Source organism: Bradyrhizobium sp. F1.13.3 (assembly GCF_040548265.1).
Taxonomy (GTDB): Bacteria; Pseudomonadota; Alphaproteobacteria; order Rhizobiales; family Xanthobacteraceae; genus Bradyrhizobium.
In genome coordinates this window covers 63,550-174,051 of sequence record NZ_JBEPRI010000009.1, presented here as the reverse complement: position 1 = coordinate 174,051, position 110,502 = coordinate 63,550, and the positions used below count along the sequence as shown (strand labels likewise).

At 64.3% G+C, this 110,502-nt stretch carries 113 protein-coding genes, 2 tRNA genes and 1 pseudogene (2 of these 116 cut by a window edge); 57 read left to right on the top strand and 59 right to left on the bottom strand.

Features of this window, described 5'->3' with window-relative positions:
* Nucleotides 1-1,344, bottom strand: the 5' portion of a protein-coding gene (locus ABIB66_RS24350) for an acyl-CoA dehydrogenase family protein (RefSeq protein ID WP_354207706.1). It extends 441 nt beyond the left edge of the window; 1,344 of the gene's 1,785 nt are visible here — the first part of the coding sequence; the start codon lies at nt 1,342-1,344; the stop codon falls past the left edge of the window.
* 231 nt (nt 1,345-1,575) lie between these two features.
* Here ABIB66_RS24350 and ABIB66_RS24345 point away from each other — a divergent pair, with 231 nt between their 5' ends.
* Together ABIB66_RS24345 and ABIB66_RS24340 are read left to right on the top strand one after the other, a co-directional pair.
* Entirely contained in the window at nt 1,576-2,277 is a 702-nt protein-coding gene (locus ABIB66_RS24345; RefSeq protein WP_354060942.1) for an SDR family NAD(P)-dependent oxidoreductase, read from the top strand.
* Nucleotides 2,278-2,389: 112 nt separating this feature from the next.
* On the top strand, nt 2,390-3,220 hold the full coding sequence (locus ABIB66_RS24340; protein WP_354207708.1) for an enoyl-CoA hydratase: 831 nt from the start codon (nt 2,390-2,392) through the stop codon (nt 3,218-3,220).
* Nucleotides 3,221-3,272: 52 nt separating this feature from the next.
* On the opposite strand, the gene ABIB66_RS24335 is transcribed toward ABIB66_RS24340, so the two are convergent.
* Together ABIB66_RS24335 and ABIB66_RS24330 are read right to left on the bottom strand one after the other, a co-directional pair.
* On the bottom strand, nt 3,273-3,896 hold the full coding sequence (locus ABIB66_RS24335) for a GNAT family N-acetyltransferase (RefSeq protein ID WP_354207710.1): 624 nt from the start codon (nt 3,894-3,896) through the stop codon (nt 3,273-3,275).
* An 80-nt stretch (nt 3,897-3,976) separates the two neighbouring features.
* A complete protein-coding gene (locus ABIB66_RS24330) occupies nt 3,977-4,180 on the bottom strand; it encodes a DUF1127 domain-containing protein (protein WP_007599575.1) in 204 nt (67 codons plus the stop codon).
* A gap of 110 nt (nt 4,181-4,290) precedes the next feature.
* Here ABIB66_RS24330 and ABIB66_RS24325 point away from each other — a divergent pair, with 110 nt between their 5' ends.
* The gene (locus ABIB66_RS24325; protein ID WP_354207712.1) at nt 4,291-5,190 is read left to right on the top strand and encodes a transcriptional regulator GcvA; all 900 of its coding nucleotides are present in this window, start codon (nt 4,291-4,293) and stop codon (nt 5,188-5,190) included.
* 36 nt (nt 5,191-5,226) lie between these two features.
* Here ABIB66_RS24325 and ABIB66_RS24320 read toward each other — a convergent pair whose 3' ends face one another.
* Genes ABIB66_RS24320 through ABIB66_RS24310 form a run of 3 tightly spaced genes read right to left on the bottom strand, consistent with a single transcriptional unit; the run spans nt 5,227 to nt 7,831 of the window.
* Nucleotides 5,227-5,640: a Rieske (2Fe-2S) protein gene (locus ABIB66_RS24320; RefSeq protein ID WP_354255938.1), complete on the bottom strand. Its 414-nt coding sequence runs from the start codon at nt 5,638-5,640 to the stop codon at nt 5,227-5,229.
* On the bottom strand, nt 5,640-6,749 hold the full coding sequence (locus tag ABIB66_RS24315) for an amidohydrolase family protein (RefSeq protein WP_354207715.1): 1,110 nt from the start codon (nt 6,747-6,749) through the stop codon (nt 5,640-5,642). The genes ABIB66_RS24320 and ABIB66_RS24315 overlap by 1 nt, the downstream gene beginning before the upstream one ends.
* A gap of 23 nt (nt 6,750-6,772) precedes the next feature.
* Complete coding sequence (locus ABIB66_RS24310) at nt 6,773-7,831, bottom strand: amidohydrolase family protein (RefSeq protein WP_354060954.1); 1,059 nt, start codon at nt 7,829-7,831, stop codon at nt 6,773-6,775.
* A 163-nt stretch (nt 7,832-7,994) separates the two neighbouring features.
* Between ABIB66_RS24310 and ABIB66_RS24305 the strand changes: the two genes are divergently transcribed.
* Nucleotides 7,995-8,477, top strand: a complete 483-nt coding sequence (locus ABIB66_RS24305) for a CinA family protein (RefSeq protein WP_354207717.1) — start codon at nt 7,995-7,997, stop codon at nt 8,475-8,477.
* A 57-nt stretch (nt 8,478-8,534) separates the two neighbouring features.
* Here the strand turns inward: ABIB66_RS24305 and ABIB66_RS24300 are convergent, their stop codons facing one another.
* The 8 genes from ABIB66_RS24300 to ABIB66_RS24265 all read right to left on the bottom strand — a co-directional run bounded on the left by ABIB66_RS24300 (nt 8,535) and on the right by ABIB66_RS24265 (nt 16,403).
* Complete coding sequence (locus ABIB66_RS24300; RefSeq protein ID WP_354207719.1) at nt 8,535-8,888, bottom strand: nuclear transport factor 2 family protein; 354 nt, start codon at nt 8,886-8,888, stop codon at nt 8,535-8,537.
* 10 nt (nt 8,889-8,898) lie between these two features.
* A complete protein-coding gene (locus ABIB66_RS24295) occupies nt 8,899-10,371 on the bottom strand; it encodes an amidase (RefSeq protein WP_354207721.1) in 1,473 nt (490 codons plus the stop codon).
* Between the two features lie 243 nt (nt 10,372-10,614).
* Nucleotides 10,615-11,586, bottom strand: a complete 972-nt coding sequence (gene mbfA, locus ABIB66_RS24290; protein ID WP_219682962.1) for an iron exporter MbfA — start codon at nt 11,584-11,586, stop codon at nt 10,615-10,617.
* A 62-nt stretch (nt 11,587-11,648) separates the two neighbouring features.
* Nucleotides 11,649-12,800: an alpha/beta hydrolase gene (locus ABIB66_RS24285; protein WP_354207723.1), complete on the bottom strand. Its 1,152-nt coding sequence runs from the start codon at nt 12,798-12,800 to the stop codon at nt 11,649-11,651.
* Nucleotides 12,801-12,932: 132 nt separating this feature from the next.
* A complete protein-coding gene (locus ABIB66_RS24280; protein ID WP_275170824.1) occupies nt 12,933-13,799 on the bottom strand; it encodes an MBL fold metallo-hydrolase in 867 nt (288 codons plus the stop codon).
* A 15-nt stretch (nt 13,800-13,814) separates the two neighbouring features.
* Nucleotides 13,815-14,426 (bottom strand): glutathione S-transferase family protein, encoded by a 612-nt coding sequence (locus ABIB66_RS24275; RefSeq protein WP_354207727.1) that lies wholly within the window; start codon nt 14,424-14,426, stop codon nt 13,815-13,817.
* Between the two features lie 157 nt (nt 14,427-14,583).
* A complete protein-coding gene (locus ABIB66_RS24270; protein ID WP_354207729.1) occupies nt 14,584-15,426 on the bottom strand; it encodes a fumarylacetoacetate hydrolase family protein in 843 nt (280 codons plus the stop codon).
* 128 nt (nt 15,427-15,554) lie between these two features.
* Nucleotides 15,555-16,403 (bottom strand): MBL fold metallo-hydrolase, encoded by an 849-nt coding sequence (locus tag ABIB66_RS24265; RefSeq protein ID WP_354207731.1) that lies wholly within the window; start codon nt 16,401-16,403, stop codon nt 15,555-15,557.
* Nucleotides 16,404-16,526: 123 nt separating this feature from the next.
* On the opposite strand from ABIB66_RS24265, the gene ABIB66_RS24260 reads away from it, so the two are divergent.
* A complete protein-coding gene (locus ABIB66_RS24260) occupies nt 16,527-17,003 on the top strand; it encodes a DUF3775 domain-containing protein (RefSeq protein ID WP_275170828.1) in 477 nt (158 codons plus the stop codon).
* Between the two features lie 11 nt (nt 17,004-17,014).
* Here ABIB66_RS24260 and ABIB66_RS24255 read toward each other — a convergent pair whose 3' ends face one another.
* The 3 genes from ABIB66_RS24255 to ABIB66_RS24245 form a co-directional block, all read right to left on the bottom strand.
* A complete protein-coding gene (locus ABIB66_RS24255) occupies nt 17,015-18,004 on the bottom strand; it encodes an NADPH:quinone reductase (RefSeq protein ID WP_354207734.1) in 990 nt (329 codons plus the stop codon).
* Nucleotides 18,001-18,783: an SDR family oxidoreductase gene (locus tag ABIB66_RS24250; protein ID WP_027570121.1), complete on the bottom strand. Its 783-nt coding sequence runs from the start codon at nt 18,781-18,783 to the stop codon at nt 18,001-18,003. The genes ABIB66_RS24255 and ABIB66_RS24250 overlap by 4 nt, the downstream gene beginning before the upstream one ends.
* 146 nt (nt 18,784-18,929) lie before the next feature.
* On the bottom strand, nt 18,930-19,442 hold the full coding sequence (locus ABIB66_RS24245) for a CvpA family protein (protein WP_275170830.1): 513 nt from the start codon (nt 19,440-19,442) through the stop codon (nt 18,930-18,932).
* A 104-nt stretch (nt 19,443-19,546) separates the two neighbouring features.
* Here ABIB66_RS24245 and ABIB66_RS24240 point away from each other — a divergent pair, with 104 nt between their 5' ends.
* Nucleotides 19,547-20,308 carry an SDR family oxidoreductase gene (locus ABIB66_RS24240; protein WP_275170831.1) on the top strand — a complete coding sequence of 254 codons (762 nt, stop codon included), beginning with the start codon at nt 19,547-19,549 and terminating at the stop codon, nt 20,306-20,308.
* 218 nt (nt 20,309-20,526) lie between these two features.
* On the opposite strand, the gene ABIB66_RS24235 is transcribed toward ABIB66_RS24240, so the two are convergent.
* Both ABIB66_RS24235 and ABIB66_RS24230 read right to left on the bottom strand, forming a co-directional pair.
* Complete coding sequence (locus ABIB66_RS24235) at nt 20,527-22,119, bottom strand: GMC family oxidoreductase (protein ID WP_354207737.1); 1,593 nt, start codon at nt 22,117-22,119, stop codon at nt 20,527-20,529.
* Between the two features lie 123 nt (nt 22,120-22,242).
* Complete coding sequence (locus ABIB66_RS24230; protein ID WP_354255934.1) at nt 22,243-23,700, bottom strand: coniferyl aldehyde dehydrogenase; 1,458 nt, start codon at nt 23,698-23,700, stop codon at nt 22,243-22,245.
* A gap of 312 nt (nt 23,701-24,012) precedes the next feature.
* On the opposite strand from ABIB66_RS24230, the gene ABIB66_RS24225 reads away from it, so the two are divergent.
* A tRNA-Met gene (locus tag ABIB66_RS24225) sits at nt 24,013-24,089 on the top strand.
* A 70-nt stretch (nt 24,090-24,159) separates the two neighbouring features.
* Here ABIB66_RS24225 and ABIB66_RS24220 read toward each other — a convergent pair.
* The 3 genes from ABIB66_RS24220 to ABIB66_RS24210 all read right to left on the bottom strand — a co-directional run bounded on the left by ABIB66_RS24220 (nt 24,160) and on the right by ABIB66_RS24210 (nt 25,860).
* A complete protein-coding gene (locus ABIB66_RS24220) occupies nt 24,160-24,816 on the bottom strand; it encodes a thermonuclease family protein (protein WP_354207935.1) in 657 nt (218 codons plus the stop codon).
* A gap of 60 nt (nt 24,817-24,876) precedes the next feature.
* Entirely contained in the window at nt 24,877-25,197 is a 321-nt protein-coding gene (locus ABIB66_RS24215; RefSeq protein ID WP_354207741.1) for a hypothetical protein, read from the bottom strand.
* Between the two features lie 171 nt (nt 25,198-25,368).
* Nucleotides 25,369-25,860 carry a hypothetical protein gene (locus ABIB66_RS24210; RefSeq protein WP_354207743.1) on the bottom strand — a complete coding sequence of 164 codons (492 nt, stop codon included), beginning with the start codon at nt 25,858-25,860 and terminating at the stop codon, nt 25,369-25,371.
* Nucleotides 25,861-26,123: 263 nt separating this feature from the next.
* On the opposite strand from ABIB66_RS24210, the gene ABIB66_RS24205 reads away from it, so the two are divergent.
* The 4 genes from ABIB66_RS24205 to ABIB66_RS24190 all read left to right on the top strand — a co-directional run bounded on the left by ABIB66_RS24205 (nt 26,124) and on the right by ABIB66_RS24190 (nt 33,014).
* Complete coding sequence (locus ABIB66_RS24205) at nt 26,124-29,180, top strand: ATP-binding protein (protein ID WP_354207745.1); 3,057 nt, start codon at nt 26,124-26,126, stop codon at nt 29,178-29,180.
* Between the two features lie 311 nt (nt 29,181-29,491).
* The gene (locus tag ABIB66_RS24200; protein WP_354207747.1) at nt 29,492-30,709 is read left to right on the top strand and encodes an OpgC domain-containing protein; all 1,218 of its coding nucleotides are present in this window, start codon (nt 29,492-29,494) and stop codon (nt 30,707-30,709) included.
* Between the two features lie 45 nt (nt 30,710-30,754).
* Nucleotides 30,755-31,243: a DUF2059 domain-containing protein gene (locus ABIB66_RS24195; RefSeq protein ID WP_354207749.1), complete on the top strand. Its 489-nt coding sequence runs from the start codon at nt 30,755-30,757 to the stop codon at nt 31,241-31,243.
* Nucleotides 31,244-31,400: 157 nt separating this feature from the next.
* The gene (locus ABIB66_RS24190) at nt 31,401-33,014 is read left to right on the top strand and encodes an acyl-CoA synthetase (RefSeq protein ID WP_354207751.1); all 1,614 of its coding nucleotides are present in this window, start codon (nt 31,401-31,403) and stop codon (nt 33,012-33,014) included.
* Between the two features lie 51 nt (nt 33,015-33,065).
* Here the strand turns inward: ABIB66_RS24190 and ABIB66_RS24185 are convergent, their stop codons facing one another.
* On the bottom strand, nt 33,066-34,268 hold the full coding sequence (locus tag ABIB66_RS24185) for an MFS transporter (RefSeq protein ID WP_354255931.1): 1,203 nt from the start codon (nt 34,266-34,268) through the stop codon (nt 33,066-33,068).
* Between the two features lie 229 nt (nt 34,269-34,497).
* Between ABIB66_RS24185 and ABIB66_RS24180 the strand changes: the two genes are divergently transcribed.
* The 4 genes from ABIB66_RS24180 (at nt 34,498) to ABIB66_RS24165 (ending at nt 37,597) form a co-directional block, all read left to right on the top strand.
* Nucleotides 34,498-34,758, top strand: coding sequence for a hypothetical protein (locus ABIB66_RS24180; RefSeq protein ID WP_275170841.1), 261 nt, complete (start codon nt 34,498-34,500; stop codon nt 34,756-34,758).
* 155 nt (nt 34,759-34,913) lie between these two features.
* Nucleotides 34,914-35,588 carry an FABP family protein gene (locus tag ABIB66_RS24175; protein WP_354207756.1) on the top strand — a complete coding sequence of 225 codons (675 nt, stop codon included), beginning with the start codon at nt 34,914-34,916 and terminating at the stop codon, nt 35,586-35,588.
* 19 nt (nt 35,589-35,607) lie between these two features.
* On the top strand, nt 35,608-36,315 hold the full coding sequence (locus ABIB66_RS24170) for a RibD family protein (protein ID WP_354207758.1): 708 nt from the start codon (nt 35,608-35,610) through the stop codon (nt 36,313-36,315).
* Between the two features lie 10 nt (nt 36,316-36,325).
* The gene (locus tag ABIB66_RS24165; protein ID WP_354207760.1) at nt 36,326-37,597 is read left to right on the top strand and encodes a flavin monoamine oxidase family protein; all 1,272 of its coding nucleotides are present in this window, start codon (nt 36,326-36,328) and stop codon (nt 37,595-37,597) included.
* A 64-nt stretch (nt 37,598-37,661) separates the two neighbouring features.
* Here the strand turns inward: ABIB66_RS24165 and ABIB66_RS24160 are convergent, their stop codons facing one another.
* On the bottom strand, nt 37,662-37,982 hold the full coding sequence (locus ABIB66_RS24160) for a hypothetical protein (protein WP_354061003.1): 321 nt from the start codon (nt 37,980-37,982) through the stop codon (nt 37,662-37,664).
* A gap of 165 nt (nt 37,983-38,147) precedes the next feature.
* Nucleotides 38,148-38,717: a cysteine hydrolase family protein gene (locus ABIB66_RS24155; protein WP_354207762.1), complete on the bottom strand. Its 570-nt coding sequence runs from the start codon at nt 38,715-38,717 to the stop codon at nt 38,148-38,150.
* Between the two features lie 401 nt (nt 38,718-39,118).
* Between ABIB66_RS24155 and ABIB66_RS24150 the strand changes: the two genes are divergently transcribed.
* Entirely contained in the window at nt 39,119-40,678 is a 1,560-nt protein-coding gene (locus ABIB66_RS24150) for an oleate hydratase (protein ID WP_354207764.1), read from the top strand.
* A gap of 77 nt (nt 40,679-40,755) precedes the next feature.
* On the opposite strand, the gene ABIB66_RS24145 is transcribed toward ABIB66_RS24150, so the two are convergent.
* The 7 genes from ABIB66_RS24145 to ABIB66_RS24115 form a co-directional block, all read right to left on the bottom strand.
* Nucleotides 40,756-41,280: a sensor histidine kinase gene (locus ABIB66_RS24145; protein WP_354255928.1), complete on the bottom strand. Its 525-nt coding sequence runs from the start codon at nt 41,278-41,280 to the stop codon at nt 40,756-40,758.
* A gap of 121 nt (nt 41,281-41,401) precedes the next feature.
* Nucleotides 41,402-41,896 carry a hypothetical protein gene (locus ABIB66_RS24140; protein WP_354255925.1) on the bottom strand — a complete coding sequence of 165 codons (495 nt, stop codon included), beginning with the start codon at nt 41,894-41,896 and terminating at the stop codon, nt 41,402-41,404.
* Between the two features lie 38 nt (nt 41,897-41,934).
* Nucleotides 41,935-42,612, bottom strand: coding sequence for a hypothetical protein (locus ABIB66_RS24135; RefSeq protein ID WP_354255922.1), 678 nt, complete (start codon nt 42,610-42,612; stop codon nt 41,935-41,937).
* A gap of 161 nt (nt 42,613-42,773) precedes the next feature.
* The gene (locus ABIB66_RS24130; RefSeq protein WP_354255919.1) at nt 42,774-43,349 is read right to left on the bottom strand and encodes a hypothetical protein; all 576 of its coding nucleotides are present in this window, start codon (nt 43,347-43,349) and stop codon (nt 42,774-42,776) included.
* A gap of 199 nt (nt 43,350-43,548) precedes the next feature.
* A complete protein-coding gene (locus ABIB66_RS24125) occupies nt 43,549-44,862 on the bottom strand; it encodes a tetratricopeptide repeat protein (protein ID WP_354255916.1) in 1,314 nt (437 codons plus the stop codon).
* Nucleotides 44,863-44,875: 13 nt separating this feature from the next.
* Entirely contained in the window at nt 44,876-45,886 is a 1,011-nt protein-coding gene (locus tag ABIB66_RS24120; protein ID WP_354255913.1) for an aldo/keto reductase, read from the bottom strand.
* Between the two features lie 296 nt (nt 45,887-46,182).
* Nucleotides 46,183-46,608: a PaaI family thioesterase gene (locus tag ABIB66_RS24115; RefSeq protein WP_354207771.1), complete on the bottom strand. Its 426-nt coding sequence runs from the start codon at nt 46,606-46,608 to the stop codon at nt 46,183-46,185.
* A gap of 68 nt (nt 46,609-46,676) precedes the next feature.
* Here ABIB66_RS24115 and ABIB66_RS24110 point away from each other — a divergent pair, with 68 nt between their 5' ends.
* Nucleotides 46,677-47,306, top strand: a complete 630-nt coding sequence (locus ABIB66_RS24110; RefSeq protein ID WP_473308528.1) for an NUDIX hydrolase — start codon at nt 46,677-46,679, stop codon at nt 47,304-47,306.
* A 70-nt stretch (nt 47,307-47,376) separates the two neighbouring features.
* Entirely contained in the window at nt 47,377-48,591 is a 1,215-nt protein-coding gene (locus ABIB66_RS24105) for a hypothetical protein (protein ID WP_354207773.1), read from the top strand.
* Between the two features lie 159 nt (nt 48,592-48,750).
* On the opposite strand, the gene ABIB66_RS24100 is transcribed toward ABIB66_RS24105, so the two are convergent.
* Nucleotides 48,751-49,053, bottom strand: a complete 303-nt coding sequence (locus ABIB66_RS24100) for a hypothetical protein (RefSeq protein WP_275170856.1) — start codon at nt 49,051-49,053, stop codon at nt 48,751-48,753.
* Between the two features lie 194 nt (nt 49,054-49,247).
* Between ABIB66_RS24100 and ABIB66_RS24095 the strand changes: the two genes are divergently transcribed.
* The 5 genes from ABIB66_RS24095 to ABIB66_RS24075 all read left to right on the top strand — a co-directional run bounded on the left by ABIB66_RS24095 (nt 49,248) and on the right by ABIB66_RS24075 (nt 54,383).
* Nucleotides 49,248-49,727, top strand: a complete 480-nt coding sequence (locus ABIB66_RS24095; RefSeq protein WP_354207776.1) for a hypothetical protein — start codon at nt 49,248-49,250, stop codon at nt 49,725-49,727.
* A gap of 162 nt (nt 49,728-49,889) precedes the next feature.
* Nucleotides 49,890-50,837, top strand: a complete 948-nt coding sequence (locus tag ABIB66_RS24090) for a TAXI family TRAP transporter solute-binding subunit (protein ID WP_354207778.1) — start codon at nt 49,890-49,892, stop codon at nt 50,835-50,837.
* 163 nt (nt 50,838-51,000) lie between these two features.
* Nucleotides 51,001-53,109, top strand: a complete 2,109-nt coding sequence (locus ABIB66_RS24085) for a TRAP transporter permease (protein WP_354255910.1) — start codon at nt 51,001-51,003, stop codon at nt 53,107-53,109.
* Nucleotides 53,070-53,483 (top strand): DUF1850 domain-containing protein, encoded by a 414-nt coding sequence (locus ABIB66_RS24080; protein WP_473266251.1) that lies wholly within the window; start codon nt 53,070-53,072, stop codon nt 53,481-53,483. The genes ABIB66_RS24085 and ABIB66_RS24080 overlap by 40 nt, the downstream gene beginning before the upstream one ends.
* Nucleotides 53,484-53,576: 93 nt before the next feature.
* On the top strand, nt 53,577-54,383 hold the full coding sequence (locus ABIB66_RS24075) for an SDR family NAD(P)-dependent oxidoreductase (RefSeq protein ID WP_354255907.1): 807 nt from the start codon (nt 53,577-53,579) through the stop codon (nt 54,381-54,383).
* Between the two features lie 161 nt (nt 54,384-54,544).
* Here ABIB66_RS24075 and ABIB66_RS24070 read toward each other — a convergent pair whose 3' ends face one another.
* Both ABIB66_RS24070 and ABIB66_RS24065 read right to left on the bottom strand, forming a co-directional pair.
* The gene (locus ABIB66_RS24070) at nt 54,545-55,315 is read right to left on the bottom strand and encodes a hypothetical protein (protein WP_354207786.1); all 771 of its coding nucleotides are present in this window, start codon (nt 55,313-55,315) and stop codon (nt 54,545-54,547) included.
* 80 nt (nt 55,316-55,395) lie between these two features.
* The gene (locus tag ABIB66_RS24065; RefSeq protein ID WP_275170863.1) at nt 55,396-56,973 is read right to left on the bottom strand and encodes a cation:proton antiporter; all 1,578 of its coding nucleotides are present in this window, start codon (nt 56,971-56,973) and stop codon (nt 55,396-55,398) included.
* 95 nt (nt 56,974-57,068) lie between these two features.
* Here ABIB66_RS24065 and ABIB66_RS24060 point away from each other — a divergent pair, with 95 nt between their 5' ends.
* The 5 genes from ABIB66_RS24060 to ABIB66_RS24040 all read left to right on the top strand — a co-directional run bounded on the left by ABIB66_RS24060 (nt 57,069) and on the right by ABIB66_RS24040 (nt 62,768).
* Nucleotides 57,069-57,827, top strand: coding sequence for a tetratricopeptide repeat protein (locus tag ABIB66_RS24060; RefSeq protein ID WP_354207788.1), 759 nt, complete (start codon nt 57,069-57,071; stop codon nt 57,825-57,827).
* 129 nt (nt 57,828-57,956) lie between these two features.
* Nucleotides 57,957-59,342, top strand: coding sequence for a tetratricopeptide repeat protein (locus ABIB66_RS24055; RefSeq protein WP_354207790.1), 1,386 nt, complete (start codon nt 57,957-57,959; stop codon nt 59,340-59,342).
* A gap of 141 nt (nt 59,343-59,483) precedes the next feature.
* On the top strand, nt 59,484-61,406 hold the full coding sequence (locus ABIB66_RS24050; protein ID WP_354061037.1) for a propionyl-CoA synthetase: 1,923 nt from the start codon (nt 59,484-59,486) through the stop codon (nt 61,404-61,406).
* Nucleotides 61,407-61,588: 182 nt separating this feature from the next.
* Complete coding sequence (locus tag ABIB66_RS24045; RefSeq protein WP_275170866.1) at nt 61,589-61,858, top strand: hypothetical protein; 270 nt, start codon at nt 61,589-61,591, stop codon at nt 61,856-61,858.
* A 163-nt stretch (nt 61,859-62,021) separates the two neighbouring features.
* Nucleotides 62,022-62,768, top strand: a complete 747-nt coding sequence (locus ABIB66_RS24040; RefSeq protein ID WP_354255904.1) for an OmpW/AlkL family protein — start codon at nt 62,022-62,024, stop codon at nt 62,766-62,768.
* Between the two features lie 86 nt (nt 62,769-62,854).
* On the opposite strand, the gene ABIB66_RS24035 is transcribed toward ABIB66_RS24040, so the two are convergent.
* Nucleotides 62,855-63,550: a DUF1013 domain-containing protein gene (locus ABIB66_RS24035; RefSeq protein WP_027565675.1), complete on the bottom strand. Its 696-nt coding sequence runs from the start codon at nt 63,548-63,550 to the stop codon at nt 62,855-62,857.
* 253 nt (nt 63,551-63,803) lie between these two features.
* On the opposite strand from ABIB66_RS24035, the gene ispH reads away from it, so the two are divergent.
* Genes ispH through rnhA form a run of 3 tightly spaced genes read left to right on the top strand, consistent with a single transcriptional unit; the run spans nt 63,804 to nt 66,223 of the window.
* The gene (gene ispH, locus ABIB66_RS24030) at nt 63,804-64,772 is read left to right on the top strand and encodes a 4-hydroxy-3-methylbut-2-enyl diphosphate reductase (protein WP_007597506.1); all 969 of its coding nucleotides are present in this window, start codon (nt 63,804-63,806) and stop codon (nt 64,770-64,772) included.
* Nucleotides 64,773-64,778: 6 nt separating this feature from the next.
* Nucleotides 64,779-65,762: a homoserine kinase gene (locus tag ABIB66_RS24025; RefSeq protein WP_275170868.1), complete on the top strand. Its 984-nt coding sequence runs from the start codon at nt 64,779-64,781 to the stop codon at nt 65,760-65,762.
* A complete protein-coding gene (gene rnhA, locus ABIB66_RS24020) occupies nt 65,759-66,223 on the top strand; it encodes a ribonuclease HI (protein WP_007597503.1) in 465 nt (154 codons plus the stop codon). Before ABIB66_RS24025 ends, rnhA begins: the two co-directional genes overlap by 4 nt.
* A gap of 125 nt (nt 66,224-66,348) precedes the next feature.
* On the opposite strand, the gene ABIB66_RS24015 is transcribed toward rnhA, so the two are convergent.
* The 6 genes from ABIB66_RS24015 to ABIB66_RS23990 all read right to left on the bottom strand — a co-directional run bounded on the left by ABIB66_RS24015 (nt 66,349) and on the right by ABIB66_RS23990 (nt 73,978).
* Entirely contained in the window at nt 66,349-66,834 is a 486-nt protein-coding gene (locus ABIB66_RS24015; RefSeq protein WP_275170869.1) for a peroxiredoxin, read from the bottom strand.
* Between the two features lie 119 nt (nt 66,835-66,953).
* Entirely contained in the window at nt 66,954-67,508 is a 555-nt protein-coding gene (locus ABIB66_RS24010; protein WP_354061047.1) for a DUF924 family protein, read from the bottom strand.
* Nucleotides 67,509-67,523: 15 nt separating this feature from the next.
* On the bottom strand, nt 67,524-69,206 hold the full coding sequence (locus ABIB66_RS24005) for a long-chain fatty acid--CoA ligase (RefSeq protein WP_354207795.1): 1,683 nt from the start codon (nt 69,204-69,206) through the stop codon (nt 67,524-67,526).
* 189 nt (nt 69,207-69,395) lie between these two features.
* On the bottom strand, nt 69,396-70,844 hold the full coding sequence (locus ABIB66_RS24000) for a D-alanyl-D-alanine carboxypeptidase family protein (protein ID WP_354207797.1): 1,449 nt from the start codon (nt 70,842-70,844) through the stop codon (nt 69,396-69,398).
* Between the two features lie 201 nt (nt 70,845-71,045).
* On the bottom strand, nt 71,046-72,842 hold the full coding sequence (locus ABIB66_RS23995) for a glucan ABC transporter ATP-binding protein/ permease (protein ID WP_354255901.1): 1,797 nt from the start codon (nt 72,840-72,842) through the stop codon (nt 71,046-71,048).
* Nucleotides 72,843-72,931: 89 nt separating this feature from the next.
* Entirely contained in the window at nt 72,932-73,978 is a 1,047-nt protein-coding gene (locus tag ABIB66_RS23990) for an ABC transporter substrate-binding protein (protein WP_354207801.1), read from the bottom strand.
* Nucleotides 73,979-74,206: 228 nt separating this feature from the next.
* Between ABIB66_RS23990 and ABIB66_RS23985 the strand changes: the two genes are divergently transcribed.
* From ABIB66_RS23985 to ABIB66_RS23955, 7 genes are all read left to right on the top strand, one after another.
* Nucleotides 74,207-74,575, top strand: a complete 369-nt coding sequence (locus ABIB66_RS23985; RefSeq protein WP_275170875.1) for a hypothetical protein — start codon at nt 74,207-74,209, stop codon at nt 74,573-74,575.
* A gap of 115 nt (nt 74,576-74,690) precedes the next feature.
* Complete coding sequence (gene hisE / locus ABIB66_RS23980) at nt 74,691-75,095, top strand: phosphoribosyl-ATP diphosphatase (protein WP_275170876.1); 405 nt, start codon at nt 74,691-74,693, stop codon at nt 75,093-75,095.
* Nucleotides 75,096-75,140: 45 nt separating this feature from the next.
* Nucleotides 75,141-75,743, top strand: coding sequence for a YqaA family protein (locus ABIB66_RS23975; RefSeq protein ID WP_275170877.1), 603 nt, complete (start codon nt 75,141-75,143; stop codon nt 75,741-75,743).
* Between the two features lie 47 nt (nt 75,744-75,790).
* Nucleotides 75,791-76,327, top strand: a complete 537-nt coding sequence (locus ABIB66_RS23970; RefSeq protein ID WP_354207804.1) for a hypothetical protein — start codon at nt 75,791-75,793, stop codon at nt 76,325-76,327.
* A 30-nt stretch (nt 76,328-76,357) separates the two neighbouring features.
* Nucleotides 76,358-77,758, top strand: a complete 1,401-nt coding sequence (locus tag ABIB66_RS23965) for an aspartate ammonia-lyase (protein ID WP_354207806.1) — start codon at nt 76,358-76,360, stop codon at nt 77,756-77,758.
* Nucleotides 77,759-77,908: 150 nt separating this feature from the next.
* The gene (locus tag ABIB66_RS23960) at nt 77,909-78,877 is read left to right on the top strand and encodes an NAD(P)H-dependent flavin oxidoreductase (protein WP_354255898.1); all 969 of its coding nucleotides are present in this window, start codon (nt 77,909-77,911) and stop codon (nt 78,875-78,877) included.
* A gap of 90 nt (nt 78,878-78,967) precedes the next feature.
* Nucleotides 78,968-79,741 (top strand): thioesterase family protein, encoded by a 774-nt coding sequence (locus tag ABIB66_RS23955; protein ID WP_275170881.1) that lies wholly within the window; start codon nt 78,968-78,970, stop codon nt 79,739-79,741.
* Nucleotides 79,742-79,778: 37 nt separating this feature from the next.
* On the opposite strand, the gene ABIB66_RS23950 is transcribed toward ABIB66_RS23955, so the two are convergent.
* A complete protein-coding gene (locus ABIB66_RS23950) occupies nt 79,779-81,341 on the bottom strand; it encodes an AMP-binding protein (RefSeq protein WP_354255895.1) in 1,563 nt (520 codons plus the stop codon).
* Nucleotides 81,342-81,449: 108 nt separating this feature from the next.
* Between ABIB66_RS23950 and ABIB66_RS23945 the strand changes: the two genes are divergently transcribed.
* From ABIB66_RS23945 to ABIB66_RS23930, 4 genes are all read left to right on the top strand, one after another.
* Nucleotides 81,450-82,424 carry an NAD(P)H-dependent flavin oxidoreductase gene (locus tag ABIB66_RS23945; RefSeq protein ID WP_275170883.1) on the top strand — a complete coding sequence of 325 codons (975 nt, stop codon included), beginning with the start codon at nt 81,450-81,452 and terminating at the stop codon, nt 82,422-82,424.
* A 137-nt stretch (nt 82,425-82,561) separates the two neighbouring features.
* On the top strand, nt 82,562-82,810 hold the full coding sequence (locus ABIB66_RS23940; protein WP_018453152.1) for a hypothetical protein: 249 nt from the start codon (nt 82,562-82,564) through the stop codon (nt 82,808-82,810).
* A gap of 132 nt (nt 82,811-82,942) precedes the next feature.
* The gene (locus ABIB66_RS23935; protein WP_275170884.1) at nt 82,943-83,653 is read left to right on the top strand and encodes a hypothetical protein; all 711 of its coding nucleotides are present in this window, start codon (nt 82,943-82,945) and stop codon (nt 83,651-83,653) included.
* Nucleotides 83,654-83,739: 86 nt separating this feature from the next.
* On the top strand, nt 83,740-84,429 hold the full coding sequence (locus ABIB66_RS23930) for a hypothetical protein (RefSeq protein ID WP_275170885.1): 690 nt from the start codon (nt 83,740-83,742) through the stop codon (nt 84,427-84,429).
* Between the two features lie 107 nt (nt 84,430-84,536).
* Here the strand turns inward: ABIB66_RS23930 and ABIB66_RS23925 are convergent, their stop codons facing one another.
* Nucleotides 84,537-84,761, bottom strand: a complete 225-nt coding sequence (locus ABIB66_RS23925; protein WP_007597470.1) for a cysteine rich repeat-containing protein — start codon at nt 84,759-84,761, stop codon at nt 84,537-84,539.
* Between the two features lie 235 nt (nt 84,762-84,996).
* On the opposite strand from ABIB66_RS23925, the gene ABIB66_RS23920 reads away from it, so the two are divergent.
* Nucleotides 84,997-85,278: a hypothetical protein gene (locus tag ABIB66_RS23920; RefSeq protein WP_354207812.1), complete on the top strand. Its 282-nt coding sequence runs from the start codon at nt 84,997-84,999 to the stop codon at nt 85,276-85,278.
* A 117-nt stretch (nt 85,279-85,395) separates the two neighbouring features.
* Here ABIB66_RS23920 and ABIB66_RS23915 read toward each other — a convergent pair whose 3' ends face one another.
* From ABIB66_RS23915 to ABIB66_RS23885, 7 genes are all read right to left on the bottom strand, one after another.
* Nucleotides 85,396-87,333: an ATP-binding protein gene (locus ABIB66_RS23915; RefSeq protein ID WP_354207814.1), complete on the bottom strand. Its 1,938-nt coding sequence runs from the start codon at nt 87,331-87,333 to the stop codon at nt 85,396-85,398.
* Nucleotides 87,330-88,013: a response regulator gene (locus tag ABIB66_RS23910; RefSeq protein WP_354255892.1), complete on the bottom strand. Its 684-nt coding sequence runs from the start codon at nt 88,011-88,013 to the stop codon at nt 87,330-87,332. Before ABIB66_RS23910 ends, ABIB66_RS23915 begins: the two co-directional genes overlap by 4 nt.
* 141 nt (nt 88,014-88,154) lie before the next feature.
* Complete coding sequence (locus ABIB66_RS23905; RefSeq protein ID WP_354207818.1) at nt 88,155-88,445, bottom strand: hypothetical protein; 291 nt, start codon at nt 88,443-88,445, stop codon at nt 88,155-88,157.
* Nucleotides 88,446-88,478: 33 nt separating this feature from the next.
* On the bottom strand, nt 88,479-90,869 hold the full coding sequence (locus ABIB66_RS23900) for a T6SS phospholipase effector Tle1-like catalytic domain-containing protein (RefSeq protein WP_354207820.1): 2,391 nt from the start codon (nt 90,867-90,869) through the stop codon (nt 88,479-88,481).
* Nucleotides 90,845-91,348: a hypothetical protein gene (locus ABIB66_RS43640; RefSeq protein ID WP_473318643.1), complete on the bottom strand. Its 504-nt coding sequence runs from the start codon at nt 91,346-91,348 to the stop codon at nt 90,845-90,847. The genes ABIB66_RS23900 and ABIB66_RS43640 overlap by 25 nt, the downstream gene beginning before the upstream one ends.
* A 157-nt stretch (nt 91,349-91,505) precedes the next feature.
* A complete protein-coding gene (locus ABIB66_RS23890) occupies nt 91,506-91,808 on the bottom strand; it encodes a hypothetical protein (RefSeq protein ID WP_275170890.1) in 303 nt (100 codons plus the stop codon).
* 175 nt (nt 91,809-91,983) lie between these two features.
* Nucleotides 91,984-92,068: transfer RNA gene (locus ABIB66_RS23885), tRNA-Leu, on the bottom strand.
* A gap of 154 nt (nt 92,069-92,222) precedes the next feature.
* Here ABIB66_RS23885 and ABIB66_RS23880 point away from each other — a divergent pair.
* Nucleotides 92,223-92,762, top strand: coding sequence for a disulfide bond formation protein B (locus tag ABIB66_RS23880; RefSeq protein WP_354061078.1), 540 nt, complete (start codon nt 92,223-92,225; stop codon nt 92,760-92,762).
* A 3-nt stretch (nt 92,763-92,765) separates the two neighbouring features.
* Here the strand turns inward: ABIB66_RS23880 and ABIB66_RS23875 are convergent, their stop codons facing one another.
* Both ABIB66_RS23875 and ABIB66_RS23870 read right to left on the bottom strand, forming a co-directional pair.
* A complete protein-coding gene (locus tag ABIB66_RS23875) occupies nt 92,766-93,851 on the bottom strand; it encodes an AbrB family transcriptional regulator (RefSeq protein ID WP_354207823.1) in 1,086 nt (361 codons plus the stop codon).
* 98 nt (nt 93,852-93,949) lie between these two features.
* On the bottom strand, nt 93,950-94,222 hold the full coding sequence (locus tag ABIB66_RS23870; RefSeq protein WP_275170899.1) for a PsiF family protein: 273 nt from the start codon (nt 94,220-94,222) through the stop codon (nt 93,950-93,952).
* A 202-nt stretch (nt 94,223-94,424) separates the two neighbouring features.
* On the opposite strand from ABIB66_RS23870, the gene ABIB66_RS23865 reads away from it, so the two are divergent.
* Nucleotides 94,425-94,916 carry a hypothetical protein gene (locus ABIB66_RS23865; protein WP_007615347.1) on the top strand — a complete coding sequence of 164 codons (492 nt, stop codon included), beginning with the start codon at nt 94,425-94,427 and terminating at the stop codon, nt 94,914-94,916.
* A 47-nt stretch (nt 94,917-94,963) separates the two neighbouring features.
* Here ABIB66_RS23865 and ABIB66_RS23860 read toward each other — a convergent pair whose 3' ends face one another.
* The gene (locus tag ABIB66_RS23860; protein WP_354207826.1) at nt 94,964-95,512 is read right to left on the bottom strand and encodes a TetR/AcrR family transcriptional regulator; all 549 of its coding nucleotides are present in this window, start codon (nt 95,510-95,512) and stop codon (nt 94,964-94,966) included.
* Nucleotides 95,513-95,621: 109 nt separating this feature from the next.
* Between ABIB66_RS23860 and ABIB66_RS23855 the strand changes: the two genes are divergently transcribed.
* The 5 genes from ABIB66_RS23855 to ABIB66_RS23835 all read left to right on the top strand — a co-directional run bounded on the left by ABIB66_RS23855 (nt 95,622) and on the right by ABIB66_RS23835 (nt 98,424).
* Entirely contained in the window at nt 95,622-96,050 is a 429-nt protein-coding gene (locus ABIB66_RS23855; RefSeq protein ID WP_354061087.1) for an acyl-CoA thioesterase, read from the top strand.
* A 3-nt stretch (nt 96,051-96,053) separates the two neighbouring features.
* Nucleotides 96,054-96,530 carry a PaaI family thioesterase gene (locus ABIB66_RS23850; RefSeq protein WP_354207828.1) on the top strand — a complete coding sequence of 159 codons (477 nt, stop codon included), beginning with the start codon at nt 96,054-96,056 and terminating at the stop codon, nt 96,528-96,530.
* A gap of 44 nt (nt 96,531-96,574) precedes the next feature.
* The gene (locus ABIB66_RS23845) at nt 96,575-96,958 is read left to right on the top strand and encodes a CidA/LrgA family protein (RefSeq protein ID WP_275170904.1); all 384 of its coding nucleotides are present in this window, start codon (nt 96,575-96,577) and stop codon (nt 96,956-96,958) included.
* Nucleotides 96,955-97,677: an LrgB family protein gene (locus tag ABIB66_RS23840; protein WP_275170905.1), complete on the top strand. Its 723-nt coding sequence runs from the start codon at nt 96,955-96,957 to the stop codon at nt 97,675-97,677. The genes ABIB66_RS23845 and ABIB66_RS23840 overlap by 4 nt, the downstream gene beginning before the upstream one ends.
* Before the next feature lie 87 nt (nt 97,678-97,764).
* Nucleotides 97,765-98,424 carry a DsbA family protein gene (locus ABIB66_RS23835; protein ID WP_354061095.1) on the top strand — a complete coding sequence of 220 codons (660 nt, stop codon included), beginning with the start codon at nt 97,765-97,767 and terminating at the stop codon, nt 98,422-98,424.
* 82 nt (nt 98,425-98,506) lie between these two features.
* On the opposite strand, the gene ABIB66_RS23830 is transcribed toward ABIB66_RS23835, so the two are convergent.
* The 3 genes from ABIB66_RS23830 to ABIB66_RS23820 form a co-directional block, all read right to left on the bottom strand.
* Nucleotides 98,507-98,713, bottom strand: a complete 207-nt coding sequence (locus tag ABIB66_RS23830; protein ID WP_027514183.1) for a hypothetical protein — start codon at nt 98,711-98,713, stop codon at nt 98,507-98,509.
* A gap of 82 nt (nt 98,714-98,795) precedes the next feature.
* Nucleotides 98,796-99,866, bottom strand: coding sequence for a phospholipase (locus ABIB66_RS23825; protein WP_354255889.1), 1,071 nt, complete (start codon nt 99,864-99,866; stop codon nt 98,796-98,798).
* A gap of 28 nt (nt 99,867-99,894) precedes the next feature.
* Complete coding sequence (locus ABIB66_RS23820) at nt 99,895-100,866, bottom strand: S1C family serine protease (RefSeq protein ID WP_354255886.1); 972 nt, start codon at nt 100,864-100,866, stop codon at nt 99,895-99,897.
* A gap of 282 nt (nt 100,867-101,148) precedes the next feature.
* Here ABIB66_RS23820 and ABIB66_RS23815 point away from each other — a divergent pair, with 282 nt between their 5' ends.
* The 6 genes from ABIB66_RS23815 (at nt 101,149) to ABIB66_RS23790 (ending at nt 108,450) form a co-directional block, all read left to right on the top strand.
* Nucleotides 101,149-102,567, top strand: a complete 1,419-nt coding sequence (locus ABIB66_RS23815) for a M20 family metallopeptidase (RefSeq protein WP_027514180.1) — start codon at nt 101,149-101,151, stop codon at nt 102,565-102,567.
* A 261-nt stretch (nt 102,568-102,828) separates the two neighbouring features.
* Nucleotides 102,829-104,619, top strand: a complete 1,791-nt coding sequence (locus ABIB66_RS23810) for a peptide ABC transporter substrate-binding protein (RefSeq protein ID WP_275170909.1) — start codon at nt 102,829-102,831, stop codon at nt 104,617-104,619.
* Between the two features lie 28 nt (nt 104,620-104,647).
* Nucleotides 104,648-105,607 (top strand): ABC transporter permease, encoded by a 960-nt coding sequence (locus ABIB66_RS23805; protein WP_106941042.1) that lies wholly within the window; start codon nt 104,648-104,650, stop codon nt 105,605-105,607.
* On the top strand, nt 105,573-106,490 hold the full coding sequence (locus ABIB66_RS23800; RefSeq protein WP_007597392.1) for an ABC transporter permease: 918 nt from the start codon (nt 105,573-105,575) through the stop codon (nt 106,488-106,490). Before ABIB66_RS23805 ends, ABIB66_RS23800 begins: the two co-directional genes overlap by 35 nt.
* Complete coding sequence (locus tag ABIB66_RS23795) at nt 106,490-107,485, top strand: ABC transporter ATP-binding protein (RefSeq protein ID WP_354207834.1); 996 nt, start codon at nt 106,490-106,492, stop codon at nt 107,483-107,485. The genes ABIB66_RS23800 and ABIB66_RS23795 overlap by 1 nt, the downstream gene beginning before the upstream one ends.
* Nucleotides 107,482-108,450, top strand: coding sequence for an ABC transporter ATP-binding protein (locus ABIB66_RS23790; protein WP_275170911.1), 969 nt, complete (start codon nt 107,482-107,484; stop codon nt 108,448-108,450). Before ABIB66_RS23795 ends, ABIB66_RS23790 begins: the two co-directional genes overlap by 4 nt.
* Before the next feature lie 116 nt (nt 108,451-108,566).
* Here ABIB66_RS23790 and ABIB66_RS23785 read toward each other — a convergent pair.
* Both ABIB66_RS23785 and ABIB66_RS23775 read right to left on the bottom strand, forming a co-directional pair.
* A pseudogene (locus ABIB66_RS23785) lies at nt 108,567-108,700 on the bottom strand (HAD family phosphatase); the annotation flags it as partial.
* Nucleotides 108,701-109,002: 302 nt separating this feature from the next.
* Nucleotides 109,003-109,224: a dodecin gene (locus ABIB66_RS23775; protein ID WP_018453224.1), complete on the bottom strand. Its 222-nt coding sequence runs from the start codon at nt 109,222-109,224 to the stop codon at nt 109,003-109,005.
* Nucleotides 109,225-109,527: 303 nt separating this feature from the next.
* On the opposite strand from ABIB66_RS23775, the gene ABIB66_RS23770 reads away from it, so the two are divergent.
* Nucleotides 109,528-110,502, top strand: partial view of a glycoside hydrolase family 16 protein gene (locus tag ABIB66_RS23770; protein ID WP_354207836.1) — the 5' portion only. The gene runs 27 nt beyond the window's last position; only the first 975 of its 1,002 coding nucleotides appear in the window; it begins with the start codon at nt 109,528-109,530; its stop codon lies beyond the right edge, outside the window.

Sequence of the window (110,502 nt, the reverse complement as noted above, 5' to 3'; positions counted from 1 at the left end):
CGCGACGATGTTGCCGGTGCCTTCCCAGACCGAGCCGAGATGCGCGTCGCGCAGCAGGCGAGCGGTCGCGAATTCCTCGATATAGCCGATGCCGCCGCGCATCTCGAGCGCATCACCGCACACTTTTCTCGCATCGCGCGTGGCGCGGAATTTCAGCGTGGGGGTCAGGATGCGCAGCAGCGCGGCCGCGTCCTGGCTGCCGGCCTCGGCGCGGTCGAGCGCGTCCGCGGCGAGAAAGCTCATCGACAACGCCTGCTCGACCGGCAGCATGATCTTCAGCATCTGGCGCCGGCCCAGCGGCAGGTCGATGATGCGGTTGCCGAACACCACGCGGTTTTTCGCCACCGTCATCGCGTCATGGTAGGCCCGCCGCATCAGCGCGGTGGATTTGACGCCATTTGAAAGCCGCGACGAGTTCACCATTTCGGCCATCTGCACGAAGCCGCGGTCGAGCTTGCCAACCGCATAGGCGATCGCGCCTTCAAGCTTGATCTCACCCGAAGCCATCGAGCGCGTGCCGAGCTTGTCCTTCAGACGCACGATCCGGTAGTGGTTCTGCGAACCGTCGTCGAGGAAGCGCGGCATCAGGAACAGACCGACACCGCGCGTGCCGGGGCCGGCGCCTTCGGGGCGCGCCAGCAGCATTACGACTTTTGCGTCGGCGTTGGAGCAGAACCATTTTTCGCCGGTGAGGCGCCAATGGTCGCCTTCCTGCACGGCCGTCGTGGTCAGCGTGCCGACGTCGGAGCCGCCTTCCTTCTCAGTCATGAACTGGCCGCCCTGGGTCAGCTTGCTCATGTCGGTCTGGGTCAGGCCATCCAGATATTTTGCCTTCAGTTCGTCACTTCCGAAATTCGCGAGCAGCTTGGCGCAGCCATCGGTGACGTTGATCGGGCAGCCCATGCCGAATTCGGTCTGGTTGAACAGGAAGGTGAACGCGTGCTTGGCGACGACGGGATATTTGTCCGGCCAGCCCATGATGCCCTTGCGGATCGAGAGCGCGTGGATGCCGAACTCGCCAAAGGCTGCCTTCTCCAGCTCGCGATAGGCCGGGTGGTATTCGATCCACTGCACGTCGCGGCCGAACTTGTCGCGCTGGTGCAGCACCGGCGTGTGCCGGTCGGCAAGCCGCGCGCAGTCGTCGAGCGTGCCACCGGCGAGTTCACCGAGGCGATCGAGATGCGGCTCGATGTGGCGGAATAGCGTCTCCGGCAGATGAATGCGCAGAAGATCGGTGAGGGCCTGATCGCCGCGGTAGAAATTCATGCCGGTGGTATCGGGAGCCAGCAGTCCGGATGGTGCGGCCGCGACCTGTTTTGCCTGCGCGGGGGCCGGCTTGTGCATGATCGTCCTCTTTGTTTCCGCCTTGCGGTCATTTTGCGCTGATTTGGCGCTTGCCGCTTGAGATGATGTCGATCATGCTCCAGTCGCGAAAGCGGATAAAGCCGCAAATTGTCAGGGAGGCATGATCGCCGCGTGGGAGCAATTCGCTCTGCGGAATTGTGATCGACCCGGCTGGTTGTCCGTGCGGACCGTGCATAGATCAGCGGCTTCCCGTCTCCGAGAGATCACGTCATGGAACACCCGAAATACAAAATCGCTCTCATCGTCGGCGCCGGCGAAGGCCTGAGCGCCTCGCTGGCGCGGCTGTTGTCCGCCCAGGGCATCCGCGTCGCACTGGCCGCGCGAAAAATCGAGAAGCTCGGCGCGCTCTGCAGCGAGACCGGCGCCAAGGCCTATGCCTGCAACGCCACCGACCCTGATGAGGTCGAGCGCCTGTTCGGGCTGGTCGAGCGCGAGATCGGCACGCCCGATTTGGTCGTCTATAACGCCAGCGGCCGCGCGCGCGGGCCGTTCGTCGATCTCGTTCCGGCCGACGTGGCGCAGGCGATCGCGGTCAGCGCCTATGGCGGCTTCCTGGTGGCGCAGCAAGCGGCTAGGCGCATGCTGCCGAACCAGCACGGCGCGATCCTGTTCACCGGCGCTTCGGCAAGCGTCAAGGGCTATGCACAGTCCGCACCGTTCGCGATGGGCAAGTTCGCACTGCGCGGGCTGGCGCAGAGCATGGCGCGCGAATTGTCGCCGCAAGGCATCCATGTCGCACATTTCGTGATCGATGGCGGCATCAGGAGCGCAGCGCGCACGGAAGCGCCGGAGAAGCCGGATTCGATGCTCGATCCCGATGCCATCGCGGCGAGCTACTGGAACGTGCTGCAGCAGCCGCGCAGCGCCTGGAGCTGGGAGCTGGAGCTGCGGCCTTGGGTGGAGAAGTTTTGAAGGCAAGCTGCCGTAGGGTGGGCAAAGGCGCATAGCGCCGTGCCCACCATCAACGACGAAACAGCAATTGGTGGGCACGCTTCGCTTTGCCCACCCTACAAGGGCGGGAATCATGACCACGGACACCATCATCGATACCGGCACCAGTGAACTTCTCTGCGTGATCCGCGATCGCGTCGCATTGATCACGCTGAACCGGCCGGAGGCGCGCAACTCGCTGTCAGACGCCCTGACCCCGGCGCTACGCACGATGATTCGCACCTGCGGCGAGAACCCCGATGTCGGCGCGCTGCTGATCACCGGCGCGGGCGAAGCGTTCTGCGCCGGTGGCAACGTCAAGGGCATGGGCGCACATCGCGACCCCAAGAAGCTGGAGATCTCGCTGGAAGATCGCATCGCCGATCTCCAGGAGCGGCAGCGCCTGCTCACCGGCGCGCTGGTGTCGGTGCGCAAGCCGACCATCGCGGCGCTGCCGGGGCCGGCGGTCGGCGCGGGGCTCGCCATCGCCATGGCGTGCGACATCCGCATCGCCGCGCAATCGGCCTTCGTCGCCACCGGCTATGCGCGCATTGCGCTCAGCGGTGATTATGGCATCGCGTGGCTGTTGACGCGCCTCGTCGGCACCGCGCGGGCGCGCGAGCTGCTGTTCACCGGCGATCGGGTCGATGCTGCAAGGTGCGAGGCCATCGGCCTCGTCAACCGCGTGGTGCCCGATGACGAATTGCAGGCGGAGGCCTTCGCCCTGGCAAAGTCCTTGGCTGGAGGTCCGCGCCTCGCGCTGCGCTACATGAAGGATAATCTCGACGAGGCCCTGCTGTTCGACTTCGAAACCGCGCGCGACCACGAGGCCGAACGTCTGGTCCGCCTGACCGCAACCGCCGATCACAGGGAAGCGGTGCAGGCCTTCATCGAGAAGCGCAAGGCGGTGTTCACGGGGAAGTAGCGGCGAAAAAAATGCCCGGCTCTGGTTTTCGCCAGGCCGGGCTCGAGTGGTGTCAGGCCGAGGCTGAGGGGCTATCGGCCTGACGGGAAAGAGCGACGAGACGCCAGCTCGCGCAGGGAATGTCTTTCGGTGCGACGGAGATCTCCTTGTCGAAGCGCACCAGCTTCCAATCGTCGGGATGTTTGACGAAGGCGCAGCCCGATTTGCGCGCGAGCGAGATCATGGACGCGTTGGAGCGTAGCGTGTCGCCGAACATGTGGTCGGCGCCAAGCGCGGCCGCGCGGCATTCAAGATTCTTCATGAGCACGGTGGCGATGCCGTGGCCCTGCCAGCGATCGGCAACCGACAGGCCGAATTCAAGCGTCTCAGTTTCGGCATGCAGTGCGTAGCGCGCTTCGGCGACGATGGTCTCGAAGCCGTCCACCATCATGGTCGCGACCACGGTAAAACGTTCGCGCTCGCCGACCTGAAGGAATTCCTGGAGGAGGCCCTGCGGCAGTTCGCTGATCGCACCGAAGAAGCGGTTGTAGCGGGAGCGCGTCGAGAGCGAGCGAAAATAGTGCTGGAGCTCCTCGGTGTCGCCCGGCTCGACGAAGCGCACGCGCAGCGCCTCGCCGTGTCGCGTGCGCAGCGTGTCCGAATACTGCTTCAAATCTTCCAGGCGAAGGCTGCTCATGACACCGCGCCCCCAAGGGGACCAAAGGGAAAAGGGACCGCCGGCGCCCCACAGTCAGGCGGCGCCGGCCTGGCGGCCAATCAGGCCCGCCAGAAGGGTTTGTCGGCCTCGTAGGCCACATCGCTCCAGGACAGCCCGACGTCCTGAAGGTCACGCGCGGACCAGTTGGTGAGCTCACGCCGGGTCCGGTAGCGCTCGTGCCAGACGTGAAGGGTCTCGCCGATCTGGTGGATCAAGCCGGGCGCATGATGATTTGTCATCGAATTCTGGGTCAAAGTAGACATTGTCAGCTCCTGGAGCTAAGTTGACCGCTAATATCTGCTTCCTGGTGCACTGCGACAAACGACAATTTGTACTCTTTCGCATGAAATAACGTCATGTATCCTGCTGCCAGATGACTGCCAGATTGCCCTCTCTGAATGGATTGCGGGCCTTTGAGGCTGCCGCGCGCCATCTCAGCTTCACGCTGGCCGCGTCCGAGCTGAACGTGACCCAGACCGCGATCAGCCATCAGATCCGCAGGCTGGAGGAGGAGCTCGGCATCCGCCTGTTCGTCCGGCAGAACCGCGCGCTGGCGCTGACGCCGGAAGCGCGCGACTATCTGCCGGGCGTCCGTGCCGCCTTCAACGACCTCCGCCTTGCCACCGATCGGCTGCTGCGCAAGGACGACGACAAGGTGCTGACGGTTTCGACGTTGGCCTCGCTCGCCGCAAAATGGCTGCTGCCGCGGCTGACCGATTTCCAGGAGCACCATCCCGGCATCGACGTTCGCATCACCACCTCGACCGGCCTCGTCGACTTCCAGCGCGACAATGTCGATGCCGCGATCCGCTACGGGCGCGGCCAGTGGCCGGGCTTGCGCGCCGACTGGCTGATGGCAGACGAGCTGTTTCCGGTGTGCAGCCCGTCTCTCCTCCGCGGCGACAAGCCGTTGCGCTGTCCGGAGGACCTCAAGAGCCACATGCTGCTGCACACCTCCAACGCCAACAGCGACGACTGGCGGCTGTGGTTGACCGCGGCAGGTCAGCCGGCCGACATCGCCAGGCAGCCCGGCATCACCTTCGACATGATCTTCATGACCATCCAGGCCGCGATCGACGGCATCGGCGTGGCGATGGGGCGGACCTCCTACGTCCAGGACGACATCGTCAAGGGCCGGCTCGTGGTTCCCTTCAAGATCGCGCTGCCGGCCGATGCCGGCTTCTACCTGGTCGCGCCGGAGGGCCGCCGCGAGGCGCCGAAGCTCGCCGCATTCCGCGATTGGATGATCACTGCAACGCAGAATAAAGCCTGAGATCGTGCCGGCGCATGTCCGGCCACCTGCTTCTCGCTACAACTCCACCACGACGTAATCGCTCTCGACCTTCACCGCGACAGTCTCGGCGACATACGGCCCCTTCACAACGCTCGCACCCGGCTCGACATGAGCCGGATAGGCCTTCACGCGGAAGCGGCGGGGGCCGCAATAGGACTGGCCGGTGCGGATGTCGAACTCCCAGCCATGCCATGGGCAGCGAATGATTTCGCCGAGCTTGGTGTATTCGATCTCGCCGGGATCCGTCGATTGCGCGAGCCCGATGAGCGGCCCCTCGCACAGCGCCGCGCCCTGATGCGGGCAGCGGTTCATCAGGCCGAAATATTCACCCTTGATGTTGAAGATTGCGATCGGCCGTCCGTCGATCTCCAGAAATTTTCGCGTGCCGGGCGGAAGCTCGTCGACCGCGGCAATCACATGCCGCGCCATCAAGCGATCCCGTACAGGTTCTTCGCATTCCCGAGATAGAACGCCTCGCGGTTGTCGTCGCTGACGCCCGCGGGCAGCACGCGCGACGGCTCGTCGTAATCCCAGTGCGGATAGTCGGTCGCGAACAGCAGCCGGTCCCAGCCGATCCACTTGATGACGTCGAACAGATCCTCGCGCCGCTCCGGATCCTCCATCGGCTGCGTCGTCCACCACACCTGCTCGCGGATATATTCGGACGGCGGCCGTTTGACATGCGGCACCTCGCTCCGCAGCCGCTGCCAGACCTTGTCGAGCCGCCACGCCAGTGACGGCGCCCAGCCGAAGCCGGCCTCGATCATCACCATCTTCAATTTCGGGAAGCGCTCGAACACGCCCTCCAGCACGAGGCTCGCGAGCGCCGATTGCTGGCACTGCGAATGGCCGACCATCTCCTCGATGTAATAGGAAGGCCAGCCCGACGGCGTGATCGGGTTGCCGCCGAAACCAAAGGCGTGGACGCCGACGGGCAGGCCGGCCTCTTCCGCGGCCTGATAGATCGGCCAGTAGCGGCGCTGGCCGAGCGGCTCGACATTGCGGCTGAGCAGCAGCACCTGCACGAAATTCTTGTCGCCGGCGCGTTCGCGGATTTCGGCGGCGGCCGACAGGCCGTCCTCATTGCCGACGACGATGGACGCCTTCAGCCGCTTGTCCTTGCTGGTCCATTTGTCGATCTGCCAGTCGTTGATCGCCGAGCACAAGGCGGCCGAGAGCTCGTGATTGCGGATGCCCTGTCCGGTGTTGAGGGGATTGAGCACGCCGAGCTGCACGTTGTGGGGATCGAGCAGCTGCTTCTGCATGAAGGATAGCGATGAGCCCTGCGGCCCGCCTTCCGGCGGATAGGCGTCGCGGCGCGAGGCGTTGGGCTGGGCCTTCGGATAGGGTGGACCTTCCATCATGCCCTGATAGGCATGGACGCCGTAGACTTCGAGATGATGCTGCCAGCGTTTGGCGAGGTAAGGATAGAGCTCGGCGCGGGTCGCGCGTGCCGGATGGATGTCGCAGTCCGCAATTGCGGTTTTGACCGTCAGTGGGGAAGCGGCTTCGGAGCTTTCGCGGAACTGAATATTCATCGCCTTGCCTCCTTTGGCAGCGGCTAAGTCAGGCGGGGATAGGTCGCATGCGGATTATCGATCATGATCTTGCGCACGAGATCGGGGGTGAGACCTGCGGGCAGCGCCTCCTGGCCGTCGAACTGCCAGTGCGGATAGTCGGTGGAGAATAGGACTAATTCGTCCGACTGCATATGATCAAACAGGCGAATTAATGTCGCCTCGTCCGGCGGCGCGTCGAATGGCTGCAACGAGAAGCGGATGTTGCTGCGCACAATCTCCAGCGGCGCGCGATCAACCCACGGCGTCTCCATCCGCACGCCCCGCCAGAACTTGTGAAGGCGCCAGAGAAAGGGCGAGATCCAGGACACGCCTGATTCCAGCATCACCATCTTCAGCCGCGGATATTTGGCGAATACGCCCTCGACGATCAGGCTGGTGAGCTGGGTCTGGAACGCCTGGGCCTGACCGGCATAATCCTCGATGTGGTAGGAACCCCAGCCCACGGCGGTCGGCGGATTGTGATAGGCGGAACCGGCGTGAATGCCGATCGGCAGGTCCAGCCGTTCTGCTGCCTCGTAGATCGGCCATAGCGCGCGCTTGCCGAGCGGCGTATCGCCCATCACCAGCATCAGCACCTGCACGAAGCGTCGATCCGCCGCACAGCGCTCGATCTCGGCGACGGCCTTCTCGACGCTTTGGGTGGGGATCACGATGGAGCCGCGCAGCCGCTGATCGCGATCGAGCCATTCTTTCGTGAGCCACTCGTTCAAAGCGCGGCAGAAGGCGGCCTGCAGATCCTCGGAAAACACCATCTGCACGCCGTAGAGCGGATTGCAGATGGCATGCGAGAGCTGAAAGGGATCGAGCACATGGCGCTGCATGTCCGCAAGGCTCTCGCCCGGCTTGCCGCTTCCGGGGCGCCAGTCGGGCCGCGCCGTGATCGGCGAGTTTTGCGGGTAGGATTGCGAGATGAGATCGACCATGCCGCGCGTCGTCACCTGATCGCGCCAATAGTCGTTCAGGTACGGCAGCAGGCTGGTCAGATGCGGCACGGCCGGATGCACATCGCAATCCACCCCGCCGGCGATCAGGGACGCCATGACGTGTCCTTCGCGTTTCCTCGTCGCGCCTTCTCGGGCAGCGCTTGGCCGCTCCGCCTTGCCGCCATTCAAGCAGGCCTGCCCGTTGCCTGCAACTCGGCCAAGGGCGCTGTCATATGCTAGAAAGGCCGAGCTCGGTTGCGAAGGAATAAGGGGTCAACGAATGAAAGAGCTCGTCGGCATTGCGGAACAGGTTGCAGCGAAGCTGATCGCGCGCAAACAGACCATTGCCGTGGCGGAATCCTCGACCGGCGGCCTGATCTCGGCCAGCCTTCTCGCGGTGCCCGGCGCGTCCGCCTATTTCCTCAGCGGCGCCGTGGTCTACACCCGCGATGCCAGGCGCGTGCTGATGGATATTTCAGACGAAGGAATGAAGGGCTTTCGTTCCTCGTCGGAGCCCTACGCGCAACTGCTGGCCGAGCGGATGCGCGGCCGTTTCAACTGCGATTGGGGCCTGTCCGAGACCGGCGCGTCCGGTCCGACCGGCAATCGCTACGGCGATGCGGCGGGCCATAGCTGCATGGCGGTCGCCGGGCCCGCAGTTGAGGTGATGACGCTGGAGACGGGCAGCAACGACCGCTTGGCCAATATGCAGACCTTTGCGGCGACAGCGCTGAAATTGCTGCTGAAGAATCTGGAGCGGTGAGCTCGCGGCCTCCCGAATATCTGGCTGTCCCGGAGAATGTGTGGTGTGACGCGCTCTTTACCGCGACACGTGCGCCGACACAGCCAGCCACGTCTCGCCTCCCTTCGCCCAGCAATCGGTATAGCGCCCGGTGGCCTGCTGGCCGTCCGCATTGGTGTAGCTCGTCCCCGCGTGGATGATGGCGAAATCGCCCATGATGCGGATGATGACGTCGTGCTCCCTGAGATTCCGGATCGCAATCGGCCGCGCCGTCTGCTTCAGGAAGGCCTCGCGATCGACCAGCGTCTTGTCGGGATTGGAGCAGTAGAACTCCCGCGCCAAAATTTCGTCGAAGCGCTTGACGTCGCAATTCTGCACGGAGGCGACATAGTCGCGGTTGAGCGCGGTGAGCTGTTCGAGGTCGTTGCTCATGAGATTTCCCTCAGTCATTGAACAAGGGCGGCGGCACGAACCCGCCGAACTCGCGTTCGATCAGCTCGGCGAGCTTCAGCGGCGTGCGGTCCTCGAGGAAGGGCCCGATGATTTGCACGCCGACCGGGAGGCCCTCCTTCGACAGACCGAGCGGAACAGCCGTTGCCGGCAGGCCCGTCAGCGTGGCGATGCCGGGCCACGCAAGCTGGTCCGGATAGGCAAAGTCCTTGCCATCAATATTGATCCGGCGCTCTTCCTGCTCCGGCGAATGATCATGCGGATAGGCTGGGGTCGGCATGATCGGGCAGATCACCGCATCGAATGTCCTGAACAGGTGTCGCCATTGCGCGCGCAGGCCGGCCCGAGCGCCTTCGTCGAACACCCAGGCCTGATGTGTGCTGGTCATGCCGCGCAGCCGCTCGGCAGCAAGGCTCTTGTCCTCAGGCGAGAGCTGCGCTGCTCCGGCACGCGCGCCGGCGAGAATGTCCGGCGGAAGGAAGGCGCCGAGAAAACCCATCAGCATGCGCATGTAGAGGCGAGAGGCATCCGTGAAGTCGGGAAACAGCGGGCTTTCGCGCGTGATGCTCGCACCTGCGCGCGACAATTGGTCCGCCAGCTTCTCGATGGCGCCGCGAATGTCGGCATTCGCAGGCAGCAACGGATGGCTGTCGATCACCAGCACGCGAAAATCCTTCAGCGCGCGGTGTCGCGCCTCCGGCAGCGCGAGCTTGTATCCTACGCCCAGGTCCAGATGATCGGGGCCTGCAATCACGTCCAGGAGCAGGGGCAGATCGACTGCGCTGCGCGCCATCGGACCGATCACCGCCATATCGCGCTCCATCGGGATGGCAGGAAATGGCGGCGGCGTATGGCCGCGTGTTGGACAGAGATTGTAGGTCGGCTTGTGCGCATAGACCCCGCAATGGAAGGCGGGCACGCGCAACGAGCCGCCGATGTCCGACCCTAGCGAGAGTGGTCCGTAGCCTGCCGCGAGCGCCGCAGACGAGCCGCCCGACGAGCCACCCGGCGTGCGGCCGAGATCGAATGGATTGTTGGTCGTGCCGTAGATCTCGTTGTAGCTCTGCCAATCCGCCAAACCCACGGGCACGTTGGTCTTGCCGAGGATGACGCCACCGGCACCCTTCACCCGGGCGATGGACAGCGCGTCCTCCGCCGGCTTGAAGTCTTTCTGCAGCGTCCAGCCCCAGGTCGTGGGCAGGCCGGCGACGTTGTAGGATTCCTTCACCGTGATGGGGAGGCCGAGCAGCGGCTTCCGCTCGCCGCGCGCCAACGCGGCGTCCGCCTCGCGTGCGGCGTCGAGCGCGCGGTCGAAATCCCGGACGCAGATCGCGTTGACCTTGCCGTCGTGCCGTTCGATTCGGTCGATCGCATCCTGCGTGAGCTCGACCGCGGAAACCTTCTTGGCCGTCAGTGCCGCCGACAGCGCGACCGCGCTCTTGAAGCTCCATTCGGATTTGGCCATGGCGCATCTCCTGTTCTTCTTGTCCTCGAACAATGATGCGCAGTTTGGCCCAGCACCGCAATCGCCGTTTGATCGCGATTGACATGTGAGCAAGACGGAACGCGGTGAGCCAAGCAACCACTCGCAGTCATCGCCCGGCTTGACCGGGCGATCCAGTATTCCACCGGCGCCGATCGGACACGGAGAGGTCGCGGCGTACTGGATGCTGCGCCCTCGCGGGGCATGACACCGAGAGTGAGGCTGTTACGCCGCTCCGATCAATATCCCCACGGCGAGCACGATCGCGCCACCAAGCACGATCTGGAATACGGCCTGCAGGAACGGCGTGTCCATGTAGCGCGCGCGGATAAAGGCGATCGCCCACAATTCGAAGAACACGACGATTCCGGCGATTCCGGTCGCGATCCAGAAGGCGTTGGCCCAGCTATCGGGCACGAGATACGGCAAGGTATGTCCAAGCCCGCCGAGCGTCGTCATCAAGCCGCAGGTGAGACCGCGGAGCCAGGGCGAACCGCGACCGGTCAGCGAGCCGTCGTCGGACAGCGCCTCCGCAAAACCCATGCTGATGCCGGCACCGATCGAGGCGGCGAGGCCGACCAGAAACGTCTGCCAATTCTGATGCGTGGCGAAGGCAGCCGCAAACAGCGGCGCCAGCGTCGAAACCGAGCCGTCCATCAGGCCGGCGAGACCTGGCTGCACATATTGCAGCACGAACATGCGCCGGTTGGTGCGGTCTTCCTCCGCGCGCACGTCTGAACTCAGGATCTGGTCGGTCAGCTTCGCGGCCACCTCTTCGTGGCCTTTCTCGGCTTCGGCCAGATCGCCGAGCAGGCGGCGCACGCCGACATCCTGCGCCTGCTCAGCCGCCTTCACGTAGAAGCGCTCGGCCTGCAATTCCATCGTCTCGACTTCCCGTCGGATGGTGTCGAGCGGCAGGTTCTTGGTGAGCCAGACCGGACGGCGGCGCAGGAAGCCTTTGACGTCCTCGCGGCGGATCGGGGGCAAATGCGGACCGAAGCGCTGCTCATACATTTCCAGCAGCATGTGACGATGGCCGCGCTCTTCCTCGGCCATCTGCTCGAAGATCTTGGCGGAGTCCGGATAGCGCTCCTTCAAGTCTTCGGCGAAGCTCATATAGATGCGGCTGTCCTCCTCCTCGGAGGAAATTGCGACCGCAAGCACCTCGCGCTCGGTCAGATCGGCAAAATTCTTCACGGCGGCCCTGTCTCACTAGTTTAGAATAATTCTAAAATATATAGGGCGGCGGGGTTCCAGGGTCAAATCACGCCGCGGCTCTTCGCCAGGAAATCGAGCAGCAGGCGGCTTACCTCGGCCGGCTGCTCCTGTTGCACCCAGTGACCGGCGCCGTCGACGAGGTGGCAGCCGAGCAACTTCGTGCAGGCCCGCGCCTGCATGGCCTCGAACACGCCCGGACGCTGATAAGTGCCCCAATCCTGCTTGCCCGAGACGAAGCAGGAGGGGACATCGATGGTGCGGCCGGCCAACAATTGGAGCTGGCTGTTGAATGCGCCCGATGTGCCGCAGCGGTACCATTGCAGGCCGCCCTGGAATCCGGTGCGGTCATATTCGGCGCTGTAGTAGGCGAGCTCGCGGTCGGGCAGCCATTGATTGGCGGCGATCGCGGCCGGCGAGGGCATCTCTTTCGCGACCGTCTCGGCCATGGTCTCGTTCAGGTCCATCACATAATAGGTCGGCAGCTTCGCCAGCTCGTTTGCCGACCAGGATTTCAGCGGATATGGCTTGTTGTCGGTCCAGTCCGCACCCTTGTGATGATAGTAGGCGCGCAGGAAATCATGCACGCCTTGCGGCGCACGGTGCATATCGGCATTGGCCGGGCGTGTCGCATAGTACCACTGATAATGCTTGCGCGGACGCGGCAAGGCGGCGAGCTCGCGATGCACGGGGTCTTCAACCGGTGGTTTTGCCGGCGCGTCGACCGTATTGAACGGCAGTGGCGGCGCTCCGCCGAACGGCGCGCTCATCATCGCCACCGAACGAAACACGTCGGGCCGCATCAGCGCGCACCAGGCCGCGACCGGGCTGCCGAAATCATGTCCGACCACATCGACCTGCCTGTAGCCGAACGCTGACACCAGCCCGAGCGCATCCCGCACCAGGTTGAAGAGCGAAAAGGGCGCGAGGTCGCCGTCGTAATCCGCGCTCCATCCCGTCGTCCGGCCATAACCGCGCTGGTCCGGCGCGATCACGTGATAGCCGGCCGAGCTGAGCGCCGGCATCACCTTGCGCCAGGAGAAGGCGAGCTCCGGAAAGCCGTGCAGCAGCAGGATGCAGGGCCGCCCCTTGGTCTCGAAGCCGGCCTCCAGCACATGGATGCGCAGGCCGTTGATGTCGTCGACATAGCGTGAGCGGATGCCAGCAGGGAGCGGGATGTCGGGGAGGTCGGTCATGTTTGTTTCCTCGTCATGGTCCGGCGAAGCGCGTCTCTCCAAAATCCCGGCCATCCACGTTCTTCGTTGCGGTTGATTGTAAGAACGTGGATGCCCGGGACAAGCCCGGGCATGACGGAACGGAAGGCCGCGTTAGACCGCCGCGCAGACGAAGCCACTGCCCTTGCGCCGGATCTTCCCCACCGACGGCGAGGGGAAATGCGCGGTGCAGCACAGCGTGTCGGTGTCGCAATAGCGTTCCAGGAAGCTGCGGCGCGTCGTTGCTGCCTTGGCCTGATCGACGTCGAATTTCACCGACAGCTCCGGATAGAGCGTCTGGATCGGTGAGTGCATGAGGTCGCCGGAGAACACGGCGTCGTCCTTGCCGTGGCCCATCGTGATGGCGATATGGCCCGGCGTGTGGCCCGGCGTCGGCAGAATACGAACGTGATCGCCGATCTGGTGATCGTTGCCGACGAGTTCGTGGCGTTTGGCCTCGACCACCGGCAGCACGCTGTCGGCGAAGGGCGGCACCTCCGCCTTCGCGTTCTGCTCGGTCCAGTGATCGAATTCCTGCTTGGCGAAGACGTAGCGCGCTTTCGGGAAGGTCGGCACCCAGCGGCCGTTCTCCAGCCGCGTGTTCCAGCCGACGTGATCGACATGCAGATGCGTGCACATCACGAAGTCGATGTCGTCGACCGAGAAACCTGCGGCGGCGAGACCGCGCATATAGGCATCATCAGTCTTCATGTTCCATTTCGGCCGCGGCCGCGGCTTGTCGTTGCCGATGCAGCTGTCGACCAAAATGGTGTGATGCGGCGTCTTGATGACATAGGACTGGAAACACAGGATCAGCGTATCCTGGTCGTCGATCGCCTTGGTTTCTCGCATCCACGCGCGGTTCTCGGCCAGCACCTCCGGCGTCAGACCAGGGATGAGCTCCAGTGCCGGGAGGAACGTCGTCTCCTGCTCGATGATCCGATGAATGGTGAGATCGCCGACCGAGTATTTCAGGCTCATAAGAACTCCTGCGCTTTATGCGGCCGGCGGCACCGAGATCTTCACGGAGGGTCGCTCGAGCATCTTCTGGTGGAAGGCGTCGAGCTTCGGATAGGCCTTGCGCCAGCCGCAATCGGCGAAGCGGAAGTCGACATAGCCGAGCACGCAAACGAGGCCGATCTGCGAGATATCGAACGGGCCGTTGAGCACTTCAGGCATGTTCTCGAAGCGCGCCATGCCGGTCCAGGCCCGATTCCAATGGTCGTCCGACCAAGCCTGCCATTGCAGGCCCTGCGGCCGCACCATCTTCTCGTAGCGGCACAGCAGCATGGAATCGAGCATGCCGTTGATCAGGGAATGATTGGTCTTGGCTTTCCAGCGCCGCGGACCGTAGTCGGGGATCAGGCTGCCGCCGACCATCTCGTTGAGATATTCGACGATGACATAGGAGTCCAAAATAACATCGCCGTCATTGGTGATCAGCACCGGCAGCTTCTTCAGCGGCGTGATGCGCGAATAGTCCTCGTTGGCCGTGCCGGGCGCGACGGCTGCCGGCGTGAACTCGATCTTGTCGATCAGCCCGAGCTCGATCGCGGCGATGCGCACCTTGCGGGCGAAGGGCGAGGCGGGGGAGAAGGTGAGCTTCATGGGACAATTCCCTGCGATCGGTCTTGAGCAAACGGTGTCTCCTCCGTCATGGCCGGGCTTGACCCGGCCATCCACGCGCTTCCGCGTGGTTAGACTGTGAGACGTGGATGCCCGGGACAAGCCCGGGCATGACGACGAGTGTTGCGCTGGCCGCGGCTTACGCCGCGACGATCTCCTGGCGCTGCTCGCCGAGGCCCTCGATGCCGAGCGTGATGACGTCGCCGACATTGAGGAAGGTCGGCGGCTTCATGCCGAGGCCGACGCCGGGCGGGGTGCCCGTCGTGATGATGTCGCCCGGCAGCAGCGTCATGAACTGCGAGACATAGGAGATGCATTTGGCCATCGAGAAGATCATGGTCTTGGTCGATCCGGTCTGGCGACGCTGACCGTTGACGTCGAGCCACATCGGCAGGTTCTGCACGTCCTTGATCTCGTCCTTGGTGGCGAGCCAGGGGCCGAGCGGGCCGAACGTGTCGTGCGACTTGCCCTTGGTCCACTGACCCAGGCGCTCGATCTGAAAGGCGCGCTCGGAGACGTCGTTGCAGACGCAGTAGCCAGCGACGTGGTTGAGCGCGTCGGTTTCCGAGACGTATTTTGCACGCGTGCCGATGATCGCGGCGATCTCGACCTCCCAGTCGAGCTTGGTCGAGCCGCGCGGCTTCTCGACGGCGTCGTTCGGGCCGGACAGCGAGGTGTTGGCCTTCATGAAAATGATCGGCTCGCTCGGGATCTCCGCGCCGGTCTCCTTGGCGTGGTCGCTATAGTTGAGGCCGATCGCCACGAATTTCGACATGCCGGTGACGGGGGCGCCGAACCGCGGCTTGCCGGAGACGGCGGGTAGCGAGGCGGGATCGAGCGCCGCCAGCTTCTTCAGGCTCTCGGGCGAATAGGCCTCGCCGGTCAGGTCCTTCACATGCGCCGACAGGTCCCGCAACTGGCCGGATTTGTCGATCATGCCGGGCTTTTCCGCACCCTTCTCGCCATAACGAACAAGCTTCATTCTCGTTTCTCCCTGGAATGGACCGATCGGTTGAACAGCTTCATGGAACAGGGCGGCGGGAAATTCAACCGCTCAAAGAGGGGCGCATTGCAGCCCTCTCAATTCGGGTGATCGTAGGGGCACGAGACCTAGGCCAGCGCCTCGAACCTGAACGCGTCCCCGTCCCGCCTAATATGCCCGGCCGAAAAATGCCCGCCGATCACCAGCGTCGGGGTGTCGGCAAATCGGCCGAACAATTCGCGCCGCGTCGCCGCCGATTGGCTCTGGTCGGAATCCGCGGTCGAGGACCAGCCGAGATGCGCCATCTGGCAGGGATGATGAGCGACGTCGCCCGTCAGCAGTCCCTGCTCGCCGTCCGACCGGATCAGAATGCTCATATGCCCGGGGCTGTGACCGGGGGTCGGGATCATGCTGATCTCGTCGCTGAGCCGGTGGTCGCTCGCGACCAACTCGGCCCGGTCGGCATCGACGATCGGCTTCACGGAATCGCCAAATACGGCTTGCTTGTCCGGCTCGGTGGAATGGTCGCGCCAATGCTCGTACTCGGTCTTGCCGAAGACATAGCGCGCGTTGGGGAAGGTCGGCACCCATTTGCCGTCGACCAGCTTCGTGTTCCAGCCGACATGGTCGACATGAAGATGCGTGCACAGCACGGTATCGATGCTCTCGGGCGGAAAGCCCGCCGCAATCATCGTCTCCAGGAACGGCGTGGTGCGGTTGTTCCAGGTCGGGAGGTTGCGGCCCTGCTTGTCGTTGCCAAGCCCGGTATCGACCACGATGCGGCGCGTCGGCGTCTCCACCACCAGCGAATGGATCGACATTTTCAGCCGGCCCTCTTCGGTGGCGAAATGCGGGATCAGCCAAGGCAGCTTCTGGATTTCTGCATTGCTCGCCAAGGGCAGAATGAAGCGGGTCGAGCCGACCGTCTCCAATTCCACGACCTCAGTGATTTTGACCCTGCCGACCTTCCACTGCATCCGGCGCATCCTCATGTTCTTGCTTTGACGGGGAACATGCGCAGTTTCGCCGTCAGGCGCAATGGATCATCTGACCCGGTGCGGCGTTATCGCGGGAACCCAGGAAAAGACAAAGGGCCAGTCATGCCAGAGCTTGCGATTTCCGCGGAGAAGGTCGCCTTCATCATCGAAAAGGCGCGTGAATTCGACGTCAAGCAGGCGGATTCCGATCCGGATTCCGGCTCGAATGCGACGGATGACGATTCGGTCGACGTTCTCGAGGATGACGGCTCCGATCCGGTGGTCAACGAACTCGGAAGTTTCATCGTGGCCATGAACGAGGACGAGCAGATCGATCTCGTCACGCTGACCTGGCTCGGTCGCGGCGACGGCACAATCGACGATTGGGACGATTTGCGTGCACGCGCTGTGGAGGCGCGCGCCGAGTATCGCAGTCCCCGGCGCGAGACGGCGCATTATCTGCTCGGTGAGCCGATGCTGGGCGATCTGCTCGCAGACGGGCTCGACGAATTCGGCGTCGACTGGACCGACGGAAACCCAGTCGCCGATTCATCCAGTCCGAGCCAGCGGGACGAAGACGAGATCACCAAGCAGCGGTGATCCGGCCGATATCAGCGCGCGCAGTCAACGACCACGGTGCCGAGCTTGTCGCCTTTCTCGACGGCGACGTGGGCTTGCGCCGTCTCCGACAACGCAAACTGCGCCGCGACATTGTGGATCCGCGGCCCCGCTGCCAGCCATTTCGAGATGTCGGCTTGCGCCGCCGCAAGGAACGCGGGCGGGAGCGCGAACAAGACGAGCGAGCGGAGCGTGATACACTTTTCCATCAGCTCGCGCATCGGTACGGTCGGCGTGCGGTTGCCGTTCGTGGCGTAGACCGCGATGGTCGAATTCATGGCCATCAACTTCAGGGTCGTCGCGATGTTGCCGCCGAAATCGACATCGACCAATTGGTCGACCCCGCGTCCGCCGGTGAAGGCCATGGCCTTGGCAACGACATCTTCGTCCCAGTAATTGACCACGAGATCGGCACCAGCTTGTCGCGCCTGCTCGCCTTTCATCGCCGAGCTGACGGTCGCGATCACCTGCGCGCCGCCCCATTTCGCGAGTTGCACGGCGTAGTGCCCGACCGCACCCGCGCCGCCGGTGACCAGCACCGACTTGCCGACGATCGGTCCGTCCGCAAACAGGGAGCACCACGCCGTCATTGCGGGAATGCCCAGCGTCGCGCCTTCCGCAAAAGAGAGATTGTCCGGCAGCGGCGTCACCAGATGCTCGGCAAGCGCGATATGTTCGGCTGCGGTGCCAAAGGCGCGGCCGTTGCGCTGGCCGTTGAACAGCCAGACCCTGTCGCCGATCTTGAACCGCGTCGCGCCATCGCCGATCTGGTCGATAAACCCCGCGCCATCGCTGTTCGGAATGACGCGCGAAAACTCCTTTACGCGATAGCTGCCCCCGCGCCGGCCGACATCGGCCGGATTGATGCCGGAGGCTTCCAGGCGAATACGAACTTCGCCTGGACCCGCGACCGGCGTCGCCATCTCACCATAGGTGAGGACGTCCGCCGCCGGTCCTGTCTCCTCGTACCAGACCGCCCTCACAGCGTTCCCGGGAAGGCACCGCCATCGAGCAGAAGGTTCTGACCGGTGATGAAGCCGGCCCTGCTGCCGCACAGGAATGCGCAGGCGTAGCCGAACTCGTCGGGATCGCCGAAGCGGCCTGCGGGATTGAGCTTGGCGCGCTCGGCCAGAACCTGGTCCGGCGTGATGCCGCGCTTCTCGGATTCCCCCTTCGCGGTGCTGCGCAGTCGGTCGGTCTCGAACGGACCCGGCAACAGGCCGTTGATGGTGACGTTGTTGATTACGGTCTTGCGTGACAGGCCGGCGATGAAGCCGGTGAGGCCGGCGCGCGCGCCGTTGGAGAGACCGAGAATGTCGATCGGCGCCTTCACCGCGGCCGAGGTGATGTTGACGATGCGGCCGAACTTGCGCGCCATCATGCCGTCCACCGTTGACTTGATCAGCTCGATCGGGGTCAGCATGTTGGCGTCGATCGCCTTGATCCAGTCGTCGCGGGTCCAGTTGCGGAAATCGCCGGGCGGCGGTCCACCGGCATTGTTGATCAGGATGTCAGGCTCCGGGCAGGCCTTGAGCACGGCCTCGCGGCCCGCCGGCGTCGTGATGTCGCCGACGATCTCGGTAACCGTCACATCAGGATAGGCCTTGCGGATGTCGTCGGCCGTCTTCTTCAGGGCCTCGGCGCCGCGCGCGGTCAGCGTGACGTGTACGCCGGCTTCGGCCAGCGAGATGGCGCAGGCGCGTCCGAGGCCTTTGCTGGATGCGCAAACGATGGCGCGGCGGCCTTTGATCCCAAGATCCACTGTTTCACTCCCGTAATGTCATGCAGGTTTTTAGAGCCGCTATTCTAGCCAACCTTGGCGCCGCTGATAAGGGACGGGCTCGCATCAAAATGCATGCGCACTTGCGCGGCGATGCAAATGTGCGGGCATGATCCCCAGACAATGAGCTAGATACGCCGCTCCTGCTTGAGGCGGTCGATCGCGGAGGCCGCCTCCGGCGGCAGCGACTTGAAGCCCATCTGCCCGACTGTCGAGAACAGCGGCCGCAGGTGCGAACCGGCGAGGAACGGCGGCTGACGATTGGCCGGCACGATCTGGTCGAACACCAGCACCAAGGTGGTGGCGACGAGGCCGACCCTGATCGCGCCGAGGGCGGCGCCGCCGAGCCGGTCGCCGATGCCGGCCTGCCGTATCGTGTCGCTCAGGGCCAGCCGGCCGAGATGTCCAAACAGCATGCCGACCACCACGAAGATGCCGAAGAACCAGATCCAGTTCTGCAGCAGCGGCGCATTCGGATTGCCCGCGACCTGCGGGACGATCAGCGGCATCAGCGCAACCGCGATGGGGGCGGCGAGGAGATAGGCGAGGATCGTCATGGCGCTGCCGAGCAGGCCGCTCCTGAAACCGAAGCCGATCGCGATTGCGAACGCCGCATAGACGGCGAGATCGAAACTGTTCATACGTGGGAGCCTGCCATGGAACGAGTGAACGCAGAACCGATCATTCCGGTTTCAGATCGTTAAAATCGTCTGTATTGATGGCTGCAAAGCCCAAGGAAAGCGTCATGTCAGACCTATTCGATGTCAGTCAGGAAACCATCCTCGTCACAGGTGCGAGCCAGGGGCTGGGGCGGCAATTTGCCCGGGTGTTGGCGGCGCACGGCGCGGCCGTCGCGCTCGCGGCTCGGCAGACCGACAAGCTGAAGAGCCTGGAAGAGGAGATCCGCGGCAAGGGCGGCCGTGCCGCCGCCGTCGCGCTCGACGTCACCGACACCGCATCGATCGCCAGGGCCGTCGATGCCGCGGAAGCCGCACTCGGCCCGGTCACGGTGCTGATCAACAATGCCGGCATCGCCATCGAAAAGCTCGCGACCGAGCAGACCGAAGCCGATTGGGACGCGGTGATCGGCGCCAATCTCAAGGGCGCCTATTTTCTCGCCACCGAGATCGCGCGCCGCATGGTCGCGCGCAAGCAGGACGGCAACATCGTCAACATCGCGTCCGTGCTCGGCACCGGCGTGCTGAAGGCGGTGTCGCCTTACGCGATCTCCAAGGCCGGCATCATCCAGGCAACCAAAGCGATGGCGCTGGAGCTTGCGGGGCAGAACATCCGCATCAACGCGCTCGCGCCCGGCTACATCGACACCGAGATGAACCATGCGTTCTGGTCGACGCCGTCAGGCGAGCGCCTGACCAAGCGCATCCCGCAGCGCCGTATCGGCGCCGAGTCCGATCTCGACGGCGCGATCCTGCTGCTGGCTTCCAAGGCCTCGCGGTACATGACGGGCAGCGTGGTGACGGTGGACGGCGGGTTTTTGTTGAATTGAGCCCGGCTGTCGTCCGGACAAGCGAGTTCACTCAGGCGTCGTCCCGGACAAGCGCAGCGAAGCGGAGCGTAGATCCGGGACCCATAACCACAGGGAGCAGTTTGGCGAAGACTCGTGGTTACCATCTCACGCCGCAGCTACTCCCTGCGGTTATGGGTCCCGGATCTGCGCTTACGCTTGTCCGGGACGACGGCGGAGTATGACGCGGCAGCTTCGCACTACCGCATCTCCGCCCGGATCATATCCGCCGCCTTCTCCGCGATCATGATGGTCGGCGCATTGGTATTGCCGCCGATCAGTGTCGGCATGATCGAGGCGTCGACGACGCGCAGACCCTCGACGCCGTGCACCTTCAGCGCCGGATCGACCACGGCCATCGCGTCGGTGCCCATCTTGCAGGTGCCGACGGGGTGATAGACGGTGTCGACACGCGCGCGCAGGATGGCGCGGATGTCGTCGTCCGTTCTCACATCGGACGTGAACATGTTCTTCTTCTGCAACGCGCGCATCGCGGGCGTCTCCATCAGCCGTCGCGTGGTCTTGAAGCCCGCGACCATCGTCTCGAGATCCTCCGCCTCGCCCAAGAAATTCGGATCGATCATCGGCGCCGCTAGTGGATCGGCGCTTTTCAGCCAGACGCTGCCACAGCTCTTCGGCCGCAACAGGCAGACATGGCACGAGAAGCCCGCCTCCTTGTGCTTCTTGCGGCCATGGTCGTCGAGCATCGCGATGATGAAGTGCAGCTGGATGTCGGGCACATCGAGGTCGGCCCGGGTCTTCAGGAAGCCGCCACACTCGGCGAAATTGGTGGTCATCAGGCCGCGCCGCTGCCGGCGGTATCGCTGGATGGCGCGGAGCAGGGACGGCAGCCGGCCGATCGATGAGTGGACGAAGTGCGGATAGTCGGAGGCGTAGACGAACACGAAATCCGGATGATCCTGCAGATTGCGTCCTACGCCCGGCAGGTGATGCACGACGCCGATACCGTGCGCGGCAAGCGCCTCGCCCTCGCCGATGCCCGACAGCATCAGCAACTGCGGTGACTGGAAGGCGCCGGCGGCGAGGATCACCTCGCGGCGGGCGCGCAGCTGCTTTGTCTGCTTGCCCTGGACATATTCGATGCCGACCGCGCGCCCACCTTCGAACAGGATGCGCGTGGCATGCGCCTGCGTCTCGACACGCAGATTCGCGCGCTTGCCCATGTGCGGATTCACATAGGCGCGCGCCGCGCTCCAGCGCTCGCCATTATGCTGCGTCACCTGGTAGCTGCCGAGCCCTTCGTGGTCCTCCGCATTGAAGTCCTCGCGGATGCGAAACTGCGCCTCGCGGGCGGCCTGATGGAAGATTTCATGGATCGGATTGTCCGCGCGCAGCCTGTTGACATGCAGCGGGCCGCCCTTGCCATGATACGCGCCGTCAAAATCAGCGTTGTTCTCCGAGCGCTTGAAATAGGGCAGCACGTCCGCGTACGACCAGCCGGCATTGCCGAGCGAGGCCCAGTGGTCGTAGTCCCATTTGTTGCCGCGGATGTAGACCATGGCGTTGATCGCCGAGGAGCCACCGAGCCCCTTGCCGCGCGGTTGATAGCCGATACGGCCGTTCAATCCCTTCTGCGGCACAGTATCGAAGCCCCAGTTCGCGACCTTGTATGGCAAAGCGAGTCCGAACGGCGTGGTGATCCGCCAATTGTCGTTCCGTCCGCCGGCATCGAGCAGCGCCACCGATGTCCCCGCATCCTCCGACAGCCGCCCCGCCACCGCGCAGCCGCCGGAGCCCGCGCCCACGACGACGAAATCGAATGTGTCCGTCACTGATGTTTCCCCCTCTTGCATTTTTCTTCTCGTCATTGCGAGCAAAGCGAAGCAATCCAGACTGTCACCGCGGAGGGATTCTGGATTGCTTCGCTGCGCTCGCAATGACGGAATGCTGAGACCCTACGACATGAACCGCATCAACTTCTCCAGCCGCGCGATCTTGCCGCCGTAGGGCGGATAAAGGTCGGCGAGGCGGTTGAATTTCGAGCGATAGAACACCGGCTTCAGCTTGCTGAACGTGCGAAAGCCCCATTCGCCGTGATAGGCGCCGGTGCCGGACGCGCCGACGCCGCCCATCGGCTGGTGGATTTGCGCGAAGTGAAACAGGCAGTCGTTGATGGTGACGCCGCCGGAGACGGTGCGCGCCAGCACCTCGTCGCGCGCAATGCGGTCCTTGCCGAACCAGTACAGCGCCAGCGGCCGGTCGCGGGCGTTGACGAAGGCGATGGCGTCGGCCGGTTCGCGATAGCCGAGCACCGGCAGCACCGGTCCAAAAATCTCCTCCTGCATGGCCGCCATGTCTGCGGTCGCGCCTGCGATCAGCGTCGGCGGGAATTTGCGGTGCGCCTTCCAGTTCGGATCGTCCGGCTTCGCCGGCTGCAGGATCTTTGCGCCGCGACTTGCCGCATCCGCGACGAGATTCTCCAGCCGCGCATAATGCCGGTCGGAGATCACGGAGGTGTAGTCCTTGGTGGCGGGGTCGGTACCGAACATGCGCCGCATCTGCGCTCGCACTTTTTCGGCGAAGGCCTGCAACGAGCGCTCGGGCACCAGCACATAATCGGGTGCGATGCAGGTCTGCCCGGCATTGAGCAGCTTGCCGTAGGCGATGCGCTCGGCGGCCTCTTCGAGGTCGGCCGAGGCGTCGATGATAACAGGCGACTTGCCGCCGAGCTCGAGCGTCACGGGCGTCAGATTGCGCCCCGCGGCCTCCGCGACCAACCGCCCGACCCGGGTCGAGCCGGTGAATACCAGATGATCGAACGGCAGCGATGCGAAGGCCTTCGCGATCTCGTCCTCGACCCCGGTGACCAGCAACTCCGCAGCGTCGAACCGCTCGGCCACCGTCTCCTTCAGCAGCGCTGAGAAATGCGGCACGATCTCGCTCGGCTTGATGATGACGCGGTTGCCGGCGGCGAGTGCGCCGATGGCGGGCGCGAGCGTCAGCTGCAGCGGATAATTCCAGGGCGCGATGATGCCGACGACGCCGAGCGGCTGCGGCATCAGCCGGTTGCGCGCGGGCAGGAATTGCAGCGTCGTCGAAACGCGCTGCGGCGCCATCCAGCTCTTGAGGTGCTTGGTGGCATGGCGGATCTCGGAGAACACCATCATGGTCTCGGCGATATTGGTCTCGACCGCGCAGCGGTGGCCGAAATCTGCCGAGATCGCCTGCCGGAAGCGCTCCTCGTTGTCGGCGACGACAGTGCGCAGCCGCGCCAGCCGGTCGAGCCGCTCGGCGAGGCCAGGCGCCGGCTCGGCCCGCGACCGCGCAATCATGGCACGGAAGGTCTCCTCAACGGCCCGAAGCGGGGCGCTCGGCGGGGGGCGGTCCGAGGGACGGTCCAAGGCGTGGTCCATGGCGTTCTCCCTCTTTAAGTGGCGTTTCCGCCTGGTTTTGTGGCCGCAAGCTGGCCCCTTGTGGAACTTCTGGCAAGGGCGGGCCGAACAGGCCGTAAATTCGTCCACCGCGCTGTCATAAAGTCGAAAAAAACGTCCGCGCAGCCCTTTCCAAAGCCACCCCGGGTTGGTACATACCGCCCGCACCCAACGGGCTTTGCCCGGGGTTGCCTTCCAAGGAAGCCTTCGGGACGGACGAAGCAAGCCACGCGAACAGCGCCGGCCCTTCATTCACCGTCCCCGGCACTTTCACGAAGGCAAAGCAACGGTTAACGCGGGGTGGAGCAGCCCGGTAGCTCGTCAGGCTCATAACCTGAAGGTCATAGGTTCAAATCCTATCCCCGCAACCAAGTTCGGACCTTACCGGTCCCGATGAGAAAATGGCCCGCGTTGAGCGGGCCATTTTTGTTTCTGGTGTCCTCAAAACTCTTTAATCGCCTTCCCGTCCGCCCCGACCAGCATCGACGGCGCTTCCCCGAACACCAGGCCCTCGGGCTGAAACTTGATCGTCTTGCCGCCCTCGACGAACTCGGCAAAATTTCGTGGCGTCGCCGAGTGCACGCCGTTGGTGAGGAAATCGCCGATCTCGTAGCAGGTGTCGGGCTTGCCGCCGGAGCCTTCGCCCAAGAATTTCTGGAAATTCTGGCTCGTCACCTTGGCCTTCTTGCGGGCCGACCAGTTGGCGTAGCGGCGGTAGAGCTTTGGCAGCATCACCGGGCCCTTGTCGGTCGCGAGCACGCCGGTCTCGTTTGTCTTGGGCTCGCGCAGGTCGAAGTCGAAGGCGCCAATCGTCCTGGCGAGGTGCTTCCAGACTGGCAGCTTTTTCGCGCGCGCGGTCTTGGCGATCGCGAGGAAGGCGCGGATCTCGTCATCATTCATCGAGGAGTAGAACGTCGGATAGGCAAAGCCCTGCTCGACCAGCCAATGGTTGACGTCGACCTTGTGGCCGCGGACCGTCACCTCGATGTCGCCGACCAGCCGTCCATACGTGTCGAACACCTCGTTCGGGGCATCGACATGCGTGAACACCCGGCAGGTGAGCGTCGGCTCGGCGCTACTGCCGAGAAAATCATGCAGCGCCTTGCTCGTCGTCGCGCCGAGAAACTGCCGGTAGGGATGCGTGAGCTCGTGATAGGCCTATCGCCTGGCGTCGGTCAGCCCCTTCTTCTCCGCGGGCGAGAGCGGTGAGGGCTGGTAATGCAGCTCCGGCGCGTCAATGCCCTGGAGGCGAATGGTAAGCTTGCCATTCTTGATCGGCGCCGTGTTGGTGCGGCCCTTGACCTTGGCGTTGTCGAACACATGGGTCGGCTGGAACGGCGCGGTATCGTTCTTGCGAAAGCGGATCGCGTCCGGCGCGATGGTCACCACGACCTTGGTGGTGTCGGCGTCCGACCGCCCCTCCGGCCAGAACTGGCTGACATCAATGGTGCCTTCGACCTCCAGCAGTCCAACGGGCATCGGCCGCTCCTCTCATGGTTCAGAAGGCAGCGAATCATCTTCGCACGACAAGCCCATGACGGAAGACGCGACAGGCACGACACCTCAAGGACGCGCCGGAGGTTCTAACCCGCGCCCTTGTAGCGCGCGGGCGGAGATGATCTTCTGAACGAAGCAGAATGTGTCCGAAGCTCAGGATCTATGCGGGCAGACCATCGTCAGATTGAGCAGCGTCGGCTTGTCCGAGCCCTTCTTGTAGTCCCACTCCAGCCGTATCTCGTGCCGGTGCGCGAAAGCGTCGCTGGCTTCGTGGGTGATGATCTTCGTCTTCATCGGGATCGGCGGCTCGGAGTTGAAGCATTTCCGGACGCAGGCATCGAGCAGATCGCATCGCGTCAGAGGAATGACGCCCGGCTCATCCCTGGACAGGGGGACTGTGTTCGGCTGGGTGCTGAGGTCGACGCGGGCCCGGCCCTTTTCCTTGTGCCAGTACTTGGCGCTGCCCTGCGGCCAGTTCGATGCCGGGTTCAGAATCAAATGGTACTGGCCGTATTCCAAGGTCGGCAGGTCGATGTCGTCGGACTCCTTGAGCTTCGCGACGCTCTTCTTCATGTTCGCCAAAGGATAGTAATTGCTATTCATCAAGTCTCGAAATGCCTTGCCGCTATATACCAGTCCGGCCATCGCCTCTTTCCTTCATATGTCTGTTTGTCAAAATCTCTGGTGCGGTGGCCGAAAATACGCGTCACGCTACGGCCGATCACGCTGTTTGTTGTGCGCAGTCAACGCTACCACTCAGGAATGTATTTCGTCCAGAGAGCCTCCATCCCGTAACGTCGCCTATGTCGCAAGCCCAATTGCCATGCACTTTCCTATAGGTATTGTTAGGTCGAACGCCTCGCGGGGGTTGGGGTGGGGCTGCCGAGGCAGTGGTTGAAGGCGCTGGAATGCATTGCTTCGCTTGTCAGTCGGCGATTGGTCCGGGCGACAGCTGGTGCTCCAAATGCGGAGCGGCGGTGCGCCAGCCCGTCGACCCCGACAGCGAACGACGCTTTGTGACGATTCTGCGTGCCGACGTCGTCGATTCCACAGGTCTTGTTGCCGAACTGGAGCCGGAGGCGGCGGTGTCGCGCCTCGAGCCTGCTCTTGCGGCGATGAGAGGCGCGGTGCGCCAGTTCGGCGGCATCGTCAGCAAGGAGTTGGGTGACGGGTTGGCCGCCGTCTTCGGCGCCCCGATCGCCGACGATAACCATGCGCCCCTGGCCTGCCACGCGGCCATCGAGCTGGTCCGGCGTGTTGGCAGTCTGGGCGATCCAGGACTTCAAGTCCGGGTCGGCCTGCACTCGGGTCATGTGGTGGCCTACATGGTCGCGAGCGAATTTTCCAAGGTCTACGAGATCGGCGGCGCAGCCCAGCACCTCGCGGCTCGGCTGGAGACGGCAGCCGAGGCGAACCAGATCTACGTCTCCGAAGCCTGCCAGGAGCTTGCGGACGGACACGTCCGCTTTGAATTCCTGGGACGCAAGGCGCTCCGTGGTTTCGGCGAGCCCCTGCCTGTCTACCGGGTCATGGGGGCGAGTGATCTGTCGAGCTGGCGGGTCCGACGTGCGCGGAGCGTTTCCAGATTCGTCGACCGCACGACGGAGCGGGCGTTGTTGTGGCGCGCTGCGGATAGGGTTGCTGCCGGCCGGCAGACGGTTCTGCTGATGGGTGACGCCGGCATTGGCAAGTCTCGGCTTGCGCATGAATTCGCGCAGGATCTCCGGGCTGGCGGCTGGCGGCTGATCGATGTCGAGTGCAGTCCGAATCTCCAGGGTGCGCCGTACAGCGCGCTCAAGCGCCTGTTGCTCTCGATCCTTGATACAGCTGCGAGAGATCAGACCAGGACGGATGATCCGAGAGACGCGTTGCCGGTGGTGCAACAGCGGGCCGTCGACGCGATCCTGGATTTGCCGGTTTCCGATCCGCAATGGGATGAATTGGAGCCTCACGCGCGCGGTCGTGCGATTTCAGACGCAAGCTGTGCGATCGTCGAGAGCGTCGCCCGTCGTCAGCGTACGATCCTTTTGATTGAGGACCTGCACTGGATGGATCGGGCCAGCGATGCGGTCGTCGCGACCCTTTCGGGGCTACAATGCCCTGATCTGCTTGTGCTGCTGACGACGCGGCCCAATGGGATGCCGGTTTGGATCGCGAGCTGCCGCGCGGAAATCGTGGCGATGCGGCCTCTCGATGACGATTCAGGCTTGGCCATGCTCGCGGACATGCTTGGTCCCGCCACGACCAACGAAGACCTGAAGAACCGGATCATCTCTCATACGGCCAACGTTCCGCTGTTCATCGAGGAGGTCTGCCGCAGTCTGAAGGACAGCGGCATGCTTCTTGGCCAGTGGGGCGACCTTTCCCTTGCGCGTCCTGTGGACGAACTCGGCATCCCCAGCAGCATTCAGGGTGTGATCGCGGCGCGGCTGGATCGTGTGTCACGACAGGAACGGTCGCTTCTCCAGATCGCCGCGGCGCTTGGACCCCGGGCCGACCAGGCCACACTGCGAAGAGTAGCGGCCGTGCCGGAAGACGTCCTGCAGGATTGCGTTACCGCGCTCGACCGGGCCGAGCTGCTCGTCAGGATCGACAGTGAGTTGGAGGACTCGCTCGAATTCCGCCACGAGATGGTCAGGCAGGTGACCTACGATTCGATGGTCGAGAAGGTGCGGGAAAGCATCCATGCCAGCATTCTGGCGGCTCTCGAGACCGACGAGGCGTGGACCGACGGTCCGGATACGCTCTGCTATCACGCGGCCCGAGCGAAGGATTGGGGGAAGGCTTTTCAGCATGGCAGGAGCGCGGCTCGAAAATGTCTGGTGCGCTCGGCCTTTGCCGAAGCGGTCGATTATTTCGAGATCGCGATGGGTTCTCTCGACAAGACCCCAGTGACGCACGCGCGCGAAACGGACGCCATTGACCTGCGGATGGAGGCGCGGTTGGCCTTTGCCGGGTCGGGGCGTGTCGCCGAAGCCCTGGATTTGGGGAGCGAGGCCGAACGGCGAGCCGATGCGATTGGCGACATTGAACGCAAGGTCGCGGCCATGACCATGAGAGCGGGTGCCCAGAATTTCTATGGAACGCCGGTCGAAGCTGTCGCGATCGGAGAAGATGTGGTGCATCTGGCGGAAAATTCGGGCAATCCCGCCTGGCGCAATCTCGCGCAATACAGTCTCGGGCAGGCCTATTTTCTTTCCGGCCGCTACGATCGCGCCGAGAAGATGCTGGTTACCACCCGTGCCCATCTCTCGGGGCCGGCAGCAAGTGCCCCGATCGGCACGACCCCACGATCTTTGCTCCTGCTCTGCTGCATGATGAACAGCATCACCCACACCGTGATGGGCGAGCTCGATGCCGCCGAGCAGCTCCAGCAGCAAGCCGTCGCAATCGCGGAGGAAACCGGCCGCCCCTACGACCGTGTCGCCGCTGCCTATAGTGGCGGCTGGCTGATGCTCGGCCGCGGCGAGCCGGCGGGGGCCGCGGCCATTCTCGAGGACGGTTTCGTCCTGGCGCAGAAGCACGGCATCCGGCTGTTCGTGCCAGTGCTCGCCTGCCATCTCGGCATGGCCTATCTGGAGCAGGGGCTGTTCGACCGGGCGCGCGGCATGCTGACGGAAGCGCGCGAGGAGGCGAAGGCGGTCGGCTATACCTCGGCGGTGCTGCGCAGCTCGATCTATCTGGCGCTCGCCACCCACCGTCTCGGCGACGTCCAGGCGGCGCAGAACATGCTGCGCGAGGCGCGCAACACCGCGCGGCAACAGGGGTTCTCCGGGCTGGAGGCGGAGGCGCTGTTCGGCGAGGCCGTGGTGACGCCGCCGTCGGATGCGGAGGCCAAGGCGGCGATCCTGAGCGCCCTGCGCGCGACCATCGCGATCGCCACCGAGAGCGGCGCGCTGCCGCTGCGGCACAAAGCCGAGGCGATGCTCAACGAGATGCAGGCGGCGGGTGACGAGCTAAGCTGACGGTAGCGGCGGCCGGGCGGCCAGCGCGGCCGAAATCTGCCCGACGCGTCAAATAAATCCAGCAGGCGCCGCAATGGGTTAGCTACTGTGCATGGGGTTGTTTTTGCCCTTTTATTTGAAGGGTCCCCATGGTCCAGCGCGGAGGAGGGCCCGCTGGTGCGGTCCGCTCCGATGACTCTGCCCTTGCGCGCGCAGCAAGGTCGGCTACCGTCGGCCCTGGCCACACGGCCAGGCGACTTTTGATTTCAATTTTTTAGCATCCGATTTTTCGGCGCCGCGACGGCGCGACGCCCACCGAACGAGGCGGGGCCATGATCACACGGGACCAGTCAGCGCTGCTCGCGCCGGTCGAGCGCGACCTGCGGCTCGATCTCTTTCGCGGCATCGGTCTGTGGATGATCTTCCTCGACCACATTCCGCACGACGTCGTGGCCTGGCTGACCTTGCGCAATTACGGCTTCAGCGATGCCGCCGAATTCTTCGTCTTCATCTCCGGTTATCTGGTCGGCTGGATCTACGGGCCGATCGTCGCGGGCGGCTGGTTTGTCGCCGCGCTGAAGCGGCTGTGGCGGCGCGCGATCGAGATGTATGTCGCCCACATCATGCTGTTCCTGCTGTTCACGGCGCAGATCGCCCGCACCGCGCGCCGCTTCGACAATCCGATGTACGAGCACGAGTTCAACGTGTTCAATTTCCTGTCGCATCCGGACGAGCTGATCGGGCAGGCGATCCTGCTGAAATACAAGCCGGTCAATCTCGACGTGCTGCCGCTCTACATCACGCTGGTGTTCGCATCGCCTTTCATCGTGTGGTGCCTGGTGCGGCGGCCGAACCTGACGCTCGCCGCATCCGTTGTGCTCTATGTGCTGGCGCGCTGGTTCGACTGGAACGTCGCCTCCTATCCGCCCGGCACGCACTGGTACTTCAACCCGTTCTGCTGGCAGCTGATGTTCGTGTTCGCGGCCTGGTGCGGCATCGGCCAGATCGACAAGGTCGCGAGATGGGTGTGGTCAAAGGCGGCGATGGCGCTGGCCGCGGCCTGGCTCGCCTTCGCGCTCCTGATCGTGATGACCTGGCACGTCCCTGCGCTCGAAGCCCTGATCCCGAAGTGGATGATCAAGGCGATCTACCCGATCGACAAGACCGACCTTGACATGCTGCGCTTCACGCATTTCCTGGCGCTGGCGATCTGGGTGACTCATCTCATCTCGCGCAAATGGCGGACCCTGCACAGGGCGTGGCTGCGTCCTGTGATCCTCTGCGGTCAGCATTCGCTGCCGATCTTCTGCCTCGGCGTCTTCCTGTCGTTCTCGGCGCACTGGATCCTGACGCAATACACCAGGGGCGTCTGGGAGCAGCTCGCGGTCTCCGTCGTCGGCATCGTCATCATGATCGCCGCCGCCTGGCTGCTCGACCGGGCCGAACGGGTGCCGAACCTGTTCGTGAAGGTGACGGAGATCGAGGAGGCCGACACCGTCCTGGAAAGTGCGCCTGCGGACAGGTCTGCCGTGGCGCCCGCGGGTCACTGACTATCGCCGGCCTGCATTTCGTCGAGAGATCCAACGGAGAGGTTCATGCCCAGACTTGTGTTGACGATCGCCGGCGCCCTCCTGCTCCTGATCTCTGGTGCATCGGCGCAAGCACCCTCCCCGGAGGCAATGAGCGCGGCGCGCAAGCTCGTGGTCACCTTGAAGATCGCGGAGCAGTATCGCGCGCTGTTGCCGCAGCTCCTGCTCAAGCTGAGGCCCGTGGTCGCGCAGGACAGGCCGGAAATCGAGCGCGACTATGACGCGGTGACGGCACCCGGCTCCGAGATTTACACTCCAGCCCTCACTTCGATGATCGACCAGGTCGCCGCTCTCTATGCCCAGAGCTTCAGCATCGATGAGCTGCGCCAGATCGAGACTTTCTATGCCCAGCCGGCCGGGAAGAAGCTTCTGGAGAAGTCGGATGCGCTGGCGCAGGCAAGCGCGCGGATCAGCCAAGACGTCAGCCAGAAGACGGCCGACGAGTTGAAGCAGCGCCTCATCGAGGCGCTGCGCCAGAAAGGGCACAAGCTCTGAGCTCAACTCTTGCGTAATGGCGCCGCGCTCGCTGGCTGATTTGACGTGGCCGGTCGCCCCGACTACGCTTTTGCGAAGACAAGAAGCGCGTGAATGCCATGGCCTGACTGGGTTCAGGCTGGCAATTCACGCAAAGAGAAAATTCAGGGGAACGGAAATGACCGGCGACATCGCAGCCACCATCTCGAAGGCCCGCGAGCATTCCATCGGCGACATCCTGCGCCGCGCGGCGGGCCGCGATCCGGGCAAGCTTGCGGTGAGCTGCGGCAATGTAAGCTGGACCTTTGCCGAGATGGACGCGATCTGCAATCGGCTCGGCCGCGGCCTGCTTGGCCTCGGCGTGAAAAAGGGTGACCGCCTCGCCGTGCTCTCGCGCAATTCGCACGCCTTTGCGGCGATCCGGTTCGCATTGGCCCGGATCGGCGCGGTGCTGGTGCCAATCAACTTCATGCTCAACCCGGACGAGATCAATTTCATCCTGAAAAGCTCCGGCGCAAAGCTGCTCGCGGCCGGCCCTGATTTCGTCGAGCCCGCGCGCGCGGCCAGCGCCAGGAATTGCGCGGTCGAGAAGATGATCTGGCTGCCGGGGGAGGATCCCGCCACGGCGCCGGCGGGCCTCACCACCTTCGACGATCTCCTCAGCCCCGACGGCTCGTACCTCGAGGCCTCCGTCGACAGCCGTGATCTCGCGCAGATCGTCTACACCAGCGGCACGGAGTCGCTGCCCAAGGGCGCGATGCTGACCCATGAAGCGGTGATGTGGCAGTATGTCAGCTGCATCATCGATGGCGGCATGAGCGTGGACGACAAATTCCTGCACGCGCTTCCGCTCTATCATTGCGCGCAGCTCGACGTGTTCCTGGGACCGCAAATCTATCTCGGCGCCTCCGGCGTGATCACGGGCAAGCCTGCGGCCGACAACATTCTGTCATTGATCCAGACGCACAAGATCACGTCGTTCTTCGCGCCGCCGACGATCTGGATCGCGATGCTGCGCTCGCCCAATTTCGACAAGACGGATTTGTCGACCTTGCAGAAGGGTTATTACGGCGCCTCGATCATGCCGGTGGAGGTGCTGCTCGAGCTCCAGCGCCGCCTGCCCAGCGTGAAGTTCTGGAATTTCTACGGCCAGACCGAGATCGCGCCGCTCGCGACCGTGCTGGGTCCTGCGGACCAGCTGCGCAAGGCCGGCTCGGCGGGCAAGCCAGTGCTCAATGTCGAGACCCGCGTGGTCAACACTTCGATGGAGGATGTGAAGGTCGGAGAGGTGGGCGAGATCGTGCACCGCTCGCCGCATCTGCTCTCCGGCTATTATAACGATCCTGTCAAGACGGCGGCTGCGTTCTCCGGCGGCTGGTTTCACTCCGGCGATCTCGCCACCGTCGATGAAGAGGGTCACATCACTGTGGTCGATCGCGTCAAGGACATGATCAAGACCGGTGGCGAGAACGTCGCGAGCCGCGAGGTCGAGGAGATGGTCTATCGCATCCCCGCAGTGTCCGAGGTTGCGGTGGTAGGCCTGCCCGATCCGCGCTGGATCGAGGCAGTGACTGCGATCGTCGTGGTCAAGAGCGGCGAGAAGCTCGACGAGGACACGGTCATCAAGCATTGCGCCGGCCAGATGGCGCATTTCAAGGTGCCCAAGCGCGTCATATTCGTCGATGCCCTGCCCAAGAACCCGAGCGGCAAGCTGCTCAAGCGCGAGCTGCGCCAACGCTTCGTCGGTGGCGAAACACTCGACAAGGCGATCCAGAAGAATTTTGGGACTTGACGATTCTCCTTCTCGCTCTCCCGCAAGAACGGGGAGAGCGAGAAGGAAGCCTCAATACTTCTTCACGTGGGCGCCGAACGCGAACCACAGCGCCATGGACGCGAGGCCAAAACCGCCGAGCAGCAGGAAGGTCGGGCCGTAGCCGATCCATTGCGCGATCCAGCCGCCAAGCGCGGGACTGAGGCTCGCGCCGATGCCCTGCACGGTGATCACGGCACCCTGGCCGAGATTGATGCGGCCGGTGCCGTTGAGCGAGCGCGCGACCATGCCGGGGACGGCAACCGTCTGGAGTCCCGTACCGAGGCCGTCGAGCACCTGCATCGGTACGACGCCCCACCATCCCGTGACGAAGAATGCGAGCACGCCGCGGATGGGCAGGAACATGAAGGAGACGAGGATGATAGGCCAGTAGTTGCGCTTGCTCGCCGCCTTCATTGCGATCAGCGACGTGATGACCATGACGCCTTGTGCGATCACTACGGTGGTCGCGACGAAGCTCGGTCCGTTGGCCTGGCCTTCGGCGACCGCCGCCAGGCCATAGAGCGGCACGATGGCGGCATTGCCGAGATGGAATAGCGCGAGCGCCAGTGCCAGCACGAGTAGCGCGCGGTGCTTGAGCAGCATCGTGAACGCGTCCGGCGCGCTATCGGGATCCTCTTCCTTGCTGCCGCGCGCGGCGCGATCGTCGATCGCCTTGGCCGGAATCATCATCACGCAGGCGATCGCGATGGCGCCGAACACAGCCGCCAGCACGAACACCGAGACATAGCCGAACTTGTAACCGAGATAGCCCGACAGCGCGGCGCCGACCATGTTGCCGGCATGGTTGAACGCCTGGTTGCGGCCGTTGAGCGCGTTGAAGCCCTTCTGCTTGGCAATGCCGAGCGTGATGCCGGTTACCGCCGGCACGATCGCGGCGCTCGCCAGCGATTGTGCGACCTGCGAGAACGTCACCGCCCAGAAATTCTGCGAGACCAGGATGATAGCGGACGCGAGCACCACGCAGATGCCGGGAATGACGACCCACATGCGCTTGTTGCGGCTGGCGTCGATGAAGCCGCCGATCGGCGTCGTGACCAGCATGCCCGCGACATTGCCGATCGTCATGGCGGTGCCGATCAGCCCGGTCGCCCAGCCGCGCTCCTGGAGGAAGACGCCGACGAAAGGGCCGATGCCCGACTGCATGTCGGCCATGAAGAAGTTGAGAGCGAACAGGGGCCAGATACGAGACGAGGAGGGGGACCGCGATGTCATCGATACCAAAACGGGGTCTCAGCCGGAATACGGCGGGTGGGACATGATCCTTTCAGCCAATCGTTCTGGCGCGGACGAGAGTTTAACGAACGCTGATCGGGTTGGTTCCAGGCCTTGCCGGGGCGGCGGGCCCCATCATCCGTCATCCTGAACGCCGGCCGCAGGCGGCCTTCCAGCCATATCGTTCTTCATATGCAATCGCCCTGCTCACATCTGGGAGGACATGGTCATGACGTTGTCGTCACGCTTCGTTGCGCGTCCTGCTGTCGCGGTCCTCTCGATTGGATTGCTGCTGTGCGGCTTCAGCGGCACGGCGAAAGCGCAACCGACCTACCACTCGCGGCTGCGGCGGCCGTCAGCCGGACGCAGCCGCATCATGATGGATCGTGACATGCGCAACGACATCCTCGTGGCTCTCGCAGCGACCGCATTGGCGAACGTCGTGACAACCCTGAACGCGACGTCCATCGTCCGCGACCACCGCCACTAGACGTCTTTGCGACCGGGCCGAACCAAGTCGGTTCGGCTCCGCTTCGCGGATCGTCTGCGCGTGGCGCCTATGTCCATTCCCGATTGTGAGGCTTGAGAACGAGCCACGCCCGCGCTCTCATGCTATTGCTGCCTCGCAACGACGCGAGGACACCCATGCTCCCCCTTCCCGCCGATATCTTCACCGAACCTGAGGACGTCTCGCCCGACGGCCTTGCCAATCTGGGCCCGCTCCGCCGTCTGGCCGGCGTCTGGCAGGCCGACAAGGGGATCGACATCAATCCGAAGGCGGAGGGACCGGAGCGGCGGACCTTCATCGAGCGCATCCGGATGGACCCGATCGATCCCCAGGCCAACGGGCCGCAGCTGCTCTATGGGTTGCGCTATCACATCCACATCAACACGCCCGAGGAAGACATCACCTTCCACGACCAGGTCGGCTACTGGTTGTGGGAGCCCAAGACCGGGCTGATCATGCAGACGCTGGCGATCCCGCGCGGGCAGGTGCTGCTGGCGTCGGGCAAGGCCGGGCCGGACGACAAAGAGATCTCCGTCACCGCAAAGCGCGGCGACACCGCTTACGGGATCTGCTCGACTGATTTTCTGGAACAAGCGTTCCGCACCGATGCTTACCGCTGCGACATCACCTTCAACGACGAGGGCAGTTGGACCTATCTGATCCAGACCGAGTTGTTCGTGCGCGGCGCGCCGTTCAACCACCGCGACACCAACACGCTCAAACTCGTCGCGCCGCCAAAGCTCAATCCCCTCGCGGTGATCGTGAACGATCGCGCCAAGGGAAATGAGAAGGGCAGTGAGCCGGCAGCCTGAGCGCGGCCTGGAGATGCGCATGAAGCCTTACGTCATCTGTCTGATGCATTCGAGTCTGGACGGCCGCACGCATCCGAGCCGCTGGCGCCCGCAGGGGGCAGGGACGGACTGGTTCGAGAAGATCCATGACGAGCTCGGCGGCGATGCCTGGGTGATCGGCCGCGTCACCGGCTCGGAGTTCGCCAAGGGCAAGCCTTATCCCACGGTAGACGCGAAATTTCCGCGCGAAAACTGGTTCGCGCGACGCGACGCGAAAACCTATGGCGTCGTGCTCGATGCGCAGGGCAAGATCGGCTGGGGCCGCTCCGATATCGGCGGCGATCAGATCGTCGTCGTGCTGACCGAGAGCGTCTCCGATTCGCATCTCGCCGGGCTCCGCGGCGAGGGCGTATCCTATATCTTTGCCGGCAAGTCTGAGATCGACCTCGCGCTGACGGTAGACATTCTCAACCGCGAGCTCGGCGTGAAGCGCCTGCTGGTGGAGGGCGGTGGCGTCGCCAACGGCGCGTTCCTGCGCGCCGGCCTGATCGACGAGTTCAACCTGATCCTCAGTCCCGCGATCGACGGCGCCAACGGCGCGCCCTTCGTGTTCGATTCCACGGGCGCTGACGGAGATCGGCGTGCACCGCTGACCGCGATGACGCTGGAGAGCACGCGGGATCTCGGCGGCGGCGTCCTGCTGCTGCGCTATCTGATCCGGAACGATCCGCAGGCCGTGGGCAAGTAACAGCGCCGAGATGTCCGCAACGTCAGAGCATATCGTCATCGTCGGTGCCGGCGCGGCCGGCCTGATTGCGGCTCGCGAGCTGGCGCGCGCCGGGAGGACAGTGACGATCCTGGAGGCGCGCGAGCGCTGCGGCGGCCGCATCCACCCGCTGCCTGCTTCGGAGTTCGGCTACCCCGCCGATGGCGGCGCCGAATTCGTCCACGGCAAGGCGCCGGTGACCCGCGCGTTGCTGCGTGAGGCCGGACTGGTTCTTCAAGAGATCGAAGGCGAGCGGTGGAGCTTTGATGGCGCTGACATCATGCGCGAGGATCGCCACGATGCGCATGAGGCCGAGCTGCACGCCGTGGTTCGGGAATTGAACGACGACCTCACCGTCGCCGAATTCCTGCGCCGGCATTTTGCTGGGGATCAGCATGCGCGGCTGCGCCATTCGATCGAGCGAATGGTCGAGGGCTACGATGCGGCCGACCCCGAGCGCGTCTCCACGCTGGCGCTGCGCGAGGAATGGATGGCTGGCGGGCACTCACCCCAGGCGCGGGTCCGGGGCGGCTATGGAGCCATGATCGACTTCCTGACGGCCCAGTGCCGCAAGCTTGGCGTGATTTTTCGCTTCGGCTGCGCGGTGTCGGCGATCGAGGAGGAGGGCGGCGCGATCGCCGTTCGCTGTGTCGGCGGCGACGTGCATGGCTGTGATCGCGTGATCCTCACTGTTCCGTTGCCGTTGCTGCGCGAGATCGGGCTGCCGGGCCGCGCGCGCGCCAAGGCGGCGGCGGCCGACGACATCGGCTTCGGTAACGTGATCAAGATACTGCTGCGCTTCAGGCGGCCATGGTGGCGCGAGCGCAAGGAAGAGCTCGCGGACATGAGCTTCCTTTTGTCCGACCAGCTCATCCCGGTGTGGTGGACGCAATACCCGGACCGGCATCCCGTGCTTACCGGATGGTTCGGCGGCCCGCTCACGGCAGCGCTGGCGCACCTCGACCCGCAAGCGCTGATCGATGTGGGGCTCGATTCGCTTGCTGCTGTCTTCGCCCTGTCGCGCGAGGACCTCGCGCGCGAGCTCACTGCGGCCGCTGCGACAAACTGGGCGCACGATCCCTACGCGCGCGGCGCCTATTCCTGGGCGACGCCGCGAACACGCGAGGCGCAAACGATCCTAGCTCGCGGCGATGGACCGGTGCTGTTCTCCGGCGAGGCGCTTTATCGCGGAGCCGACATGGGCACGGTCGAGGCGGCGCTGGCGAGCGGTCAGCAGACGGCGGAGATGATCTTGCGGGGATAGGCTGACGAGCAAAAAGGCCCGCATTTCGCGGGCCTTTCGTATTGCTGCCTTTCGGGCGACCGTCTTACCAGCGACTGCCGCCGAAGCCGAACGTCACGCTGGGTCCGCCGCCGCCGTAATATCCGTACGGTCCGCCGCCGTAATATCCGTGGTGCCGAGGATAATAGCCGTAGCTCCGGTAGTGCGGACGATGAAATCCGTGATGGTGGTGAGGGCGCCAGTGATGGCGATGGCCATGATGGTGGTGCCTGTGCTGCGCGCTGATATCGGTTGACTGGGCGGCTGGCGCGTTCTGTTTCGCGCTTGAATAATTGGCCGCGTTCGCCGCCGATCCTCCGGCAAGCGCCGCAGCACCGACGGCTATCGCGACAATGAGATACTTCATGTCATCACTCCAGTTGAATGTCGTGTGACAACACATGGTCGTCAGGTGCGTTCCGGCCAGTGCGGGCGTCGAAACGACGCAGTTTCATTGGCGTCCGATTCGCGCGGCTCCGTGTGTGTCGTGAGATTTATTGTCGCATCACGGGCTTCGATCGCAACGCTGCCATCACTCTGCCGCGAATGACGCAATCACGTCATCGGTGGTGACGATGCGCGCGAATTCGCCGTTCAGGTTCGACAGCGTCATCGCATGGATCTCCTCGGCAGAATGCCTGTCGCCATCCGGCCCGACCCGCTCGAACGTCCAGGTCGCGTCGCGCACCAGCTGTGCGTCGAAGCCGAGATTGCCGGCCATCCGCGTCGTCGTCTCGACGCAACGATTGGTGGTGGCTCCGCAGATGACGAGCGTGCCGATGTCGCCCGCGCGCAGGCGCTTTTCCAGATCGGTGCCGATGAAGGCGCTGTTGACGCGCTTGACGATCACGATCTCGCCCGGCCGCTCGCGCGCCTCGTCCTTGACGGCATAGCCGGAGCTCGTCGGCAGAAATGAGGAGGACGGCTTGGTGCCCTCATGACGAATGTGGAAGATCGGCGCGCCGCTCGTTCGGAAGGCCGCCAGGAGATCGGCAATACGCGCCACCGCCTCCGGATTGTTGCGCTGCTTGCCCGCCGCCTCCCATTCGTCGAACGCACGCTGGACGTCGACGACGATGAGGGCGGGAAGGGCGAGGGACATGAGGGGTGGCTTTCAGACTTACCTGCAGATTTGCTTACTGCGCCGACTATGCGAGTCGATAGTGACAACACGCAATGCCAATCTTCCCTCGTTTCGCGACGCCTCGTGCCCCGGACGCAGCGCAGCGTCTCTTCGACGGTGCGCTACAGAGCCGGGGCCCATGTCTCCAGCGGGATCTTGTGCGGCATGGGGGTCCCTGCTCTGGATCCCTGCTCTGCGCAGCACGCCGAGAGCATTGCAGCGCGTCCGGGACACGAGAGTCGCGCTGCCGGGGTTGATCAGTCGATCGCTCAACTCAACGTGATCCTCATGCGCGTTGCGCTTGATCCAGCGCAACTCAGGCCAGTGTCTCCCCATGCAATGTCGCCGCGAAAATTCGAAATTGCAGATCGAGGCAGGACATGAAGGCGTATTTCATCGGTGGCGGCATTGGATCGCTCGCGGGCGCGGCGTTCCTCGTTCGTGACGCGCAGCTGCCGGGGCGGGACATCGTGATCTACGAGGCGCAGCCGCTGGTCGGCGGCAGCCTCGACGGCGCGCTGCTCGCGAACGGCGCTTATTCGCTGCGCGGCGGGCGCATGCTCACCACCGATCACTACGAATGCACCTGGGACCTGCTATCGAGCATTCCCTCGCTCGAACATCCCGGCCTCAGCGTGCGCGAGGAAACCGTCGCGTTCAACACCGAGAACCCCGTGCATTCGCGGGCGCGCCTGGTCGATCGCAACCGCTTCAAGCTCGACGTCTCGCATATGGGATTTTCCGCGCGCGACCGGCTCGAGCTGCTGCGGCTCACGGAGGCCTCGGAGGAGACGCTGGGAAACAGCCGCATCACCGACTGGCTGTCGCCCAAATTCTTCGAGTCCAATTTCTGGTACATGTGGCAGACCACTTTCGCCTTCCAGCCCTGGCACAGCGCGGTCGAGCTGAAGCGCTATCTGCATCGCTTTATGAACGAATTCCCGCGCATCGAGACTCTCGCCGGCGTCAAGCGCACCGTCTACAACCAGTATGACACGATCGTGCGGCCGCTTGCCGGCTGGCTCAAGGGGCAGGGCGTGCAATTCGTGCGCGGCACCGCCGTCACCGACATGGCGATCGAGAGCGAGGACGGACGCTTGCGGGTGCGCCAGCTCGTCCTCGACCGCGACGGCCGCACCACCAATGTCCGGCTCGAGGACGGCGACCTCGTGTTCTTTCAGAACGGCTCGATGACGGACGCCTCGAGCCTGGGCTCGATGACCGAGCCGGCTCCGCGCCTGACCAGGTCCGACAGCCAGGGTTGGGCGCTGTGGGAGAAAATCGCGAACGGACGTCCCGAATTCGGCAAGCCATCCGCGTTCAACGCGTCGATCCCGGAATCCTATTGGCTGTCATTCACTGTCACCTGCCGCGATCCGCGCTTCTTCGACAAGATGGAGGCGTTCTCCGGCAACAAGGCCGGCACCGGCGGCCTCGTCACGTTCAAGGATTCCAACTGGCTGATGTCGGTGGTGCTGTATCACCAGCCGCATTTCGCCGGACAGCCGAAGAACGTGCAGGTGTTCTGGGGCTATGCGCTGCATCCCGACCGCGTCGGCAATTTCGTGGCCAAGCCGATGTCCGATTGCGGCGGCGCCGACCTCCTGAAGGAGCTTTGCGGTCACCTGAATTTCGACCCTGGCGTGTTCGAGGATGCGATCTGCGTTCCCTGCCGCATGCCCTACATCACCAGCATGTTCATGCCGCGCACCGTGACCGACCGGCCGCTGCCGGTGCCGAGGAAATCCGTCAATCTCGCCTTCGTCAGCCAGTTCGTCGAAATCCCCGATGACGTCGTGTTCACCGTCGAATATTCGGTGCGCGCGGCCCAAATGGCGGTCTATCAGCTGATGAAGATTGATCGCCCGGTGCCGCCGGTGACGCGGCACGACAAATCGCTCGCGGTGATCTTCGCGACGCTGGAAAAGGCGTTCACGTGACGGGTGGAGCTACTTGAACGGATCCTGGATCGACGGCGCCGACTGATGGCTGACGTCTGGCGGAAGAACGCCCCGACTCACGATCGCGCCACAGCCAGTGGCAGGCTGATATGAAAGACGGCGCCTCCTGTCGGGGCGTTCTCGGCCCAGATGCGCCCGCCATGTGCCTCGATGATGGTGCGCGTGATCGAGAGGCCGATGCCCATCCCCTGCGTCTTGGTTGTGAAAAACGGCTTGAAGATTTCGGTTATCTTTTCTGTGCGGATGCCGTCGCCGGCATCTGCGATCGAGATCATGGCCTGATTGTTCGCAAGGCTGGTTCGACCGACGATGCGTCGCCGATCCTCCGGCAGATCGGTCACCGCTTCGATGGCATTCATGACCAGATTCAGAATAGCCTGCTGGAGCTGCCCTTTGTCGGCAGTTACGCGGATATCCGAGGACGATCGATCCGTCGCGAGCGCAACGTCGTAGGTCAGGGCCTGTACGGAAAGGAATCGAAACACCTCGCCGACCGTCGCGTTGAGATCGAGCTCGCGCCGCTCTGTGCGGGCCTTCTTCAGAAATGAGCGCACCTGAACGACGATCTCGTTGGCGCGCATATCGTCTCGGCGAATGTCACCCAGTATGTCCTTGATCACGCCGAGGTCAGGTGCCGGTGTCTGCAGCACCTGCTCGGCGGTCTCAGCATTGATCAGAATGGCGGCGAGCGGCTGGCTCAGCTCATGCGCGATCGTGGCAGACATCTCGCCCGCGGTCGCAAGGCGATTCATGTGGGCTAGCTCCGACATGCGCTGGCGTGTCTCGATCTCCGCCAGGAATCGCAGTCTGCGCTCGCGCAGGAGGATGGCGATCATCGTCGTCTTGCACCAGCAACGCGCCGACACTGATCATGACGCGCCAGTAATACTGCTCCCAGAAGCTCGGTTCTCGGAAACGCACCTCGCTGCCCGGAGGCAGATGGGCTTCGTCCACATTCCAGAGCTTGAGCTGCCGCCAGTCGAAGATCGGCTTCACGTTGTCCCCGGCAACGGGCGGGATGCTCGACGGCGATTCGCCGCCGAGAATCCGCATTGCCAATTGGCCGGCTTCCTGTCCGATGGTTTCGGGCAGCAGCAGGAAGCCGCCAACTCCCGTCCGCCCGAGAAATGTATCGGAGGTGATGATGATCGGGCGGTTCGCGCGCTCGGCGACACGCGCAAGCGCCGCGGCCGGCAAATAGTGGGTGCCTTCGCCGTCGGAATACATCGCCGAGGTCAGAATTGCAGAGCGGGGGGCAAGGAGCCGACCCGTTCGCGCACCTCCCGCAGCACGATGCCGGACAGATCGATAATCTTGAGATCCGGCATCGTGGTCGCGAATTCCTGTTTCCAGTGGCCATATATCAGCGGATTTTTCCATGCATCGCCAACGAGAACGACGCCGGTCAAGTCGGGAACGACCGCGCGTGCCGCAGTCAGTATCTGCGCCGGAGACACCTTGGCAAAGATTGCGGTCGTGCCGGGCAGGAACAGTGCGCGCGTCTCGGGCAGATCGGGCACGAAGCCGTAAACCACGGGTGCGGCGGGCCAGATGTCGTGCTTGTGCCCCTGAAGAAATCTCGCCGACGCGACGCCGATCGAGACGATGACGTCAATCGACCGGTGCGCGTATTTGGTCTTGAGATGACCGAGCAGGCTCTCCTCGTAGTCCGGTCCCGGGAAACGGGCGAGATCCAGGCTTTCGCCGTAGATCACGGTATGGATCTGTCCATTTTCCTTCGCCGCGGTGCGGATACCGGCAAAAATCTCCGAATAGAACGGCGAACGAAAGTCGGCGTCTTCCAGCACCAGGATCGAGCGCTGCCCCGGACCGTCGGCTGCAGGGCAATCATGTGCCAGGGTTGCGAACAGGCAGACGATCAGGAGCCGCTTGATCGCTATGACCATCCGCATTGCTGGACTCTGTGCCTGCCTGTGTCTGCAACGGGCGCCTCCTCAATGAGGACGCATCCGAGCATACCTGCCGGTTCCGAAGTTTCAACGAAAGGATTTGATCCGGCTGTGCCGCGCAGGCGGCAGTTCGCCTCGCCCGCCTCCAGAGCGAAGAAGGGTCGCTACTTGAACGGATCCTGGATCGACGGCGCCGACTGCCTGATACGACGCACGCTCACGGGCGTGCCGTCGGAAACGAACAGCAGTTCGTAGCTGCGGCCCTCGCTGTCGGTGGCAGAGCAGGTGACGTCAGTCACCTTCTTGGCGGCGAAATTGCCGGTCTGGCGGCAGAGGCCGGTGGAGGTCTGCTCGGCCGGCACCGGCAGGCCGTGGACCTTGGGGCGGTCCTTGGAATTGAGCAGCATGCGGTCGATCGGCAGCTCGTAGGAGTTGTCGTCGGCGCGCTTGCCGTTCTCGCCGGAGAACGACACGACGTGATTGTCATCGGCGGGATCGTCGACCGCGACCGCGAAATTGACCCGGCCCTTGTCACCATGGGCGTAGGCGACCGTCTTGCAGGCGAAGGTACGCCCGGCGACCTTCAGCGTCTTGCAGTGGCCGGACATCAGCGCCAGCAGGTCGACGTAAGCGTTTGGGGCCTGAGGGTTGTTGACGGGAATCGACAAGGAAGACTCGGCAAAACAAGGGCTTGCCAAGGCCATGAGGGCGGCGGTGAAGACTGGTCGGCAGAGGCGCATCGGAAGGCTCACGTGCCAAGGAACCCCGGAAAAGTTCCGTCCGATAACCAGCGAACCGCAAATTGGTTGCGATCCCGTTTGTTCTGCCGAATCCGTCTGAAATACCACCGCGCCACCCCCCAACTGCGATTCGTCCATATCGCCCAACCTATTCCCGACCGGCAATTGCCGCCCGGCCGGTGTTTTTTTCGTGGCGGAGCTAGCCCATCGTCGCCCGCCAGCGCGTATCGCGCAGGGAGGGACGGCGGTGCAGGCGCGCGTCGAGCAGCGCGCGGGCGCGCCGCAGGTCGCCGCCGCGCATGAGGGCAACGACAAAAGTGTCCTCGATCAACTCGCGCTGGGCGTGGCTGCCGCCGACGCGCACGATCTCACCGAGAACCGGCGCGAGCATTTGCACGCATGCCGCGTAATCCTCGTCCGCAAAGGCTGCCAGCGCGCGGCAGACCGCGGGCACCACGGGACCGGCCGGAAGCTTGCCATCGGCGAGCCGCTGCTCGATCGCGGCAAGACGTGTGGCGAGTGCCTCGCTATTTTGCGTCGCTGCCGCGAACAGCGCCATGTGGATATCGGCGAAGGGCAGGCTCGATTTCGGAAACAGCTTTTGCGCGGTGGCATCGCCTTCGACCCAGAGCGCTCCCGGCACGGCGTGGCCGTAAGCCGAAAGGCGCCAGAGCAGTGACGCGCTGTCGGTGACGGCATTCAGCGGCGGCGCCTGTGTCGCCTTCGGCTGCAGCACATCGGCATAGATCGCGAGCGCCCGCGCGGCATCGCCATGCTCCAGTGCGCCGAGCGCCTGATGCCAGCGGATGTGGCCGTGCAAGATGCCGGCGCGGTCGTAACTGGGGATCCAGTCGTCGACGAGCCGGTCAGCCGCTTCGATCGAACCGTCCTCGAACATCGCATGCAGCACGGCGTGCGCGGCATGGGCATTCTGCCGGCGCAGGTCGAAGCCGCGCTCGGTGACGCCGCGGCCGCGACCGACATTGCCGTTCTCGGTCGTTGCCCAGCCGTACATGGTGAGGAACCACCAATCCTCGCCATAGTGATGCGCGACGCGCTCGCACAGCTCTTGCCGCGCGCGGTCGTGATCGGCCATGCCGGAAAACGCGAACAGGCCGAACGCGCCGAGCGGCAGCGACAGCACCAATGCATCGCGCGGCCACGCCTGGACGTGCTTCATCGTCGCCGCGATTGCCTCGGGCAGCCGGCCCTCGATTGCGAGCGCCAGCGTCTCGACATGCGAACGCTCGCGTTCCGTGCCGCGTGTCACCACGAGCTCGCGCGCGAGGGCCGCCTTCTGCCGTGCCAGATCGCCTTGCTGATAGAAGCCATGCAGGCGGGCGCGGGCGATATGGGCCAGCGCAAAATCCGGATCGGCCGCAATCGCGCGCTCCAGCATCTCCGCCGTGCCGGTCCAGCCCGAGAGCATGAGGTCAACGCCCTCGCGATAAGCGGATGCCGCCTCGGGCGAAGAGGTAGTGATCGGTAGGCCGTAGCGATCTTCGAGGGCCATTCGTGTCTCCGTCTCAAGCCGTCCGCGCGCGACGTCCTTCGATCGGATAGGCCGGGTCGTTGTAGCCCGGCGTCGACGGATGACCTGGCACGACCAGTCTGTCGATCAGCGCCTCGTCCTCCGCAGTGAAGCGATAGTCGAGCGCGCCGGTGTAGCCGTCCCATTGCTCCTCGGTGCGCGGACCGGCAACGATCGAGGAGACAAAGGCGGAGTTCAGCACCCAGGCGACCGCGAACTGGCCGGCGGTGATGCCCTTTTTCTCGGCGTGAGCCTTGATCTCCTGCGCCAGTTGGAGCGATTCCGGCCGCCATTCGGTCTGCATCATGCGGGTGTCGTTACGGCCTGCGCGCGACTCCTTATCAGGAGCTGCGTCGGGCTTGTATTTGCCCGTCAGCACGCCGCGCGCCAGCGGGCTATAGGGCACGATGCCGAGGCCGTAATAGGAGCAGGCCGGAAAGTGCTCGACCTCGGGCATGCGGTTCATGGCGTTGTAATAGGGCTGGCTCACCGCGGGCCGGTCGATGCCGAGCCGGTCGCAGATGTTGCAGATTTCGGCGACACGCCAGGCGCGGTAGTTGGAGACGCCGAAATAGCGCACCTTGCCGGCGCGGATCAGATCGCCCATCGCGCGCACCGTCTCCTCCAGCGGAGTCGTGTGGTCTTCCTTGTGCAAATAATAGATGTCGATGTGATCGGTGCCGAGCCGCTTGAGGCTCTCATCCGCTGCCTGCAATACCCAGCGCCGCGACAGGCCGACACGGTTGGGATCGGTGCCCATCGGGTTCGCAAGTTTGGTGGCGAGCACCCAGGCGTGACGGTTGTTGCCGATCGCGCGTCCCACGACCTCTTCGGATGCGCCCTTCGAATAGGCATCCGCGGTGTCGATGAAATTGATCCCGGCCTCGTGCGCCTTCGCGATGATCCGCTTCGATGCCGCCTCATCGGTCGGCCCGCCGAACATCATGGTGCCCAGACAGATCGGCGATACTTTCAGGCCGCTGCGGCCGAGCTGGCGATATTGCATAGGGCGCGTCCTTGCTGCTTCTTGTGGCATCAGCATAGCGGCCCAGTGCTGTCATTGCGAGCGCAGCGAAGCAATCCAGAAATGCGTATACGGAAAGATTCTGGATTGCTTCGCTGCGCTCGCAATGACGAGCTTGGGAGCACGTCGCTCGTCAACGTCGACCTGGACAAGCGGAGCGCCGATCCAGGACCCATTACCCCGAGAGGAGATTTGACGAAGATTCGCGGTGAGCTGCTCGCGGCACGACGTCTCCCTGGGGTAATGGGTCCTGGCTTTCGCCAGGACGACAGTGGACCCTACCCCGGCCCCTTCAAAATCTTGAACACACCATTGGCCATCACCACGCAACGGCCGTCCACGCTGACCTCCGTGCTCATGAAGATCAGGCTGCGCGTCGCGCGCACCACGCGCGGGCGGGAGATCAGGATATCGCCGATCTGGCCGGCTTCGACGAAATGGGTGTCGAGCTGCACCGTTGCCATGAACTCTTTGCCGGAGACGTAACGGGCGGTCATGCCGCAGGTACGGTCCGCGAACGTCATCATCACGCCGCCCTGGACCATGCCGCGTCGATTGTGATGCTTGTCTTCTGTCGCCAGCGCGAATTCGTGTTGGCCGTCGACCTTGCGCTCCCACAGAGGGCCGATCAGATGCATGAAGCCCGTGGTCTCCAGGATGGTCCAGCCGTCTGCTTTCAGCCGTGCGGCGGCTTTGTTGGTCATGTCGTCGTCCATTCCCGAGCGGGTCTTGCGAACTCATTTCATCGGGGCCGGACGTGGTGTAGTCAAGCATCATGAGACCGTTCGACGATGCCACACGGCGGAATATCGCGGCTGCCTGTGCGGCCTTCACGCGACTGCCGGAGGACGAGCAGCCGGCGGCGTTGAAGCGTGCTGCGGTGGTGATTGCGCTGACCGCGGCCAGCGAGGGCGATGACACGGCGTTGCTGCTCACGCTGCGCGCATCGCATCTGCGCGCCCATCGTGGTCAATGGGCTCTGCCCGGCGGACGCTGCGATGCCGGCGAGACGCCGGTCGAGGCGGCGCTGCGCGAACTTGACGAGGAGCTTGGCCTGCGCCTCACCGGCGCGGAGGTGCTCGGCACGCTCGACGATTATCCGACCCGCTCCGGCTATCTGATCACGCCGGTCGTGGTTTGGGCCGCCGATAGTGCCGCGATCAAACCAAACCCGGACGAGGTCGCGTCCGTCCATCGCATCGCGCTTGGGGCGGTCGAGCGCGAAGATGCGTTCGATTTCGTCGCGATCCCCGAGAGCACGCGCCGTGTGATCCGCTTCCATCATCAGTCGAGCTTGATCCACGCACCGACGGCGGCCCTGATCTACCAGTTCCGCGAAGTGGTGGCAGGACGGCACACCCGCGTCACCGAGCTGGAGCAGCCGGTGTTCGCCTGGAAATGATGCGAGGGGCGAAAAAGAGGTAAACGGCGTGTTAACGTGACGGTTACCGGATGCCTGCTAAGAGGGCAGCATGCATCGATCGATTCGAAATGCCGTGAGACTGGTTCCACTCGCGCTCGTCCTGCTCGCGCCTGCCGCGCGCGGCGGCGAATCCGACGCGCTGCCGCCAGCCGTCCGCAATGCCAAAGCCCAACTGTTGTCGCAGTTTTTCGCGCAAGGCGGCGTGTCGCCCGCCGTGCTCGAATATCGCCGCAAGCTGCAGGAGTATCAGGCGGCGCGCGCGGCCTTCGACGAGGAAGCCGGCGCCTATTGGAGCCAGATCTCCGAGAAGCGGAAAGGTCGCAACGCCAAGCGGCGCAACGGTCAGCAGGTCACGCTCGACGACTACGTGCTGGAGCATCCGTCGCTTTATAACGGGCCGAAACGGCCGGTGAATCCGGAGCCGGAGGAAACCCCGGACCGCCCGACGAAAAAGCCGATCCCCGTGGTCGCCGATCTGCTGCGCGCGGCGCAGGAACTCTATCAGTTCACGCCGCAGCGGCCGGCCAGCGAAGTCGAATTCAAGCGCGTCTATGCACGCTACGCGCTGGCCTCGGGGCTGACGCGCGAGCAGGCGGTGCGGGTCTATGCGTTCGAGACCGGCGGCACCGGAAGTTACGACGTGCAGGCGGGAATCGAGCATGGCGGCAAGCGCGCCATTTCGACCGCGATAGGCTACAACCAGCTGCTGACGACCAACAGCGTCGAGCTGCTGGCCGAGCAAGGCCATGAATTCATCCGCGCGCTCTCTGATAAGGTGGCGAGGACCTCGGGCCCGGCGCGCCAGTCGCTCGAGCACAAGCTCACCGTTCTTAAAAAAATGGTGGCGCACGCCAAGTCGGTGCCCGATACCTGGTCGGAGCACGAGAAGATCGGCAATACCGCGCAGGGCTGGGCCATGCATGCCATGGTGCTCGACATCGATATCGGGCCGATGCTGCAGACCCACAAGCTGCTCACCTCGGTGCTGTTCGCGCGCGCCAAGGGCTATAGCCGCCCGCTCAGCGCGGCCGAACTCGAGATGATGAACCTCACCGGCGACGGCACCGGCCTCGACATGGTGACGATGCCGCAGGCCATGCGCGAGCAGGTGCCGACCTCGAACTTCTTCCAGCGCGGCGGCTACGAGCGCAACCCGGTCGCGATCCGCCACAACACGGTGGCGAAGCTGCTGGCGGTGACGGATACGAGGATGGACAGCAACAGCAACAACGCCGGCGCGCGGGAGCTGGCGGGGGCGTTTTAGACGGCGTCGTCCCGGCGAAGGCCGGGACCCATCACCACAGGGCGTGGTTTGGGAGGACAGTCGTTCGGTACTGCGACCGTCCGCAATCGAGGGATCACGCGGTATGGGTCCCGGCCTTCGCCGGGACGACAGCAATGCGTGGCGTCGCCGCGACCCGCCCTACTGATCCGACCCGAACTTGAACTTGCCGTCGCCTTCCAGGTACGGGCCGCTGCGCATGTAGAGCTGACCGTTGTGGCCGAGGAAGAACAGCGTGCCCTTCGGCACCTTCTTGGCGCCTTTCAGGAGTTCGCCGGCATTGCTGGTGCCCATCTTATAGGAAAGGGTCTTGCCGTCCTTGTCATAGGCGTAGCCGGTGTCGGGCTTGAGCTCCCAAGGTGTTGCAGCGGTCTGCGCCAATGCGGGTGTAGCGAACGCGCCGAGCACGGCCGTCACCAAAAAAATCCTTGTCGAAAATGCCATCACCCTATCCTCCCCATCGAGGCTCCCGGCTTGAACAAATCACGAACGGCGTTTCCAGGTCAATTTGCGAAAGCGCCGCAGCGCATCACGTCTTGCCGAGCAGTTTGTGATTTTCCCTTCGTCCCCGCGCGACTATGTTCCGCTTTCCGTCTAGAACGCAATTCGACAAAAACATTGGGTAGGGGATGATTCGAATGAACCTCGTCATTAAAGCTTGCTGGGCCGCCGGCCTGTTGCTGACGGCGCTCACGCCGGCCGCCCGGGCCGACGATTACCAGCTCAGCCACAACCAGAGGATTTCGTGCAGCCGCGGCCTGGCCCCGGGCAAGCTGAATACCGCGACCTGCAAGTCCTACACTTATCTCTTCAACACCAAGACCTCGGAATATTTCCGCTGCCAGGTCTCGCTCGCGCTGACCCGCGACAACAAGGAAGTCATCAACGTCCAGACCGACGGCGCCTGCACCAAGAAGCCGCGCATCTTCGAGACCGACGGCCATTACGATTTCGACGCCACCGAGACCGAGCCGCCGAACACCAATTCCTTCTTCGGCCCCGGCGGCTACTCGGTCTGGGCCGCCGACGTCGGCGCGCAGAAAGTCCGCGGCTGCATCATCATCTCCTCCGGCCTCGGCTCCGACATCTCCAAATGCCTGGATATGACCTTCCAGTGAGGGGCTGACCCGACCTGGCTGCGCCACCTCGCCGCACCCGCGGGTTCCCCAAAAATCGAGCCAGGACAGCCATTTACCGCAGTCCTGTTTTGACTTTTGGATGGGTTGACCCGCACCCTTCATCCGGCCAACTTCCCGGCCGGTTTGGGGAGTGAAAAGATCATGAAAAGGACGATTTTCGGCGTGGCCGCGGCTCTTACGCTGGCGGCCTCGGCGCCTTGCGCGCAGGCGCAATCCTTCATCAACGTGCTGACCGGCGGCACCTCCGGCGTCTACTATCCGCTCGGGGTCGCGATCGGGAAGATCTACGGCGACAAGATTCCGAACGTGAAGACGCAGGTGCAGGCCACCAAGGCGTCAGTCGAGAATCTGATCCTGCTCCAACAAGGGCGCGGCGAGCTGGCGTTCACGCTGGGCGACTCGCTGAAAGCGGCTTGGGACGGCGAAGAGGAGGCGGGCTTCAAGACCAAGCTCGACAAGCTGCGCACGATCGGCGCGATCTATCCGAACTACATCCAGATCGTCGCGACCGCCGAGAGCGGCATCAAGACGTTGGCGGACCTTAAGGGCAAGAGCCTGTCGGTCGGCGCGCCGAAATCGGGCACGGAGCTGAATTCGCGTGCGATCCTGGCGGCGGCCGGCATGAGCTACAAGGATCTCGGCAAGGTCGAGTATCTGCCGTTTGCCGAATCCGTCGATCTCATGAAAAACCGCCAGCTCGGCGCGACCCTGCAATCGGCAGGCCTCGGCGTGGCCTCGCTGAAGGATCTGTCGACCTCGAGCCCGATCGTTGTGGTGTCGGTGCCGAAGGAGACCGTCGACAAGATCGGCCTGCCGTTCATCGCGGCAACCATTCCCGCAAATACTTACACCGGGCAGGACAAGGACGTGCCAACCGCGGCCGTGGTCAACTATCTCGTCACCAGCTCGGCGGTGTCGGACGATCTCGCCTACCAGATGACAAAACTGGTCTACGAGTCGCTGCCCGAGCTCGCCAACGCGCATGCGGCCGGCAAGGAGATCAAGCTCGAGACGGCCGCCAGCGGCAGCCCGGTTCCGCTGCACCCCGGCGCGATCCGCTATTACAAGGAAAAAGGGCTGATCAAGTAATCAGCTCTCGTTATCGGACGTCATGGCCGGGCTTGTCCCGGCCATCCACGTTCTAAGAGCAGGCGAGAAAGTCCGTGGATGCCCGGGACAAGCCCGGGCATGACGGTCTGGAGGCGCTGTGCAATGTTATAAGCGCCACGGCGATCGGCGCGGGGACATATCGATGTTGCAAGCAGAGGGCAGCGAAGCGCCCATCAAGGTCGACTTCGACAATTTCGAGCACGGTTTTCCGGAAGGCTTTGGCCCGGGCTGGTGGGGCGCTCTTGCGTACTGGATCGGCATCGCCTTCGCGACCTTCCAGCTTTATGTCGCGGCCTTCAACTATCTGCCGAGCCAGGTGGTGCGCGGCGTCCATGTCGGTTTCCTCATTCTCCTCACCTTCGGCCTGATCGGCAACTTCACCGCCAAAAGCGATTTCGGCCGCGCGATCGGCTGGCTGATTGGCGGCGCCGGCCTTCTGTGCGGGCTCTATCAGTGGATCTTCTATGCGGATCTCATCGCGCGTGACGGCGATCCGACGCGCCTCGATCTCGTGGTCGGCACGCTGCTCGCTATCCTGATTTTCGAGGGCACCCGGCGGCTGATGGGCGCGGCGCTCCCGCTGATGTGCGGCGCTTGCCTCGTCTACTGGTTCTTCGGCCAGTATCTGCCGTCGCCGCTCAACCATCGCGGCTATGATTTCGATCAGATCGTCACGCATCTGTCGTTCGGCACCGAAGGTTTTTACGGCGTGCCGATCTACGTCTCGGCGACCTATATCTTCCTCTTCATCCTTTTCGGCTCGTTCCTGGAGCGCGCCGGCATGATCCAGCTCTTCACCGACGTTTCTCTTGGGTTATTCGGCAGGACCCGCGGCGGCCCGGCCAAGGTCGCGGTGTTCGCCTCGGGCATGATGGGCACGATCTCCGGCTCCGGCGTTGCCAACGTCGTCACCGTCGGCCAGTTCACCATTCCGCTGATGATCAGGTTCGGCTATCGCCGCGCGTTCGCGGCCGGCGTCGAGGCGACGGCCTCAATGGGCGGGCAGATCATGCCGCCGGTGATGGGCGCGGTTGCCTTCATCATGGCGGAGACGCTCGGTGTCCAGTACTCGGAGGTCGTGAAAGCGGCCGCGATTCCCGCGATGCTCTATTTCGCCTCCGCCTTCTGGATGGTGCATCTGGAAGCCGGCAAGCACGGCCTCACGGGCATGAAGAAGTCGGAGACCCCGAGCGCCTGGAAGGCGCTGGTGAAGGGTTGGTACCTCGTGTTGCCGCTCGCAGCCCTCGTCTACATGCTGTTCGAAGGCTTTACGCCACTCTATGCCGGTAGCATGGGCCTCGCGCTCACGGTGGGGCTGATCCTTGGCACCGCCATCACGACGGGCGCGTCTTCGATGGCGATCCGCTACATCTTCTGGATCGGGCTCGCGCTCGTCGTTGCCGCGCTGTCGCGCGACGGCCTTCAGATCGTGCCGGTCGCCTGCGTCGTCGTCGCATTGATCGTGATCACTGCGTTCGTGCGTGGCGGATTTTCCGCCTTGCGCGCCTGCCGCGATGCGCTGGCCGAAAGCGCGAAATCCGCCATCACCGTCGGCATGGCCTGCGCCATCGTCGGCGTCATCATCGGCATGATGTCGCAGACCGGCGTCGGCACCATCTTCGGCGGCTGGGTGATCGGCCTCGGCGAGAAGAGCCTGTTCCTGGCGCTGATCATGACCATGCTGCTGTCGATCCTGCTCGGCACCGGCATCCCGACCATCCCGACCTACATCATCACGGCAGCGCTCGCGGCGCCCGCGCTGGCGAAACTCGGCGTGCCGCTGATCGCGAGCCACATGTTCGCGTTCTATTACGGCATCATGGCCGACCTCTCGCCGCCGGTGGCGTTGGCGGCGTTAGCCGCAGCACCGATCGCGAAGGAAAATCCGGACAAGATCGGCTGGGAGGCGATGCGCATCGCGCTCGCCGGCTACGTCATCCCCTTCATCTTCGTCTATTCGCCGGCGCTGATGCTGCAGGCCGGCGATCCCATGGCTGCCAAGCTCGGCTTCTACGGCGCGGTGGCATTGGCTGCCTTGAAGGCCCTGGTGGCGATCGCCCTATTCGGCATGGTCGCGATCGGCTTTTTGTTCACGCGGCTGACGCTGCTCGAACGTGTCGTCGCGCTTGCTGGCGCGCTGTGCCTGCTCGGCGACTTCCCGTTCAGCGACACCGCGGGCTTCCTGCTCGCCGCGGCAATCGTGCTGTGGCAGTGGCGGCGGCGTCCGCCGGCGCCGGTCGAGGCGGTGTGAGCCTCTGCTTCGTCACAGCCTCAGGCGTGAAGGCGCTGGCGCTGTCCGCGTTCACGCTGGTGTGGACGCATTCGATCGCGAAGGTCGACTGGCAGGAAGACTGGCGCGTCACCCCCGCCGGGCTCGAACTGGTGCAGGCCCGCGTGAAGGGCACCGGCCCCGGCATGGAGCCGCCGCCCGAGGCGCGGCTGGTCGACGGCTGGTTTCAGTGGAGGCCCGCGCGGGCGCCGATGCCGGAGGTCGTGCTGGGCAATTCGGGCGCGGCTGGCGAATGGCGGCTATGCCATGACGGCAAGTGCCGGACGTTGTCCGAGATTGTCGGTCATCCCATTGGTGCTAACGTCACAAAGATGAGCGTCTGCAAAGATCCGTAGCCCGGATGGTGCGCAGCGCAATCTGGGGAAAGCGACCCCGGATTGCGCTGCGCTCCATCCGGGCTGCAAGAACAACAACACGGGAGGAACGCGATGGATCGGCTCAAGGGCAAGGTTGCAATGGTGGTGGGCGCCGGCTCGATCGGACCCGGTTGGGGCAACGGCAAGGCCACCGCGGTGACCTTTGCACGCGAGGGCGCGCAGGTGTTTTGCGTCGATCGCAACGGCGCAGCCGCCGAGGAGACTGCGAAGATCATCACCGGCGCAGGTGGCAAGGCGACTGCCTTCACGGCTGACGTATCTCGTGCGAGCGGGGTCGAGGCGATGGTCGCAGCGTGCCTGAAGGCCTATGGCCGCATCGACGTGCTCGACAACAATGTCGGCATCGCCGAGATGGGCAGCGTCGTCGAGGTGACCGAGGAGAGCTGGGACCGCGTCTTCAGCGTCAACCTCAAGAGCGCCTATTTCGCCATGAAGCACGTTATCCCTTTGATGGTGAAACAGGGCGGCGGCTCGATCATCAACATCTCCTCGATCGCCTCGATCCGCCACATGGGCATCTCCTACGTCACCTACGGCACCTCAAAGGCGGCGATGAACCAGATGACGCGCACCACCGCGATCGAATTCGCGCGCCACCATGTCCGCGTCAACGCGATCCTGCCCGGCCTGATGAAGACGCCGATGGTGGAGCATTCCGCCGGTCTCGCCGCCAGCTATGCCAAGGGCGACGTCGAAGCGATGTGGCGCGCGCGCGATGCGCAAGTGCCGATGGGTCACATGGGCGACGCCTTCGACGTCGCCAACGCAGCGCTGTTCCTGGCCTCGGACGAAGCGAAATATGTGACGGGGATCGAGCTCGTGGTTGACGGCGGGATCACGTGCAAGGCGGGGGCCTAAAGCACTTCAGTCAGTTCCGTCATCCTGAGGCGCGAGCCATGGGGCGCAACGCGCGCCATGGGGAGCCTCGAAGGATGAGCGGCCACGATGCAGCCGGGCCGTCGCCCTTCGAGGGCCGCTGAAAAAGCGGCCGCCTCAGGGTGACGGTTACGTGAGCTGCTCTACTGCGCCAGCGCGAGAATCCCGCCGGCGAATGAATGCCATGCCGCCGTTTCGCTGATCGGCCAGTTCAGCACCTTCACCGCCAGCAGCGCGAGCGTGCCGGTGATGTAGACCGGGTGCACGCGGCCCCCGGTGCGCCAGTCGCGTACCATGGCGACGACGAGCAGCAGCGAAGCGACCATCGCGGGCGCGATGGTGACGGGCACCGGCGGTGGCCCGGGCGGTCCCGGAGGCGCGAGGAAGGTGAGAAACCAGCGCGCGATCGCGGCATCAAGGATAGAGACCGCCGCGAGCAGCATCAGACGTTTGTGAATCTCAGGCTTTCGCGTGTTCATGATCGCGAGCACGAATACACCAGCGAAGAACGCGATCCCGCTCATCGGCACGATCGAGAAGGCGATGCCGGCCTCTTTCTGTCCGAGCGCCGCGGAATGCTGCATCACATGCACGGAGGCAAGGAAGCCGAAGATCGTCATCGCGGTCGCGAGCGAAACGCCGGCGATGCCGAGCGCACGGTGATTGACCACGCGACCTGAGGCGGCGAGCCATGTCTGGATCACGAAATAGAGAGACCAGGTGAAGAACAATAGACCATGGAAATGAATGACGGGACTTGCGGACAGTGTCCGTTGCGCGAGCGGCACAAAATAGGTCGGTGCGAAGCCGAGAAAAGCGGTGGCCGCGCAGGCCATTGCCATGTGGAGATAGAAATATCGTGCGGGCGACGCATCTCGCGCGCGCACACGACGGTCGTCGATCAGGGTCGTCATCTGGAGTTTGTCTGAAGAGATGGCGTTTGGTTCAAGCCCCTAACCACCTGTGCAGGGCGCTGGTCGCGTCCAACAGGATTTTAACCGCCGGCGCTCAATTCTGCGCGATCGAGCTCTTCCTCAATCCGATGGAACGCATCGTCGCCGATCACTTCCTTTGCGCGAAGGTCGAAGATCGACTTTCTCGCGGCCGCGATGCCACGACGGCGTAGCGGGTCGGCGGGCAGTTCGCCGTTCGTGATGCCGCCATGGGGATCGTCGTCGGCCTGCATCAGGATGGCGCGATATTCGAGCCGCAGGATTTCCGCTTCCTCCGACGGATCGTCCTCGATCGCGTCGAGCGCCGCGCGATAGGCGACGGCGCGGGCGCGCGCGACCTCGATGCCGACGGGATCGTCGTCCTTGAGGCCGAACGCCAGGATCAGCGGCCGCAGCGTCAGGCCCTGCACGATTAGCGTGCCGAGCACGACGGCAAACGCCGAGAAGACGATGAAGTCACGATGCGGAAAGCTTTCCGGCAAGGCAAAGGCGGTGGCGAGGGTGACGAGGCCGCGCATGCCACACCAGGAGATGATGAGGCCGCCCTTGGCCGAGGCGACCTGCTTCGGATCCTTGGCGTGATAGATCCCGTGCGCGATCAGCGCGCGCAGCGTCGTGCGGTAGAATGTGATCCAGGCCAGGCGCACCAGGACCACCGTGAGCAGGATCCAGGCCGCGGCCACGCAATACTCCCAGCGCACGTCCGCATCGAGCCGTGTCCAGATCGGCCGCATCTGCATGCCGATCAGCATGAAGGCGAGCACGTTGAGCACGAACACCATGGTCTCCCACACCGCATAGGAAGGTACACGCAGCCGCGCAGGCATGCGTGCCCCCGCCGTGCGCGCGATGGTGATGCCGTAGACTACGATGGTGAGGATGCCGGAGAGCCCGAGATGTTCGGCGGCAATCCAGACCATGAAGGTGGTGGCGAACTGCACGATGATCGCGCTCGGCGCTTCCTTCACGCGTTCCATGAACAGCGGGATGATGCGGCCTGCGACCAGGCCCGCGACGACGCTGCCGACCAGCGCCAGCGCCATGGTCGGCGCGATCTGGCTCCATGCCAGATGCTCGGTGGCGACCGCGCCGACCGCGATGCGATAGATCAGGAGCGCGGTCGCGTCGTTGAGCAGGCTCTCGCCTTCCAGGACCTTGACCATGCGGTGAGGCAGCTTCACCTGGCTCAGGATCGCGACTGCGGCGGCCGCGTCCGGCGGGGCGACGATGGCGCCGAGCGCAACCGCGGCGGCCCAGGGCATGTCAGGCATCAGCCGGTGCGCGACGTAGGCCACAGCGGCCGTGGTCAGGCCGACGGCGGCGACGACCAGGGTGGCGACCGGAACCCAATTGTTGCGGAGATCGCGCAACGACGTGTCGAAGGCGGCATCGAGCAGGACCGGTGCGACAAAAAGAGCCAATGCCAGATCGGGCTCCAGCGTCCAGGACGGGCTCGATGGCACAAACGCAATCAGCGCGCCCCCAATCGCGAGAAAGGTCGGGTAGGGGACCTTGATCCGCCGCGCCAGCGCCGATAATGCAACGGCGCCGAGCAGAAGCACAATGATCCATTCGAATGTCGACACGTTGATCCCCGAAACCGATTTGAGCGGCGCCACAAGCTAGCACCAATCCGGCCGTATGATGGATAGTGCGGCCATAAGGCAAGACCTCAACCCGGACCTTAACTCAAGACTTTCCAACTGTGGCGAGCATGCGTTCTCTCATTCAATGGTCCGGCGTCGGGTTGCTCTTCGCGCTCTCGTTCGCTGCCGCTCATGCTGCGACCGGCGGCGAACCGGCCGCGGTCCCGCAGGTCGACATCGCGCCCTGCCTCGCGGCTGCCGCAGCCGACGACATTGACAAGGCCGCCACGGTCTGCGCTGCCGTGATCGACAACGAGAAGACGGCGAAGGCCGACCTGATCAAGGCCCTGACCGCGCGCGGCGCGCTGTTTTCTCGGCGTGATCAGGTCGACCGCGCGATAGCCGATGACAGCCGCGCCCTGGAGCTCGATTCCGGTCTCGCCGATGTCTTCAACGCGCGGGGCGAGCTCTGGCTGAGGAAGGGCGACAAGCCGAAGGCGGTGCAGGATTTCGGCGCGGCATTGAAAATCGATCCGAACCACGAGAAGGCCAAGGCCAATCACAAGGCGATGGCGCGCGAGATCGAGCGGATCGGCGCGCAGATGGCGGTCGCGGGCAAGCCCAGTTTCATTTGCAAGGGTGCGCGCCGCCCCGTCGAGAAGGCGATCTGCGCCAACCGCGAGCTCGCCGATCTCGATCGCGAGGTCTTTGCGGCCAACGCGCGCGTTTTGCGCGAAGCGCGCAATGCAAGCGAAGCGAAGGCGCTTCAACGCGAGCAGGACGATTTCATCGCCCGCCGCAATGCCGGGTTCGGCCGGCCGGGGTACGATTTGAAGAAGGCGATGCAGGAGCGGCTGCGGCGGCTGAACGGGGCTGACGGGTATTGAGGCTCCTCGTGTCCCCGTAAGGCGGGCGAGCAAGGGAGGGGTCGATACGCCCCTGACACGCCTCGATTTGAACCGATTCTTTGGCCGCGGCGACAATGGTGAAAGCCTGATGTCCCGGAGTCCTATGCCATGTGCGGCACGCATCCTTCCGCGCAAATGTTCTCGTTTGCAAAAATCTCCTTTCGCTCGCTCCTTCTCAGCGCGGCAATGAGCGTCATCCTCGTCGCCCCTTCGTCGGCCGGTGTCGATTGCGTGATGGGGAGCAAGACCGTCCCGGCTGAGCTGATCCCGGCCTGCAGCGCCATCATTGACCAAGCCTCAAATCCATCCTCCGATCGCGCCGCGGCATTGCTGGTGCGCGCCGACGCCAATGCGCGGACCTCGGGCGGCCTCACGCAGGCGCTGCGAGATATCGATCGCGCCATTGCGCTCGATGGCAAAAACGCAAAAACCTGGCGCCTGCGCGGCGATCTCCTCCGGGAGGCCGGCGGCGATCTCAACCGCGCCGCGGCGGACCTCAGCAAGGCCATCGAGCTCGATCCGCAGGATTCGGAATCTTACGAGCTGCGCGGCGTCGTCTACACCAACCAGCGCCGGCTAGATCGCGCGCTTGCCGATTACGACCAGGCGATCAAGCTGAAGCCTGACAAGGCACAGGCCTGGTCCGACCGCGGCGTGACCTATTATCTCGGCGGCGACAACGAGAAGGCGATCCGCGATCTCAGCGAGGCGTTGCGGCTCGATCCGAACCGGCCGCGCAGCTACACCAATCGTGGCGCCGCCTACAAGAAGCTCGGCCAGCTCGAGAAGTCGGTTGCCGACGACGGCGAGGCGATCAGGCTCGATCCGAAGGTGCCCGAATATTACGACAATCGCGGGCTGTCGCTGGCTGCGATGGGCGAGTACGACAAGGCGATTGCCGATTACGATCAGGCGCTGCGGCTGGCGCCGCGGCCGAACTTCTTCACCAACCGCGGCGACTCCTATCACCTCAAGGGTGAGCTTGGCGCGGCGCTGAGCGACTACGAGGCCGCGCTGAAACTCGATCCGAATTTTGCGCAGACCTACAACAACCGCGCCGTGCTCTACAAGAAGACGGGCGAGCGCAGGAAGGCGCTGGCCGACTACGAAACCGCGCTCAAACTCGATCCCGGCAATGACAACGCCGCCGCCGGCCGCCGCGCTATGATCGCGGAGATCGCGAAATTCGGCGGCGAGCTGCTGCGGCCGCTCGCAGCGAATTCCGGCAATGGCCCGTCGTTCGATTGTGCCACTGCGAATCGCGAGGTTGAGAAGGTAATTTGTGCCGATCCACAGCTGGGCGTGCTCGATCGCCAGATCGCCGAGACCTATGAGCGCGTGCTGAAATCGGCCAGGTCCCGCCCGGCCGGCGACCTCCGTCGCACCCAGCGCGATTTCCTCGCCGCCCGCAATACCAGTTTCGGCCGCCCGGGCTATGATCTGAAGAAGGTCATGCAGGAGCGGCTGCAGCGGCTGAATGCGATGGATAGCTGAGCATTGTTCTTTTGAGCTTGAACCGCGGCCCGTTCCCGGGAAAATACCCCTCAAACAAGGCCGGTACTTGATCCCTGTCATGGCGGAACGTTTGTCCTGCCACAAGGTCAAGGCCAGGCGGATAAGGGAGGGAGCGCGGGAATGAACGTCCGAGGAAACGTCGACGGAAAAAGCCTCTATCACGAGGTTTATACGCGTTCGCTGGCCGATCCTGAGGGCTTTTGGGCCGAGGCGGCCAAGGAGATCGACTGGATCGAGCCGCCGAAAAAGATCTTCGATCCCTCGCAGGGCGTCTACGGCCGCTGGTACAGCGGTGGCGTCGTCAACACCTGCTACAACGCGCTCGACCGCCACGTCGAACGCGGCCGCGCCGACCAGATCGCGCTGATCCATGATTCGCCGCTGGCAAATAGCGTCACCAAACTCAGCTACGCCGAACTGCTGGCCGAAGTGCAGGCGCTCGCCGCCATCATGCAGGATTTTGGTGTCGCCAAGGGCGATCGCGTCATCCTCTATATGCCGATGGTCCCGGAGGCCGTCGTCGCGATGCTCGCCTGCGCGCGCATTGGCGCTGTGCACTCCGTCGTGTTCGGCGGCTTTGCCGCGAAAGAGCTCGCCACCCGCATCGACGATGCGCAGCCAAAGCTGATCCTGTCGGCGAGCTGCGGCATCGAGCCCGGCCGGATCGTGCAGTACAAGCCGCTGCTCGACGAGGCGATCAGGCTTGCGGGCGCAAAGCCGAAGGCCTGCATCGTGCTGCAACGTCCGCAGCTCGTCTGCGCCCTCACGCCCGGCCGCGACTATGATTGGGCGGGCCTGCGCCGCAAGGCGATGAACGACGGCAAGCAGGCGCCCTGCGTGCCCGTCGCCGCTACCGATCCGCTCTACATCCTCTATACCTCAGGCACGACCGGCATTCCCAAGGGCGTCGTGCGCGACAATGGCGGCCATCTCGTCGCGGTGAAATGGTCCATGTTCAACCTCTATGGCGTCAAGCCGGGTGAGGTCTGGTGGTGCGGCTCCGACATCGGCTGGGTGGTCGGCCACAGCTACATCGTCTACGGCCCGCTGCTGCACGGCGCGACCTCGATCATGTATGAGGGCAAGCCGGTCGGCACGCCCGATGCCGGCGCGTTCTGGCGCGTGATCAGCGAGCACAAGGCTGTCGCCTTCTTCACTGCGCCGACCGCGTTCCGCGCGATACGGAAAGAAGATCCGGAAGGAAAATTCATCCGGCAATACGACCTCTCGACGTTCCGCACGCTGTTCCTGGCCGGCGAGCGCGCCGATCCGCCGACGGTGGAATGGGCGGAGCAGCAGTTGAAAGTGCCTGTGATCGACCATTGGTGGCAGACCGAGACCGGCTGGTGCATCGCCGGCAATCCGGTCGGCTTAGGCCAGCTGCCGGTGAAGCACGGGTCGCCGACGGTGCCGATGCCGGGCTACCAGGTCGACGTGGTCGACGAAGCGGCAAAGCCGGTCGGTCCGAACACCATGGGCTCGATCGTCATCAAGCTTCCGATGCCGCCGGGCTGCCTGCCGACACTGTGGAATCAGGACGAACGTTTCAAGGAAGCCTATCTCACCGAATTCCCCGGCTACTACAAAACGTCGGATGCCGGCTACAAGGACGAAGACGGCTATGTCTTCGTCATGGGCCGCACCGACGACATCATCAACGTCGCCGGCCATCGGCTCTCCACCGGCGGCATGGAGGAGATCCTGGCTTCGCATCCCGATGTCGCCGAATGCGCCGTGCTCGGCGTCAAGGACGCGATCAAGGGCGAGGTCCCCTGCGGCTTCCTGGTGCTCAAGGCGGGTGTGAAGCGGGCCCCCGCCGAGATCGAGAAGGAGATCATCGCGCTGGTGCGCGACAAGCTCGGTCCCGTTGCCGCGTTCAAGCTCGCCATCACCGTCGGCCGCCTGCCCAAGACGCGCTCCGGAAAGATCTTGCGCGGCACCATCAAGAAGATAGCGGATGGTGAAGCTTGGACTATGCCGGCGACGATCGAGGACCCCAAGGTGCTCGACGAGATCGGCGACGCGCTGAAGGGGCGGGTGTGAATTTGCTTTGCGAGGATAGCCATTGAGGCGCGACGCCGCCTCTCCAATCCCGCTGTCATCGCCTGCGCCGGCAGGCCATTCCCCGCTTTCGCGGGGAATGACACTGGTAGCGGGAACGGCGTCCAGGGACTTACATTCTCCTCATTCCGCGCTAAACAGAGCGGGCCAATAGGGGACCTCGTATGCCACTCGCCGCTGCGCCGCGCCTGCTTGCAGCTGTGCTGCTCGCCATCATTCTCTCCGCCTGCTCCGCGCGCTACCAGACGCCGGTGGCGATGGGCGGCGATGATGACGACGCGGTCTGCCAGAGCCGCGGCTATGCGGCCGGCTCACCCGAATACGTGGCCTGTCGCAAGGACCGCGACGTCCAGCGCAGTGCCGCGACCACCCGCGCCGACCGTCGCCAGCGTGACCTCGGCGAATACATGCTGAACCATCCGGACCGGCCATGATGTAAGCTGCGGCATTATCCTGCCGCGACACATCTGCAACGCCGCAGTCGAATCGCAATCGCATTTGTCCTGATTTGATCGGCATCAAATCCTTCACCATCGCCTTTCTGCTCTGACGCTGATGTCGCGCAACGAAGCGCGCACATGGCTGAAGGGGAATGCAATGGACGAAATGATAAGAAGCGTGGCGCGGCTCGCGGCGCTGGGTGCGGCGCTGGTGGGGGCTATTGCCCCGGCGCGGGCCGCCGACTTGCCGATCTACAAAAAGGCGCCGCCGTCGGTAGAAGCCTTCAATCCCTGGATGGTGCGTTTGCGGGTGCTAGGCGTGTTGCCGGATGCGGGCGGCTCCACCGTCAATGTCGCCGGCGTTCCATCGCTGTCTTCGCCGAATTCGGGCCTCTCGATCAGTGATCAGGTCGTGCCTGAGCTCGACATCAGCTATTTCTTCACCAGGAATATCGCGGCCGAGCTGATCCTCGGCGTGACCCGGCATTCGATCAGCGGCACCGGCTCGCTTGCAAATCTGCCGATCGGCAAGACCACGCTGCTGCCGCCGACGCTGACCCTGCAATATCACTTCGACAATTTCGGCGCGTTCAAGCCGTACATCGGCGCCGGCGTGAACTACACCGTGTTCTTCAACAACTCGGCCGCCAATACGCCGGCCGCGATCGTCGGTCCGCCCGCGATCGTCGCCACCACCACGAGCCTGCATGTCAGCAACGCCTTCGGTGGCGCGGTGCAGTTCGGCTTCGACTACATGCTCGATCGGCACTGGGGCCTCAACGTGGACGTCAAGAAGCTCTGGTTGCGGCCGGACTATTCGGCGACGGTCAGTGGTCTGCCGGTCACCGGCACCGCGCATATCGACCCGTGGCTGGTCGGCGGTGGTGTGACGTATAAGTTCTGAAGTTTGCGGAAGCCACAAACAAAAACGCGGCGGGTTGGCCCCGCCGCGTTCGCATTCCCATTCGATGACCAGCAGGGAGCGAAGGATTACTCCTCCTCCTGGTCCTGCTTCTTGCCGCCGAGCGTCTTCAGCTTGGCGAACACGGCATCGACGTTGAGATCGTCGCTGGACCTCTCCGCGGGTTCGTACTCGTCCTTCTTGGTGGTTTCGGAGGCCGGCAGCAGGGTGGCGCCGCCATAGGCTGCGTCGATCGGCTTTTCCTTGGCCGCGCGCGCGACCTCGAAATCGAGCTCGATCTGCGAGCAGAGGCCGAGGGTGACGGGATCAATCGGCGTCAGCTGGGAGGTGTTCCAGTGGGTGCGATCGCGGACACTGGCGATCGTGCTCTTGGTCGTGCCGACCAGGCGCATGATCTGGGCATCCTTGAGCTCGGCATGGTTGCGCAGCAGCCAGAGGATGGCGCTCGGGCGCTCGTGGCGGCGCGAGACCGGGGTGTAGCGCGGGCCCTTGCGCTTGGGCTGCGGCGGCAGCACCACCTTGCTCTCCTGGAGGCGGAGCCGGTAGTCCGGGTTGTTCTCGCCCTTCTCGATCTCCTCGCGGGTCAGCTGGCCATTCGAGAGGGGATCCATGCCCTTGATGCCCTGGGCGGCGTCGCCATCGGCGATCGCGCGCACCTCGAGGGGGTGCATTTTGGTGAAATCGGCGACCTGATCGAAGGTCAGCGCGGTGTTGTCGAGCAGCCAGACGGCGGTCGCCTTGGGCATCAGAGGTGCGTTGCTCATGGCAAATCTCCTTTGTGCTTCGCCCACCCCTTTGGAGGCGAAACCGGTGGTCATCAGCGATGACTGGGAATTCGGGCTATATAAGCCCGGAGGGGGTAGCCACGCAATGGTTCTGCTATAGATAGTGCCTTGACAGCGCCCGAAAGGGGGCCCAATTCCCTCTGAAGTCCCTGTAAGACCGTACCCAAGCCCTATTCATCCATCGACCGCTGCCCGCCCATTTGGCGAGGTGATTCGGTCCCGAGATCGCTCAATGTCAGCCAAACCAGACCTCAAGATCGTGCTTTGTTCTCCCCGTGGCTTCTGCGCCGGGGTGGTCCGGGCGATCGATACCGTGGAACGGGCACTCGATAAATACGGCGCCCCCGTCTATGTTCGCCATGAGATTGTGCACAATAAATACGTCGTCGATGGGTTGAAAAAGAAAGGCGCGATCTTCGTCGAGGAACTCGCCGAGATCCCGGAAAACACCACCGCGCCGGTGGTGTTCTCGGCCCATGGCGTGCCGAAATCGGTTCCGGCCGACGCCACGTCCCGCAATTTGTTCTCGCTGGATGCGACCTGCCCCCTGGTCACCAAGGTGCACCGCGAGGCCGCAATCCATTTCAAGCGCGGCCGTGAGATCTTCCTGATCGGCCATTCCCATCATCCGGAGGTGGTGGGCACGCTCGGGCAGCTCCCGACCGGCGCCGTGACCCTGATCGAGACCGCGGAGGACGCGAAGACCATCGCCCCGAAGGATCCGAACAACCTCGCCTTCGTGACCCAGACCACGCTGTCGATCGACGACACCGCGGAGATCGTGGCGCTCCTGAAGGAGCGCTTCCCGAACATCAACGGGCCGCACAAGGAAGACATCTGCTACGCCACCACCAACCGCCAACTCGCGGTGAAGAAGGTGGCGCCGGTGGTCGACGCCCTGATCGTAGTCGGTGCGCCTAACTCGTCGAACTCGCAGCGCCTGCGCGAAGTCGCCGAGCGCGAGGGTTGCCCGATCGCCGTGCTGGCGCAGCGCGCCACCGAAATCGACTGGAAGCGGTTCGAGAACATCACCAGCCTCGGCATCACCGCTGGCGCCTCGGCACCGGAAGTCATCGTCGAGGAGATCATGGACGCGTTCGCCGAGCGCTTCACGCTGCATGTGGAGACGGTCTCGGCCGCGGAAGAGAACGAGTTCTTCCCGCTGCCGCGTCAGGTGCGCCCCGAAGCCGCCGCCGAGTAGACCTTCATGGCGGTCTACACCGACGTTGCCGCCGACGAGCTTGCGGACTTCCTCAACCAATACGATCTCGGCGAGTTGCTCTCCTACAAGGGCATCGCCGAGGGCGTCGAAAATTCCAACTTCCTGCTGCATACGACCAAGGGATCGTTCATCCTCACGCTCTATGAGAAGCGCGTGGCGAAGAACGATCTGCCGTTCTTCCTCGCGCTGATGACGCATCTGGCCGAGCACGGCGTCAACTGTCCGCTGCCGGTGAAGGGGATGGACGGCGAGGCGTTGCGCGAGCTGTCGGGCCGGCCGGCCGCGATCATCACCTTTCTCGAAGGCGTCTGGCCGCGCAAGCCGAACGCGGCCCATTGCGCCGGCGTCGGCGAGGGGCTCGCCATGATGCATCTGGCCGGCGCGAATTTCGCGATCAGGCGTGCGAACGCGCTGTCGGTCCCGGGCTGGCGGCCGCTGTTCGATGCGGCGTCACACCGGGCCGACGAGATGCAGCCCGGCCTGCGCGCGTTCCTGAGCCACGAGCTCGACTACCTCGAGAGCGGGGTCTGGCCGACACAGCTGCCCGAAGGCGTGATCCACGCGGACCTCTTCAACGACAATGTCTTCTTTCTCGGCGACAAGCTCTCGGGGATCATCGACTTCACTTTCGCCTGCAATGACTGGCTTGCCTATGATGTCGCGATCTGCCTCAACGCCTGGTGCTTCGAGCCGGATCATTCCTTCAACGTCACCAAGGCGCGGGCCTTCCTCAATGCCTATGGCCGCGTGCGAAAGCTGTCCGAGGGGGAAGAGGCAGCGCTGCCGCTGCTCGCGCGCGGCGCCGCGATGCGCTTCCTGCTGACGCGGCTGGTCGACTGGCTCAATGTTCCGCCCGGCGCGCTGGTTCGACCGAAGGATCCGCTGGAATATGTCCGCAAGCTGCGCTTCCACCAGAGCGTTTCCAGCGTGCGCGACTACGGACTGTCGCCGTCGGGGCTGGTGGCGTGAGCGAGCTCCCGATTGTCACGATCTACACCGACGGCGCCTGCTCGGGAAATCCGGGGCCCGGCGGCTGGGGCGCGATCCTGAAGTTCGGCGACAAGGAAAAAGAGCTGAACGGTGGTGAGCGCCATACCACCAATAACCAGATGGAATTGATGGCGGCGATCTCCGCGTTGGAAGCGCTGAAGAAGCCGTGCACTGTCGATCTCTACACAGACAGCCAATATGTCCGTCAGGGCATCACCGGCTGGATCCACGGCTGGAAGCGCAACGGCTGGCGCACCGCCGACAAGAAGCCGGTGAAGAATGTCGAGCTATGGCAGCGCCTCGATGCCGCGCTGAAGGCTCACGACGTGCGCTGGCACTGGGTCAAGGGCCACGCAGGGCATCCCGAGAACGAACGCGCCGATCAGCTCGCGCGCGACGGGATCGTGAAGGCGCGGTTGCAGGCGCGGGTGGCGGAGTAGGTCTCTCCGTTCGTCATGGCCGGGCTTGACCGGCCATCCACGTCTTCCCGCGCACGACCAAGAACGTGGATGTCCGGGACAAGCCCGGGCATGACGTCATTCTTCGAAAGGGCTGGGTCTGAAGCTTACAGCTGCCCCAGCAGCGTATCGCCGCCGGACACCTCGACCTTGCCGGGCATCGCCTCAAGGTTCAGCTTCTTGACCACGCCGTCCTCGACCAGCATCGAATAGCGCTTGGAGCGGATGCCGAGACCGTTACCGGAGGCGTCGAGCTCCATGCCGATCGCCTTGGCGAAGTCGGCATTACCGTCGGCGAGGAAGATGGCCTCGTCGCGCTGGTCGGTGTCGCGCTTCCACGCGTTCATGACGAAGGCGTCGTTGACGGAGACGATGGCGATGGTGTCGACGCCCTTGTCCTTCATGGCGTAGGCGTTGAGGAAGATGCTCGGCAGATGCATCTTGTGGCAGGTGCCGGTATAGGCGCCCGGCACCGCGAACAGCGCCACTTTCTTGCCCTTGAATATCTCATCGGTGGTCTTCACCTGCGGACCTTCCGCCGTCATCACGCGGAATTTCGCCTCGGGCAGCTTGTCGCCAGTCTGGATCGCCATCGTTAGTCTCCCTGAAAATCGGTCCCGCTTTTTAGACCGTGCGGCGGGCCTGCACAATATTGCCGACACGGATAGTGATACGGGAAGCGGTGAGGGCGGGACCCTTCACCGTTATGTCATCAGCCGGCGAACCCGCCGCCGTCGAGGAAGGCCTGCTCGTCCGGGGTGGTGTCACGGCCGAGCAGACGGTTGCGGTGAGGAAAGCGGCCAAACCGCCGGATGATATCGGCGTGCTCACGCGCGTATTTCAGGTTTTCGGCATTGTCGGTGTTTTGAAACAGCGCGACGCAGTGCAATTGGTCGGGCAGGTGCTCGGAATGCATGAAAGGCAAATAGAGGAATTCGAGCAGGACCGGGTCGATCCTTTGATCTGCACCCCGCGCAATGGCGCGGCGGGCGACGTCGCGCGCCAGCGCGTCGCTGGCAAAGGCCTGCGACGTGCCCCGAAACATATTGCGTGGAAACTGGTCGAGCACGATGACGAGCGCGAGTGCGCCCTCGTCGGTCTCCTCCCATGACGCGAGCTCGCCGGCGACCGCCTTCTGCCACAGCGCGAGAAAGCGGCGCCTGACCTCCGCGTCGAATGCGTCGTCGCGCTCGTACCAGGCATCGCGGCCGGCCTCGTGCCAGAAGGCGAGGATGCCGGCCGGGCTGATGTTGCCGAAATCAGTCATGAACGAAAGAGGCGCTTAGGCCGCCTCCGCCTTCTCGTCGCGCAGCTGCCGGCGCAGGATCTTGCCGACATTGGTCTTCGGCAGGTCGGTGCGGAATTCGATGTGCTTGGGCACCTTGTAGCCCGTCAGCTGCTCCTGGCAGAACTTGACCAGGGCCTCCGCCGTGAGGTTCGGGTCTTTCTTGACCACGAACGCCTTCACCGCCTCTCCCGACTTGGAATCGGGAATGCCGATGACCGCGCATTCGAGCACCCCCGGGTTGCTCGCGATCACTTCCTCGATCTCGTTCGGATAGACGTTGAAGCCGGAGACCAGGATCATGTCCTTCTTGCGGTCGACGATCTTGGTGTATCCCCTCTCGTCCATGATGCCGATGTCCCCGGTGCGAAAATAACCGTCCGCGGTCATCACCTTGGCGGTCTCCTCCGGCCTGTTCCAGTAGCCCGACATCACCTGCGGGCCCTTGGCGCAGATCTCGCCGGGCTGGCCGAGCGGCATCTCGTTGCCGTCGTCGTCGCGGATCGAGATCCAGGTCGAGGGCACGGGGATGCCGATGGTGCCGTTGAACTCGGGATCGGTCGTGGTGTTGCAGGTCAGCGTCGGAGATGTCTCCGACAGGCCGTAGCCTTCGGCGATGGAGCAGCCCGTGATCGCCTTCCACTGCTCGGCGACCCGGCGCTGCACCGCCATGCCGCCACCGTTCGAGATCTTCAGCTTGGAGAAGTCGAGCTTCTTGAAGTCGGGATGGTGCATCAGGCCGTTGTAGAGCGTGTTCACGGCCGGGAAGTTGTTGACCTGATACTTCGCCAATTCCTTGATGAAGCCCGGGATGTCGCGCGGATTGGGGATCAGGAGATTGCAGCCGCCGGCGCGCACGGCGAGCAGGTAGCAGGCCGTCAGGGCGAAGATGTGATAGAGCGGCAGCGCGCAGACGACCATGAGTTGATCGACATGCGGCGGCGCGGCCATCGCGGGCTGCAGCCAGGCATCGTTCTGCAGGACGTTGGCGACGATATTGCGGTGGAGCAGGGTGGCGCCCTTGGACACGCCGGTGGTACCGCCGGTATATTGCAGGAAGGCGACGTCGCCCGGCGACAGCTTCGGCTTGTTGAAGGCCAGAGAGCGGCCGGCGGAGATCGCGTCGTTGAAGGACACCGCGCCTGGTAGCGACCAGGCCGGCACCATCTTCTTGACGCGGCGGACGACCAGATTGACGATCACGCCCTTGAAGCCGAGCAGGTCGCCCATGCTGCCGACGATGACGTGCTTGACTTGCGTCTTCGCGATCACCTGCTCGACGGTGTGGGCGAAATTCTCCAGCACGATGATGGCTTCGGCGCCGGAATCCTTGAGCTGGTGCTCGAGCTCGCGCGGCGTGTAGAGCGGATTGACATTGACCACCGCGAAACCGGCGCGCAGCACGGCTGCGGTCGCAATCGGATATTGCAGCACGTTCGGCATCATGATCGCAACGCGGGCGCCGCGTTGCAGGCCTCGCCCTTGCAGGTAGGACGCCATCGCCAGCGACATCTGGTCGAGGTCGCGATAGCTGATCGACTTGTCCATGCAGATGAACGCCTTGCGGTCGGCGAACTTGGCGAAGCTCTCCTCCAGGAGGTCGACCAGCGATGAATATTGGGTCGGCTCGATATCGGCGGGGACGCCGGGCGGATATTGCTTAAGCCAGATGCGCTCCATGGAAACTCCCCTCATTGACCAGAGCCCGTTGTGTCTCGGGCTTGCCTCATTGCCGTCAGTATCGAGCCTGCCGGAACGGGTGGCAAGCGGTCGAGGCTTAAGACAAACGTCAGGGAGTGGCTACCGGAATCCTCGCAAACGGCGCTGCCGCAAGTGCGAAGTGCGGCGCGGTCTCGCCTCGCGTCGGCGTTAACTGTTGTTGGCCGGCTTGGCGGGCTTGGTGGCGGCCTTGGGCTTGGCGGGCTTGGCCGCCTGCTCGCCGCTCGCCGCAGGCTTTGCCACTGCATCGGGCTTGGCTGCGGCATGCTTGGTGCCGGCCGGCTTGGCTGCGGACTTGCCGTCCGCCGGCTTTGCGGCCGCCGCCGGCTTCGCATCGGGCTTCGCTGCCGCCGTCTTGGCATCTTTCGGCTTGTCTGCCGCGTCGGGCTTTTTGGCGACGCGCGACTTCTTGCCACGCGGCTTTGGCGTGGCCTGCTGGTCGGCATCCGCCGCGACCGCCGCGATCAGGGCGGTCCCGGTGCGGGTCGGACCGGTATACACCAGCACGGGTTCGGCCGCCGCCGGGGCCGAGGCCATCAGCTCGGAGGCCTTCATCAGGGGCGGCTGAAGCCCGGCCGTGAAGAAGGTGACCTGAGCTTCGCCCCCCGTGGCGGAGGCCGATCCGGACATGCCGCCATTGGTCGCGATCAGCGCGTCGTCATCGTCGCTGGCCGGCCGCTTGCGATGGCCGCCGCACATGTCGTCACGCAGGTTCGGCGGCGAGGCGTCGACCGGCACCAGCTTGTCGACGGTGCCGAGCGAGGGCCGGAGCCAGGTGAGATTGTCTTGCGAGAAGCCGCGTTCCAGCAGCTGCGCCGCCTTCACCGCGCGCGCGGTCCCGGAGTTGGCGCCCAGCACGACGGCGATCAGCCGGCGGCCGTTGCGGGTGGCCGATGCGACGAGATTGTAGCCGGAGGCGCAGATGAAGCCGGTCTTGAAACCGTCGGCGCCGGGATAGCGACCGATCAGCTTGTTGAAATTGCCGGTGACGCGCTTGCCGAAGCGGATTGCCGGAATGTGCACGAAATACTCGTACTCGGGCAGATCGCGCAGGAACGAGCGTGCGAGAATGCCGAGATCCCGCGCGGAGGTGATCTGTCCGTCGGCGGGCAGGCCGTTCGGATTGACGTAGCTCGTCTGCGTCATGCCGAGCTTCTGCGCGGTGTCGTTCATCAGCGCCGAGAAACCGTCGATCGAACCGCCGACGCCTTCGGCGAGCACGACGGCCATATCGTTCGCCGATTTCACCATCATCATCTTGAGTGCGTTGTCGACGGTAAGCTGCGTTCCCGGGCGAAACCCCATCTTCGAGGGCGACTGCGAGGCTGCCGTCGGCGACACCGTGAGCAGTGTGTCGAGTGTGAGCCTGCCGTCCTTGACCGCCTTCAGCGTCACGTACGCGGTCATGATCTTGGTGACGGAAGCCGGATACCAGGGAATGGTCGCGTTTTCCGCCTGCAGCACCTTGCCGCTATCGGCCTCGATCAGGAGCAGCGCTTCGGCGCTCGCCGCGCGCGGCGCCAGTAATGCGGCACACGCGAGTCCCGCAGCAAGCAGGTTGAACAGGGATTGACGAAGCAGCGGGCGAAGAGCGTGCACTATCCGATTCCGGTCCTTGGAGACCCGCCGGTTCCGGTCGGCTCTCGTGATCTGATGTTCGGTTCTGAAATCCAGCGCCGCCGCTTGCGGCGCCGCAAACCTATACCGGCTCGTGCGTCGCGAATAGGGGCATCACCGGGGTATTCCGCAATGAAATAGGCCGAATTTCGACGATTCTATGAGAACTTGCCAAGGGGCTTGCTAAGGCGATTTGGCTGCCGTCGCGGCAGCCTCAGCCGCTGTCACGCTGGCCCGTGCGTTCTCCTGAACCATGAACTGAGCCCTGGCGAGGTCGGCGAAAAGGCCGCCTTTGGTCACGAGTTCATCAAAAGTTCCGCTTTCGATCACACGCCCGTTCTCGAACACCAGGATCCGCGTAGCATTGCGGATGGTGGAGAGACGGTGGGCGATCACGAAGGTGGTGCGGCCCTTCATCACTTCGTCGAGAGCGGTATTCACCTTGGCCTCGGTGACGGCGTCGAGTGCGCTGGTCGCCTCGTCCAGGATCAGGATCGGCGGATCCTTCAGCAATGCACGGGCGATCGACAGCCGCTGGCGCTCACCGCCGGACAGCATGCGGCCGCGCTCGCCGGCGTTGGTCTCGAAGCCGCCGCTGCGCTCGATGAATTCGAGCGCCTGCGCGCGCTCCGCCGCCTTGCGCATCTCGCCCTCGGTGGCGTCCGGCTTGCCGACGCGCAAATTCTCCGCGATCGACCGGTTGAACAGCAGCGCCTCCTGAAAGACCACGCCGATGTTCCGCCGCAGCGATGTCAGCGTCACCCCGCGCACGTCCATGCCGTCGATCCTGATGAAGCCGGACTGCGGATCAAAGGCGCGATGCAGCAGCGCAATCGCCGTCGACTTGCCGGCGCCGGTCGCGCCGACCAGCGCGATGGTCTGGCCCGGAAGCGCGGTGAAGGAGAGGTCCTCGACCGCCGGCCGCTTGCCGTCATAGGAGAAGGTGACGTCGTTGAATTCGACGAGGCCGGAGAGCCGACCCGCATCGATCGCGTCATGCCGGTCGTGCACCGCAGGCACCGCATCGAGCACGTTGAAGAACTCGCGCAGGCGCGGGGCTTCCATGAAAACGTTGTTGATGAAGCTCACGACCTGCTCCAGCTTCTGGATCAGCATCGTCGCGAAGCTCACGAACATCACGATCTCGCCGACCGAGGTCAGCCCCTGGTCGTGCAGCGCGATGCCGAAAGTGAAGATCGCGAGCACCGTGATCGTGGTGGAGGCGCGCGTGATGACGGTGACGAGTGCCCACCACGACAGCACAGGCATTTGCGCCGCTAGCAACTGGTCGGCGACGGAGCGCAGGCCCTTCACCTCGGACTCGACGCGGACGAAACTCTGTACCAGCGCGACGTTGCCAAGCGCGTCGGAAGCGCGCGCGGAAAGCTCGCTGTAGTGCTCCTCCACCTCCATCTGCATGCCGAAGGTTCTGCGCACCACGAAAGTGGTCAGCGCGGTGAAGACGATGCAGAGCACGAACAGCAGGATTGCAAGCCGCCAGTTCAAGTAGAGCGACAGCGGCAGCAGCACCACGACCGAGAGGATGGCGGCAAAATGCTCGCGGAAGAAGCCCAGCCACAGCCGCCACAGCGCATCGGTGCCGTTGAGCATGACCTTCATCAGCCGGCCCGAATGGGTACCGGAGTGGAAGGTCAGCGGCAGTTGCAGGATGTGCTCGAAATAGTCCGTCAGGACCGCCTGCCGCTGGCGGTGGGAGAGCCGGTCGGCCTGCAACGCCACGAGCGCGCTGCAGGCGATGGTGAACAGCCCGAATGCGACCCATGCAACCAGGAACGGCCAGGCCGAGTTGGAGCCTGCGACCGTCTTGCCGGAGAGAACATCGACGATCCGGCCGAACAGTACCGGCTCGGCGAATTGCGAGCCCGCAAGCAGGAGATTGACGATCGCGAGCAGCCAGCCCAGCCGTGCCTCCTTGCCGAGCAGCTCGAGAACGCGGGTGTAGAGGCGAAGAATGGGCATGGGCGAGGAGCTCGGGCGGATAGAACGGAGTGAGCCCATACTCTAATCAGGGATCGGCTGCGAGATATAGCGGAAGCTGTCGGTTTTGCTCAGTTGATCAACCGCCCTGCGACTGGCGGCAAGAACCCGCCGTCGAAGATGTCGCCCGCCGCCGGCCGTTTGCGGAATTTGAAATCCTGCCCGATCTGGTCGATCGAGCGATCCATGCGCGCCGGGTCGATGTCGCCGAGGCCGTTGCGACGGACCTCGTCAGTCAGGATGTTGTCGACGAGGACGGTGCGCAGGCGCTCCAGCTCAAGATCGCGGTCGCCGTCGTCGATGCGGCTCGCGGCCTCGCCCGCCGCGCGCGCCGGATCCTTGACGGTCGCGTTGATGCCGGCGATCAATGCGCGGACGAATCCCTTCACGGTGTCCGGCTTGGCCGCGGCGAAAGCCGGGTTGACCACGACGGCAAAGCCATAGGCCTCGCAACCATAGTCGGCATAGCGAAGCGTGACGAGATCGTCGCCCGGCACGCCGCGGTCGCGCAGGTTCACTGCCGAGAGATAGCTGAAGCCGGCGACGGCATCGACCTGTCCCGCGGAGAGGATCGGCTCGCGCACCGCGGCGCTGATCTTGTGGAATTTCACGTGAGCCGTGTCGATGCCGTTCTGCTGCGCCAATGCCGGCCATAGCCGCATCGACAGATCGCTATCGGCAACGCCGACGGTCTTGCCGTCCAGGTCGGGAAGGAGGTGGATGCCACGACTCCTTCGGGCGATGATCGCGTAGGCCGCGCGGTTGAACAGCACGAACACCGCCTTGACCGGTGTCGCATCCTTGTCGCGGAAGCGGATCAGCTCGTTGATGTCGACCAGCGCGAGCTCGCTGTCGCCCTTGGCGACGCGCGCAAGCGCCTCCGGCGATCCGGCCGCGCTGCTGAAGGAGACGTTGAGACGTTCGGCGCCGAAGCTGCCGTCCTTTGCGGCAAGAAAGAACGGCGCCATGCTCGCATCGATCGGGCGGTCGAAGGTGAAGTGGATCGCAATGGAAGGCACGGCGGTCTCGGCCGCCGAGACATCGCGCGCCGTCAGCGCGGCAAGCAAGATTGCAAGGGCCGGCAGGCAGCGAAGGGCAGTGGTCCTGAATCCGAACATCAGTCGCGCCGGTCCCGCATTGTTGTGGTTTCGTCACGCTCGCAGCGCCGGCGGGCATAGCAGTCTGTTTGCGCCAATATGAACGGCGGATGAGCGGCGGTTGCGTCACGATCACGCAACCCCGTTCAGCTTGTGTTGGGGGAGGGGAACCCAACATGGGATGCGGGTGTTTGAGAGACACGAGCCTGTCATCAGGCACCATTCGAGGTCCCAAGGAGGGTCCAGGACATGTTTGATAGATTTTCGGGATTTGCCGGCCGTAAGGCCGTTCTCGCTACCACCGCGGTGCTGGCGCTGACCGCAATGGCTCCGACCGCTTCATACGCGGGCGGCCGTCATTGGCATGGTGGCGGCGGCGCGGCCTTTGCCGGCGCAGCCATTGCCGGTGCTATCGGCACCGGCCTCGCAATCGCAGCGACCCGTGACGCCTACGCTTATGATGCTCCTGCCTATTACGGCGGCGGCCCGGTCTACTACGACGACGGTCCGGTCTATTACGGCGGCGACTCGTATATCGGTCCGCGCCCGTATCACCGTTGCGGCGGCCCATACCAGTCCGCGCAGGGCGGCCAAGGTAACCTTTCGACTTGCTACTAGCTTTGGCTAGCAAGGTTTGACCAGCCGGCCGTCGCGCTTGCCGCGACGGCCGGCTTTTTGCTTTTGTTGTCGTGCGTTAACGTCCCCGCTATGGGTTTAGAGTAGCTTTGCGTACATGAGTGATTCGCTTGAGCGGCTATATCTGGCTGTGCTCGCGGCCAAAGATCTCGATCCGGCAACATCGCGTACGGCCCGGCTGTTTCAGCGTGGGCCGTCCAAAATGGCGAAAAAACTGGCCGAAGAGGCCATCGAGGTCGTCATCGATGCGGTCAATGGCGACACCGAGGCCGTGGTCCGGGAAAGCGCCGATCTGCTCTACAATCTCACCGTGCTGTGGGCCTCGGCCGGCGTGCGCCCCGAGGACGTCTGGCGCGAGATGACGCGGCGTGAAGACATGCTCGGCATCGCGGAGAAACTGCCGAAATCGGCGATGAAGCTGCCCAAAGTTGCGTCACCGCGCGTCGCCGCCAGGCGGCCTATCGTCGCGCTCGAAGGCCGCACCGCCCGCAAGCGCCACTAGTATTGGTACAAATCGGTCCCATCTCGGCATGGACAAATCCGTCCCATGGTGCTTCATCGCGGCGCCATGCTGAAACGTATCTACGACTGGTGCATCGACGCCGCTCACAAGCCTTACGCGCTCTGGATCATGGGCGCCGTGGCTTTCGCTGAAAGCTCCTTCTTTCCCGTCCCCCCGGACGTGATGCTGATCCCGATGTCACTGGCGCGCCCGCAGCGCGCCTGGGTCTATGCGGCGATCTGCACTGCGACGTCGGTGTTGGGCGGCCTGTTGGGCTACGCCATCGGTGCGCTGCTCTTCGACTCGGTCGGCCATTGGCTGATCGAGGTCTATGGCCTCGGCGGCAAGGTCGACGCCTTCCGCGCCTCCTATGCCGAATGGGGCGCCGTGATCATCCTGCTCAAGGGCCTGACACCGATCCCCTACAAGCTCGTGACCATCACGTCCGGCTTTGCCGGCTACAATATCGGGCTCTTCATCCTGTGCTCGATCGTGGCGCGTGGCGGGCGTTTCTTTATCGTTGCGATCCTGCTCAACCGCTACGGCGACTGGATCCGGGTCAGGATCGAGAAGCATCTCGGATTGGTGGTGGCAATCGGCGCTGCGGTGCTCGTGCTCGGCTTTGTCGTCGCCGTCAAATTGATCTAACCCCAAGGCGCTTTGCCACCGCGCCAGGTTCGGCTACGGTTGGCGCCATGATGCTTCCATCCGGCCTTCCGGTCCAGCGACTGGGGACGCTGACATTTGCGGTGCTTTCGCTCCTGCTGGGTACCGGTGGTACCGGATGGCCGCAATCCGCGCCGCCGGCGCTCGGCTTGCAGGAGCAAGGACAGCAGGCCGCACCGGCGCCCTCGACAGCTCCTTCGTCGCCGCCGGCGCATGAGGAAAATCCCGGGCTGATCAACGAAATGGGCAAGCTGTTTGACAAGCTGCCTTCGATCCTGCCGCCGATCAAAAGCCCGAGTGAGACCATGAACGATTTGTCGCGCCTGGCGAAGCCGTCGACCATGGTGTCGGGACGCGTAGCTTGTCCGGCCTCGTCGAACGGCGCGCCCGACTGCAAGCTCGCCGCCGACAAACTCTGCCAGAGCAAGGGCTACACGGAAGGCAAGAGCCTGAATGCCGACTCCGCGGAAAAGTGCTCGGCCAAGGTTCTGATCCCGGGCAGGCAACGCAAACCGGATGACTGCCGCACGGATACCTTCGTCACCAGCGCGCTGTGTCAGAACTGAGGACGTCGCGCGAGCAAGCAAGGAGCGCCTATGAGCCGCACGGAGCAGGACTTCCTCGGACAGCGTGAGATCGCCGACGACATCTATTACGGCGTCCAGACCATCCGCGGGAAGGAGAACTTCCACATCACCGGCATTCCGATGAACCAGGAGCCTTACTTCGTGAAGGCGCTTGGTTACGTCAAGAAAGCCGCCGCCATGGCCAACCGCGATCTCGGCGCGGTGGACGCCAAAGTCGCGGACGCCATCATCGTGGGCTGCGATCGCGTCATCGCCGGCGATATGATGGACCAGTTCGTCACCGACTTCATCCAGGGCGGGGCCGGCACCTCCACCAACATGAACGCCAACGAGGTGATCGCCAATCTCGCGCTGGAATCGCTCGGCTTTGCGAAGGGCGACTACCAGCACGTCAGCCCCAACGATCACGTCAATTACGGCCAGTCGACCAACGACACCTATCCGACCGCCTTTCGGCTGGCGCTGATCCTTCGGCTCGAGAGCTACATGACGGCGCTGCGTCAGCTCCAGGAGGCGTTCTTCGCCAAGGGCAGGGAGTTCGATCGCGTGCTGAAGATGGGGCGCACCCATTTGCAGGACGCGGTGCCGATGTCACTCGGCGCCGAATTCCGCGGTTGGGGCACCACCATGGGCGAGGAGGTCGATCGCATCTCCGAGGCCCGCGCGCTGCTGCGCGAGATCAATCTCGGCGCCACCGCGATCGGTACCTCCGTCACCGCGGCGCACGGCTATCCCAAGCTCGCGGTCCGGCATCTGAGCGCGCTCACCGGTGTCGACTTCATCCTTGCAGGCGACCTCGTCGAGGCGACGTCGGATACCGGCGCCTATGTGCAGCTCTCCGGCGTCCTCAAGCGCACCGCGAGCAAGCTGACGAAGATCTGCAACGACATCCGCCTGCTCGCCTCCGGCCCGCGTGCCGGCTTCAACGAGATCAACCTGCCGCAGCTTCAGCCGGGCTCCTCGATCATGCCCGGCAAGGTCAATCCTGTGATCCCCGAGGTCGTCAACCAGACCAGCTTCCTCGTGATCGGGCTCGACACCACCGTGACGCTCGCGGCATCCGCGGGTCAGCTCCAGCTCAACGTGATGGAGCCGGTGATCTCGTTCGCGCTGTTCTTCTCGATCCGCACCATGGAGCGCGCGGTCAACAGCCTGCGCGAGAACTGTGTCATCGGCATCACTGCCAATGCTGAGCATACCCGCAACATGGTGCTGAACTCGTTGGGTATCGTTACGGTGCTGAAGCCGCTGCTCGGCTACAAGCAATGCGCCGAGATCGCGCGCGAGGGCTACAAGAGCGGCAAGTCGCTGCACCAGATCGTCGTGGTCGAGCGCAAGCTGCTGACTCAAGAGAAATGGGACGAGATGTTCTCGTTCGAGCGGCTGATCAATCCGGATTTGATTGCGTGATGGCGTCGTCCCGCGCTGAATTCCGCGCGTTGGAATTGCGGTAACGGCGTCCCTCCACGGCGCCAAAACGCAATACTTGACAGTGGAAAGATTGCCTTGTTGGTATGGCCCCCAATTTCGATGTGACCGCCAAAAGAGGATCGTCTCGCAATGTCCATGCCTGCCTTGTTCAAGGGACGCCTGTCGATCCCCGTGATCGGTTCGCCGCTCTTCATCATCTCGGTGCCCGATCTCGTGATCGCGCAGTGCAAGGCTGGCGTGGTCGGCTCGTTCCCCTCGCTGAACGCGCGGCCGCCGGAGCTGCTTGGCGAGTGGCTGGCGCGCATCACCGAAGAGCTCGCGGCCTATGACCGCGCGCATCCCGACAAGCCGTCGGCACCGTTTGCGGTCAACCAGATCGTGCACAAGTCGAACAACCGGCTCGACCACGACATGCAGCTCTGCGCCAAGTACAAGGTGCCGATGATCATCTCGTCGCTCGGCGCGCGCGAGGAGCTCAATCAGGCGGTGCACGGCTGGGGCGGCATCGTCTTCCACGATGTGATCAACCAGAAGTTTGCGCACAAGGCGATCGAGAAGGGCGCCGACGGCCTGATCCTGGTCGCGGCGGGCGCCGGCGGCCATGCCGGCACGATCTCGCCCTTGGCGTTCGTCGCCGAGACACGAAAATGGTTCGACGGCCCGATCGCGCTGTCGGGCGCGATCGGCAACGGCAAGGCGATCCGCGCCGCGCGCATTCTCGGCGCCGACTTTGCCTATATCGGCTCGGCCTTCATCGCCACCAAGGAAGCTAATGCGGTTGAGAAATACAAGGAGATGATCGCGGGCGCGACGGCCGACGACATCGTCTATTCCAACCTCTTCACCGGCGTGCACGGCAACTATCTGAAGCCGTCGATCCTCGCCGCCGGTATGGATCCGGAGAACCTGCCGACCTCCGATCCCTCCAAGATGAACTTCGGCACCGACGCCTCCGGCGAGCGCGCCAAGCCAAAAGCCTGGAAGGAGATCTGGGGTTCGGGCCAGGGCGTCGGCAGCATCGACGGCATCGTGCCAGCCGCCGAAATGATCGCGCGCTTCAAGAAGGAATACGACGAGGCGGTCGATCCGCCGTTGTGAACTTAGTCGTCCCGGCCTAGTGCGCAATTGCGCACGGGGGGCCGGGACGACAGCTCTTGCTGAGCGCCGGATGTGCATCACGGAGAAACGATGACCCCCATCTACCGCGTCGACGGCGACAGCGTCGTCACCAGCCCGGATGCTGCGGGCCCGTGGGACCGGCGTATGCAGCACGGTTCGGCGCCGGCCTCGCTGGTGACGTGGGCGGCTGAGCGCATTCCGACGCCTGTCACGATGGACATCGCGCGCGTCACCATCGATCTGATGCGCCCGGTGCCGGTGGCGCCGCTCACGATCGCGACCGAGATCTTGCGCGAGGGCCGGAAGATCCAGCTCTGCGGGGTCAAGCTGCTCGCCGATGGCGTACAGGTGGTCGGCGCCACCGTGCTCAAGATCAAGCGCCAGGCGCTGACGCTGCCCGAGGACGTCAAGGCGCTGCCGGTTACGCTGCCGTCACCGGAGGACTCGCTGCTCGAGGACGGTCATGCCGCTACCAGCCCGTTCGTACGTTCAGTCTCGATGCGCGCCGCGCGCGGCCGCTTCGGGCAAGCCGGTGCCGGCGCAATCTGGTTTCGCGTCGATCATCCCTTGATCGCGGGCGAAACGCTGTCGCAGGCGATGCGCGCCGTGGTCGCGGCCGATTTTTCCAACGGCACCGCTTCGACGCTCGACTTCCGCGCCTGGACCTACATCAACGCTGATCTCACCGTGAGCTTTGCGCGCCAGCCGGTCGGCGAATGGATCCTGCTCGACGGTGATTCCTGGATCGGCCCCGATGGTGTCGGGCTTGCGATGTCACGGCTGGCGGACCGGACGGGGTATTTTGGCCGCGCGGTGCAGAGCCTGGTGATCGAGAAGCGGTGAGGGGCGGCCTGAGACTGCGTGGCGTCCCGGGCAGGAGCTACCCCACCATCCGGTCCCGCCCGCTCCAGAATTCCCCGCGCAGCACTTTCTTGTCGACCTTGCCGACGCCGGTCATCGGCAAGTGCCTGACGAACTTGATCTGCTTGGGCGCGTGAGCCGAGCCCTTTCGCGTCCTCACCATGCTGATCAGCTCATCGGCATCGGGCGTAGCGCCCTCACGCGGCACGACGACGGCCGTAACGGCCTCACCCCATTTCTCGTCGGGGATGCCGACGACCGCAACCATGGCCACATCGGCGTGCTGTGACAGCACGTCCTCGATTTCCCGCGGAAAGATGTTGAAGCCGCCGGAGACGATCATGTCCTTCTTGCGGTCAAGGATGAACATGTAACCGCGTTCGTCCTTGCGCGCGATGTCGCCGGTATGGACCCATCCGTTCTTGAGCGTCTCGGCGGTGGTGTCGGGCCGCTTCCAGTACTCCGCCATCGCATGCGGGGCGCGCACGCAGATCTCGCCGGCTTCGCCCGTCTTCACCTCCTGATCGTTGTCGTCGAGGATCCGGACCTCGCAGGCCGCGATCGGGAAGCCGCAGGACAGGAACAGTTCGGGCGCCTTGGGATCGTGATCCGCCTTGCGCAGCACCGAGATTGGATAGCATTCGGTCTGGCCGTAAAGCTGTGAGAACACCGGCCCGATTCGTTCGATGCCCTCGATCAGCCGGCTCGGCGACATCGCGGAGGCGCCGTAGAGCACCAGCTCGAGCGAGGAGAGGTCGGTCCTGCTCAATGCGGGATGATCGAGCAGCACATAGATCATGGTCGGCACGAACAGCGTGAAGTTGATGCGCTCGCGCGCGATCGTCGCCAGTACCGCCTCGGGATCAAAACCCTTCAGCATGTGCACGGTGCCGCCCCGCATCAGGGTCGGCAGCACCTTCGTGCCGGCGACATGGCTGATCGGTGCCACCGCGAGGTAGCGCGCGCCATCGGGGATCTCGAAGTCGGCGAGGATCGCGGCCGCGGCCCCGGCATTTTCGCGGTGGTAGCGCAACGCGCCCTTGGATTTGCCGGTCGTGCCACCGGTGTAATTCAGCGTGGAGAGATCGTCGGGGCCGGCGAGGCATTGCGCGCTGGCATGGCCTTCGATCTCGATCGCCTGCAAGAGATCGACGCCATAGTCGGCCGGTCCCACGGTGAAGACCGCCTTGAGCCAGCCCGCCTGCGCGGCGAGCTCGCCGCCGCGATCGCGGAAGGCGGCCGCATCGACCACCAGCACCTCGGCCTCGGAATCCTCGAGCTGGAACAATTGGTCTCCCTGCGACCCCAAAGGATGCAGCCAGGTGACGCAGAGCCGCGACAATTGCGCGGCGACGCCGGCGCACCAGGTGTCGGCGCGGTTCGCGGTGAGGAAGGCGACCCGCGCGCCGGGCTGCAATCCAAGCCGCATGAACACGCCTTGGATGCGCCCGATCAGGTCGATGGTGCCCTGATAGCTCAGCGATCCGCCGGGCCACGCGAACGCGGTTCGGCCCGGATAGCGCGACAGCGCCCGCAGCGCCTGCGCGCAAGTCGGGGACGATGCGTGGAGCGGATCGGACATATGTTTCCTCGCTGCTTTGTTATCGGCTTCTGGCGTGCCAATGTTTACCGCGACGCTAGCACAGGGAATGCGGGATGGAACGACAAAGCCCGCGCGAGGGAGGCATGCGTGACGTCAGATCGGCTGCAACGTTTCCACGGTCGTCTCGCCCTGCCGCTGATTGCCGCGCCGATGTTTCTGGTATCGGGCGTCGAGCTCATGGTCGCGGCCTGCCGCAACGGCGTGATCGGCAGCTTCCCCAGCGTGAATTGCCGTAGCACCGAACAACTCGATGAATGGCTCACTGACATCGAAGCGCGGCTGCGGCGGCATGAAGATCGAACCGGCCGCAAGGCCGCGCCGCTTTGTCCAAACCTGATCGTGCACCGCTCCAATGCACGGCTGGAGCAGGATCTCGCCGTGTTGCTGCACCACAGGCCGGAGATCGTCATCACCTCGGTCGGCTCCCCCACGCCGGTGCTCAAGCCGTTGCACGATGCCGGCGCATTGGTGCTTGCGGATGTTGCCTCGATCCGCCACGCCGAACGCGCGGCGGAAGCAGGTGCCGATGGACTCGTGCTGCTCACTGCGGGCGCGGGCGGGCAGACCGGCTGGCTCAACCCGTTCGCGTTCGTCCGCGCAGTGCGCGCGTTCTACGATGGCATCATCGTGCTCGCGGGTGGCATCAGCGACGGCCACGCATTGCGCGCGGCCGAAGTGCTCGGCTGCGATCTCGGCTACATGGGCACGAAGTTCATCGCGACCCACGAGAGCATGGCGGACGAGCGTCACAAGCGAATGCTGGTCGACGGCACCGCGGACGACATTCTGCTGACCACCGCGTTCACGGGCCTGCAGACCAGCATGCTGAAGCCGTCGATCGTCGCCGCGGGTCTCGATCCCGACGACCTGCCGGCGCGCGGGTCCATCGACATCGCCAAGGACATCGACGTTACCGCACGGGAGAACCGGCCAAAGCGCTGGCGCGATATCTGGAGCGGTGGGCACTCGACATCCGGCGTGACCGACGTGCTCGCGGTTGACGATCTCGTCGCAGGGACGGTCGCCGAGTATCGAGGGGCGGGTGGCCGCGTCTCCCCGTGAAAATGCGGAGGCCGACAGGGCCCGTCGTCCCATCACAGTTAATCGAGCGCTCCTCCGAAGCCCCCACTTAACGGCAGATTAACCAACCCCCGGCAAGAATCCCCTCAGGCGCCAATCAGGACCGAGAGGGACAGGCGATGGACTTCGACTTTCTCAACGCCAAGACGGCGGCTTCGCTGGACGAAATTCGCGTTCGCGTGGCCCACGCGCTGGCCCGCCACCCGCTATGCCGCAACGTGCGCTTCGACATCGTGAGCGTCCCCCGCACCCGCCGGGGCGGCAATTGGACGGTAGCGCTGCAGTCGGTCGAGCCGCGCGGAGTCTGGGAGGCCTCGGAGATCGTGGCCGACATCCAGGACGCTTATGATCTGGCACTCGCCGCCTGATTTTGTTTATCTTTCCGGGCAATGTCGCTGCAGTCCGCGCGATTGCCGCCGCAATGGCACGGTTAAGCCTTAATTATCGCCCAGTTTCCGGGCAGTGATCACGTGGACTTGAAGCCGGTTGCGGAGAGACGTTTGTCGAAAGCCATCACCATCGTCGTGTTGACCTGCTTCCTCGTCCTCGGCGCCGCCACCACCGCCATTCTCGGCCGCGACAGCGTGCCTAGCGTCAGCGCCGAAATGATCACGCAGGCGCCGGCAGCCAAGCCGCTTGCAACCAATCGGGCCGCCAAGGCCGATCGTCTGGTTCCGACGCTGGCGCTGGCCTCGGCCGCGTTCGACCCGGTCCAGGTTCCTGCCGACAAGCTCTCGCAAATGCCCGTGCTGACCGAGCCGCTGCGCCAGGCGTTTGCCGCCGCCACGCCATCCGATTTCCCGATGCCCAAGGCGAGCGTGAACGAGGCTCCGGCCGCTGCAGAGATTCCTGCCGTCGAAGTCCCGGCCAAGCCGAAGGTCGTCGCCAAGCCGCAGCCGCAGAAATCCTATTCGCTGCTGTCCGACGTGCAGATCGCGGGCATCAGGGACCGTCTGAAGTTGTCGTCGTCGCAGGAATATTACTGGCCGTCGGTCGAGACCGCACTGCGCAACGTTGTCCGCAAGATCTCGGCAAACAAGCTGTCCAATCCGAACGTGCAGGGCGTGCCGATCGATCCCAATTGCGACGAGGTCCAGCAGCTGAAGTCCGCCGCGATGCCGTTGCTGTTCCAGCTGCGTGACGACCAGAAAGAGGAAGTGCGCAAGCTCGCCCGCATCATCGGGCTCGAGAAGGTGGCACAGCAGATCTGACGCGCAAGTTCTTTCCGGAACTGCGCCTGTATCGGGAACATCCGGCAATCGACAAGCGTTGCCCGCTCCAAAGAGGGAGTGGACCAATGCGCGCCTCGACAGCCTATTTCGTCGGTGCAGGAACCATCGTCGCAGCCATCGCCATTGGTCTCGGCGGCGGCATTGTCGCCGGCAATATCATGAATCCGGTCTCGCCCAAGCAGGGGCCTGATACCAGCAAGATTGCGCAGCGCGCCGACGCCAAGCCCGCTACGACGAACGCGCCATCCGAGAGCCTGCAATATCTCACCGGCTCGCAGGCCTTCGGGGCCATGGTGGCCGCGCCAGCGCAGGCCGAAACCAAGCCTGAAGCAAAATCCGAAGCTGTGAAGCCCGACACGCAGGCCACTCAGGCCAACGCTGAACAGACAGTGCAACAGCCTTCGCAAGCGGCCGCGGTGGAGCCGCCGAAACCGGCACCGGCATCGCCTCCGCAAGTCGCAAAGCCTGCCGAGCGACAAGCATCGACAGAGCCGTCATCCACACCCGACAACGCCTATGCCAAGGCCAGGGATTCTGACGTCAAACGCGCCACGTCTGAACGGCGCCGGACGGAGCGCCGTGAGCGGTGGGCCGAGCGCCGCCACTACGATTCCCGCGAGCCGCACGGCATGCGCGACCGCACCGATTGGGACGATGTCGCGCGCAACATCCGCGAGGATTCCGATGCGCGCGATGTCGCCAGCCGGCCGCGCAGCGGTTTCCCGCAGATCAGGCTATTCGGCGACGACGATTAGCATCCATCCTCGCCATCGCGCACGCGCCCAACTTATGACCGGTGCATCGACGTCTATGGCCTGACGGCATTGGCGCCGGCGAGATTTGTGCCGCGGACGGCGACCACTCACCCGCCGTGCGACTCAACGACCTTGCGGCAGCCATCCGAAAGCTTCGACTTGTTCTCGCGTAGGCAGGCATTCATCTGCGGCGGCTTGCCGATGTGTTCGGCGCAGAATTTGCTCGCGTCGCTACGGCAGGTCATCTGCTCCTGTGGCGTCGGACCGGATTGTGCAGCGGCGGTCTGAGCGGTAGCGGCGAGCAGCAGCACGGCAAGAACCGAAATCTTCATAAAGCACCTCCTTGGGAATGTCGTTGGTCCCGCCTGGGATCAAGCGGGCCGGACCATCTCGCGAGGGCCGGGCGCAGGTCCATGCCATGTTCATGGCATCGGCCAGTCCGCCCCGCCGCCGTACCCCCATTTTCATGGCATGTATCAGCGCGCCGTCTTTTGTCATTCAGGCTGCACGTCGGCTGCGAGACCCGGTGATTGCATCGGGACGCCGAACGGGAAGCAGGAGAGCAAGATGTCGAAAAGAGCGGGAGCGCTGAGCGCCGGGCTGACGATTTTGGCGCTGGCAGGTGCGGCGATGGTTTCGCTGGGCACGAGCCCGGCGCAGGCGGTGGTCTATTGCAAGACAGTTGGCATACCCAAGGGCTGCGTGGTGCGGCCGACAGCGGCAGTGGTGGTTGTGCCGGCCGCCGCGGTCGCGGTCGCGACACCCGGGGTCGGTGCGCCCGGTGTCGGCGTGCGCGCAGGCACGCCGATGAATCGCGGTGGTCCGGTCAATCGCGTCGGCGTGCGCTGAGAAAGACGAAAGAGTTCGGGCGAAGGAGCATTGCGGACGAACCCCCCGTCCTCCGCAAGCAAATCATCCGGCCCGTCCCTCTCTCCGCGCGTCCCACACGTTCGGAGAGGGGGCTTTTCAGCCGACGGCGGCATCGCTGTCGGGGAAAATCTGCGGCAATTGTAACCGCACACGCGTGCCTGACGAATCTGAACTCAGATCTAGCGTCGCCCCGCAGCGCGCGGCACGGCTCCTCATGTTGCGAAGGCCTCGCGCGGTCTGGCTCGCGTCGGCGGCCCCGCCGCTGCCGACCGGCGCAGAACGATTCGCAAAGCCCCTGCCGTCATCCGCGATCCTGATCACACCGTACGGTCCCTGACCTTCGTCGACCGTCTCGATGGTGACCGCGATGCGGCGGGCGTCTGCGTGCTTGACTGCATTGGTCACGGCCTCGTCGAGGATGCGCACGATCTGGATGACATGCCATGGCCTGAGCTCGGGATGCAGCGGCAGCCCCTGCGGCGTCGCCACGTGCCAGTCGAGCGCGATGTCGTGCGGTCGCAATTGCGCGGTCGTGCGCTCGCGCCAGGAGCCGAGCGCGAGCATCAGGTCGCCGCCGATGTCGTCCATGGAATCGATGACGAGGCGGAGGTCCTTCAGCGCCGCGCGGGCGGCGTCGGTGATCGTCGCGCCCTCGTGGCCGCGCTCGGACAGTGCCACGATACTGATGAGCTGGCCGCCGAGGCCGTCATGCAGATCGCGCATCAGCCGCGTGCGCTCATTGGCGAGCGCGGCGGCCCGTGCACGCTCCTCCTCGCGGGCAAAGCTCGCCTTCAGCCGCTCCTCGGCCTCGCGAACGCGCGTCACGAGCTGGCCGGCAAAGCTGTCGACCTGGTTCAGCGCGCGCGCGAACCGCCAGGTCAGGCCGGCGCCGATCGCGACCAGCATCGCCGAATAGGACAGGCGCGAGAGGAAGATGCGCTCGTCGGTTACGATCTCGAACACCGACAGCATGTCGTGGACCCAGCAGATCAGCACGATAGTCACCGCGCAGCCGAGCGTGAAGCTTGCCGCGTCCTGCCGCCGCACCACCGCGGCAGCTGTGACACAGGCCATCAGGATCAGGCAGAGCCCGACGGTGGGAATCCCGAGCACGAGAAACAGAATGCGCGGCAGCGGCGGGCCGGCGATCAGCCCGACACCGAACACGATGAGCCCCGGCGTGAACAGCAACATGCCGTAGCGCGGCCAGCGCCAGCCGAAGAACAGCACGCCGAAGACGACGACCAGGGCGCTCTCGATCGGTGCGGACGCGAGCAACACTGCGGCGAGCCGGGAGGTGCTGACGGGGGGCACCGGTGGCGGCGCGAAGGCCTGCACCACGCCGAGTACCATCGCCACGGCCAGCACGCCGTAAACCGGCTCGCGGCGGCGCATCAGCCACATGATCGCCAGGATGACGGCGAGAATCGACTGCCAGGCGGAGAACACCACGGGCAACGTGACGAACATCAGCGTGCGTGTCTCGTAGGCGGGCCGCAAGGCCGTATCCGGCCCGACATAAACGGTGTCGAGAAATCCCTTGAGCGGTCCCCAGACCAACAGCCGCACCGTGATCTCGTTCGCGCCCTCGCGCAGCAGCGAGGACGGGATCGACCCGATCTGCGGGGTGTTGCGGTCGGGCCGGTTGGCATTGGCATCGCGTCGGGAATCCAGGACGACGACGCCGTTGATTGCGACTTCCACCGCGTTGCTGAAGCGCGGCAAGAATACCGACCATCCGGTCGTCCCATCGCTGCGGCGGAACGTGAAGGCGCCGGTGTAGAGCGGCGGGTCGGCCAGGGAATAGCGTGACGACGTGAAATGCGGCAGCGTCACGGGACGCGCCACGCCGTCCTCGCGCAGCGAGAATTCGCTCAATGCAGAGTCGTCGGGGTCGCTGGGCTGGAGCAGCCGCAGCCCGAGGATGGTCGCGACCAATATCAGCGCCTGGAGCAGCAGATAGGGCACGAGCCGCGAGACCAGCAGCCGGCGGCGCGCGGGTTTGACCGGTGCCTTCGCCGCGATCTCGCTCACAGCTTGATCAGGCCCTGCTGGACCGCTTCGAACACCGCTTCGCTGCGGGTGTGCACCTCGAGCTTGCGATAGATGTTCTTGATGTGACCGGGCACGGTCTGCCGGGACAGGCCGAGATGGCTCGCGATCTCGGCGTAGCTGAAACCCTTCGCGATCCCCCAGAGGATGTCGATCTCGCGTGGGGTGAGCCTGGCGGTGTTGAGCGCGGGACCCGGCGGAGGCTCGGCCGCATTCTGCGCGGTACCTTGTGTTCTGCGCACGATGAAGCGAGCGATCGAGGCCGAGATCGGCGAATGACCGGCGACCAGATCGCGCACGGTGGTGGCGATATCCGTGGGGAACGCATCCTTCAGGAGATAGCCGGTGGCGCCGACCGTGATCGCGGAGATCACACTCTCTTCGTCGCCAAGCGCCGAGATCACCATGATCTCGGTGTCGGGAAAGCGTTGCCTTGTCTCGCGGATCAGCTCGACACCGTGGCCGTCGGGCAACCGCAGATCGGTGAGCAGCACGCGCGGCGCACCCTCGCCGAGCCCGGAGCGTGCCTCTGCGAGCGTGCCGGCGCTGCGGACCTCGTAGCCGGCCTTGACCAGCGCGTCGTGGAGCCGCCAGCAGGTCGGCGCGTCGTCCTCGACGAGGAGAATGGTGATGGCTTCACCCGTCTCGCCCTGTTCGGTCATGATCATCGTCCTGCACCGCGTGTCCCCCGCGGCGCAGGGCCAAGTTTAGCCGCGGTGCGGGCGCCGCGACACCCATAATCATGGGGGCGCGACGACTGTCGTCTTGTACCAGCCGCAAGCGTATGGCGACATTGCGCGCTGCTACTTGCTCGCCAGCGGCGATGCCGTCTTCGCCGAGGGCAGCGGAGGTGCGGGCAGGCGCTGCACCGTGATCTTCGCCGTGCCGGTGTTGTTGTGGTAGTACAGATCCGGCGGCCCCTGGATGATCTGGAGCCAGGACGGGACCATCCATTCCGGCATGAGCTGCGGCAAGATTTGCACCGCATCGTTTACGTAGAAGAACAGCTCGCCGGAGTCGGGCGCGACGAACTCGGCGACGACGCGGTCGGTCAGCCCTTCCTTTTCCCAGACCTGCCCTGCATCATCGAGCATGGCCTGCGGGATTGGCTCGAAATTTCCAAGCGTTTACAGCCCGGCCTTGAACTGGTCGATGTCGTCGAGGCTGACTGGGTATTGATCCTGTCCTTCGACGTCGTCCTCGGCAGGAACCGTCGGCTTCGTCCGGCGCGGCAATGCGTCAGCCGGGATCACGTTGACCGCCTGCAACGGTAGGTCATTCATTCCTTTCGTTCCGATGCGAACCACTGGTTGGAACCAGTTTGCTGCGTACAGACGCAGCTCGGGCAAAGCGACATAGTGGCGTAGCCCGTGGGTCTGGAAGCCGTTCGCTCCACTCATGGTGGTGCGGTCGAACCAAGGGTCTTTGACCTCGACAAAGATGCGGTATTTGCGACCCTTCTCGACGGCGAGCCCGCTCCACCAGCAGAAGGCCTTGGTGTCGAACAGCGCAATTGCGTCGGTCGGCTCGTCGCGGACCGGCGTGCCGATGCGAGGTACAGCAGGATCCTGGCTCGTCGTGCAGACCTTTCCAAGCGCAACGCGCCCGGTGAAGAGGCTGTTCGACAGCAGAAGCGCCGCCGAGCCGAAGACCGCAACCAGAAAGACTGCGGGCACCACGCCCTTGGCTATGAACAGCCGCGCCGGACCGGCATTCATCCGCATCCAGTGCCCGAACTTCAGGAGAGGGCCTGGCTCGTCGAAGTGACTGCGGCTTGCCTTGCGGCGCGGCGTATTCCAGGCAAGACGCGCTCGCTCCTGGATCGTGTCGCGCAGCTCAGAGTTCTTGTTCCAGGCCCACCAAGTCAGTGCCACCACGAGCGAGGTCAGGAAAGGATAGTAAATCGCGACGTTGAGCCAGGGCGCTGCATAGGACGGCAGTACCTCCCTGGCGAGATTGGCGAGCGGGGCCACCACGGCGCCAAACACCCAGTCGATGTTGGCGATGATGGAGATCCCCTGGTGACCCACCGGATGTTTGGACCATTGCACCAGCGGATGCGCGATCAAGGGCCAGACGGCGATCACGCCAGCCATGAACAGCAGCGAGAAATAGGCGACGCGCCGCCACCATATGGTGTCGCGCGCGAGCGAGGCCATCTCGGCGTCCGGCATGCTCATCGCGGTGAAGGCATCGGCCTCCTTCTGCCGTCGTGGTCCCCTGGCCTTGGCCAGATAGGCCGTCTTCATCGCCTCGCGAGTCCTCTCGTCGGCGAGGTCGAGCTTGTCGCCGTTCGGCATCAGCACCCGGGCATCGGCCGGAAGCATGATCGGCGCATAGTCGTCGCAGCCGTGCAGCATGCGCTCGACCACGGCGAAGTGCACCACAGGCGCGCCGCCATTCGCCGCGCCTGGCAGGACCGGGCGCGGCCCGTAGCGATACAGCACCGCGGCGCCGCTGCGTGAATCATGCATCGGCCCGATCGCCGATTGATAATCCTTGAAGTGCTGGATGGTACCGTTCTGGAAGCGGAGCCGGCCGTCGAGCTGATCAGCCATCCAGACCAGGGGCACAAAGGACAGCGTGGATTCCGGATAGCCGCCGCCGATGTCGGAATGGACGCCGGTGAACCACACCTCCTCGACCGTCTGGCCGGGCGCCAAACGGCTCTGGTCGATGCGCAACGGATGGAAGGTGGTACGCTCGTCGTCCAGCGCCAGCGCATGCGAGATGTGCTTCACCTTGCGCGAGGGCCGATGATTGCGGAACGAGATCGGCCAGATCGCCCAGTCGATCGCGACGCGCAGCTCCTCGATCGGGACGCCGAAGGCCTCGACCGTGTCGAATAGCCCGAGAAATTCGATGTCGATCTCCTTGCGGCCGTTCATCGCCGCGCGGACATCGGCGTACGTGCGATGCCGGAAGATCGCATGATAGAAATTGAGCAGAGCATCGCGGATGAAGCGCGCGATCCAGATCGTCGGCAGGCTCTTCTTCAACGGAACGGTGTCGCGGCGGTATTCCCGCCACGCGGCCATGGCGTTGCGCTCCATCTCCGCGTGAGACACCGGCGTATCGTCGATCTCCGCCGGCAACAGGCCCTGGCTCGCGATCAGCGACGCCAGCGTGCGCGCGGTGAAGGCGCCGCGGCTGAAGCCGAAGATGTAGATTTCGTCGGCCTCGCGCCAGTTCCAGCACAGGAAACGGTAGAGCTTGCGGACGTTGCCGGGCACGCCGATGCCCGTGGCACCGTCGAGCGCGGCGAGCGGCGCCCAGCCGGCGGTGCCGACGCCCTTGATGTAATAGGCAATCTGGTCCGGCTGGGTGTGGTCGAGCGCCTCGTAGAGTCGCCAGACGCTGGATTCCTGGACGGTAAACGCATTGCCGGTGCCGTCGGCGAACAGCACCAGCTTGCGTTTTGCCGGGATGGCGGTGGTCGTCCCGTCGGAATGCATCTCGATATGCGCGCGTTCTGGTCCGGCAGAACCAGCGTTCAGCGCGCCATCATGGTGCGGCATGAGCCCCTCCCGGCAATTCGACGGGGACGCGCTTCAGGCCCGAGCCGGGCGGCACTCCCAGCGTCAATCAATGGTTGCAATGGTTGCGTCGTGAAAATGCAGGTGCATTCTGCACACAATCCCGCTGAGGTAGCAAGCAGGAAGCGCAGCCGAGCGACGATATGGGTGAAGCAGGCCAGTGATACGGCGTTGCTCGCCCTGGGTTGATGGGCTGGCGAGATCCGCGCGTTCGTCCAGGATGGCCCCTCTACGAAGCCTCTCCGCGCGGCGGGATATCGTCGGGCCAGTGCCGACAACGGCAAGTGTCGCTCGCCCTCCGGCAGCTCCAGATAGGCGAGCACGAGCGGCCGTTTCCAGTCACCGACGCCGAAATCCATCGCCATCCATTTCTGCGGTTCGGGGCCCTCGAGACCGCGCACCCAGACGAAATAGCGGGGGAGATCGTCGGCTTCCGTTTCCGTCGCGCGTCTCCTGGCCATCGAAGCTGCTCGCTGCATCAATACATGTTGCCGCACGATATAGGGACTGGCACGGCGAAGTCGAACCGGCGAGAGAGGGCATGCCGGAAAGCACGCGGCCCTCTCCTGGCGAAGTGTCCCAGGATGCGGATGCGAGCCGTATGGCCGCCCGCTCTCGTCACTGCCAGAGTTCGCAGGTCGCAACCCGGTTGATGTCCGCGAGCCGCCGGCTGGTGTCGCCCTCGAGGTCGAGGCTGGCGACCAGCGTCAGCAGGCGATGATAGGCCCCGTCAGCGACCGCGACGGGCAGCGGGGCCTCATCGAACGTCTCGACATAGCTGCCGACGAGACCGCTCAACAGACGGCACAGCCCGCGCTGTTCGGGGTCATCGCGGCCGAGCGTCTCGAGTTTTTGCTGAAAGATCCGGAAGGTCCGCAGGCCGTGGTGCTGTTGCGAAAGCCACGTGTGCAGGTCGTTCATTTAAGCTCCTTCGAATTGCGGAAGAAGCTACCGGTTTATACAGGTGGGATGTGACGATTGCTAGGGAGGGGGAAAGTCGAGACAGTCCGTCTTCGCCAAGAGGCTTCGCCGGACACGCTTCACCCTTTTGGCCTTGGCGCGGGCTGCGCCACGCGAAGCCCGAAAGGGCGAAGCGTGGTGCCCCTGGCCGGAATCGAACCAGCACTCCTTGCGGAACTCGATTTTGAGTCGAGCGCGTCTACCAGTTCCGCCACAGGGGCCCTCGGTCGGCCCTAACGCGGGCGTCGCGAAGCCGGCGGACTATAGCCATGGACAAAGCGGGGTCAACCCGCGCCAAAGTGATCTTGGCCGTTCTCGACAGCCGCGTGAGCCGGGGTTACAGCCTTGGAAAGCGACCATCGAAAAGGGGCTGCCGTGACGACCCAGAGTGCCGCAATACCTGCATTCAAATCGGCGGCCACCAGCCCGGCTCTGACTGCCTCGCTCGCTGTGACCCTGGTTGCGGCTGCCACGATCGCGGGCGCCTGGTTCTTCCAGCTGGTGCTCGGGATCGTGCCCTGTCCGCTCTGCCTGGAGCAGCGCTACGCCTATTACCTCGCGATCCCGCTCGGCTTGCTCATCGCACTCGCGGCGCGGGGCGGTGCGCCGAGGCCGCTGCTGCTCGCGGGCCTTGCGATCCTTGTGCTGGCGAGCCTCGCCAACGCCGGGCTCGGCACCTATCATTCCGGCGTCGAATGGGGTTTTTGGAAGGGGCCAACGGACTGCTCCGGTCCCGTCGTCAATCTCGGCAGCGCCACCGACCTGCTGTCGCGGCTCGACACCGTGAAAGTGGTCCGCTGCGACGAGGTGCAGTGGCGCTTTCTCGGCCTCTCGCTTGCCGGCTACAACGTGCTGATCTCGCTGCTGATGGCTGGGATCGCCGCGTCGGGATTCGTTGCGACGGCGAAGCGCTGAGGCTCAATCATCCACATCGTCCTGCGTCCGGCCGAACAGGTGCACGATGCCCGGCGTCGCGATCGTCACGAAGACGAAACGCGAGAGGTGATGTGCGCCGACGAAGATCGGGTCAATGTGCAGCGTCAGGGCCAGCGCCAGCATGGCGTCCATCGCGCCTGGTGCGTAGGCGACCACGATGTCGGAGAATTTCACCTGCGTGGTGAGCGCCACGATGCCGACGAAGATCGCGGAGACGGCGATGGCGACGGCAAACGAGCCCAGCGCCGCGTTGATGTGGCCGGCGAGCGTCTTGATCCGCATCCGCGCGAAGCGGCTGCCGATCAGGGCGCCGATGCCGACCAGTGCCACGCCGCGTACCCAGTCCGGCAGGCCGCCCTCGACCCAGCCTGCGCCATGCAGCACGCTTGAGCCGATCATCGCGCCGAACATCCAGCTCGCCGGAAATTTGATCAGCCGCAGGACGAGCGCCGCGGCTAGCGAGGCCGCGACCAGCTCGACGAGGTCAAGCGGCGAGGCAATCGTCGTCGCCAGCGACGGCGCGACGGAGGAGGCGACGCCGGCGAACGCCAGCACCATCGGCAGCGCCGCGGTGAGGATGATGACGCGCATGGTCTGCACCACCGCGATCCCCGGCAAATCGGCGCCGCGCTCGACCGCCAAAATCGTGATCTGCGACAGCGCGCCGGGGCTGCCGGCGAGGAAGGCCGAGGTGCGGTCCCAGCCGTGGAAGCGCTGGAGATAATAGCTGGAGCCGAAGGTCGAGCAAAAGGTCGCGAGCGCGAGCAGCCCGATGGTGAGCGGATAGGCACTGACCTGTTGAAGCAGGTGCCGCGAGACGACCGAGCCTAATGAAATGCCGAGCAGCACCAGCACGGTCTGGGTCAGGATCGGCGGCAGCGTCAGCTGGCGACCGGCGATCGCGGCGATCCCGACCGCGATCATCGAGCCCGAGATCAATCCCCCGGGAAGGCTCGCGAGCAGAAACACGAGGCCACCGGCGGTGCCAATGACGAGCGTTTCCACCGTGCTCAAGATCTTGGCACGGCTCGGCCATTCGAACGGCGGGGAGGCGGTGATTTGCTTCACACCGCCTTATCGCAAATCAGCGAGAGGCGCACAATTGCGGCCACGTCATGCCGCAATGCGCGCGCCTCTCGCCGAAGCCGGCGAGGACCGTGACGGGTTTACTTCTTGTCGGCGGGGGCCGCGGTCGCGCCAGCCTTGGCTTCCTTCATGCATTCGCGGCGGAATTTCTTGCGCTCCTTGCCCTTCAATCCTTTGGTATCTGCCTGCTTGGAGCATTCGAGCGATCCGGCCGAGCGCTCCTTCGGCGCCTTCTTGTCGGTGGTCGCGGCGGCATCGGTTTTGGCTGCCGGTGCGGCGGTCTGCGCGAAGGCAGTGCCGGTGGCGAGCAGGGAGGCGAGAGCGACGACGGCGAGGCGAGATGAGAAGGTCATGGTGCTGCACTCTTCTTGCGGGAATTGCGAAGGGCGCGAAAGTCGGCTGGCGTTGCTGAACGCGACATGAATAATTTGAACGTAGAGGATCACTATATTTTGGCGGCAGGAGCCATCGCTTCCTTGTCGCGAGCGGGCGGCACGCTAGGATAGCAATCCTCGGTTCACTTCCCCCGGGGGAAGATCAAGGAGGAGACCAAGGATGACCATTCAATCAAAGTTGCTGTGTGCAGTTGCGCTGTCGGGCTTTGCCGCGCTGGTGGCGAGTGCGCCGGCGCAGGCGCTGACCTCGCAGGAGTGCAGCGCGAAATACCAGGCCGCCAAGAAGGACGGCTCGCTCGGCACCACGAAGTGGAATGACTTCCGCAAGGCCCAGTGCGGTGCGGACGCGACGCCAGCGGCTGCGCCGACCGCGGCCGCTCCCGCTGCGCCCGCCGCTCCCGCCGAGCCGAAGCAGGCGAAGAAGGAGGCCGCCCCGGCTGCTGCGCCGACCCTGCCGGCCGGCCCCGCGATCTATCCGAACGCGGTCGATCCGAAATACGCCAAGGAGACCCCCGGCAAGGGGCGCCTGCACACCTGCGTCGACCAGTACAACGCCAACAAGACCACCAACGGCAATGGCGGCATGAAGTGGATCGAGAAGGGCGGCGGCTATTACAGCGAATGCAACAAGAAGCTGAAGGGCGCCGCCTGACGCTTCAAGACGACGCAGAGGCCGGAGCCAAGCTCCGGCCTCTTGCTTTAATCCAGTAGCTTCTCGGTCGACTTCGCCACGAGCTGCGATCGCTTGCGCGGGCCGCGCTCGACGAACAGCAGGCTCTGGCCGAAGATGAAGCAGTAGAACAGGAAGGCCTGCGCTTCAGCTGCCTCGGTCTCGAGGCCGGTCGCGCGGTAGAGTTCGGCGACGTGCTTCAGCCGCGCCGCGTCCACGTTCGCCACCGCTGCCGCGGCGCCCTCGTCCGAGCGGGCCCATTGCCGGATCGCAAGCTCGATTGCCATCCCGTCCGGATTGAGCCGCTCCGAATAGAGCTGGATCACTGCCCGCAGCCGTTCACGGGGCTCTTGGCCATCAAGACTCGTCTGCTGCGCGATCGCCGTTGAGCGCCCCTCGCGCCAGCGTTCCAGCATGGCACCGAGCAGGGCGGCACGATCGGCGAAGCGGCGGTAGAAGCCGCCCTTGGTGACGCCCAGATTCTTGGCGAGCACCTCCACCCGCACCCCCTCGACCCCCGATCGGGCGAGCTCGGTGAGCCCTGCCTCGACCCAGACATCGCCTTTGCCGTCACTCATGCAGGCAGCCTCGCCGATTCTTGATACGGTGCCGTATTGCTAACGCGGGAGGAGGTTGATACGCTACCGTATCAATCATCAAACGCAGAAGAGGCCAGGGAGAATTGCGATGGAGCAGGAGGCGACCTATCGCGGCACGGTCTATCCGTGGCAGTGCGATCACGTCGGCCATATGAACATCATGTGGTATGTCGGCAAATTCGACGAGGCCAACTGGATTCTGTTCGCCCGCCTCGGGCTGACGCCGAGCTATCTGCGCGGCTCCGGCCGCGGCATGGCCGCCGTGCAGCAGAACATCACCTACAAGCGCGAGCTGCTCGCCGGTGACATCGTCGAGATCCGCAGCCATCTGCTGGAGATCCGCGACAAATCGATCCGCTTCCGGCACGACATGACCAATGCCGAGACCGGCGAGATCGCCGCGTTCTGCGAGATCACGGGCGTGCACATGGACCGTAGCCAGCGCAAATCGGTGCCGTTCACGGATGCCATCCGCGAGGTCGCCTTGAGCCATCTCGTCGAGCCGGCGGAGGCCTGAATCATGGCCGCATTCGAGCCGAAGAACCCGGGCTATCGCGCGGCTGCCATCGCCATGTTCGACGGCCAGCCGGCGATGCACACGCTCGGCATCGTGATCGTCCGCCTTGCGCCGGGCGAAGTCGAACTGGCCATGCTGCATTCGCCGGCGCTCACACAACAGAACGGCTTTGTCCACGCCGGCATCATTACCGCAGGACTCGACAACGCCTGTGGTGTTGCCGCCTTCACTCTGATGCCGCCCGAGGCCGATATCCTCACCGTCGAGTTCAAGACCACGCTGCTCGCGCCGGCGCGGGGCGAGCGTCTCGTCTTCAAAGCAGAGGTGGTCAAGCCCGGCCGCACGTTGACCTTTTGCGAGGCCAAGGCGTTTGCCGAGCACGAGGGCAAGGTCACGTTGATCGCCACGATGACCGGGACACTGATGGCAATGCTGCCCCGCGCTTCGGCTTCGCACGAGCCACGCACGACCACCGCATAGCGGTGATTGACAAGACTGTCGGGGCGTCCCTTGATACTCCGGTCATGCTTGCAAGCCTTGGTCTCATTCTGCTCTGCCAGTTGATCGGCGAAGCCGTCGTGCGCAGCCTCGGGCTGCCGATGCCAGGCCCGGTACTCGGCCTCTTGCTGCTCCTCATCCTGCTGCTCGCACGCGACCGCTTTGCGCTTCTCGCGCGCGGGCCGCTGCGCGATGATGGCGTCGAGACGGCGAGCAGGGGTCTATTGGCGCATCTGTCGCTGCTGTTCGTGCCGGCCGGGGTCGGGGTCGTGCAAAAGCTCGACCTGCTCGCGTCCCACGGCATCGCTATCATCCTCGTGCTCGCGCTGTCGGTGGTCGTCACGCTGCTCGCGACCGTACTCACCTTCCGTCTGGTCAGCCGCCTGTTGAGGCAACAGGACGCGCGATGAAGGACAATCCGTTCTCGCTCTGGGTCTATCTCTCGCAGTCGCCGTTGCTTTGGTTGACCGTGACGCTGCTGGTCTATGCGAGCACGGACGCGGTGTCGCTGGCAACGCGGCGCCATCCGCTCGCCAATCCCGTGCTGCATGCGATGTGGATCGTCGGCGCGTTCCTGCTGTTGACCGGCACCTCCTACACGACCTATTTCGCCGGCGCGCAGTTCGTGCATTTCCTTTTGGGGCCTGCGACGGTCGCGCTGGCTGTTCCCCTTTACGAGAACCGCAAGCGCGTCGTCGCCTCGATCGTGCCGATGCTGGTGGCGCTGGTTGCGGGATCGGTCACCGCCGTGGTGTCCGTGGTGTTGCTGGCCGAGCTCGCCGGTCTGCCGCGCGACGTGGTTCTGTCGCTCGCGCCGAAATCCGTCACGGCCGGCGTTGCCATGGGCATCGCCGAATCCCTGCATGCCGATCCCTCGCTTGCTGCGGTTGCCGTCATCCTCACGGGCATCATGGGCGCGATCATCGTGACGCCGCTGATGAACCGCACCGGCATCAGCGATTTCCGCGCCCGCGGCTTTGCCGCCGGCCTTGCCGCGCACGGGATCGGTACCGCGCGCGCGTTCCAGGTCGACGAGATCGCCGGCGTCTTCTCCGGGATAGCCATGAGCCTGAACGCTTTGGTGACCTCCTTCCTGGTACCTTTGGCGGTCACGCTGCTGGTGCGATGACATCGGCACCGCGACACTCTATATGAGCTGTAACAATTCCCAGTCTCGAACCGTATCGACGGAGATGGGACCGAAATGGAACGAGATATGGCTGGATTCAGGAACAAGGGCCTTGTGCCGACGCGGCGCGCGGCGCTGACGCTGATTGGGGCGGGCGCCCTTGTCGCGGGTGGGATGACCTCGACGCGCGCGGCGACCGACGAAGACGAGGTGCTGACCGAAGCCAAGGTGCTGCGCGACCCCGATGTTCCCGTCGCCGGTAATCCCGACGGGAATATCAGCATTATCGAATGGTCCGACTACAACTGCCCCTATTGCCGCAAGCTCGAGCCCGAGTTGCGTCAGGTCATCCAGGACGACGGCAAGGTCCGGCTGGTGATGAAGGACTGGCCGATCCTCGGGCCGGTTTCGGTCACGGCGGCGCGGACCGCGCTCGCGGCGAAATTCCAGGACAAGTACCACCAGGCCCATGACGCCATGATGGGCGTCAGCTCGCGCCTGACCGAGCCACGCATCAACGAATTGCTCGCGGCCGCCGGTGTTGACATGGATCGGTTGAAGCGCGATCTCGCAGACCGCGCCAAGGACATCGACGCCGTGCTCAAGCGCAACAACGAGCAGGCCGAAGCCTTCGGTTTCAGCGGCACCCCGTCCTTCATCGTCGGCAAGTACCGCGTGCCGGGCGTGCTCAGCATGAACGAGTTCGAGCAGGTCATCGCCGACGCCCGCAAGGCCAAGATGAACTGAGCCGAGCGATATTCACCGCGCAATACGAAGGCGCCGCCGCGGACCCGCGACGGCGCCTCATTTCATTCATGATACCAAATCGTTACTTCGAGGAGATGCGGACCCAGTCCTTGTGCGCGCGATCACGCAGCGCGTCCCAATCGGCCTTGGCAACATCCCAGTTCACGATGGTGCGATTGGTTGTCGCGACCTCGCCATTGGCGACCGACGACGTCTGCATGGAGTCATAGACGTACACGCCGCAGCCGAGCAGCAGCGCGCCCAAAATCATTCCAAGAAACATCCGCATCGCGAAACCTCCAATGACGGGCGATAACGTCGACCCGGATCGATTGTTCCGCGACAGTGCGGCGCAGGTAAGGACGATCCGTTCACGCATCATTCAGCCACTGAACCAACTCCGCATTGATCTCGCGTGGGTAGGTGTGGCTGAGGTCGTCGATCTCGCGATAGGTGACATTTGCGCCGGCGGCGGCGAGGGCCGCCTGGGTCTGCCGCGCGGTCTGCACCGGAAACATCCAGTCGAGCTTGCCGTGCGCGATGAAGATCGGCAGGCGCTGCAGGCGCGTGGCGTCAGCCATCTCAGCCATCAGCGGATGGAAGGTCGCCGACACCGGCGCGACATGCGTGAAGGGCGATGCGCCTTCGAGCCCGGTGACGTAGCAGAAGGTGCCGCCGTCGCTCATGCCTGTCAGCAGCATGCGCGAGGCGTCGATGGCCCAGCGGTTGCGTACGGTTTCGAGAATGCGCATGAGGTTGGGCGTGTCGGAATCGTCACCCATCAGGGCCCAGGTCGGGCCGGTCGCGGTCGGCGCCACTAGGATCGCACCGAGACTGCGGGCGTCGCGCAGCCAGCTCCACAGAAAACCGCGGCCGTTGCCGCTGCCGCCATGCAGCGCCATCACCAGCGGCATGGCGCGGTCGGGCGTGTAATATTCGGGTACGTAGACCGAAAAGCCGCCGCGGCTGCCGGGCTCGTTGTGATCGTGGATGATGCCGGTGTGCGCGTCCGCGCCGGCTTCGAGCCGCGACAACAGGTCGGCATTCTCGCGATTGGCGGCGTTGAGGAAGAAGCTGCTCACCGGCGGAAACTGCATTGCGAGCGGATAGAGTGCCTCCTGCGCGCGCGGCACGTGGCGCAGCGCGCGGAAGACCGCGACGAGGTCGCCATTGCCACGCTCGATCTCGCGGATGCCGGCGAAGGCGGCGAGAGTCTCGTCGCAGGCACGGTCGAGTCGCTCGCGCAGTCCGGTGAACTGTTCCGGCCATTCTCCGATTGCGGCGCGCGCCGTTTGCAACGCCTCGTCGGGAGCGCCGATCGCGTTCATCACGGAGCAGAAGGCCGGCGGGTGCAGGTTTCGCTGAAAGAAGGCGAGCGCTTCCAGCGCATTGAGCAGCGGCGGTAGCACGGCCACGATGTCGTCAACGACGGCCTCGCTCATCGTCGCGTCCTTGCGTCAGTTCTGATCGTCAGTGCAGCTTTGGCGCCTTCAAGAGCTTGTAGCGATCGGTCGAGGTCACCGTGACGTCGAAGGTGACACCTTCATGGTGTACCGTCAGCGGCACGTCAACGCCGGCGGCGCCGAGGCCCCACAGCTTGTTGTAGAAGCCGGTCTGGCTCGTCACCTTCTCGCCGTCGACCGCGAGGATGACGTCGCCGGTCTTGAGCTCGGCGCGGGCGGCCGGACCATTGGCAGAGATCCCGATCACCACCACGCGGTTGTCGATCTCTGTCGAATAGAGTCCAAGCCATGGCCGCGCCGGCTTGTTGACGCGACCGAACTTGCGCAGATCGTCCAGGATCGGCTTCAACAGGTCGATCGGCACGATCATGTTAACGTGCTCGGCCTTGCCGTCGCGCTCGCGTTCGAGCTGGAGCGAGCCGATGCCGATCAGCTCCCCGCGTTCGTTGAGGAGCGCCGTGCCGCCCCAGTTCGGGTGCGCGGGATGGGTGAAGACGGCCTCGTCCAGCAGATATTCCCAGTAGCCGGCAAATTCCTGCTTGGCCACGATCTGGCTCGCGACCGAGCGCGTGCGTCCGCCGGCGCCGCCGACCACGACGCGGTCGCCGAGCTGGGTCTCGGCTGAGATACCGAGCGGCAAGGGATCGACGTCCAGCTGGCCGAGCGCCTGCACCAGGCCAAAGCCGGTGACGGCGTCGAAGCCGAGCACATGTCCCTCCACCACGCGCCCGTCTCCGACGTGCAGCCAAACGGACTCTGCTTCGGTGATGAGGTAACCGATGGTGAGCACCAGCCAATCGTCGATCACGACGCCGTTGCCGGCGCGTTCGGTCCCCAGTGTCTCGGCGCTGAAGGCGTCCGGCGGGATGATGGCATGCAGGCCGACGACGGAGGCGAGCACGCGGTCGAGATCGAAACCGTAATCGCTCGCCCGCGGCTGATTGGCCGGCGGCACTCTCCATTCGGTCAGAGCGGGCATGGAGTTCTCCTGGCTGAGTGCATCGCTCGGCGCGGCTAGCGGAAAGACGCACGAAGCACGCATAATTTAGGCCGGGGGAGGCCGTCTTGAAAGCCTCGCTCCCCAACTATTCCGAAGCGTCGTATGACATTTTTGAAAGGCACGGGAACGGTTCATGCAAGGTCGGTCGGGCGACCCTCCGGCATTGGCCGCATGGCTGCTCTCCGGCGAGGTGCTAGGCGCCTTCCAACGAAGCTGCTAACCATTGCCGCTTCGTTTGACCTAGGGATCACGGATCGAAGCATGGACAACCGCAGCGACATCTGGCGTGGCATCGACACGATCAAGGCACGTTTCATCGACCTCAGCGACAAGGTCTGGGGCATGCCCGAAGTCTGCTACACCGAGGCGCGGTCCGCCGCAGAACATCTCGCCGAGTTGCGTCATCAGGGTTTTCGCATCACCGAGCAGGTCGCGGGCATTCCGACCGCGGTGATGGGCGAATGGGGCGAGGGCGGACCGGTCATTGCCTTCATGGGGGAGTATGATGCGCTGCCGGGCCTCAGCCAGGAGGCGGGCGTCGCGGAGCATCGTCCGGTCGAGACCGGCGGCCACGGCCATGGCTGCGGCCACAATCTGCTCGGTTCCGCAGCTCTCCTCGCCGCGACGGCGGTGAAGGACTGGCTTGCCGAGAACAAGGTGCCGGGCCGCGTGCGCTATTACGGTTGCCCGGCGGAGGAGGGCGGCGCGGCAAAAGCCTTCATGGTGCGCTCCGGCGCATTTGAAGACGCCGACATCGCCATCACCTGGCATCCGCACAGCTTCTGGGAGGTCGCGGTGACGCCGTCACTCGCCAACACCCGCGCCGATTTCATCTTCACCGGCCGCACCTCGCATGCGGCGGCCTCGCCACATCTCGGCCGCTCCGCGCTCGACGCCGTGGAGCTGATGAATGTCGGCGTGAACTACATGCGCGAGCACATGCCGAGCGACGCGCGCGTGCACTACGCGCTGCTCGACACCGGCGGCATCGCTCCGAACGTGGTGCAGGCGCATGCGCGCGTGCGCTATTCGATCCGCGCCCGTGATCTGCCCGGCATGAACGAGCTGGTCGGACGCGTGAGCAAGATCGCGGAGGGCGCGGCGCTGATGACCGAGACCAAGGTCGAGATGAAGATCATCTCCGCGGTCTCCAACATCCTGCCGAACACGCCGCTGGAGCAGGCGCTGCACCGGGTCATGGAAGAGCTCGGACCGCCGCATTTCGACGACGCAGACAAGGGCTTTGCCACGGAGATCCGCGCGACGCTGAGCGACAAGGACATCGAGTCGGTCTATTACGCGATCGGCATGGAGCCGACCGACCGGCCGCTGGCCGACTTCCTGGTGCCACTCGATGCCAAGCGCAATCCGCTGGTCGGCTCGACCGACGTCGGCGACGTGAGCTGGGTGGTGCCGACCGTGCAGGTCCACGCACCCACGGTTGCAATCGGTACGCCCTTCCACACCTGGCAGGTGGTCGCGCAGGGCAAGAGCGCGCATGCGCACAAGGCCATGGTGCAGGCCGCCAAGGCGATGGCCGGCATCGGCATCAAGGCGCTGACGGACCCGGAGCTGATCAAGGCTGCCAAGGCTGACCTCGAGAAGCGCACCGCCAAGACACCTTACGTCTGTCCGCTGCCAGACCACGTCGCGCCGCCGCTCGACATGTCCGTGGCGTAGAATTCGCCTCGATACTTCGTCTGATCCGGCGAACAAATTTTCTGCAGTGCAGCGCGGAATCCAGCCTGTTTTGATGCTGGATTGCCGAATGGATGGGCTGCGGAATATGGTTTTGCCCAACAGACAGTCAGAAGACCGTTTGCATACACACGGTCGCAGTTGACGCGCACCCCATTCGGTGTGCCATCTACCGCCAGCCAAGCCCGGTGGTCGCCTCGCGCGACCGCCTGCATCCATACGGGAACCAGACGGGGGACAACCATGCTGGATAAAGAACTGCGTTCGATGATCGGTGACGTGAAGGACGGGCGGATGGATCGCCGCGGCTTCATTCAACGCCTGGCTGCCGTGGGTCTCACCGCGCCTTTGGCCAACCAGATCCTCGCGCTCGGCGGGGTCGCCATGGCTGAGGGCGTCTCGACCTACAAGCCGACCAAGCGCGGCGGCGGTGGTGCGCTCAAGCTGCTGTGGTGGCAGGGGCCGACCCTGCTCAATCCGCATTTCGCCACCGGCACCAAGGACCAGGACGGCTCGCGCCTGTTCTACGAACCGCTCGCCTGCTGGGATCCCGACGGCAACATGAAGCTGGTTCTCGCGACGGAGATTCCCTCGACCCAGAACGGCCTGCTCGCGGCCGACGGCAAGTCGGTGACCTGGAAGCTGAAACCCGGCGTCAAATGGCACGATGGCAAACCCTTCACCGCCGATGACGTGGTCTTCACCTGGGAATACATCATCGATCCCGCGACCGCGGCCGTCACTGTCGCGACCTACCGCGATATTACGGTTGAGAAGGTGGATGATCTGACAGTCCGCCTCGGCTTCAAGAAGCCGACGCCGTTCTGGGCCGATGCCTTCGTCGGCGCGACCGGACAGATTCTGCCTAAGCACCTGTTTGCCGAGTTCAAAGGCTCGAAGTCCCGTGAGGCGCCGGCCAACCTCGCCCCGGTCGGCACCGGCCCCTACAAATTCGTCGAGTTCAAGCCCGGCGATCTCATCCGGGGCGTGATCAATCCCGAATATCACATGCCGAACCGTCCCCATTTCGATACGATCGAGATGAAGGGCGGCGGCGATGCCGTCTCGGCGGCGCGCGCGGTGATCCAGACCGGCGAATATGATTTCGGCTGGAATATCCAGGTCGAGGACGACGTGCTGCTGCGTCTGGAGAAGGGCGGCAAGGGCAAGACCATCTACGCCGTAGGCGGCGATACCGAGTTCATCGCGCTCAACTTCACCGATCCGACCACCGAGGTCGACGGCGAGCGCTCCTCGATAAAGACCAAGCATCCGCTGTTCTCGGATCCGGCGGTGCGCAAGGCGCTGTCGCTGCTGGTCGATCGCGAGTCCATCAAGAAAGCCATCTATGGCCGCGCCGGCCGCACTACCGCGAACTTCCTCAACGGTCCCGAAAAGTTCGTCTCCAAGAACACCACATGGGAGTTCAGCGTCGAGAAGGCCTCGAAGATCCTCGACGATGCCGGCTGGAAGCCCGGCGCCGACGGCATTCGCGAGAAGGACGGCAAGAGGCTGAAGATCGTGTATCAGACCTCGATCAACGGCCCGCGCCAGAAGACCCAGGCGATCGTCAAGCAGGCCTGTCAGAAGGCCGGCATCGATGTGGAATTGAAGTCCGTCGTGGCCTCTGTGTTCTTCTCCTCGGACGTTGCCAATCCCGACACGTACGCCAAATTCTACGCGGACATCGAGATGTTCCAGATCCCGATGAGCCAGCCGGATCCCGCCCAGCACATGCGCCGCTATCATTCGAGCAATGTCGCGGCCAAGGAGAACAAGTGGCAGGGCACCAATTTCCCGCGCTGGATCAACAAGGACTATGACGCGACCATCGACGCCGCCGACGGTGAGATGGATCCGGTCAAGCGTGTGGCGCTCTACATCAAGGCCAACGATCTCCTGTTCCAGGACACCGTGTTCATCCCGGCGCAGCATCGGCTGAAGGTGGAGGCGAGCGCCAACACGCTGCGTCCGGTGATCAGCGGCTGGGCCAACGAGACCGACAATTTGTTCGACTGGTACCGCGAGGAATGATCACGCACGCCTAGAGCGGTCCTTCTTCATGAGCCAGTATGTCCTGCGTCGCCTCCTGATCGCGATTCCGAGCCTGCTCGGAATTTCGCTCGTGCTGTTCGTCGTGCTCGCGCTAGCCCCGGGCGATCCCTTCTCGGAGCTGGCGACCAATCCGAACGTGCCGCCCGAAGTCGCTCTCGCGCTTCGGGCGAAGTTCGGCCTCGACGATCCGATCTACCTTCGTTACCTGCACTGGCTCAACGCCATGCTGCATGGCGACTGGGGTTTCTCCTTTGTCAGCCGGATGAACGTCGACACGCTCATTCTCCAGCGACTGCCAACGACGCTCTACGTGATCGGCTCGGCGCAGATTCTGGCGCTCCTGATCGCGATCCCGGTCGGGGTCTATGCCGCGACGAAGCCGTATTCGCTGTTCGACCAGGTTGCCAACACGCTGGCCTTCGTCGGCTTCTCGCTTCCGACCTTCTTCACCGGCATCCTGTTCATCCTGATCTTCTCGGTCACGCTGGACTGGCTGCCTTTCGTCTACACCACGGACATCAAGGGCACGGGCATTCACTGGCTGGCGGAGACGATCCGTCAGGCAATCATGCCGGTGGCGGTGCTCGGCCTGTTCCAGGCGGCGTCGATGACGCGCTTCGTGCGCTCGGCGATGCTCGACGTGATCCGGCTCGACTACGTCACCACCGCGCGCGCCAAGGGCATCGGCCAGCGGCGGGTGATTATCAAGCACGTGATGCGCAACGCGATGATCCCGGTCGTCACGCTGATTGCGTTGCAAATCCCGGCGGTGTTCGGCGGCGCCATCGTCACCGAGCAGATTTTCCGCATCCCCGGCATCGGCTCGCTGCTGATCTCCTCCATCCTTTCCAACGACACGCCGGTGGTGATGGCCGTCACCTTCGTCTTTGCGTGCCTGGTCGTGCTGTTCAATCTCATCGCGGACGTTCTTTATGGCTGGCTTGACCCTCGCATCTCCCTCCGCTGAGCGGCGCGTCTACTCGCCCTGGCGCGAGACGTGGCGGCGCTATAGCCGCCACAAGCTTGCCGTGGTCAGTGCGTTCCTGCTCCTCGTTCTGATCCTGGCGGTGGTGGTCGGCCCCTTTATCTGGCGGGTCAAGATCGACGACATCGATATCGTGGCGGGCATGCAGGGGCCGTCGCTGGCCCATCCTTTCGGCACCGACGATCTCGGGCAGGACATCCTCGCCCGCATGATCTATGGCGGGCGCATCTCGCTCGCGGTCGGCCTCGCCGCGATGCTGGTCTCAGTCTTTGTCGGCGTGCTGATCGGCGCGCTCGCCGGCATGTCGCGCGGTGCGCTCGGTCATGGGCTGATGTGGCTCACCGATCTCTTTCTGTCGCTGCCGCAATTGCCCCTGCTGCTGCTGCTGATCTATCTCTTCCGCGACGGGCTGAAGGCGGCTTTCGGCCCCGAGGGCGGCATTTTCATCCTGATCGTGCTCGTGATCGGTGGCTTGCGCTGGATGCCGGTTGCGCGCCTCGTTCGCGCCCAGTTCCTGTCGATCCGCGAGAAGGAATTCGTTGAAGCCGCGCGCGCTCTCGGGGCAAGCCCGGTGCGGCAGGTTGTGCGCCATATCCTGCCCAATGCCCTCGGTCCGGTGATCATCGCCGGCACCATCGACGTGGCTGCCGCCATCATCGCGGAATCGACGCTGTCCTTCCTCGGCCTCGGCTTCCCTCCGGATACGCCGACCTGGGGCCGGCTGCTTTATGACGCGAAAGACTTTCTCGACATCGGCCCGCACTGGGCGCTGTTTCCGGGCGGCGCGATCTTCATCGCGGTGGTCGCCATCAACTTCATCGGCGACGGCTTGCGTGACGCGCTCGATGCGCGGCGGGTGATCTGATGGCGCCGCTGCTCGAGATCAAGGGACTGAAAACCCACTTCTCCACCGACGACGGCATCCTCCAGGCGGTCGATGGTGTCGACATCTCCATCAACCGCGGCGAGACGCTCTGCGTCGTCGGCGAATCCGGCTGCGGCAAGACCGTCACCGCGATGTCGATCCTGAAGCTGATCGCGATGCCGCCGGGCCGCATCGCGGCAGGCGAGATCATCTTCGAGGGCCGCGATCTCGTGCCGCTGACGAGCAGTCAGCTCGACGAGATCCGCGCCAAGGAGATCGGCTTCATCTTCCAGGAGCCGATGACCTCGCTCAATCCGGTGCTGACCATCGGCGAGCAGATCGCCGAAAGCCTGCGCCGCCATGAGAACGTCACCAGGAAGCAGGCGCTCGAGCGCACCATCGAAATGCTCAAGCTGGTGCAGATTCCCAACGCCGAAGGCCGCGTGCACAACTATCCGCATCAGTTCTCCGGCGGCATGCGGCAGCGCGTGATGATCGCGATGGCGCTCGCCTGCAAGCCGAAACTGATCATCGCCGACGAGCCCACCACGGCCCTCGACGTCACCATTCAGGCGCAGATCCTCGGCCTGCTCCAGGACATGAAGGAGCGCTTCGGCATGGCGGTGATGCTGATCACCCATGCCATGGGCGTCGTCGCCGAGACCGCGCAACGCGTCGTGGTGATGTACGCCGGCAAGGTGGTAGAGGAGGCGCCTGTCGACGACCTCTTCGGCAATCCCGGCCATCCCTATACCCAGGGACTGATCCGCTCGATCCCGCGCATTGATCTCGACAGCGAGCACAAGGTGCGGCTGGAGGCGATCGGCGGCTCGGTGCCGATCCTGATCAACCCGCCGGTCGGCTGCCGCTTCGCTCCGCGCTGCCGCCACGCCATGAGCATCTGCACCGAGAGGGAGCCGCTGCTGCGCGAAATCGCGCCCGGCCACCGCATGGCCTGTCATCTGGGAGATACGCAGTTGGGAGGCGCAGCATGACCGAGCCCTTGCTCCGCGTCAGCGGCCTGAAGAAATATTTTCCCGTGCATGGCGGCCTGTTATCGCGCCAGGTCGGCAGCGTTTATGCGGTGGACGGGGTCTCGTTCTCGGTCAACCGGGGCGAGACGCTCGGCCTCGTCGGCGAATCCGGCTGCGGCAAGTCGACGACGGGACGCTGCGTGCTGCGCCTGATCGAGCCGACCGACGGCGAGGTCGTGTTCGACGGTCAGGATGTCCGCCAGCTCGGCGGCAACGATTTGCGCGCGATGCGGCGGAACATGCAGCTCGTGTTCCAGGACCCGTTCGCCTCCCTCAATCCGCGCATGACGGTCGGCGCCATCCTCGGCGAAGCGCTGATCATCCATAAGCTTGGCTCATCGGCCAAGGAGCGGGAGGATCGCGTCGCGAGCCTGCTGGTGAAGGTGGGGCTCAAGGCCGAGCACATGCGCCGCTATCCGCATGAGTTTTCCGGCGGTCAGCGCCAGCGCATCGTGATCGCGCGTGCGCTCGCGGTCGAGCCGAAACTGATCGTCTGCGACGAACCGGTGTCGGCGCTCGACGTCTCGATCCAGGCTCAGGTCATCAATTTGCTGGAAGATCTCCAGGCCGAGCTGAACCTCACCTATCTCTTCGTCGCGCACGATTTGTCGGTGGTCGAGCACATCTCCGACCGCGTCGCGGTGATGTATCTTGGCCGTATCGTCGAGCTCGCCAAGGCCAGCGACCTCTACCGCAATCCGCAGCATCCCTACACGAGGGCGCTGTTATCAGCGGTGCCGGTGCCCGATCCCAAGCTCAAACGCGAGCGCATCCGCCTCAAGGGAGACGTTCCGAGCCCGATGAAGCCGCCGTCGGGCTGCCACTTCCACACCCGCTGTCCTATCGCCCAGCCGCGTTGCGCCGAAAGCGCGCCGGAGCTGAAGGAGGGAGCGGGCGGGCACCTTGTGGCGTGCCATCTCGCCTGACGCCTGGAAAAGCGGAGCGCGCATTCATGCGTGAAGCAGGCCGTGCTCCGAAAGGCCTGCCTGAACGCCTCAACCGAAGTGTGGTGATGCGCGAACAGACGCGCCTCTCGCGCGCCGCTCGTAGCCCCCGCAAGCTTCGCCAGCCATGCGACACGCTTTGCCCTGTCGTAATCGCAGAGGACATTGTCCATGTCGAAGAGGACGAGCTTGTTCCACCAGTCACAGCGGCACTCTCGGATTGGCCGAACATCCGGCCGTGATCCAAGCCATACCGCGCTAGAGCGCAGGCAACAAATCCAGAGCAACAGTCGATCCCGTCACGCGCTTCTCGCGGACCAGGGAACGACCTGTGCCGACATCATCAGCCGGTCCCGGCCATTGTCCCTGGCGGCGTAGAGCGCGCGATCGGCGGCGGCGACCAGCGTGCTGCAGTCCGTCGTGGGTTGGGACGGCAGACTCGTCGCGGCGCCAACACTTGCAGTCATCAGGCGGGAGGGGGATTGTCGCGTTAACCAGGCTGGCTCAAGCGTCGGCTTGGCCCGGTGTTCTACCTCACTCGTCCAGAGTGAAGCCGACGCGCAGCGTAACCTGGTAGTGGCGCACGGCACCGTTCTCGATATGGCCGCGCGTTTGCACCACCTCGAACCATTTCATCTCACGAACGGTCTTGGCGGCCCGGCTGACCGCGTTCTTGATCGCGTCCTCGATCGAGGTCTCGGACGATCCGACCAGTTCCAGGATCTTGTAGACGTGATCCGTCTCGCTTGTGGCCATGACTATTCTCCCCTTGTGCTGTGGCAGGGCTGGACACGTCTGGCGCGGACCGTTGGCGCGCGCGAAACATCCGGCCTTCACTCTGAACGGTCGGCGGCGCATCGAGTTCCGTCCCCGGCGAGAGCCTGCCGCGCGCCTGCCGGGCACCGCCCTGGCGTCTTCATTTTTTTAAGTGCACGAAAATCTGGATGGCATGTGCGGGCTGCGCTCCCGAATTGACGCGCGGTCGCGGGCCTGCCCTTGCCCGTCCCGATACGAGCGAGCTAACCTCGGCCTTTCCTCCGGCATCTTCGAAGAGCGGTGATGATCGCGCGTTGGACGAGGGGCGCTCTGGCTGTGATCGGTCTCTGCGTTGTGCCTGCGCCGGCCCTCGCGCAGGACGATCTCGACGGTGCCCCGGTGAGCATGTCGCTGCAGGTGACGACCGATCCCTCCGCCATCGCGTGCCGCCGGCTGGAAACGGTCAATCCGGCCTCGCTGATCTTCTTGCCGCTGCGCCGGACCTTCAACGAGGATTTTGACGAGCACCCGCTGGCGAACGGACGCTGGGTGCCGCATTACGCCGGCGGTGCGGCCTGGCCGGAGGCGCGCTACTGGGGTGGCGACGGCTCCGACTTCAAGCGCAAGACCAGCGCCAATGGCGAGCAGCAGATCTACGTCGATCCGCGCTACGCGGGGCGGGCCGCGGCGCCGCTCGGGCTCGATCCGTTCAAGGTCAAGGACGGCGTGCTGTCGATCGTCGCCAGGCGCACCCCGCCGGAATTGAAACCGGTGCTGTTCAACAACGAGTACATTTCCGGGATACTCACGACCCAGGGCACGTTCGCGCAGAAGCACGGTTATTTCGAGATCCGCGCCAAGGTGCCGGTTGGGCATGCGGTGTGGCCGGCGTTCTGGATGCTGGCGGATGACGGCGGCTGGCCGCCGGAGGTCGACGTGCTGGAAGGCCGCGGCGAAAAGCCGGGTGATCTCGTGATGACGACGCATTGGCGGATTCCCTCGACCCAGAAGATCCAGTCCTGCGGCTTCGACTTCGCGGTCGGCGACGCTTCGAGCGCATTTCACACTTACGGTGTATTGTGGGAAGAGGATCGCCTGGTCTATTTCATCGACCGCAGGCCGGTGTCCGACATCAAGGTGCCGATCGGCTTCGACGATCCCATGTACATGATCGTCAATCTCGCAATCGGATCGAAATTCTTTCTCGGCGTCGGACCGGTCGACGCGGAGTCGCCCCCGACCGTTGCATTCGAGATCGACCGCATATCCGTCTATCAG

Excerpts from the sequence above, each read along its gene's own strand:
- ABIB66_RS24345 (WP_354060942.1), top strand. The coding sequence starts at position 1,576 with ATGGAACACCCGAAATACAAAATCGCTCTCATCGTCGGCGCCGGCGAA.
- ABIB66_RS24340 (WP_354207708.1), top strand. The coding sequence starts at position 2,390 with ATGACCACGGACACCATCATCGATACCGGCACCAGTGAACTTCTCTGC.
- ABIB66_RS24335 (WP_354207710.1), bottom strand. The coding sequence starts at position 3,896 with ATGAGCAGCCTTCGCCTGGAAGATTTGAAGCAGTATTCGGACACGCTG.
- ABIB66_RS24330 (WP_007599575.1), bottom strand. The coding sequence starts at position 4,180 with ATGTCTACTTTGACCCAGAATTCGATGACAAATCATCATGCGCCCGGC.
- ABIB66_RS24325 (WP_354207712.1), top strand. The coding sequence starts at position 4,291 with ATGACTGCCAGATTGCCCTCTCTGAATGGATTGCGGGCCTTTGAGGCT.
- ABIB66_RS24320 (WP_354255938.1), bottom strand. The coding sequence starts at position 5,640 with ATGGCGCGGCATGTGATTGCCGCGGTCGACGAGCTTCCGCCCGGCACG.
- ABIB66_RS24315 (WP_354207715.1), bottom strand. The coding sequence starts at position 6,749 with ATGAATATTCAGTTCCGCGAAAGCTCCGAAGCCGCTTCCCCACTGACG.
- ABIB66_RS24310 (WP_354060954.1), bottom strand. The coding sequence starts at position 7,831 with ATGGCGTCCCTGATCGCCGGCGGGGTGGATTGCGATGTGCATCCGGCC.
- ABIB66_RS24305 (WP_354207717.1), top strand. The coding sequence starts at position 7,995 with ATGAAAGAGCTCGTCGGCATTGCGGAACAGGTTGCAGCGAAGCTGATC.
- ABIB66_RS24300 (WP_354207719.1), bottom strand. The coding sequence starts at position 8,888 with ATGAGCAACGACCTCGAACAGCTCACCGCGCTCAACCGCGACTATGTC.
- ABIB66_RS24295 (WP_354207721.1), bottom strand. The coding sequence starts at position 10,371 with ATGGCCAAATCCGAATGGAGCTTCAAGAGCGCGGTCGCGCTGTCGGCG.
- ABIB66_RS24285 (WP_354207723.1), bottom strand. The coding sequence starts at position 12,800 with ATGACCGACCTCCCCGACATCCCGCTCCCTGCTGGCATCCGCTCACGC.
- ABIB66_RS24280 (WP_275170824.1), bottom strand. The coding sequence starts at position 13,799 with ATGAGCCTGAAATACTCGGTCGGCGATCTCACCATTCATCGGATCATC.
- ABIB66_RS24275 (WP_354207727.1), bottom strand. The coding sequence starts at position 14,426 with ATGAAGCTCACCTTCTCCCCCGCCTCGCCCTTCGCCCGCAAGGTGCGC.
- ABIB66_RS24270 (WP_354207729.1), bottom strand. The coding sequence starts at position 15,426 with ATGAAGCTTGTTCGTTATGGCGAGAAGGGTGCGGAAAAGCCCGGCATG.
- ABIB66_RS24265 (WP_354207731.1), bottom strand. The coding sequence starts at position 16,403 with ATGCAGTGGAAGGTCGGCAGGGTCAAAATCACTGAGGTCGTGGAATTG.
- ABIB66_RS24260 (WP_275170828.1), top strand. The coding sequence starts at position 16,527 with ATGCCAGAGCTTGCGATTTCCGCGGAGAAGGTCGCCTTCATCATCGAA.
- ABIB66_RS24245 (WP_275170830.1), bottom strand. The coding sequence starts at position 19,442 with ATGAACAGTTTCGATCTCGCCGTCTATGCGGCGTTCGCAATCGCGATC.
- ABIB66_RS24240 (WP_275170831.1), top strand. The coding sequence starts at position 19,547 with ATGTCAGACCTATTCGATGTCAGTCAGGAAACCATCCTCGTCACAGGT.
- ABIB66_RS24230 (WP_354255934.1), bottom strand. The coding sequence starts at position 23,700 with ATGGACCACGCCTTGGACCGTCCCTCGGACCGCCCCCCGCCGAGCGCC.
- ABIB66_RS24215 (WP_354207741.1), bottom strand. The coding sequence starts at position 25,197 with ATGCCCGTTGGACTGCTGGAGGTCGAAGGCACCATTGATGTCAGCCAG.
- ABIB66_RS24210 (WP_354207743.1), bottom strand. The coding sequence starts at position 25,860 with ATGGCCGGACTGGTATATAGCGGCAAGGCATTTCGAGACTTGATGAAT.
- ABIB66_RS24205 (WP_354207745.1), top strand. The coding sequence starts at position 26,124 with ATGCATTGCTTCGCTTGTCAGTCGGCGATTGGTCCGGGCGACAGCTGG.
- ABIB66_RS24200 (WP_354207747.1), top strand. The coding sequence starts at position 29,492 with ATGATCACACGGGACCAGTCAGCGCTGCTCGCGCCGGTCGAGCGCGAC.
- ABIB66_RS24195 (WP_354207749.1), top strand. The coding sequence starts at position 30,755 with ATGCCCAGACTTGTGTTGACGATCGCCGGCGCCCTCCTGCTCCTGATC.
- ABIB66_RS24190 (WP_354207751.1), top strand. The coding sequence starts at position 31,401 with ATGACCGGCGACATCGCAGCCACCATCTCGAAGGCCCGCGAGCATTCC.
- ABIB66_RS24185 (WP_354255931.1), bottom strand. The coding sequence starts at position 34,268 with ATGACATCGCGGTCCCCCTCCTCGTCTCGTATCTGGCCCCTGTTCGCT.
- ABIB66_RS24180 (WP_275170841.1), top strand. The coding sequence starts at position 34,498 with ATGACGTTGTCGTCACGCTTCGTTGCGCGTCCTGCTGTCGCGGTCCTC.
- ABIB66_RS24175 (WP_354207756.1), top strand. The coding sequence starts at position 34,914 with ATGCTCCCCCTTCCCGCCGATATCTTCACCGAACCTGAGGACGTCTCG.
- ABIB66_RS24170 (WP_354207758.1), top strand. The coding sequence starts at position 35,608 with ATGAAGCCTTACGTCATCTGTCTGATGCATTCGAGTCTGGACGGCCGC.
- ABIB66_RS24165 (WP_354207760.1), top strand. The coding sequence starts at position 36,326 with ATGTCCGCAACGTCAGAGCATATCGTCATCGTCGGTGCCGGCGCGGCC.
- ABIB66_RS24160 (WP_354061003.1), bottom strand. The coding sequence starts at position 37,982 with ATGAAGTATCTCATTGTCGCGATAGCCGTCGGTGCTGCGGCGCTTGCC.
- ABIB66_RS24155 (WP_354207762.1), bottom strand. The coding sequence starts at position 38,717 with ATGTCCCTCGCCCTTCCCGCCCTCATCGTCGTCGACGTCCAGCGTGCG.
- ABIB66_RS24150 (WP_354207764.1), top strand. The coding sequence starts at position 39,119 with ATGAAGGCGTATTTCATCGGTGGCGGCATTGGATCGCTCGCGGGCGCG.
- ABIB66_RS24145 (WP_354255928.1), bottom strand. The coding sequence starts at position 41,280 with ATGCGCGCCAACGAGATCGTCGTTCAGGTGCGCTCATTTCTGAAGAAG.
- ABIB66_RS24135 (WP_354255922.1), bottom strand. The coding sequence starts at position 42,612 with ATGCGGATGGTCATAGCGATCAAGCGGCTCCTGATCGTCTGCCTGTTC.
- ABIB66_RS24130 (WP_354255919.1), bottom strand. The coding sequence starts at position 43,349 with ATGCGCCTCTGCCGACCAGTCTTCACCGCCGCCCTCATGGCCTTGGCA.
- ABIB66_RS24125 (WP_354255916.1), bottom strand. The coding sequence starts at position 44,862 with ATGGCCCTCGAAGATCGCTACGGCCTACCGATCACTACCTCTTCGCCC.
- ABIB66_RS24120 (WP_354255913.1), bottom strand. The coding sequence starts at position 45,886 with ATGCAATATCGCCAGCTCGGCCGCAGCGGCCTGAAAGTATCGCCGATC.
- ABIB66_RS24115 (WP_354207771.1), bottom strand. The coding sequence starts at position 46,608 with ATGACCAACAAAGCCGCCGCACGGCTGAAAGCAGACGGCTGGACCATC.
- ABIB66_RS24105 (WP_354207773.1), top strand. The coding sequence starts at position 47,377 with ATGCATCGATCGATTCGAAATGCCGTGAGACTGGTTCCACTCGCGCTC.
- ABIB66_RS24100 (WP_275170856.1), bottom strand. The coding sequence starts at position 49,053 with ATGGCATTTTCGACAAGGATTTTTTTGGTGACGGCCGTGCTCGGCGCG.
- ABIB66_RS24095 (WP_354207776.1), top strand. The coding sequence starts at position 49,248 with ATGAACCTCGTCATTAAAGCTTGCTGGGCCGCCGGCCTGTTGCTGACG.
- ABIB66_RS24090 (WP_354207778.1), top strand. The coding sequence starts at position 49,890 with ATGAAAAGGACGATTTTCGGCGTGGCCGCGGCTCTTACGCTGGCGGCC.
- ABIB66_RS24085 (WP_354255910.1), top strand. The coding sequence starts at position 51,001 with ATGTTGCAAGCAGAGGGCAGCGAAGCGCCCATCAAGGTCGACTTCGAC.
- ABIB66_RS24075 (WP_354255907.1), top strand. The coding sequence starts at position 53,577 with ATGGATCGGCTCAAGGGCAAGGTTGCAATGGTGGTGGGCGCCGGCTCG.
- ABIB66_RS24070 (WP_354207786.1), bottom strand. The coding sequence starts at position 55,315 with ATGACGACCCTGATCGACGACCGTCGTGTGCGCGCGCGAGATGCGTCG.
- ABIB66_RS24060 (WP_354207788.1), top strand. The coding sequence starts at position 57,069 with ATGCGTTCTCTCATTCAATGGTCCGGCGTCGGGTTGCTCTTCGCGCTC.
- ABIB66_RS24055 (WP_354207790.1), top strand. The coding sequence starts at position 57,957 with ATGTGCGGCACGCATCCTTCCGCGCAAATGTTCTCGTTTGCAAAAATC.
- ABIB66_RS24050 (WP_354061037.1), top strand. The coding sequence starts at position 59,484 with ATGAACGTCCGAGGAAACGTCGACGGAAAAAGCCTCTATCACGAGGTT.
- ABIB66_RS24045 (WP_275170866.1), top strand. The coding sequence starts at position 61,589 with ATGCCACTCGCCGCTGCGCCGCGCCTGCTTGCAGCTGTGCTGCTCGCC.
- ABIB66_RS24040 (WP_354255904.1), top strand. The coding sequence starts at position 62,022 with ATGGACGAAATGATAAGAAGCGTGGCGCGGCTCGCGGCGCTGGGTGCG.
- ABIB66_RS24035 (WP_027565675.1), bottom strand. The coding sequence starts at position 63,550 with ATGAGCAACGCACCTCTGATGCCCAAGGCGACCGCCGTCTGGCTGCTC.
- ispH (WP_007597506.1), top strand. The coding sequence starts at position 63,804 with ATGTCAGCCAAACCAGACCTCAAGATCGTGCTTTGTTCTCCCCGTGGC.
- ABIB66_RS24025 (WP_275170868.1), top strand. The coding sequence starts at position 64,779 with ATGGCGGTCTACACCGACGTTGCCGCCGACGAGCTTGCGGACTTCCTC.
- ABIB66_RS24015 (WP_275170869.1), bottom strand. The coding sequence starts at position 66,834 with ATGGCGATCCAGACTGGCGACAAGCTGCCCGAGGCGAAATTCCGCGTG.
- ABIB66_RS24010 (WP_354061047.1), bottom strand. The coding sequence starts at position 67,508 with ATGACTGATTTCGGCAACATCAGCCCGGCCGGCATCCTCGCCTTCTGG.
- ABIB66_RS24005 (WP_354207795.1), bottom strand. The coding sequence starts at position 69,206 with ATGGAGCGCATCTGGCTTAAGCAATATCCGCCCGGCGTCCCCGCCGAT.
- ABIB66_RS23995 (WP_354255901.1), bottom strand. The coding sequence starts at position 72,842 with ATGCCCATTCTTCGCCTCTACACCCGCGTTCTCGAGCTGCTCGGCAAG.
- ABIB66_RS23990 (WP_354207801.1), bottom strand. The coding sequence starts at position 73,978 with ATGTTCGGATTCAGGACCACTGCCCTTCGCTGCCTGCCGGCCCTTGCA.
- ABIB66_RS23985 (WP_275170875.1), top strand. The coding sequence starts at position 74,207 with ATGTTTGATAGATTTTCGGGATTTGCCGGCCGTAAGGCCGTTCTCGCT.
- hisE (WP_275170876.1), top strand. The coding sequence starts at position 74,691 with ATGAGTGATTCGCTTGAGCGGCTATATCTGGCTGTGCTCGCGGCCAAA.
- ABIB66_RS23975 (WP_275170877.1), top strand. The coding sequence starts at position 75,141 with ATGGTGCTTCATCGCGGCGCCATGCTGAAACGTATCTACGACTGGTGC.
- ABIB66_RS23970 (WP_354207804.1), top strand. The coding sequence starts at position 75,791 with ATGATGCTTCCATCCGGCCTTCCGGTCCAGCGACTGGGGACGCTGACA.
- ABIB66_RS23965 (WP_354207806.1), top strand. The coding sequence starts at position 76,358 with ATGAGCCGCACGGAGCAGGACTTCCTCGGACAGCGTGAGATCGCCGAC.
- ABIB66_RS23960 (WP_354255898.1), top strand. The coding sequence starts at position 77,909 with ATGTCCATGCCTGCCTTGTTCAAGGGACGCCTGTCGATCCCCGTGATC.
- ABIB66_RS23955 (WP_275170881.1), top strand. The coding sequence starts at position 78,968 with ATGACCCCCATCTACCGCGTCGACGGCGACAGCGTCGTCACCAGCCCG.
- ABIB66_RS23950 (WP_354255895.1), bottom strand. The coding sequence starts at position 81,341 with ATGTCCGATCCGCTCCACGCATCGTCCCCGACTTGCGCGCAGGCGCTG.
- ABIB66_RS23940 (WP_018453152.1), top strand. The coding sequence starts at position 82,562 with ATGGACTTCGACTTTCTCAACGCCAAGACGGCGGCTTCGCTGGACGAA.
- ABIB66_RS23930 (WP_275170885.1), top strand. The coding sequence starts at position 83,740 with ATGCGCGCCTCGACAGCCTATTTCGTCGGTGCAGGAACCATCGTCGCA.
- ABIB66_RS23925 (WP_007597470.1), bottom strand. The coding sequence starts at position 84,761 with ATGAAGATTTCGGTTCTTGCCGTGCTGCTGCTCGCCGCTACCGCTCAG.
- ABIB66_RS23920 (WP_354207812.1), top strand. The coding sequence starts at position 84,997 with ATGTCGAAAAGAGCGGGAGCGCTGAGCGCCGGGCTGACGATTTTGGCG.
- ABIB66_RS23910 (WP_354255892.1), bottom strand. The coding sequence starts at position 88,013 with ATGACCGAACAGGGCGAGACGGGTGAAGCCATCACCATTCTCCTCGTC.
- ABIB66_RS23905 (WP_354207818.1), bottom strand. The coding sequence starts at position 88,445 with ATGCTCGATGATGCAGGGCAGGTCTGGGAAAAGGAAGGGCTGACCGAC.
- ABIB66_RS23900 (WP_354207820.1), bottom strand. The coding sequence starts at position 90,869 with ATGCCGCACCATGATGGCGCGCTGAACGCTGGTTCTGCCGGACCAGAA.
- ABIB66_RS43640 (WP_473318643.1), bottom strand. The coding sequence starts at position 91,348 with ATGGCCAGGAGACGCGCGACGGAAACGGAAGCCGACGATCTCCCCCGC.
- ABIB66_RS23890 (WP_275170890.1), bottom strand. The coding sequence starts at position 91,808 with ATGAACGACCTGCACACGTGGCTTTCGCAACAGCACCACGGCCTGCGG.
- ABIB66_RS23870 (WP_275170899.1), bottom strand. The coding sequence starts at position 94,222 with ATGACCTTCTCATCTCGCCTCGCCGTCGTCGCTCTCGCCTCCCTGCTC.
- ABIB66_RS23865 (WP_007615347.1), top strand. The coding sequence starts at position 94,425 with ATGACCATTCAATCAAAGTTGCTGTGTGCAGTTGCGCTGTCGGGCTTT.
- ABIB66_RS23860 (WP_354207826.1), bottom strand. The coding sequence starts at position 95,512 with ATGAGTGACGGCAAAGGCGATGTCTGGGTCGAGGCAGGGCTCACCGAG.
- ABIB66_RS23855 (WP_354061087.1), top strand. The coding sequence starts at position 95,622 with ATGGAGCAGGAGGCGACCTATCGCGGCACGGTCTATCCGTGGCAGTGC.
- ABIB66_RS23850 (WP_354207828.1), top strand. The coding sequence starts at position 96,054 with ATGGCCGCATTCGAGCCGAAGAACCCGGGCTATCGCGCGGCTGCCATC.
- ABIB66_RS23845 (WP_275170904.1), top strand. The coding sequence starts at position 96,575 with ATGCTTGCAAGCCTTGGTCTCATTCTGCTCTGCCAGTTGATCGGCGAA.
- ABIB66_RS23840 (WP_275170905.1), top strand. The coding sequence starts at position 96,955 with ATGAAGGACAATCCGTTCTCGCTCTGGGTCTATCTCTCGCAGTCGCCG.
- ABIB66_RS23835 (WP_354061095.1), top strand. The coding sequence starts at position 97,765 with ATGGCTGGATTCAGGAACAAGGGCCTTGTGCCGACGCGGCGCGCGGCG.
- ABIB66_RS23830 (WP_027514183.1), bottom strand. The coding sequence starts at position 98,713 with ATGCGGATGTTTCTTGGAATGATTTTGGGCGCGCTGCTGCTCGGCTGC.
- ABIB66_RS23825 (WP_354255889.1), bottom strand. The coding sequence starts at position 99,866 with ATGAGCGAGGCCGTCGTTGACGACATCGTGGCCGTGCTACCGCCGCTG.
- ABIB66_RS23820 (WP_354255886.1), bottom strand. The coding sequence starts at position 100,866 with ATGCCCGCTCTGACCGAATGGAGAGTGCCGCCGGCCAATCAGCCGCGG.
- ABIB66_RS23815 (WP_027514180.1), top strand. The coding sequence starts at position 101,149 with ATGGACAACCGCAGCGACATCTGGCGTGGCATCGACACGATCAAGGCA.
- ABIB66_RS23810 (WP_275170909.1), top strand. The coding sequence starts at position 102,829 with ATGCTGGATAAAGAACTGCGTTCGATGATCGGTGACGTGAAGGACGGG.
- ABIB66_RS23805 (WP_106941042.1), top strand. The coding sequence starts at position 104,648 with ATGAGCCAGTATGTCCTGCGTCGCCTCCTGATCGCGATTCCGAGCCTG.
- ABIB66_RS23800 (WP_007597392.1), top strand. The coding sequence starts at position 105,573 with ATGGCTGGCTTGACCCTCGCATCTCCCTCCGCTGAGCGGCGCGTCTAC.
- ABIB66_RS23795 (WP_354207834.1), top strand. The coding sequence starts at position 106,490 with ATGGCGCCGCTGCTCGAGATCAAGGGACTGAAAACCCACTTCTCCACC.
- ABIB66_RS23790 (WP_275170911.1), top strand. The coding sequence starts at position 107,482 with ATGACCGAGCCCTTGCTCCGCGTCAGCGGCCTGAAGAAATATTTTCCC.
- ABIB66_RS23775 (WP_018453224.1), bottom strand. The coding sequence starts at position 109,224 with ATGGCCACAAGCGAGACGGATCACGTCTACAAGATCCTGGAACTGGTC.